This is a genomic window from Burkholderia sp. BCC0044 (assembly GCF_902832955.1).
Classification (GTDB): Bacteria; Pseudomonadota; Gammaproteobacteria; order Burkholderiales; family Burkholderiaceae; genus Burkholderia.
In genome coordinates, this window is the sequence record NZ_CADFDO010000004.1 from 1065442 (window position 1) to 1155499 (window position 90058).

72 protein-coding genes and 4 pseudogenes are annotated in these 90058 nt (G+C 62.3%); 25 read left to right on the forward strand and 51 right to left on the reverse strand.

Features of this window, described 5'->3' with window-relative positions:
- Positions 1 to 155 precede the first annotated feature (155 nt).
- Positions 156 to 797 (forward strand): response regulator transcription factor, encoded by a 642-nt coding sequence (locus tag HWX14_RS27580; protein WP_175885481.1) that lies wholly within the window; start codon positions 156 to 158, stop codon positions 795 to 797.
- A gap of 396 nt (positions 798 to 1193) precedes the next feature.
- On the forward strand, positions 1194 to 4568 hold the full coding sequence (locus HWX14_RS27585) for a transporter substrate-binding domain-containing protein (RefSeq protein ID WP_244130356.1): 3375 nt from the start codon (positions 1194 to 1196) through the stop codon (positions 4566 to 4568).
- Between the two features lie 66 nt (positions 4569 to 4634).
- On the opposite strand, the gene HWX14_RS27590 is transcribed toward HWX14_RS27585, so the two are convergent.
- The 18 genes from HWX14_RS27590 to gbpA all read right to left on the reverse strand — a co-directional run bounded on the left by HWX14_RS27590 (position 4635) and on the right by gbpA (position 25569).
- Positions 4635 to 6323 (reverse strand): S8 family peptidase, encoded by a 1689-nt coding sequence (locus tag HWX14_RS27590; protein ID WP_244130373.1) that lies wholly within the window; start codon positions 6321 to 6323, stop codon positions 4635 to 4637.
- Positions 6324 to 6377: 54 nt separating this feature from the next.
- Positions 6378 to 7103, reverse strand: a complete 726-nt coding sequence (locus HWX14_RS27595; RefSeq protein WP_244130357.1) for a response regulator transcription factor — start codon at positions 7101 to 7103, stop codon at positions 6378 to 6380.
- Positions 7104 to 7554: 451 nt separating this feature from the next.
- Positions 7555 to 8304: a hypothetical protein gene (locus HWX14_RS27600; RefSeq protein WP_175885484.1), complete on the reverse strand. Its 750-nt coding sequence runs from the start codon at positions 8302 to 8304 to the stop codon at positions 7555 to 7557.
- Positions 8305 to 8583: 279 nt separating this feature from the next.
- Positions 8584 to 13617 carry a YadA-like family protein gene (locus HWX14_RS27605; RefSeq protein WP_175885485.1) on the reverse strand — a complete coding sequence of 1678 codons (5034 nt, stop codon included), beginning with the start codon at positions 13615 to 13617 and terminating at the stop codon, positions 8584 to 8586.
- Between the two features lie 203 nt (positions 13618 to 13820).
- Complete coding sequence (locus HWX14_RS27610) at positions 13821 to 14054, reverse strand: hypothetical protein (protein WP_175885486.1); 234 nt, start codon at positions 14052 to 14054, stop codon at positions 13821 to 13823.
- Positions 14055 to 14313: 259 nt separating this feature from the next.
- Complete coding sequence (locus HWX14_RS27615; protein WP_175885487.1) at positions 14314 to 14850, reverse strand: type II secretion system protein; 537 nt, start codon at positions 14848 to 14850, stop codon at positions 14314 to 14316.
- Positions 14837 to 15235 (reverse strand): prepilin-type N-terminal cleavage/methylation domain-containing protein, encoded by a 399-nt coding sequence (locus HWX14_RS27620; protein WP_175885488.1) that lies wholly within the window; start codon positions 15233 to 15235, stop codon positions 14837 to 14839. Before HWX14_RS27620 ends, HWX14_RS27615 begins: the two co-directional genes overlap by 14 nt.
- The gene (locus HWX14_RS27625; protein WP_175885489.1) at positions 15210 to 15698 is read right to left on the reverse strand and encodes a prepilin-type N-terminal cleavage/methylation domain-containing protein; all 489 of its coding nucleotides are present in this window, start codon (positions 15696 to 15698) and stop codon (positions 15210 to 15212) included. The genes HWX14_RS27620 and HWX14_RS27625 overlap by 26 nt, the downstream gene beginning before the upstream one ends.
- A complete protein-coding gene (locus HWX14_RS27630) occupies positions 15695 to 17755 on the reverse strand; it encodes a secretin N-terminal domain-containing protein (protein ID WP_175885490.1) in 2061 nt (686 codons plus the stop codon). The genes HWX14_RS27625 and HWX14_RS27630 overlap by 4 nt, the downstream gene beginning before the upstream one ends.
- 30 nt (positions 17756 to 17785) lie before the next feature.
- Positions 17786 to 18271: a hypothetical protein gene (locus HWX14_RS27635; RefSeq protein ID WP_175885491.1), complete on the reverse strand. Its 486-nt coding sequence runs from the start codon at positions 18269 to 18271 to the stop codon at positions 17786 to 17788.
- Positions 18268 to 18822: a hypothetical protein gene (locus tag HWX14_RS27640; protein ID WP_244130358.1), complete on the reverse strand. Its 555-nt coding sequence runs from the start codon at positions 18820 to 18822 to the stop codon at positions 18268 to 18270. Before HWX14_RS27640 ends, HWX14_RS27635 begins: the two co-directional genes overlap by 4 nt.
- Positions 18819 to 19340: a hypothetical protein gene (locus HWX14_RS27645; RefSeq protein ID WP_175885492.1), complete on the reverse strand. Its 522-nt coding sequence runs from the start codon at positions 19338 to 19340 to the stop codon at positions 18819 to 18821. Before HWX14_RS27645 ends, HWX14_RS27640 begins: the two co-directional genes overlap by 4 nt.
- Positions 19337 to 20089 (reverse strand): hypothetical protein, encoded by a 753-nt coding sequence (locus HWX14_RS27650; protein ID WP_175885493.1) that lies wholly within the window; start codon positions 20087 to 20089, stop codon positions 19337 to 19339. Before HWX14_RS27650 ends, HWX14_RS27645 begins: the two co-directional genes overlap by 4 nt.
- Positions 20070 to 21710 (reverse strand): GspE/PulE family protein, encoded by a 1641-nt coding sequence (locus HWX14_RS27655; RefSeq protein ID WP_175885494.1) that lies wholly within the window; start codon positions 21708 to 21710, stop codon positions 20070 to 20072. The genes HWX14_RS27650 and HWX14_RS27655 overlap by 20 nt, the downstream gene beginning before the upstream one ends.
- A 51-nt stretch (positions 21711 to 21761) precedes the next feature.
- Positions 21762 to 22952: a type II secretion system F family protein gene (locus tag HWX14_RS27660; protein ID WP_175885495.1), complete on the reverse strand. Its 1191-nt coding sequence runs from the start codon at positions 22950 to 22952 to the stop codon at positions 21762 to 21764.
- On the reverse strand, positions 22949 to 23467 hold the full coding sequence (locus tag HWX14_RS27665; RefSeq protein ID WP_175885496.1) for a transglycosylase SLT domain-containing protein: 519 nt from the start codon (positions 23465 to 23467) through the stop codon (positions 22949 to 22951). Before HWX14_RS27665 ends, HWX14_RS27660 begins: the two co-directional genes overlap by 4 nt.
- Positions 23442 to 23888, reverse strand: a complete 447-nt coding sequence (gene gspG / locus HWX14_RS27670) for a type II secretion system major pseudopilin GspG (protein WP_244130359.1) — start codon at positions 23886 to 23888, stop codon at positions 23442 to 23444. The genes HWX14_RS27665 and gspG overlap by 26 nt, the downstream gene beginning before the upstream one ends.
- Positions 23889 to 24108: 220 nt before the next feature.
- Positions 24109 to 25569, reverse strand: coding sequence for an N-acetylglucosamine-binding protein GbpA (gene gbpA / locus HWX14_RS27675; RefSeq protein ID WP_175885497.1), 1461 nt, complete (start codon positions 25567 to 25569; stop codon positions 24109 to 24111).
- A gap of 272 nt (positions 25570 to 25841) precedes the next feature.
- Between gbpA and HWX14_RS27680 the strand changes: the two genes are divergently transcribed.
- Both HWX14_RS27680 and HWX14_RS27685 read left to right on the forward strand, forming a co-directional pair.
- Entirely contained in the window at positions 25842 to 28658 is a 2817-nt protein-coding gene (locus tag HWX14_RS27680) for a glycosyl hydrolase family 18 protein (RefSeq protein ID WP_175885498.1), read from the forward strand.
- 125 nt (positions 28659 to 28783) lie between these two features.
- Positions 28784 to 29416, forward strand: coding sequence for a thiol:disulfide interchange protein DsbA/DsbL (locus HWX14_RS27685; protein WP_175885499.1), 633 nt, complete (start codon positions 28784 to 28786; stop codon positions 29414 to 29416).
- Between the two features lie 82 nt (positions 29417 to 29498).
- On the opposite strand, the gene HWX14_RS27690 is transcribed toward HWX14_RS27685, so the two are convergent.
- Both HWX14_RS27690 and HWX14_RS27695 read right to left on the reverse strand, forming a co-directional pair.
- Positions 29499 to 31805: a CHASE2 and HATPase_c domain-containing protein gene (locus tag HWX14_RS27690; RefSeq protein WP_244130360.1), complete on the reverse strand. Its 2307-nt coding sequence runs from the start codon at positions 31803 to 31805 to the stop codon at positions 29499 to 29501.
- 11 nt (positions 31806 to 31816) lie between these two features.
- Positions 31817 to 32758, reverse strand: a complete 942-nt coding sequence (locus HWX14_RS27695) for a response regulator transcription factor (RefSeq protein ID WP_175885500.1) — start codon at positions 32756 to 32758, stop codon at positions 31817 to 31819.
- 603 nt (positions 32759 to 33361) lie between these two features.
- Here HWX14_RS27695 and HWX14_RS27700 point away from each other — a divergent pair.
- Positions 33362 to 34062: pseudogene (locus tag HWX14_RS27700) on the forward strand (IS3 family transposase); the annotation flags it as partial.
- Between the two features lie 140 nt (positions 34063 to 34202).
- Here the strand turns inward: HWX14_RS27700 and HWX14_RS27705 are convergent.
- Positions 34203 to 35174, reverse strand: coding sequence for a hypothetical protein (locus tag HWX14_RS27705; protein WP_175885501.1), 972 nt, complete (start codon positions 35172 to 35174; stop codon positions 34203 to 34205).
- Between the two features lie 1612 nt (positions 35175 to 36786).
- Between HWX14_RS27705 and HWX14_RS27710 the strand changes: the two genes are divergently transcribed.
- The 3 genes from HWX14_RS27710 (at position 36787) to HWX14_RS27720 (ending at position 41965) form a co-directional block, all read left to right on the forward strand.
- The gene (locus HWX14_RS27710) at positions 36787 to 39747 is read left to right on the forward strand and encodes a YadA-like family protein (RefSeq protein ID WP_244130374.1); all 2961 of its coding nucleotides are present in this window, start codon (positions 36787 to 36789) and stop codon (positions 39745 to 39747) included.
- A 564-nt stretch (positions 39748 to 40311) separates the two neighbouring features.
- Positions 40312 to 41322: an N-acyl homoserine lactonase gene (locus tag HWX14_RS27715; RefSeq protein ID WP_244130361.1), complete on the forward strand. Its 1011-nt coding sequence runs from the start codon at positions 40312 to 40314 to the stop codon at positions 41320 to 41322.
- A gap of 241 nt (positions 41323 to 41563) precedes the next feature.
- Positions 41564 to 41965: a hypothetical protein gene (locus tag HWX14_RS27720; RefSeq protein ID WP_175885503.1), complete on the forward strand. Its 402-nt coding sequence runs from the start codon at positions 41564 to 41566 to the stop codon at positions 41963 to 41965.
- A 558-nt stretch (positions 41966 to 42523) separates the two neighbouring features.
- Here HWX14_RS27720 and HWX14_RS27725 read toward each other — a convergent pair.
- The 14 genes from HWX14_RS27725 to HWX14_RS27790 all read right to left on the reverse strand — a co-directional run bounded on the left by HWX14_RS27725 (position 42524) and on the right by HWX14_RS27790 (position 55955).
- The gene (locus HWX14_RS27725; protein ID WP_175885593.1) at positions 42524 to 43060 is read right to left on the reverse strand and encodes a type 4 pilus major pilin; all 537 of its coding nucleotides are present in this window, start codon (positions 43058 to 43060) and stop codon (positions 42524 to 42526) included.
- 49 nt (positions 43061 to 43109) lie between these two features.
- Complete coding sequence (locus HWX14_RS27730) at positions 43110 to 43622, reverse strand: conjugal transfer protein TrbN (protein ID WP_208456190.1); 513 nt, start codon at positions 43620 to 43622, stop codon at positions 43110 to 43112.
- Between the two features lie 11 nt (positions 43623 to 43633).
- On the reverse strand, positions 43634 to 44785 hold the full coding sequence (trbB, locus tag HWX14_RS27735; RefSeq protein ID WP_175885504.1) for a P-type conjugative transfer ATPase TrbB: 1152 nt from the start codon (positions 44783 to 44785) through the stop codon (positions 43634 to 43636).
- Complete coding sequence (locus HWX14_RS27740) at positions 44754 to 45845, reverse strand: type II secretion system F family protein (RefSeq protein ID WP_175885505.1); 1092 nt, start codon at positions 45843 to 45845, stop codon at positions 44754 to 44756. Before HWX14_RS27740 ends, trbB begins: the two co-directional genes overlap by 32 nt.
- Positions 45842 to 47413: an ATPase, T2SS/T4P/T4SS family gene (locus HWX14_RS27745; protein WP_175885506.1), complete on the reverse strand. Its 1572-nt coding sequence runs from the start codon at positions 47411 to 47413 to the stop codon at positions 45842 to 45844. Before HWX14_RS27745 ends, HWX14_RS27740 begins: the two co-directional genes overlap by 4 nt.
- A 17-nt stretch (positions 47414 to 47430) precedes the next feature.
- Complete coding sequence (gene pilP, locus HWX14_RS27750; RefSeq protein ID WP_175885507.1) at positions 47431 to 48018, reverse strand: type IV pilus biogenesis protein PilP; 588 nt, start codon at positions 48016 to 48018, stop codon at positions 47431 to 47433.
- The gene (pilO2, locus tag HWX14_RS27755) at positions 48005 to 49291 is read right to left on the reverse strand and encodes a type 4b pilus protein PilO2 (protein WP_175885508.1); all 1287 of its coding nucleotides are present in this window, start codon (positions 49289 to 49291) and stop codon (positions 48005 to 48007) included. The genes pilP and pilO2 overlap by 14 nt, the downstream gene beginning before the upstream one ends.
- A 2-nt stretch (positions 49292 to 49293) precedes the next feature.
- On the reverse strand, positions 49294 to 50949 hold the full coding sequence (locus HWX14_RS27760; protein ID WP_175885509.1) for a PilN family type IVB pilus formation outer membrane protein: 1656 nt from the start codon (positions 50947 to 50949) through the stop codon (positions 49294 to 49296).
- A gap of 2 nt (positions 50950 to 50951) precedes the next feature.
- A complete protein-coding gene (locus HWX14_RS27765; RefSeq protein ID WP_208456191.1) occupies positions 50952 to 51419 on the reverse strand; it encodes a toxin co-regulated pilus biosynthesis Q family protein in 468 nt (155 codons plus the stop codon).
- Positions 51416 to 51874, reverse strand: a complete 459-nt coding sequence (locus tag HWX14_RS27770) for a toxin co-regulated pilus biosynthesis Q family protein (protein ID WP_175885510.1) — start codon at positions 51872 to 51874, stop codon at positions 51416 to 51418. The genes HWX14_RS27765 and HWX14_RS27770 overlap by 4 nt, the downstream gene beginning before the upstream one ends.
- Positions 51875 to 51951: 77 nt before the next feature.
- On the reverse strand, positions 51952 to 53547 hold the full coding sequence (gene pilV / locus HWX14_RS27775) for a shufflon system plasmid conjugative transfer pilus tip adhesin PilV (RefSeq protein WP_175885511.1): 1596 nt from the start codon (positions 53545 to 53547) through the stop codon (positions 51952 to 51954).
- Between the two features lie 9 nt (positions 53548 to 53556).
- A complete protein-coding gene (locus HWX14_RS27780) occupies positions 53557 to 54348 on the reverse strand; it encodes an A24 family peptidase (RefSeq protein ID WP_175885512.1) in 792 nt (263 codons plus the stop codon).
- 78 nt (positions 54349 to 54426) lie between these two features.
- On the reverse strand, positions 54427 to 54984 hold the full coding sequence (locus HWX14_RS27785; protein ID WP_175885513.1) for a type 4 pilus major pilin: 558 nt from the start codon (positions 54982 to 54984) through the stop codon (positions 54427 to 54429).
- Positions 54985 to 55409: 425 nt separating this feature from the next.
- Complete coding sequence (locus HWX14_RS27790; protein ID WP_208456192.1) at positions 55410 to 55955, reverse strand: type 4 pilus major pilin; 546 nt, start codon at positions 55953 to 55955, stop codon at positions 55410 to 55412.
- Between the two features lie 1022 nt (positions 55956 to 56977).
- Between HWX14_RS27790 and HWX14_RS27795 the strand changes: the two genes are divergently transcribed.
- The 3 genes and pseudogenes from HWX14_RS27795 to HWX14_RS36645 all read left to right on the forward strand — a co-directional run.
- The gene (locus HWX14_RS27795; RefSeq protein WP_175885514.1) at positions 56978 to 57202 is read left to right on the forward strand and encodes a hypothetical protein; all 225 of its coding nucleotides are present in this window, start codon (positions 56978 to 56980) and stop codon (positions 57200 to 57202) included.
- A 95-nt stretch (positions 57203 to 57297) separates the two neighbouring features.
- Positions 57298 to 57840, forward strand: coding sequence for a type 4 pilus major pilin (locus HWX14_RS27800; RefSeq protein ID WP_175885515.1), 543 nt, complete (start codon positions 57298 to 57300; stop codon positions 57838 to 57840).
- Positions 57841 to 58016: 176 nt separating this feature from the next.
- Positions 58017 to 58539, forward strand: a pseudogene (locus HWX14_RS36645) (IS21 family transposase); the annotation flags it as partial.
- A 54-nt stretch (positions 58540 to 58593) separates the two neighbouring features.
- On the opposite strand, the pseudogene HWX14_RS36650 reads toward HWX14_RS36645, so the two are convergent.
- A pseudogene (locus tag HWX14_RS36650) lies at positions 58594 to 58867 on the reverse strand (IS3 family transposase); the annotation flags it as partial.
- A 1310-nt stretch (positions 58868 to 60177) separates the two neighbouring features.
- Here HWX14_RS36650 and HWX14_RS27815 point away from each other — a divergent pair.
- The 12 genes from HWX14_RS27815 (at position 60178) to HWX14_RS27870 (ending at position 73448) form a co-directional block, all read left to right on the forward strand.
- Positions 60178 to 60705, forward strand: a complete 528-nt coding sequence (locus HWX14_RS27815; protein WP_175885516.1) for a type 4 pilus major pilin — start codon at positions 60178 to 60180, stop codon at positions 60703 to 60705.
- A gap of 1017 nt (positions 60706 to 61722) precedes the next feature.
- Positions 61723 to 62874, forward strand: a complete 1152-nt coding sequence (locus tag HWX14_RS27820) for an acyl-CoA dehydrogenase family protein (protein ID WP_175885517.1) — start codon at positions 61723 to 61725, stop codon at positions 62872 to 62874.
- Positions 62871 to 63317 carry a hotdog domain-containing protein gene (locus HWX14_RS27825; RefSeq protein ID WP_244130362.1) on the forward strand — a complete coding sequence of 149 codons (447 nt, stop codon included), beginning with the start codon at positions 62871 to 62873 and terminating at the stop codon, positions 63315 to 63317. Before HWX14_RS27820 ends, HWX14_RS27825 begins: the two co-directional genes overlap by 4 nt.
- Positions 63318 to 63340: 23 nt before the next feature.
- Positions 63341 to 64330, forward strand: coding sequence for a nitronate monooxygenase family protein (locus tag HWX14_RS27830; protein WP_175885518.1), 990 nt, complete (start codon positions 63341 to 63343; stop codon positions 64328 to 64330).
- A 40-nt stretch (positions 64331 to 64370) separates the two neighbouring features.
- Positions 64371 to 65507 (forward strand): prephenate dehydratase, encoded by a 1137-nt coding sequence (pheA, locus tag HWX14_RS27835; protein WP_175885519.1) that lies wholly within the window; start codon positions 64371 to 64373, stop codon positions 65505 to 65507.
- On the forward strand, positions 65504 to 66184 hold the full coding sequence (locus HWX14_RS27840; RefSeq protein WP_175885520.1) for a hypothetical protein: 681 nt from the start codon (positions 65504 to 65506) through the stop codon (positions 66182 to 66184). The genes pheA and HWX14_RS27840 overlap by 4 nt, the downstream gene beginning before the upstream one ends.
- The gene (locus HWX14_RS27845) at positions 66181 to 66702 is read left to right on the forward strand and encodes a shikimate kinase (RefSeq protein ID WP_244130363.1); all 522 of its coding nucleotides are present in this window, start codon (positions 66181 to 66183) and stop codon (positions 66700 to 66702) included. The genes HWX14_RS27840 and HWX14_RS27845 overlap by 4 nt, the downstream gene beginning before the upstream one ends.
- Positions 66703 to 66866: 164 nt before the next feature.
- Entirely contained in the window at positions 66867 to 68315 is a 1449-nt protein-coding gene (locus tag HWX14_RS27850; protein WP_175885521.1) for an efflux transporter outer membrane subunit, read from the forward strand.
- Positions 68312 to 69556, forward strand: a complete 1245-nt coding sequence (locus HWX14_RS27855) for an HlyD family efflux transporter periplasmic adaptor subunit (protein WP_175885522.1) — start codon at positions 68312 to 68314, stop codon at positions 69554 to 69556. Before HWX14_RS27850 ends, HWX14_RS27855 begins: the two co-directional genes overlap by 4 nt.
- A 2-nt stretch (positions 69557 to 69558) precedes the next feature.
- Positions 69559 to 71097 (forward strand): DHA2 family efflux MFS transporter permease subunit, encoded by a 1539-nt coding sequence (locus HWX14_RS27860; protein WP_175885523.1) that lies wholly within the window; start codon positions 69559 to 69561, stop codon positions 71095 to 71097.
- 23 nt (positions 71098 to 71120) lie between these two features.
- Positions 71121 to 72320, forward strand: coding sequence for an arabinose transporter (locus HWX14_RS27865; RefSeq protein WP_175885524.1), 1200 nt, complete (start codon positions 71121 to 71123; stop codon positions 72318 to 72320).
- A gap of 105 nt (positions 72321 to 72425) precedes the next feature.
- Entirely contained in the window at positions 72426 to 73448 is a 1023-nt protein-coding gene (locus HWX14_RS27870) for an aldo/keto reductase (RefSeq protein ID WP_175885525.1), read from the forward strand.
- On the opposite strand, the gene HWX14_RS27875 is transcribed toward HWX14_RS27870, so the two are convergent.
- The 7 genes from HWX14_RS27875 to HWX14_RS27905 are packed head-to-tail and all read right to left on the reverse strand — an operon-like array spanning position 73445 to position 78650.
- Entirely contained in the window at positions 73445 to 74719 is a 1275-nt protein-coding gene (locus tag HWX14_RS27875) for an FAD-dependent monooxygenase (protein WP_175885526.1), read from the reverse strand. The genes HWX14_RS27870 and HWX14_RS27875 overlap by 4 nt on opposite strands.
- Positions 74716 to 75039: a DUF1330 domain-containing protein gene (locus tag HWX14_RS27880; protein ID WP_175885527.1), complete on the reverse strand. Its 324-nt coding sequence runs from the start codon at positions 75037 to 75039 to the stop codon at positions 74716 to 74718. Before HWX14_RS27880 ends, HWX14_RS27875 begins: the two co-directional genes overlap by 4 nt.
- Positions 75040 to 75091: 52 nt before the next feature.
- Positions 75092 to 75379, reverse strand: coding sequence for a DUF1330 domain-containing protein (locus HWX14_RS27885; RefSeq protein WP_175885528.1), 288 nt, complete (start codon positions 75377 to 75379; stop codon positions 75092 to 75094).
- Positions 75376 to 75738 carry a non-heme iron oxygenase ferredoxin subunit gene (locus HWX14_RS27890; protein ID WP_175885529.1) on the reverse strand — a complete coding sequence of 121 codons (363 nt, stop codon included), beginning with the start codon at positions 75736 to 75738 and terminating at the stop codon, positions 75376 to 75378. The genes HWX14_RS27885 and HWX14_RS27890 overlap by 4 nt, the downstream gene beginning before the upstream one ends.
- A gap of 9 nt (positions 75739 to 75747) precedes the next feature.
- Positions 75748 to 76281: an aromatic-ring-hydroxylating dioxygenase subunit beta gene (locus tag HWX14_RS27895; protein WP_175885530.1), complete on the reverse strand. Its 534-nt coding sequence runs from the start codon at positions 76279 to 76281 to the stop codon at positions 75748 to 75750.
- Positions 76282 to 77541 (reverse strand): Rieske 2Fe-2S domain-containing protein, encoded by a 1260-nt coding sequence (locus HWX14_RS27900; protein WP_175885531.1) that lies wholly within the window; start codon positions 77539 to 77541, stop codon positions 76282 to 76284.
- Positions 77542 to 77552: 11 nt separating this feature from the next.
- Positions 77553 to 78650 carry a 3-deoxy-7-phosphoheptulonate synthase gene (locus tag HWX14_RS27905; protein ID WP_175885532.1) on the reverse strand — a complete coding sequence of 366 codons (1098 nt, stop codon included), beginning with the start codon at positions 78648 to 78650 and terminating at the stop codon, positions 77553 to 77555.
- A gap of 205 nt (positions 78651 to 78855) precedes the next feature.
- On the opposite strand from HWX14_RS27905, the gene HWX14_RS27910 reads away from it, so the two are divergent.
- On the forward strand, positions 78856 to 79281 hold the full coding sequence (locus HWX14_RS27910) for a thioesterase family protein (protein WP_244130364.1): 426 nt from the start codon (positions 78856 to 78858) through the stop codon (positions 79279 to 79281).
- A 37-nt stretch (positions 79282 to 79318) separates the two neighbouring features.
- Here HWX14_RS27910 and HWX14_RS27915 read toward each other — a convergent pair whose 3' ends face one another.
- The 6 genes from HWX14_RS27915 to HWX14_RS27940 all read right to left on the reverse strand — a co-directional run bounded on the left by HWX14_RS27915 (position 79319) and on the right by HWX14_RS27940 (position 87674).
- Positions 79319 to 79558 (reverse strand): LuxR C-terminal-related transcriptional regulator, encoded by a 240-nt coding sequence (locus tag HWX14_RS27915; protein ID WP_244130365.1) that lies wholly within the window; start codon positions 79556 to 79558, stop codon positions 79319 to 79321.
- Between the two features lie 382 nt (positions 79559 to 79940).
- Positions 79941 to 80867: a LysR family transcriptional regulator gene (locus HWX14_RS27920; protein WP_175885599.1), complete on the reverse strand. Its 927-nt coding sequence runs from the start codon at positions 80865 to 80867 to the stop codon at positions 79941 to 79943.
- A gap of 626 nt (positions 80868 to 81493) precedes the next feature.
- A complete protein-coding gene (locus HWX14_RS27925) occupies positions 81494 to 83575 on the reverse strand; it encodes a bifunctional diguanylate cyclase/phosphodiesterase (protein ID WP_175885533.1) in 2082 nt (693 codons plus the stop codon).
- A gap of 236 nt (positions 83576 to 83811) precedes the next feature.
- Positions 83812 to 84885, reverse strand: a complete 1074-nt coding sequence (locus tag HWX14_RS27930; RefSeq protein ID WP_175885534.1) for a porin — start codon at positions 84883 to 84885, stop codon at positions 83812 to 83814.
- Between the two features lie 188 nt (positions 84886 to 85073).
- Positions 85074 to 86516, reverse strand: a complete 1443-nt coding sequence (locus tag HWX14_RS27935; protein ID WP_175885535.1) for an MFS transporter — start codon at positions 86514 to 86516, stop codon at positions 85074 to 85076.
- Between the two features lie 204 nt (positions 86517 to 86720).
- Complete coding sequence (locus tag HWX14_RS27940) at positions 86721 to 87674, reverse strand: dihydrodipicolinate synthase family protein (RefSeq protein WP_175885536.1); 954 nt, start codon at positions 87672 to 87674, stop codon at positions 86721 to 86723.
- Positions 87675 to 87855: 181 nt separating this feature from the next.
- Between HWX14_RS27940 and HWX14_RS27945 the strand changes: the two genes are divergently transcribed.
- Positions 87856 to 88800: a LysR family transcriptional regulator gene (locus HWX14_RS27945; RefSeq protein WP_175885537.1), complete on the forward strand. Its 945-nt coding sequence runs from the start codon at positions 87856 to 87858 to the stop codon at positions 88798 to 88800.
- A 135-nt stretch (positions 88801 to 88935) separates the two neighbouring features.
- Here HWX14_RS27945 and HWX14_RS27950 read toward each other — a convergent pair whose 3' ends face one another.
- Both HWX14_RS27950 and HWX14_RS27955 read right to left on the reverse strand, forming a co-directional pair.
- Positions 88936 to 89739: a hypothetical protein gene (locus tag HWX14_RS27950; protein ID WP_175885538.1), complete on the reverse strand. Its 804-nt coding sequence runs from the start codon at positions 89737 to 89739 to the stop codon at positions 88936 to 88938.
- Between the two features lie 114 nt (positions 89740 to 89853).
- Positions 89854 to 90058: pseudogene (locus tag HWX14_RS27955) on the reverse strand (hypothetical protein); the annotation flags it as partial.

Below are 90058 nucleotides of genomic sequence, written 5' to 3' on the forward strand. Positions count from 1 at the left end.
TACTCGAAACTCTACACCGATCCGGCCATTGGAAAAATCAGCCAATTCTTATTTTTAAGTGTAAACCTTAGGCGCAATCTGGTTTTTTGCCTTGACCATCATAGTCATCCTGCCGCTTGATACACTCGCCGAAATAAATTTTGGGGATTCTGAAAATGGCTTGGCGCGTTGTGCTCGCAGACGACCATCCGATCATGTTGCTCGGCTGTCGCCTTTTGATCGAGCAGAATGGCATGGAGGTCGTGGGAGAGGCTCGTGACTCCAGTGAGTTGATGACGATCCTGGCACACGTCGCTTGCGACGTCGTGATTACGGATTTCTCGATGCCGAACACCGGACGTGCGGACGGATTGACAATGCTATCGGCCATTCGACGAGAACACGCAGCCTTACCCGTCATCGTGCTCACGAACATGGCGAATGCCGGTTTGTTGCGCGCGATGTTGAGCGAAGGCGTCCTGGGAATCGTGGAAAAAGGAGCGGAAAAAAATGAACTGTTCGCTGCCGTTCGCACCGCCCTGAGAGGCGCGATCTACATCAGCGCCAAGCTGCAGCGCGAATTGACGATGCTTGGACTGACCGAGACGGAAAGCCAACGGGCCGCGAATCTGACGCCCCGGGAGCTGGAAGTGCTGCGCCTCCTTGCCAGCGGTAAATCGCCGACGGAAGTCGGCGAGATGCTGCATCGGACCATCAAGACGGTCAGTTGGGCCAAGATATCGGCGAAGCGCAAGCTCGGGCTCAAAAGCGATGCCGAGCTCTATGAGTACGTCGTCAGTCTCGGACTCAATGGCTGACACGGCCTGCCTGGCCGCGGCCGCGGCCGGGCATCACGGATAGCCCCGACTCAAGCGCCGTGCCCGCCCAAACGACAGGGCTCACGGCGAAATCAGCTGAAATGTGCGCGCCGCATAGGCCGCAGCATCGCAACCCACCGCGCACGGTACGTCATTTTGAAAAACACCTTTTGGGTCAGCATCCGGTTGAGCTGCGTCATTGCCATAGCAGTCCTGACTACGTGCCCGATCGATTCCGTCACGGCTGAAAGCACGGACGCTTCGATGCCCCGGTTGACGCAACCCTGGCCGACGGAGCCGGCAGCACAGGCACGCGTTCGCGGCACGGCCGGTGGTTTAACGCTCACACCTGACGAGCGCAGTTGGCTCGCCTCGCTTCCCCCGATCAAACTAGGCATGGACCCGGAATGGGCGCCCATTGCCTATCTCGACGCCGACGATCGCCCGAGCGGCATCGTTGCGGACTATCTGGCCCATATTTCGGCATCGCTCGGCATTCGCTTTGCCCTCGTGAAAACGACGTCTTGGGCGGAAACCCTGTCGCTCGCGCAATCGGGCCAGCTGGATGCCGCCGCACCCGTCAATACGCCAGCCAACCGTGACGAGGTCCTGCTCTATAGCGCTCCGTTCATCACCCTCCCCGACGTCATCGTCACCCGCCCTCACGCGTCGCCGCAAGGCATCGTCGATCTTGCCGGCCGCCGGATCGTCATTTCAGATCCCAGCGAGCTTCCCGCGACGGTACGGCAACAGATGCCCGGTGCCGACATTACCGTGACCGCGAACGCCTATCAAGCGATGAAGGCCGTGGAGGAGGGGCGTGCCGACGCCTATGTCGGCAACGCCGCGATTGTCGATTTCAACATCCGCAACTACTTCCCCGGCGTTCTCAAAATCGTGTCTCCGGCCGATCTCGACAGCCGGCTGAGTATTGCAGTCAACCGCCGCTACGATCGATTGCTTCCGCTGATCAATCGCGCGATTGCCGCGATCCCGAAAAAGGAACGGCAACGCATTCGCAGCCGGTGGTTGTGGCCGCGCTATTCGGCCGGCCTGCCATGGAAAACGTTCGAGCTCGTGTTGCTTGGCGCCGCGCTCGTACTGGCGACTGTCATCACCGCCTACGTCCGGCTGCGCCACGAGGTTCGCCAGCGGCTGGCGATCGAGCATGAGCTGGCCGATCAGCTCAGCTTTCGCGAAGCGCTGATGGAGTCGCTTCCGTACCCGTTGGTCGCCAAAGACAGCGCGAACCGATATATCGCGCTCAACCGCGCTTATGAAACCGCATTCTCGGTGAAGCGTGAGGAGCTGATCGGCAAGACGATGCTCGAGGCTTCGCCGCTGGAACCCGCATGGAGTACCCATATCCACGCAATGAGCGAGCAGGTTCAGGATCAGCAGCACCCGCATCACGCCGAGGTCAACCTGATGGATCGCGACCAGAAGCAGCGCTCCTGGCTGTACTGGATGCATCCGTTCCAGTTGCCGAGCGGAAAACCGGGCGGCCTTCTGGTCACGCTGGTCGACGTCACGACCATTCGCGATGCGGAACAGCGCGCACGCGCACTGGACCAACGACTGAGGCGCGTGACCGCTCATCTTCCAGCGGTCGTCTTCGAACTGCGACGCACCCCCGACGGCGCGCTACGTTTTCCTTATGTGGGAGGCAATACGCACGCCATGTGGGATCTGGATGCGCAGACGATGGAAGCCGATGCGCTGAATGCGCTTTCGCGGGTTCACCCGGATGACCGCCCCCTCATCAGATCGGCAGTCAAGTATTCGGCGCTGACCATGAAACCGGTCTCCATCGACTTTCGCTGTCTTTCCCATGGCCGGGAGCGCTGGCTTCATACGGAAGCGACGCCGCAAACCGAGCACGACGGGACGATCTTCTGGAGCGGCGTGTGGTCGGATGTCACCCACGCCAAGGCGCAAGCCGGAGAACTGGCCCGCGCCAAAGAAGCCGCCGAAATAGCCGCGGCGTCAAAATCGAGATTCCTGGCCACCATGAGCCATGAGATACGCACGCCGATGAACGGGATCATCGGCATGCTCGAGCTGCTGCGCCACGAATCGTTGGGCACCAAGCAGCAGCGCATGCTTCACATGATCGGGGAATCCGCGTTGACCTTGATGCAGATTCTCGACGACGTACTCGATTTCTCGAAGATCGATGCCGGACAGCTGGAGATCGTGGCCGAGCCGACCGACCTGCGCGCGCTTCTGGACGGCGTCAGCTCCGTCGCCGCTACGCTGGCCCACGACAAGGGCCTCATCGTTCGCAATTTCGTCAGCCACCGGCTTGCTGCCGAGCTGGAGATCGACGGCCTGCGTCTTCGCCAGATTCTCTTCAACCTGGTGAGCAACGCCATCAAATTCACGGAAAACGGAGAGGTCGGCATCAGCATCGAGGTCATCGACCATCGCAATGCGTGCCAGCGCGTTCGCTTCACGGTCCACGATACCGGCATCGGCATCACGCCGGCGCAACTGCAATGCCTGTTCGCGCCGTTCGCTCAGGCCGACACGTCGATCGCACGCCGCTTCGGTGGCACGGGCCTCGGATTGGCCATCTGCAAACGCCTGGTCGAGCTGATGCAGGGTGTCATCCGCATTGAAAGCATTCCGTGCGTCGGTACGCGGGTCATCGTCGAATTCGACCTGAACGTCCACCTCCTTGCTCGCCCCACGCCACTGACCGGAAAGCGGGCCGGTATCGTTCTACCCGACATGGCGCTCGCCACCGCGCTACGCGAACTTCTGGTCCCGCTTGGCGTCGTCGTGACGGGGCCCGCCTCGCAGGCGGACATCCACTTCGTCGATGAAAGCCGGCTCGACGAGATCCGCGACAACCGGCCCGTGATCGGGCTCACGGACGAGCCCATCCCCACGGGCTACGAGGTCGGGCCTGACGGCATATGTCGACTCAGCCACAATCCGCTGACCTACGCCGCGGTCGAAGCACTATGCCTTCATGTCGCCGGCGCACCGCGATCCGCCCAGGCCGAGACCCGTCTGCCATCGATCGAACTTCCATCGTCCGGCATTCGAATTCTCGTCGTCGACGATCATCCGATCAACCGCGTCGTCATCGAGGCACAACTCGACCGGCTCGGCTATACCGCCATCGCGGTTTCCAACGGCATGGACGCACTGCGCGTACTGGACGATACCGATATCGCCCTGGTACTCAGCGATTGCGCGATGCCGGACATGGACGGTTACGAGTTGGCGAAACGCATCCGTTCCCGGGAAAACCCATCGCGGCATATTCCCATTCTTGCGTTGACGGCCAACGCATTGCCCGACGAAGCGACCCGATGCGCGGAAGCCGGCATGGACGGCCTGCTCGTCAAGCCGACGACGCTGGCCGTGCTGCGCGAGCAGCTTGCGCGCTGGACCGCGATGTCGCCCGGCCCGACACGGACGGACGTCACGGCCCGGCCCGGCCCGCCTTTCTCGCTCGAAGAAACAGCGCACTGGCCGACGTTGATCCGGGGCTTCCTGATCGAGACCACGAAGGATATTGCTTTCCTGCAGACCGCAGTACGAAGCGGCAACGCGATAGCAGCGGCCGAGCGTATTCATCGCATCGCCGGCGCCAGCAAATTGTTCGGCCCGGACGTTCTGGCCGACGACGGCGAGCGCCTGTCAGCACGACTTCGACTGAATGGCCTGCCGGGCCAGGAGGCGGCACTGGCAGCCTTTTGCGCACAAGTCGAGCAACTGGCCGCCCGACTCGACACGTTGCTGACAGGCACCGCGTGAATCCTGGCGTGTCGCCGAAAAATGGGACCCCTCAGCGCCGCTCGCTCAGATGTCAGCCCCGCTTGATCAATGGCCGCCGCTATTTCGCCCGGCTGCGGCAGCCGATACCGCGGCATGCGCATCGACTATCCCGTGCCCCGGCGCAATCACCCTGCACGACCGCGTCTTCGATAGGATCGATGTAAAGCGTGCGGTGCGCTTCAGGATGCTCGCGACCTCGGAAGGGGTCAACCAGGGATTGGTCGTCAGCATCAGCGACACCACGCCCGACACCTGCGGCGCGGCCAGGCTCGTGCCGTGCATATAGTCGTAGGACGCATCGGCCGGCGCCTGCTTCCCGGTATTCGAAAGCGTCCAGATGTTCGTTCCCGGCGCGCTCAGCGTCACGCGCGGATGCGTATTGCTGTCCGACACGCGACGACCGGTCCGGTCGCTTCCCGCCACGGAAATCACGCCCCGACAATTCGCCGGCGCGTCGATGTCGTTGACACCGTCATTACCCGCAGCAGCGACAACGGTCACACCGTGCCCGACGAGATCGTCGACTGCGTCCTGAAACGTTCGGCTGCAGGCACCGATCGAGCCGAGGCTCAGATTGACGACCTTGGCCGGATGCGGATTGTCCGGTGCGCCGACCACCGGCAGCCCCGCCGCCCATCGCATCCCGTCGACCACATCGCTGGTCTGCCCGCCGCCCTTGCCGAGCACGCGCACCGGCAGGATGCTCGCGCCATGGCGATCTTCCCAGCCATTCATGCTCGTCGTCGCCGCCACGACGCCGGCGATGCCCGTCCCGTGCCAACTGCTGTTCCGCACGGTTTGTCCAAATCCAGCAGCCTCGTCCTGACCCATCCAGTCGCCGGGGTCTCGAGCATCCGAACCCCGGCCGCTGCCATTCGCGGCAAACGTATCGGTGACGAAGTTGTACCCGGGAAGCAGATGCGGCACGAGGTTCGGGTGATGCGTCACACCGGTGTCGAGTACGGCCGTCACCGCGCGGGGCATGCCTTGCGTGACACGCCATGCGTCCTCGATCCGGATCCCGGCGTCGACATCGCGCAGATACCATGTGTCGCCATGTTGGCCATCGGGTTGCTCGAAGGCGAACGAATGGACCGGGTAATTGAACTCCGCGTATTCGATTTCGGGCTCGCTTGCGAGCGCGTCGACAATATCCGCCATCGAATCCGTTGCGGCCGACACCTCTACCACCGCGGCGCCACCTGACATCAAGCGTTTTACCGAAAGCAGATTGCCTGACGGGCGGCCATCGGTCGAACCGCTTCCGAGCGTGTGCAACGACACGGACGCATGGCGTTGATTGACGCGCTCGACCACGCGATCGAGCCGCTCCCGCTCGCGTATGTCGCCCGCCGTCGCGGCACTGTAGCGTTGCACCTCGCCGGATGACGGCCGCATCTTGACGATGACCTCGTTGCCATAAGACGCCGCGGCGCGAGTCGACGACGGCGTGACCGATGTGTCGTCGGCAAGGCACTGCCGATACCACGTGTCGTCATCCTCGTGCGTATTGGTTCTGGATTTTCCCGACTCCTCGCCACGGGTCGTTTCCGAAATCACGTTGCCGTGACTTTCCTCCTGCTTACCACCACTTTCTCCGGAATCGCCGCCGCATGACGAAAGCAATGCGGCAACCATCACAAAAGCGGGGCATAACGACGGAAGTCTATTGCGATTTTCAATCATGTCGAACTCGAAACCTTGATTTAACGATGACGTGGCCGGCCCTTTCATTTCCAATGAATCGCCGCCTGTAGAGGGACGAACCGCGAGCAAACCCAGGATGGTTCAATTCCTCCAAAGCATGTCTCGCACGGCGTCCACCAGATCGACGTCGGTCTTCACGCCGAACTTCCGCATTGCACTGGCTTTCTGGGTACTGATCGTCTTTCGACTTCGGCTGAGCTTTTCCGCGATTTCCCCCACCGCCATTCCGCGCTCGAAAAGCCGTACCACGTCCAGCTCGCGCGGCGACAATAAATTGGTTCGCGTTCGTCTCCCGCTACCTCTGCCGGAATCGCACAGCACCTCTCCCGCGATATCCGGATCGACATACTTTTTGCCGCGCATGACCTTCTCGACGATCTTCGGCAGGAAAAGCGAATCATCGCTGGACTTCACGACGAACGCCGAGACTCCTTTTTTCAGCACGCGCCGAACGGACAACCCGTCCCTCAGCTCGGCCAGCAGAATGATCTTCACCTCCGGATGATCTCTCCGAATGGTTTCAAGCATCCTCATCCCGTCCGGCTCCGGATCGTCGCCGAACGAATAGTCGCAGATCAACACATCGCACTGGCTGTTCGTCAACAGCGAAGCCATGCCGGACAACGTACTCGTTTCGGCGACGATTTGCATATTTTCCGCACTCGAGAATATGTACCGTAGCCCCTGGACAATCATCGGATAGGAATCCGCGACGACAATATTTATTTTCCTCTCCATAAATAAGCTATCCGGAACCGGCGCAGACGGAGGTGAACTCAAATAACTCTCGCGATCAATAAAACTCATTGAGGGAAATTCCAAACATGGCTATCAAAAAATTGCCTCGAGGACGCCTCCGAGACGACAGAAGGTATCAAGTCACTGCGACAGTGCGCCATCCCAAGCTGGAGATCCCGGCGCGAACGGCCGCGTGAAGTCCAATGCCCTGAACGATAGCGCTCGACATCACCTCAAGGGACTAGAAAATTCTCATCGTCAGCACAAAGAAACGCACATTCTTCGCGCATCATTGGATGGTCGAAGTTGACGGCGCTCGACCGGCGCTGAGATGCGTGGGTGATCCACATGCGTGACTGCCCGGCATGTTCGCGTGACTCATGCCTGTCGTTCCCGGTGCGGGTGGCATGTCACGCCCGACCGAATGGCATTGTCCGGTCATGCGGTCTGAGCCGCACGCATGTTGAATGGATTCTGGATCGCGTGGATTTCGATCGGACCGCGAACGCATTACATGCTGTCAGTCCCGGATCAGGCGCGGGTGCTCGACGGAGTTGAAGTACAACCCGCCCTCTGCGGGATCGGGATGGGAATGGGGCTCGCGCGGGAAAGCGCGATCCAGCGTTACTTCGCGCCAATACGCGAATTCTGCGTCGGTCATGCCGATTGCCTCGGCCACGCTCCCCGTCGGGACCGAATGCTCCGCGTTGGCTCGCCCATTCGCGCGCGCGCCTTGCACCTGGGCACGCCCGCGGGTTTTGCCAGACTTCATCACCGCTTTCGGCACCACCGTATCAAGCACCGGCTCGTGATGCGGTACCGCACGCTCCGGAAGCGCCGTCGCACCTGTCCCCACATCTGCAACACGCGAATCCGAATCGTCAACAGCGGCCACACGCGCCGGCACTGGTGCCGATGGGATCGAAATTGCACCCCGGTAAACGGTATCGGGAGATGGCGGCACGGGCCTGCTTTCCAGTAGATGCGTCGCAATACTGCACGACGCCGCGAAGGCGAGGCCGATGGCGAGCATCCGCCGCCACGAGCGGGGCGGCGGATGCTGATTCAGCCACGCACGGTTGCCGGACCCGAAATCTTCGGCACACGCTTTAGCCTGGTCACGCGCGATCCCGTGCGGACACAAGTCGAACACGCGGAGCGCCGGCCGCCGGCTTTTCACGTATGCGCTGCTGCGCCGACCGTATGGCGGCGGCACATCGGAAAAAGGGGTGACGAGCGGTAGTGCGAAACGACCGGTGATGTCCTGCATATCCGTATATAGGCGACGAATTTACCGACACGTGACGCGCCGCCTCGTCCCTCCTTCGGGTTTAATGGAACGTCGAGTATCGCTGCTGATGGCGATCACCGTATATCAGCCAAGGACGAATCGGCGTAGTGCGGCGTCGGCCGATTCCCATTCCCGCGCGAGGATCGATCGCGTGAACCGGGATTGTTTCGATACCTGGATTGGATGTGAATAAAAAGGACCCGCAAGTTGCGGGTCCGAAAATACCGGAGCGGATCTCGCGCTCCGTCAGTCAGTCAATTACCACTGATACGATGCCCCGATGCCAACGGTGTTGCCGCCGCTCGACAAGCCCACACCGGCCTTCATCTTCAGGTTCTTCGTAATGCGGGCCTCCCCGCCAAACGCGATCGCCTGATAGCCTTTGTAGCTCGCACTGCCGATACCGAACGACAGCATCTTGCCCGGGTCGACCCCCGGGATCATCGTCAATGCCGTGGCCGCCGCGATGCCCGAATAGGCATTGCGCGATATGCCGTTGATCTGGCCTTGCAGACCACCGACTGCCCGGTCGAGCTGCCCCTTGGTCGCCGCATCTGACGCATTAAAGCCATCCGCGATGTGGACGATCCGGCGATTGCCCTGGTCGGACCCATCACCGAACGAGACCGTGTTGTCGTCATTCGCGACGGAACCCGCACCGATCGCAACGCTGTTCTCGCCGCGAGCCGACGCGCCCTGCCCGATCGCGGTGCTGTTGGCCGCATGGGCATCGGCGCCGGCTCCCATCGCCGTGCCGCCCGCGGCGCCCACCGTCGAGTTCGCGCCGACGGCCGTGGCGTTACCGGCATCGCCATTGATCGTCGAAGCCGAGCCGATCGCAACGCTATTGCTGCCATTGCCCAGGTTCACCGGTGTGACCGCCCGGCCTGCGTCGCCCGAGCCGCTGATCAAGTCATTGCTGACCGTGCCGCCCGTTTCGCCGCCCGAACCGCCGCCCGTGGCTTCGATCCTGTCGATGCGATCGTCCATCGTGCCGAGGCGGCTTTCGAAGTCGCTTTGCAGCGAAGAGAGTTGGCCATAGTTGACTGCGTCGTACTGGTTCTTGCCGTCGGCAACATGGGCAAGTATCACGGGCTCTGCCGCCGGGCCGCCCAGCGTCACCGATCCGTAGTTCGGGTTGCCCTGTGCGTCGACGTCGTAGCGCACCGCCCGCGAATCCGTCGCGCCGCCGCTGGCCGCTGCGGCCTTAATTGCGTCCCCGACGTTATCGTAGTCCTCGCCGCCGACGTGATACTTGGGCGCCGTCACGTTACCGTTGGCGTCGATACGCGCGCCGCCGCCCAGCGCCGCAGCAACGCCGCTCAACTGCTTTACGTTCACGGCATCGGCATCTTGCACGCCCGCTGCAACATTGACGATCTGGCGCAAGCCAGCCGTGCCACCGCCTACCGATACGGTGTCGGCTCGATTCGCCTTGGAACCTGTACCCAGTGCCACGGCATTATTCGCCTCCACGCTGGTGCGTGCGCCCAGCGCCATCGCGCCGATCGCGCCCTGCGCCACGTCTGCCCCCGTGCCGAACGCAATGCCATCGATCGCATCGGTTCCCGATTGGGCGTTATTGCCGATCGCAATTGAATTCAGACCAATTGCCTGCGCCTCGTGATTACCCACCGCGATTGCGTTTTCCCCGTTTGCCTGCACATTCGAACCAATTGCAAGCGCGGCCGCTCCATTCGTATACACATGTGAACCGATGGCTACCGAGTCGGGTTGTCCGGCACCCGTTTGCGCCGTACTACCGATCGCCACCGAATTATCCGAGTTCGCGGTGGCACTCACGCCGGCAGCAAACGCATCCGCCCCCGCGGCCGCGGAACCCACACCGATTGCGATTGCGGTGTGGTCCACGTCACCGTCAGTGACAGTTGCAGTGCTGTTCGCGACCTTGCCTGCAACGCTAAAAAAATCCGATGGCGCATCCGGATTCTCCAGTGTAAACCGGGACAGAAGGCGCGACTGATCGGCTGCCACATGCGATTTCAACTCACCCAACGCAGTAAACAACTGTGCCCCGTTGATCGCATCCGTACTCCTGGGGGCAATCTCCCCCGCCTTCACGTGGACGATCTTGCGCTCGCTACCGGCAGCGCCGACGGATACTGTCATCGGATCAGCAGCAACGGAATTGAACCCAAGCGCGACCGCTCCGGACGCTACGGCACGTGCGCCAGCGCCAAATGCCAGTGTGTTAGGGCCACTCGCCGAAGCTTGCGATCCGATCGCGACCGCCTGATTACCACCGGCGATGGCGGGCGCGCCATTGGCTTTGACCTTGATGTACTTCAACTGGATGTTGCCCTCTTCCAGATCGCTCGTCACGGTCGACAGTCCCGTGTTCAGCTGCCGCCAGTTCACTGCGTCGGTATCGGCAACGCCGTCTGCCACGTTCTTCAGCGCGACCGTGCCGGACGCGTCCGCACCGCCCAGCGTCACCGAGCCTCGATCCGTCGTGCCGTCCGCCTTTCGGTCATACGTCACCGCCGCAACCGACTTGCCCGTGTCGTCCACCAGACCGGAATTGGCAAACTCGCTGCGCAGGTTCTCGACGTTCGTTGCGTTCGTCGTCACGCGGCCATCCAGATTCGACACCGCATCACCCACGCTTGCCACGGTTTTCGTGCCGTCTTCCAGCGCGTAACTCGGTGCCGTCAACTGGCCTGCCTCATTCACCGTCGCGCCACCGCCCAGCGCTTTCGCCACGATCTCCGACGCGCCGAACAGCTGCGAACCGTTTACCGCGTCCTTGCTCGTCGCGCTCACCACGCCCGGCGCCACGTTCTTCAGTGCCACCGCGCCCGGCGCATCCGCACCGCCCAGCGTCACCGAGCCTCGATCCGTCGCGCCGTCCGCCTTTCGGTCATATGTCACCGCCGCAACCGACTTGCCCGTGTCGTCCACCAGACCGGAATTGGCAAACTCGCTGCGCAGGTTCTCGACGTTCGTTGCGTTCGTCGTCACGCGGCCGTCCAGATTCGACACCGCATCACCCACGCTTGCCACGGTTTTCGTGCCGTCTTCCAGCACGTAACTCGGTGCCGTCAACTGGCCTGCCTCATTCACCGTCGCGCCACCGCCCAGCGCTTTCGCCACGATCTCCGATGCGCCGAACAGCTGCGAACCGTTTACCGCGTCCTTGCTCGTCGCGCTCACCACGCCCGGCGCCACGTTCTTCAGTGCCACCGCGCCCGGCGCGTCCGCACCACCCAGCGTCACCGAGCCTCGATCCGCCGTGCCGTCTTCCTTTCGGTCATACGTCACCGCAAGCACCTTGCCCGTGTCGTCCATCAGACCGGAATTGATAAACTCGTTGTGCAGATTCTCGACGTTCGTTGCGTTCGTCGTCACGCGGCCGTCCAGATTCGATACCGCATCACCCACGCTTGCCACGGTTTTCGTGCCGCCTTCCAGCGCGTACTTCGGTGCCGTCAACTGGCCTGCCTCATTCACCGTCGCGCCACCGCCCAGCGCTTTCGCCACGCTCTCCGATGCGCCGAACAGCTGCGAACCGTTCACCGCTTCCATGCTCGCCCCGTCCACCGTGCCGGCCGCAACGTTCTTCAGCGTCGTGCCGTGTTCGCCAGCCAGCTTGACCGTGTTCTTCGTTTCATCTTCATACTCAACCGCATTCGGATCCGTACCGGTACCAATCTCCGCTGCGGCCGCAATCGCCTCACCGACGTTATCGTAGTCCTCGCCGCCGATGTGATACTTGGGTGCCGTCACCTTGCCGTTGGCGTCGATACCCGCACCGCCGCCCAGCGCCGTAGCAACGCCGCTCAACTGCTTTACGTTCACGGCATCGGCATCTTGCGTACCCGCTGCAATGTTGACGATCTGGCGCAAGCCAGCCGTGCCGCCGCCCACCGACACGGTATTGGCTCGATTCGCCAGGGAACCCGTACCCAGCGCCACGGCGCTATTCGTGTCGCTTGCCACGCTGGCACGTGCACCCAGCGCCATCGCGCCAGTCACACCCGGCGCAACGTCTGCGCTCGTGCCGAACGCAATGCTGTCGACCGCCCCCGTCGCAGACTGCGCGCCATTGCCGATCGCAATTGAATTCTGACCGATTGCCGCCACCCCGTGATTACCCACCGCGATCGCGTTGTCGCCGTTTGCCTGCACGTTCGAGCCAATCGCAAGCGCGCCCGCTCCACTGGTAAACGCATGTGAGCCGATCGCTACCGAGTACGGTTGCCCAGCACCCGTTTGCGCCATGCTACCGATCCCCACCGAGTTGTCCGAGAGCGCGTTGCTGCTCAAACCGATCGCGATCGCGTCTGCCCCCGCCGCCTGAGAGCCCACGCCGACCGCGGCGGCGGTCGTGCTGTCCCGGTCGCCGGCTGCGATACTGGCGTTGTTTGGCAAGCTACCGTCCGCACCCATGCCGTCGATCGACACAAAATCGGAGACAGCCTGAGCCTTGGCAGCGAGCGGATTGGCCATCAGCAGGCTGGGGCGCGACTTCAAATTCGACGATAGCGTGTCGGCCCGGCCAGACATCTGCTCGATGGTTTTTGTCGATTGAGTCACGTTCACTGCGTCAATATCTGCCGTACCCGCGCGCATGTTCTCAATTTGACGCTGCTGCTTGTCGTTACCGACCAACACCGAGTAGTTTCGATTCGTATTGGCCCCAGCATCCGGCGCGACCACGTCGCCGACGCCGGCATATACGGTGGCGCCGCTCCCGGCGGCATCCGTCCCCGACCTTCTCGCAGTTGCGTCGCTTCCGAAGGCCGACGCCGCGTTGTCGGAGGCTCGCTCGCCGACGGCGATCGAATACGAACCCAAGGAGATGTCATAAAGCGGCATCGCATTCGCACTGACTGATAGTTCGTTCGCGGTTGCGGAGAGCATTCTCGACGATGCCGTATCGGTAGCCATCGCTGCAAGCGAAGTGAACGGACCGCATTGCCCCAATACCGCGCGCGCTCCGGAAACACAGTGAGCGCTTACGCCATCGACCGAGCCGCCATGCGTTTTAGCACCGGCGGACCCGACCATTCCGGCACCGATGGAAAGCGCCACCAAGACAGGCGCCTTACGCAATCCGGCGGCATTTTCCCGTGCCGTCACGCGCACACTTTCAGCCACATTCAAAATGGGACGATAGATCATTGCCTCGGCGGAAACCCCGTGACTCCGCTTGGTTTTTACGAGCGCCTTTTTCAACGATTTTCCGCCGGAGCCAGCTTTCGTAATTTCGGAAGCCGCTGCCCACGTGCCGCTGGATGCATTCCAAACTACCTTGTACGACTTATTCATAAAACACTCTCTATCTCATCACAACATAGCGTCATCCATCAGCATGGAGGACCACTGCCATCCAACGACCAAACCGTCGAACTCATCGACTTGTATCGTCTTGGCCCATAGCCACGAAATCCTCGGGATTCGCGCCCCCGGTCATCGCTGGTGCGCTTGAACGCGCCGGCCATCCGACACCAAAACCTCATGGATTATCGATGTCATCCGATGCCACGAAATACAGGAAATGGCGTAAAAAAAGGCTCTTTTCGACCTATTTTTTGCCGCATCAATAGGCCGATGCCGATGCCGATGCCGATGCCGATGCCGATGCCGATGCCGATGCCGATCAAAAAAATCATCGCCGCCATGCCAATGGCATGGCCATATACGCTCGAGCCGCATGGGCTTCGGCACAACGGAATGCAAGCGACCATCGATTCCGTGTCAAACACGAGCGCAAGCGATCAGCTTTTGTCTGGATGGCGCAATCTTTACGATCGGGAAATTTCGCTTGTCGGGAAATGCCGCTGGAATACCTGACCCGGTCGGATCCGGCGTTTTTCCGGTTACTGTCTCAGGGCCTGGCATCGGGGCCATTCCAGCGCATGACCCGTTCCACCGATGCGTCGGTTCGATCGACATGCACATTGAATCCAGTAGCTGCGTTGTCCGCACACGTCACCGCAACGGACATTGCCGCTCTCGCGCCATTCACCGCGAGCCGGGGCCATCGCCCGAAAGCACTGCGTCGGCACCGGACACACCGCTCTCCCGCACGACGGGCAAATAAACGAACACCCAATCCGAATAGGCATCCTTGTCATCGAACGCCGCATAGTCGTCCGCGAACCCTCGCCGTTTCAGCGGCTGACCTTTCGCGCGGCTATACACGCCCATCACGCCGCCACCGGGCGCCTCGACGATTCCCCAGTCGGCGGAACCGGTCAGCGGATCCGGATAAACGCGCCGCAGATGCCGCAACACGCGCGGCCCGCGCCGGTCGTCGACGAGCGCGTCGAGCGACGGCGGAAAGCGGCTGCCTTCCGCCGAGTTGTAGTAGCTCGCAATCGCGCGACACATCTGGTCGCCAACGAACATCAGCTCCGCCTCCCGCTCGCGCTGCTGGACGGTCTGCCAGGCCCGCGCGACCTGGGTCATCCCAAGCGCAATCGCGCCGACCAGCATCAGCACACCGAGATACGCGATGCCGCGCTCGCGCGGCCGCCCGTATCGCTCACCACGCGTCATAAGGACTCCCATCGACGGCTCGCCCCTTCGCGCCGCTGTGCACATCGCGTACACCGCCCGTATCGCCCTGCTGGATCACCCAGGTCGTACGCTTGCCCGTCAGCGGATCGAGCGGGACGTCATGCAGGTAGCGGCCATCGACAAGCGCCTGCAACGACTCCGGGTCCCGGCCGTGGTCGGCGCGATAGTCGTCGATCGACTCGCGAAGCGTCGTCAGGTTGTGACGCATCACGGTTTCCTTGGCGCGATCGCCTTGCTTCAGATAGCCGGGCGACACGAGTGCGGTCAATGTTGCAATGATCGCCATCACCACGAGCAATTCGATCAACGTGAATCCGCGCGCAGCGCGACGCCCCCGGCTACCACTGGTTGTACGGAACGCCATTGATTCCCTCCTCACGATTACTCGACCGGACGTCGAACACGTCCTTGCCGGACGAAAAGGATTCCGGATCGCTGTCATAGCCGCGCGTTTCCCACATGTCCTCGGGCGCCTTGCCGTCGCAGTCGCACATCGGATCGATCGGGATGCGCCTCAGAAAATAAAGGTGCGCACCGCCCGGATTCTTCTTGTCCTCGACGCCATCGACCAGCGTACGAAGATCCGGCGGATAGCCGCTGTCGTCGATGCTGCGCTCGATATGCCCGGCGTCGGACGCGCGCTTGTACGCGTCGAGCGCGGTTCGGATCGTGACGAGCGAGCGTCGTAATTCCGTTTCGTGTGCGCGACGCTTGGCGAGCTCGGCGAGCGGCAGCGCGACCGTCGCGAGGAGTGCGAGCAGCGTCAGCGACGCGAGCAGCTCAACCAGCGTGAAGCCGCGTGACGCGCGGGGGCGTCGACAGATCATGCGACGGCTCCCGGCCGCGCGACGCCTCGCCGCGATTTCGGCGAATCATCGCGCCATGCATAGGCATCGCCGTGCGTCGTATCCGGCGATGCTGCGGCTTGCTCGCGGTCACGCGCCCCCTGCGATCCTCGGGCATCCACATCACGCGTTCGCATCATGCCTGCCCCCGGCGGCCGCTCGGTGCCACCCGGCGACGTACCGGCGCGTCCCTCTGCCCGCCGTGCGTCTGCCGCGCCATCGGCGGACAGGATCGGATCATCGAGTTCCGGCGGCGCGGCATCGGCCGGTCGCGCCGACGAAGCGGCCGACTCGAGCGTCAGCGGCTCGGTCGTGACGCGTGTCTCCGTACCGGACAGGAACGTGGTCACCGCCGCCTCCGGCAGGTCGAGATTGCGCTCGATGTGCGGCGTGATCAGCAATACGATTTCGGATTTCTCGTCGACCGTCGCATTCGAACCGAACAGCCGGCCCAAGAGCGGCAATCGGGACAATCCCGGCAGCCCCGTGACGTCGGTGCTTTCGCTGCGCTTCACCAGACCGGCCAGAATTTGCGTCTCGCCGTTCTGCGCCGTCATCAGCGTCTCCGCATTGCGCGTGCCGAGCGAATAGGCGACGAGCCCCGTCTTCGTCGTCTCCTTCGACAGGATGCTGCTGACTTCGAGATTGACCTTCACGCTGACTTCATCGTTCAGGCTGATGCGCGGCTCGACCTTCAGACTCAAGCCGACGTCCTGGTAGTTGACCGATTCGCTGACCACGCCGTTCGCATTGGTGGTCGTCACGATCGGTACGCGCTCGCCGATCTTGATGTTCGCCTTCTCCATGTTGCGCACGCGGATCTTGGGGTTGGCCAGCGTCTTCGTCTTGCCCTGCTTCTGCAGCAAATTGATCGCCATCGACAACGCACCGGCCTCGCTCGACACGCCGACCCGGTCGCGATTGATTCGCAGCAGATCGCCGAGCGTCATCGGCGCGGACGCAACGCCGGCGAGCGCATCGAACTGGACCTTGCCGGGATACGCGACGCCTAGATCGAGCTGGTCGTTCATGTTGACCTCGAGCACCTGCACGTCGAGCGTGACTTCCGACTGCGGAATATCGAGGCCCATCACGATGCGCTCGGCAACGCGAATCGTCTCCGGCGTGTCGCGCATGACGACCGCATTGACCCGCTCGTCGACATAGATGTCCTTCGGCTTGATCATCTGGCGCAATGCGGTCATCACCGACTTCGCCTCCGCATGCGACAGGAAAAACGTGCGAATCGCGAACTCCGTGTAGTTGCGGGCCTTTTCAGGCTGCGACGGGTAGACGAGCAGCGTGTGCTTGTCGAGCACCTTCTTCTCGAGCTGGTTGGTGCGCAGCAGCAGGTTGATCGCATCCTCGGCCGTGGTGCGGCCGGCAAGCAACGTCGCCTGCTTGTCCATCTGCACGTCCTGGTCGAACACGAAATTCACACCGGACATCCGCGAAATCACATCGAAGATGCTGCCGATCGGCTGTTCCCGGAAATTGAGCGACACCGGCTTGCGCAACGTGTCGGCCAGCTGCGGCCGCGCCGTGCGACTCGGCTTCGACGCACGCAGCAATGCGCCGTGCAGACGTTTCGCCTCCGAATGATTCGGCTGCTCCGCGAGAATGCCGCGCACGATTTCAAGCGCCTCCATCGGATGGCTGTCGCGCAATCGCTCGGCCCGCAAGAAGTCGTCTCGCAACTGCTGGCCGCGTTCGACACGATGCAAGTCCTGCAGCGCCTTCAGGTTGCCCGGCTCCTCGCTCAACGCATTGCCGAGATGGCCGATCGCGGCCGCATAGTCGCCTTGCGCGGCCTGCGTTTCAGCCTGCGCAAGTTCGCCGCGGACGTAGTTCTGCTGCGCGACCGGCAACGCAATGGCCACGTCGAGATCGTTCGGGGCGGTGGCCTGCCGCGTCTTCAACGCAGCGAGCGCATCGTCGGAGCGTGGGGACGCCGGCGTTGCCGGTGTCGACGGGGTGCCCGCGCACCCCGTCAGCGCGAACGCCGCAAGCACCGCAAGCAAACTGATGGTGTATTTCATGATGAAGTCGGGAATCTCGTTTAATTCTGTTCAAGGCGTCGCTACCTGCAGCGGCAGCGTAAATTCAGTACCGGCCGCATCGGCGATCAACGCGCCGTGCTCGGTCACGCGCTTCAGCCGGTAGCCGTCTGAAATTTGTTCGCCCGGTGCGACCGCACCACGTACGTCGCAGCGGCGCTCGCACAGCAGCCGCAACACGAAACCATCGTCGAGGACAAGCACGCGTTGGGCACCGTCGTGCCATTCACCCGTCAGCGTGAACGGCGGGGCAACCGGCTCGGGATCCGTGGCGGGGCCGCTGTCGAACGACTCGTCATCCGGTCGACCGGACGGGCCGGGCGGCACGGCAGCCTCCGCCGGCTTCCCGAGCGATGCCCACTGTTGCGACGGGAATACGCCGACGACCGCTCGCGAGTCGGATTGCGAATCGACCGGCTCACTCGATGCAGCAACGGCGCCAACGGTCAGGGAAGCCGCCAACATCATGCGCGGCAGTAAACGAAATGCGGCGATCATGCGTCCGGCCCCAGAATGCTGACGCGTACATCGATCTCGAGCTGCACATCGTCGATATTGTCGCGGGCGAGCGTCATGCTCTCGACCCGTACCATCGGCTGATCCGAGATTGCACGCAGCGCGGCCCGCAAGTCCGCGTAGGTGCCGCTCGCCGCAATATCGATGGTCATCCGGCGCAGTTGGCCCTTCACCTCGACGTCGTGCCGGTACGTCGCGTGCTTGCGCTCGACGCCATTCCGTTCGAGCAGCTCGAACACGGCGTAGGCTTGTTCGGCAACGCGCAGCTTTTGCACATCCCGCAACGTCATGCCGCGCGTGTCACGCGGCGATCCCTGCTTCGCCAACGCGGAGAGTGCCCGGCTCGCGTCGGCGCGCGCTTCGACGAGCCTGTCCGCTTCCGGCTGAAAGTAGCGCACGTGTGCAATCGGAACCGCCGCGGCAACGATCGCCGCGGCGAAGCCGACGGCGCCGAGCCGGCGCCGGGTCACATACGCGGCCCAGCGCAGACGATCGCGGCACGTGTCGAAATCGAAACGAATATTCCAGTTCATGATGCCTCGACGCTCACACTGAAGAGGTAGACGTTGCGCCCCGCTATCGTCTGTATGCGATGCTGAAGCAGACCGACACGGCGTTTTTCATGCCGCTCATGCAAGCGTTCGACGAACTGGAACACCTGGGAGAGATCCGCTGCGCCACCTTCGATTCGTGCGCTACGCCCGGCCTTGTCGACCGTCAGCTGAGTCAACGCGATCTCAGGCACCCACGCGCGCTCGATCCAGTCGACGACCTCCAATCCGGATCCGTCCTGTTTCGCCCGCTGGTGGGCAAGCATGTGCTCGATGCGCTTCTGTTCCGGCGTCATGTTCTTCTGCCTGCGCCGTTCACGCTCTACCGCTCGCTGCCGCAGTTCGACATCGGCATCGATCTGCGCGACCTCCTCCTCGAGCTGCGCAATACGTGTCACGTTTTCCGCGACACTTCCCAGCGCGATGGCGGCGACGCCAAGCATCGCGACGGCCCATGGCCTGATTCGGCGTCGTGTGGACAGGAAATCCAGCGAATTCATTCCGGCTCCCCCTCCTGCGACAGCGGGTACAGCGTGGTACCGCTCGCGGAATCGGCAATGCCTGCCGTATCGGGCACACGCGTCGCATAGGTCTGCCCGATCAACGGCAGGCCGCTCATCAACGCCGCCGCACCGGCCAGATCGTCGACGCGCTGATCCGCGCGATACGGCAACGTGACGATGTCCGCCCATTCCCCATCACGACGGAACAGGCACGTCGCGACGTCGCGTTGGCGCAGCAGCACCTGGAGATCGCGCTCACGCATGAGCTTCCGATGCGTTTGCAGCGCGACCGACAGTACATCGCGGCACCCGGTCAATTTCCAGCCGGTCGCCCGGCTCGCCTCGATGCATCCGCGCAGCACGTCGTCGGACAACGCAACGGCAAGCCGCGCTCGGCCGAACCGCGCAGGCTCGATCCGGATCGCGAGCGGTATGCGCAACGCGCGGACGTCGAACAGCGCGCGTCCATAAGCACACCATGCGGCGTCCGACCACACGCCCGACTGCCAGGGCAACACGACCGCCTGCGCCCACGGATACGCGAACTGCAGGCGTACCCGGTTGAACAATGCGTTTCGCGCCTTCGGCAGGCCGCTGAGCGCCGCGGCGAACGCAAGCGCCGGCACGCCCTCGTGCGCGATGTCGATCAGCGGTCCGTCGGCGCGACGCGATGCACCGGCCCCGGTCCAGATACGCAGCCGGTGTGCGTCCACGTGCGCGAATGCGTCATTGAAGATCGATCGCACGCTGCACCTCCTGGAATGTCGTCAGCCGCTGCCGGACCGCTTCGAGACCTGCGTCGCGGATCGACTGGTAGTCTGCGTTGCTTGCGAGCGCCTGCATCCGCTTGTCCAGCGAGCGCTCGAGCAATGCGGACTTCATTGCCGCGTCCAGCGGCAGGACTTCCGCCAGACCGATCCGGCCGTGATACCCGGTACCACGACAGGTGTCGCACCCGGCGCCCGGCTTCACCACGTGACGCAAATCGTCAAGCGATGCGGCATCGAGGCAGTCGCTGCCGCCACCATGCGAGTCTCCGCACACGGTGCAGATGCGCCGCACGAGTCGCTGGGACACGACGCCGTTCAGCGCTTCGAGAAACGTAGACGGCTCGACGCCCATGTAGATGAAACGATCGATCACGCTGAAGCCGTCGTTCGCATGCACGGTCGACAGCACCCGGTGTCCCGTCAGCGCGGATTGCACCGCGATCGATGCAGTCTCTTCGTCGCGGATCTCGCCGACCATCACGGTATCCGGATCGTGCCGCAGAATCGCGCGCAAGCCGCGCGCAAACGTCAACCCCTTGCGGTCGTTCACCGGAATCTGAAGTACACCCGACAACTCGTATTCGACGGGATCCTCGATCGTGATGATCTTGTCGTCGCCATTGTTGATTTCGGACAGCACGGCGTAGAGCGTCGTCGATTTCCCGCTGCCGGTCGGGCCGGTCACGAGCATCAATCCGTATGGGCGATGGGCGAGATCGCGCACCCGCCGCGCGGTGCGTGCGTCGAAGCCGAGTACATCGAGGCTGACTTCCTGGCCGCGATCCGACTTGTCCAGCACGCGCAGGACGGCATTCTCGCCATACGTCCCCGGGATGATCGACACCCGGTAATCGATCTGGCGCCCTTGCAGCGCCACCTTGAACCGACCGTCCTGCGGCACGCGCTTTTCGGCGATGTCGAGCGAAGCGAGAACCTTCAGCCGTGACATCGTCTGGATCGCGATCTCGATCCCCGGGATACGCCTGATGGCCTGCAACACGCCGTCGATCCGGTAACGGACGGCGAGCCCGTCTGGCGCGGCCTCCAGGTGGATATCGCTCGCGCGAGCCTGAAGCGCATCGTACAGCGCCATATTGACCAGCCGGATGATCGGACTCTCGTCCTTCGCGATGCTCGACAACGTAATCGACTCGATCGCATGTTCGAGCGAATCGCCGCGCGCATCGAGTGTCACGTCGTCATCCATCAATCGCTCGTTCGCCTCGGCTTCTCCAAGCAGACGCTCGACTTCGCCCGGCACGCTCACCGCAAACGCGACCGGACGATGCGCAAAGCGTCCGAACAGCTCGTCCCGGGTCACACGTGCGAACGGATCGGCCAGTACGAAGCACAACGCATCGTCCAGCTCGACGGGCAGCACGCGCAGCGCCAGCGCATCAGCGAGCGGCAGCAGGTCGAACCGCGTGCGTGCCGCACGCAAGGCGTCAGGCCGGACCGCCCCGATGCCAAGCGACTCGGCCGCGTCGGCAAGCCGCGACGTTTCATTCGCCACGGCGTTCATCATGTAGCCCGCGACGCCCATGCCGGCCTCGTCGGCTTCGGCTTTCCAGCGTTCGGCAGCAGATTGCATTTGCATGTTCTCTTGTCCTTCTATTTGAATCGAACGGTCAACAGCGCCACGCCATGGTCAGCCGATGCTGTCCGCCAGTTCGAATACCGGCATGTAAAGCAGAACGACGACCGTGCCGACGATTGCGCCGACCGCGAGCATCAGAACCGGTTCGAATACCTTGCTGATCATTTCGATTGCCCGATCGATCTCGGCATCGTGGAACTGTGCGATGTGTTCGCACATGCCGGCTAGATCGCCACTCTGCTCGCCGACGCGCAGCAACCGTTCGGCGACCGGTGTGGTGAGCGCGTGTTGTGCGAGAACGGCAGACACCGTCCGGCCCGCACGCAACTCGACGAGCGCGGCGTCAAGCCGCAGGCAATATTGTTCGGGGAGCGCCCTGCCCGCCAGCTCGAGGGCCGTCAATGCCGGCGTTCCTCCGCCCGCGAGTAGGCCAACGGTTCGGTAAAAGCGTGTCAGCGCGAACAATGCAGCGACATCCCGCACCCTCGGCAGCCGCCACAACAGCATCCGGCCGAGCCGCTTCAATGCACCGCCGCGGATCGCAACGAAGCCGAACGTCACGGCGGCTGCTAGCGCGATGCAGATCGCGCCGCCGTGGTTCTTGAGCAGGTTCGACCAGGCGAGCATCGCTCGTGCGGTCGCCGGCAGCGTATTCATCGTTTCGAACACCGTGGCGAACCGCGGAATCACGAAAAACGCCATGAAAAGCAGAATCGCGCAACCGATCCCGATCACGAGCGCCGGATAGACGAGCGCACCCACCACACGCTTGCGGATATTCGCTATACGCGTCTCGTATTGCAGATAGCGCTTCAGCACGTGCGGCAGCTGGCCGCTGCCTTCCGCCGATTCGATCGTCGTGACGAGCAGGGCGGGAAACACGTCAGGCTGCCGCGCGAGCGCCACGGACAACGGCTGGCCCTCGACCATCACGGCGACGATGCGGTCCAGCACGGATTTCGATGCACGATCGTCGCCTGTCTTGTCGCGTAGCGCCTGCAGCGCTTCGAGCAGTACGAGCCCCGCATCGAGCAGCGTCGACAGCTCCTGCAAAAACAGTGCGAGGGCAAACGCAGGCCGTTTGGTCCGTTTTCCGAATCCCGCACGGCGATTGATCGTCACGACGATTCCGGCGGAAGGACCCAACTGCGCGCGGACATCGGCCTCGTCGATACCATGCGCGATCCGCTCCACGATACGGCCGTCGACCAGCAGTTGGACGTCGAACGCCTGCGTGCTCACCGTCGCCACCTCGCGAGCCTGATCATGTTCGCGGTGCGATCGCTCGTGAGCTTGCGATACACCTGCCAGACCTTCGTCGCATACGCCTTGCGCTCGGCCGTGCGGTTCGGTGCCGAACCGGCGTTGTACGCGCCGACCGCATTCCAGGTGTAACCGTGACGCTCGACGAAGCCGGCCAGGATGGATGCGCCGGTATCGATCGCCGTGCACGGCTCTTCGATCAACTGTCGTTTCGTGATACCGGCCTTGCTCAGTCGGGGCAGATGCGTGCTGTTGATCTGCATCAGCCCGAGGTCATAGGTACCGTTCCGGTTCCTGTTGAACGCGCGTGGATTCATCGACGACTCGATCTCCGCGATCGCCACGAGCAGCAGCGGATCGATGTCATGACGCTCGCCGGCCAGCGAGAAGCAGTCCTTCGCGACAGCGCTCGACGTACCCACTGCGAAGCCGACAGCCACGAGCAGTCGACGCACGAGCGCGCCGCGCTCAAATACCGTAGACAAGATCTGCATCGACGCCGCTCCCGCCTGGTCTTCCGTCACGCCCCAGCGACACGATTTCCGCCTCGCTGTCGCGGCCCGGCACGTTCCATTGATATGCCCGCCCCCACGCATCCTTCGGAACGGCTTTCGCAAGATAGGGGCCGTTCCAGCCGTCAGCGTCCTGAGGCATGACGACGAGCGCATCGAGCCCTTCGTCCGGCGTCGGGTAGCGCCCGGTATCGAGACGGAACTGGGTAAGCGCATCGCCCACCGTCTTCATCTGCGCCTCGGTCGATTTCACCTTCGCCTTGTCGACCTGCGAGAATAGCTTCGGGCCCACGTAGCCGGCCAGCAACGCAATGATGAGCAACACGACCAGCAGTTCGAGCAGCGTGAAGCCCTTTTGCGCGCGCGACAATCTGCCCGCGCGCAACGCACGATTTGATTCCAAGATTTTTTCCTCGGTGGAAGTAATGCGGATTCCGAATGAAATCCGGCTTGGCGCGAACGCCTGCTTCGAAGAAGGATGTGTCGTGGGCGTGGACGCACAGCGCCACGCAAGCGCCGGCCGGGCAGCAACCCGGCCGGCGAAGGGATCAACATCAACCCGCTATCGAAATGCGGCCGCGCATCCGGTGGGTGCCCTGGCCGTTGCTTTCATTGCATGGCACTCACTTGCCGCAAGTACCGAGATCCTTCCAGACCTTGCCCGTATGGTCGGCGCCCGTCGTCTCCGGATTGCCCGGAGCATCGCCCCGCGTCCACCAGCGTGCCTCGTAGATGCGCCCGTTGCGCACCACCTTCGCGCCGCCCGTGTACGCTTCGCCCTGTTGCCATTCGGCATGGCAACGTACGCTCTCGCCGTGACCGGATTCGTCGACGAACCTGAATGTGGTCGTTTCCTGCTTCAGCGTGCCGCCTTCGATTTGCGACGTCGCGACCGCCGTGTGGGTGCCCGGCTTCGCATTCGCGACGCCGACGTTCAGATCGCCGTGCAGTCGCATCGTGGCAGACTTCGAACCGACCAGCGCGTTCGCCGCGTCATAGACCTTGACCGTCACATGCGTGTTCTTCGAATGGTTGAATTTCAGGAAGAATTTCGCGAGCGCCTTGCCGTTCTGGATCCTGAACTCGGGGTTCGAGGTCATGCTGAACCCTTCGTCGAGGCCGACGTCCTGCTTCTTGTCGATCGTGGTTTCAGTGCGAATCACACCGCCGCCTTTCTTCGCAAACACGTCGTTCTTGCCGAGCGCGGGCGCGATGCGGCCGTCACGCGAAATGCCCGCGATCAGGTTCGCCGCCTGCGTGCGATTGATTTCCTTGGCCAGCAGCATCGGCCACATGTTGCGCTCACCCTGCTCCGCCGTCGCAATCGTCACCGTCGTCTTCATCGACGGCACCTCGCCGCTCGCCTTGAACACGCGGTTCGTCACCTTGTCGCCGGCCTTCAGGTCCATCGTCGGCGCGATGTTGCCGACCGCCGACCAGGACGGTTTGTCCGGATCGGTATGACTGCCGTCCGACTTGATGTTCAGGTCGGCCACGTTGTAGAACATGCCTGCCGTGTCGCCGACCTCCCAGGTCGTCAGCATCACGTGGTAGCCACTCCGATCCGACGGCAGCGTGCAGACGTGAGGCCCGATCTGATCGGCCTTCTTCATCCCGCCATCGATCGTGCAGAACGGCGTGAGGTCGAGTTGGTCTCGCGTGATCGGTCGATTCGGATTCCATCCCTGTTTCGTCAGATAGTATTTGAATCCCTTCGTCACGTGCGGTGCCGTGAAGACCCACTTGAACTTGTGCGTGCCCGGCTTGATGTCATTGATCTTCCAGCGATCGACGGCCTGTTCGTTCAGCTCGCTGAATTGCGGCACGCCGCCACTCGCGATCTGGCTATCGGGCGCGCCACCTTGCGGGAATCCCTGTTTGCCTTCGATGCTCTGAGGCTCCCAGGTGACCGAGCCGCAGTTGAAGTTCTGAGCCGGGCCACGCTTGGAACTGCAAAGCAGATTGCGAGACGGCGGATCGGCAAGATACCCGTGCGCGAACGCTTGCTGGGTAAAAAACATCGCCGCGCATACGGCGAGCGGCGACAACCTGGCAGCGGCGTAATACGTAGACTTCTTCGTCATGGTTCTTTTCAGTAGATTCGATGTGCCGATAGGGTCTTCGACAGGGATTGATCTGTACCGGCAATGAATCCGGCGGGATTGCGCCGTACCTGCACGCGCATCGCAGTTTCGTCGGCCATCGCTCCCGCGCCCACGTTCCTGAACTTTTTCTGAACCGGGGGCGGCCGCTCACGCGTTTTCGTCAAGCATTCGTCAAGATTGTTAGGCATGCGTCGGTCAAGAGAAAACACTGCGCACGTCTTCTCGGACACTCTCCTACTCTCATCAGGACGATGCTCAAATTGAATCAAAAAAATCCATATTCCTGTCAAACCGCGCGCGCAAGCCGGGTCAGGACGCTTCCTATCGCGGTGCTCGCGGCCGCGAGCACACTGTGTTTCGCGAGCCATGCGCTTGCCGCCCCCGGGAAGCCGTCGCTCAAATCCTATGAAATCACCTCGAAGCCGCACGGGTTCGTCGAGATCGACTTGCAAAAGGCCATGGGCGGCGGCCCGACCTACAAGGACGTCGTCAAGCTGAACAAGAAGGTCGGCGTGCCGTTGCCGTTCGATATCTGGAGCAACGGCACCGCCGTGAAGGCTGTCGCGGTGGTCAACGGCGTCGTCGATCCGGCGTCCGAGGTCAGGATGACGCCCGGCGGCACGCAAAGCGGCCAGGTGGTCGCGAACGTGAAGACGCCCGGCGTGAAGAAAATGCAGGTGCGCGTGACCGACGCAAATGGTGCATCGAGCGACAGCGCCCCCATCGACGTGACCGTGTTCGATACGCTTCCCGAACTGGCGGACGACCTGCCCGACAACGCGAGCAAGGCCAACAAGCCGTACAAGAACACCTCGGGCTCGGTGGTCGGCACCTACTTCGCATCGTGGTCGATCTACGATCGTCACTACAACGTCGACAACGTGCCGGTCGAAAACCTCACGCACATGCTGTACGGCTTCATCCCGATCTGCGGCGGGCAGAACGTGAACGGATCGCTCGCGCATGACATGCCGAGCTCGTTCAATACCCTGCAGCAGAGCTGTTCGGGCCTGCCCGACTTCAGCGTCACGATTCACGACATCTACGGCGAAATCGCGAAGGCGCTGCCGGGCCAGGGTGCGAACTCGAAGCTGAAGGGCGTGCTCGGCCAGATGATGGCCGCGAAGAAGCGCAACCCGCAGTTGAAGATCCTTCCGTCGATCGGCGGCTGGACGCTGTCCGATCCGTTTTTCCAGATGCATGATCCGGCCAAGCGGAAGGTGTTCGTCGATTCCGTCGAGCAACTGCTGCGCACGTGGAAGTTCTTCGACGGCGTCGATATCGACTGGGAATTCCCGGGCGGCAAAGGCGCCAATGCATCGATCGGCAATCCGCAGACGGATGGCGCGCTGTACGTGACGCTGATGAAAGAGTTGCGACAGATGCTCGACAAGATGTCGAAGGAGACCGGCAAGACGTATCAGCTGACGTCGGCGATCGGTTCGGGGCAGGACAAGATCGGCGTGGTGAACTACAAGGACGCCACGAAGTACATGGACTACCTGTTCGACATGACGTACGACTTCTACGGTGCGTTCAGTCTGACCGAGCTGGGTCATCAGACCGCGCTGTATGCACCGGCCTGGAAACCGGATACCCGCTACACCGTCGACAACTCGATCAAGGCGCTGATTGAGCAAGGTGTCGATCCGAAGAAACTGGTGGTCGGTACCGCCATGTACGGGCGTGGCTGGACCGGCGTGTCGGGCTACACGGACGACATTCCGTTCACCGGCACGGCGAAAGGCCCAGTCGCCGGCGGCTGGGAGCCGGGCGTGCTCGACTACAAGGCGATCGCGGCAAAGATGGTCGGCCCGAACAACACGGGTATCAACGGCTACGAGTACCGTTACGATCAGCAGGCCGAAGCGCCCTATGTCTTCAACAAGAGCACAGGCGATCTGGTTACCTTCGACGACGAGCGGTCCGTAGTCGCAAAGGGAGAATATGTACGCAAACAGCAGTTGGGCGGATTGTTCTCGTGGGAAATCGATGCGGACAACGGCGACATCCTGAACGCGATGCACAAGGGCCTGGGCCACGACGGCGGCCATACGGGCAACCGCGCGCCGATCGCCAATGCCGGCGCCAACCTGACGGTGACCGGAGCGAAAACGATCTCGCTCGACGCATCGCAGTCGCGCGATCCGGACGGCGACAAGCTGACGTTCAAGTGGGAGCAGATCGGCGGCGATTCACTGAAGATCGGCAATCCGACGAGTGCGAAAGCGACCGTGGACGTGCCCTCCGTCAAGCAGGACACGAAGTATACGTTCCGTGTCACGGTCACCGATCCGGCCGGTCTGCATGACAGCGCGCAGGTCGTCGTGACAGCCAGGGTCGATTCGTCAGAGGACCCGACACCGGTGAAGAACCATCCGCCCGTTGCACGCCTCGACGGTCCGGCAACGGTCGCGGCCGGCCAGAACGTGGTGCTCTCCGCGGAGAAATCGACCGATCCGGACGGCGACAAACTGACGTTCGAATGGTCGGTCCCGTCCGGGATCAACGCACAACCTGCCGGTGCAACGTTGCGTTTCAGCGCACCGTCGCTGCCGAAGAATCAGTCGTTCGCCTTCTCGGTCAAGGTGAGCGACGGCAAGCTGTCGTCCACCGCGACGCACACGGTGATCGTGAAAGCAAACGAGTCGGGCGGTGGAGAGAAAGGCAAGCACCCGGCGTACAAGCCAGGCGGTCCGTACAACGCCGGCGACATCGTATCGAACGCGGGCAAGCTCTACCAGTGCAAGCCGTTCCCGTACAGCGGCTGGTGCTCGGGCTCGCCTGCAGCCTATGAACCGGGCAAGGGCTTCGCATGGAACGATGCATGGAAGCTCTATGGCGACGATACAGGCGGTGGGGGTGGCGGTGGGGGTGGCGAGAGCGACGACCATCCGCAATACAAGGAAGGCACCCAATACAAAGCAGGCGACATCGTGTCGAATCAAGGCAAGCGGTATCGCTGCAAGCCTTTCCCGTACACCAACTGGTGCTCGATGTCCGCCTGGGCGTATGAGCCCGGCAAAGGCAGCGCGTGGGAACAGGCATGGGAGGAATACACGAAATAACGTGATCCGGCCGTAACCCCGGCTGCGGCGTGATGAGCGCGCCGCAGCCGGACTATCTCTGCCCGGCTCCGCTATCGCCGGAACATCCCACTGCTTCAATGCGATATTGAAACCAGGACATTCCCATGAAAAAAAAGTTTGGCGTGCTGCTTGTCAGCGCAATGTTCGGATCCGCATCAGCCTCGCCTTCCGCGCCCATTGCCGGGACGGACTATGAGGTAATGACCTCCCCCGTGCCCGTCTCGGCGCCCGCCGGCAAGATCGAGGTCATCGAATTCTTCTGGTATGGCTGCCGACACTGCCATGCCCTCGAATCGGCCATCAAGCCCTGGAAAGCAAAATACGCGGGCACGATCGAATTCAAGCGCATCCCGGTCGCGTTTCATCCGAGTTACGCCGCTCATTCGCAATTGTTTTATACGTTGTCCGCACTCGGCGTTTCCGACAAGATCGATTCAGCCGTCTTCGATGCGATTCTCACGCGCCGCAACTATCTGCTCTCACCTCAAGCGCAGGCCGACTTCGTCGCGACACAAGGCGTCGACAAGTCCAAATTCCTGAATGTGTACCATTCGTTCAGCGTGCAGGCTCAGGTTGGGCAATCCGCGGCGTTGCCGAAGCGATATGCGATCGACGGTGTACCTACCCTCGTGATACAAGGCAAGTACAAGACCGGGCCGGCCTATACGAAAAGCATTGAAGGCGCCATTTCGGTTGCGGACTATCTCGTGCGACAGGTCCGCGACAAAAAGCTGTGAGCTGCCACGCATGCGTCGAATCGACTGCGCAGCGGCCGATTTTCTTGCTTGCGGATTGAAGTAAATCGAGATCGCGAACCGACTACGCGTCACCCATGCCCGGCATCCGGATCATGAATTCGGTACCCTCGCCGATCCGGCTCGACACGTCTATTCGTCCGCCATGCCGGTCGATCACGGCTTTCACGAACGGCATCCCGAGCCCCACCCCGCCATCGACGTCACGCCGGCGCTCTGCCTGGAAGAACGGCTCGAACAGCCGACGCACGCTGTCCTGAGACATGCCGATACCCTGATCGCGAACATGAAGCGTGAAATGGTTCGCGTCGTCGGCAGTCACCCACACCTCGATCTGCGTACCCGTTGGCGAATACTTGACCGCGTTGTCGAGCACGTTGACGATCGCCCGCTCGAGCATGTCCGGATCGCCCATCACCAGCGCATCCTCGTCCCCGGCATTCGGACCAACCAGCATGATGGATTTTTGCTGCGCGCGCACGCTGATATGGTCGATCGCCTGCTCGGCAATGTCGTTCAGCAAGATGGGCACGAAGTGCTCCTGCACCAACTGCTCTGCACGCGATAGCTGCATGAACCCGTTTGCCACGCGTAGAGAGTAATCGGCCTGCTGACGCAGATCGCGCAGGAATGTCTCGTCGCTGCTGGTGCCTGACTCGAGCGTCTGCACCCCTCGGCGCTCGATCAGCGCGAGAATCGACGACAGCGGGCTGCGCATGTCGTGAGCGATATGGCGCAGCACCAGTTGGGCGTGTGACACGCCGCTCTTCAGGTCGGCAACGTCGATCAGGCAGACGAGGTGCGACGGCGCGGCTTCCGGGCCGGCGGAGGATTCGCTCGACGTCTCGGACAACAGCTCGCAAGTCAGCAGATGATCGCGGCCATTCCAGCTCATCTCTCGCTCGACATTGGAGCGGGAGCGAATACTTTCCGCGACGAGCATCTCGATCTTCGTCACCGGCGCTTCGACTGTTGCGTCGCCTTCCACGTGGGCGTTCATCACCTCGGCAGCCTTGGCGTTGCACACCGCCACTTTGCCCCCGATCGTCAAAAATACCGGGTACGGCAGCTGGTTGATCACGTCGACGTAAAGCTGCTGCCACGCGCGAACCTCTCGCATCGCCGCCTTGACGTCCCTCAACTCGCCAGCCCCCTTCCCGAACGCCTTTGCCGAATTCGTTCGCAGGGTGCCAATGGACGCCGCAATGGCGCCCAGCTCCGCGACCTCCCGACGAAGCAAGGCCACCATGCGCCCATGCCGCTCCCAGGCAAAGAAGCCGTAGAGTACCGGCCACACGAACGGCAACAGCCCGACCGGTAGCCATATATGGAATGCGAGCAACCCCAACGGGATGAGAAACAGCAACATGCCCCAGCCGAGCGCGGCGATGTGCATCGCCCGGCCGGGTACGAACATGCAGTTCAGCACGAGACCGAACGTCAGCAACAGGAAGAGCGGTATCGTGACCGAGCTGGGCAGCTTATGCACGAGATGGCCATTCTCGACGGCCTCCGTAATCAACGCATCGAGCTGCGCATGCGATACGTTGTCGGTATTGAGCGATGAAACTTCGTAACGCCCCTCGCCCAGCCACGCCGAATGGCCGATGAAGACGATCTTTCCCGCGAAATCCGAATCGGGTATACGTCCGTCCAGCACATCGAGATACGAGTACTGTGCAAGGTCCTCCGGGCCGTGCAGCATCGCCAGCACGGCGTCGGTACGCACCTGCCCGACCGCGACCGCGTGCGCCTTCATATAGCGCTTGGGATCGACCGGCGGCACAACGCCGGCAACGCGGAGCGCTTCAAGGGCCGCATGTGGATAGACGCGATCGCCAATGCGCGCATAGGGCACGAATCCCTCCACGACGCCGAAGTGCCCGATCGTGATGTCACGCTGGCCAATACCCGCCGCCACGTCACGAAGGGTCGGCCCGGGCAACAGCATGTCGACGTTTCGCGTTCTTTTCCTGCAATCCGGAAATGTCAGCACGACCTTGCCGTTTTCGCGCATGCCCTGGATAAGGTCGAGTTCGGTGGAACAGGGTACGAATGGAAGATCGAGCACGACGGCGCGTGCTTCTTTCAGATGAGCGAGCAGCTTCTGCGGGTGATCGAGCCGGTCGTGCAACCCGAGCGCCTCGAGCGTCGGCTCGTCGATGTTGATGACCGCGACGTTGCTCGAATGACCGCGCTCGTAAAACTCCTGCATCGCATCGAACAAGATCCGGTCAAAGGCGCCGGATACGACGCTGACGCCCGGATGCCCGCTCAATGCGGCAATCGCGAGCATTGCGACAACGGCTAACCCGCGCACCGGCCCCAGCCGAGCGAAATTTTTGAAGAAATACCGAATGAACGCGGACAAGCGGCGCACGGCTATTGCGAGTCGCCAGGGAGGTGCTCGCGCGCGAGCACGTCCGACTTCGCCGATATCGCTTCCTGTGCGCGTTCGAGCCGATAGCCGTAGCCGTAGACCGTCGTGATCACCATGCCGCTCTTCAATGCACGCAACTGCAGCTTGCTGCGCAAGCGACTGATGTAGGTTGCCAGCAACACGTCCTGCCTGCGATCACGCCCGCGCCGCCACTCGACGAGCTGCGCATCCAGTTCGTCGATGCGCGCTTTCAATTGCATGCGCCGCTGCGACAAAGCGTTGTCGATATCGTCCATCGCATCGAACTCGGCCTTCAATGCATTCAGCTCGCCAGTCAAGGCCACCGCCTCTTCATCCTGTTCGGCTTCGACGAACCTGCGCAATACGTCCTTGGTCACGATGCTTCCCGCGCTCTTGAACAGACAATGGGCCAGGTCGAATTCGCGCTGCTGCAACTTCGGCAGTTCCTCGCCTCGCCATACGACACGGAGGGATGCCGGATCCAGTTCGTAATCGCCGACCACAAGACGCTCGGCGACCTGCATATCCGGATAATATTTGCGCAATTGCGCTGCAATCCGCGCGAGCAGCACCCGCTCCGCCGGCGGCTTGACGATGTAGTCGTCCGCACCCTGCTCGAGGCCGTGCACGATATCGCGAGCATCGTCGTGCTGCGTGATCATCAAGATCGGCAAGGCATATTGCAAACGTGCCCGAACACGCTTCAACACGTCGATGCCCGACATGCCTGGCACGTCCCAGTCGAGCAACAGCATGTCGAACCCCTCATGCTCGGTAAGTTCGAGAAAGCGAACGCCGTCATCCCTGACCACGGCGTGGTAGCCCGCGTTTTCAAGCCATGTCACCAACGTTTTCGCCTGTGCAGCGTTATCTTCGAGTATGGCGATACGAGTTGCTGATGCGCGGCCCGGAAGTGTGCTCATAGGTTCTTCCCGTCCAGTGAGTTAGCGTACAGCCGTATCAGATATACGGATGCCACTATATTACCAATCCGTCGAGTTCGGAGGGCATGGCCCGATAACGCTGTCCGCGGGCCATCAACGATCCAAACCTTACTCGTCGCTCTCAGCCGAGCTCGTCTCTCCACTGAAGGAATCCGGAATCGGCGAACGATTGGAGCTTGCCACGAGGCGCTGCAGACGTTCCTGCCCGCCTCCATGTAGGAATCTTCGGTACGGCCGCAAGTTGTGCGTCGTGCCGCCCAGCACACGTTCAACGATCGCACGCCGCCGGTCGAGACGCAGGCACGGCTGATTTTCCTCGGCCCCTCTGATGCATGTGTCAAGCGCCGCCTCGGCACGGCGATAGGGCCCGAAATATTGGATCAACTCCCATGTCCGCTTAGGCCACCCGTGCGCTGCTGGTCTACAAAGTCGTCCGATCTGAGGTCAGTTGAGTCTCCTGTCCAGGTTCAACCACTGGGCGATTGCGCCCTAGGCGCTCGGGGCACCGGCAAATTCATCGGAAACTACTGCAGACAGCGTAGATAAGTCTAGCGCTAAACAATATGCAGCGATTATCGCCACAAAAAAGTGGCCGCGCCCGCGCTGAAGAGACAGGCAGTGAGCTACATCGTGGATCACTACGGTCTTCCGACGCAGCGGGCGTGCCGGCTGGTCAAGCAAGCTCGCAGTACCTACTACTATCGCAGCGTCAACTGCGTTCGAAGCGGCCCAAGCGCCGCAAGATGGTGGTGTCGCGCCGCGAGCGTTGCGTGTCGGTTCGTCCCAATGAAGTCTGGAGTCTGGACTTCGTAGCGGACCAGTTAGCCGACGGCAGCCGCTTGCGCGCCCTGACGGTCGTCGACCTCTTTAGTCGTGAAGCGCCGGCCATTGAAGTAGGCAAGCGCTTGCGTGCCGAGGACGTCGTGTCAGTGCTGAATCGTTTGGTGGCTCAGCGCCGCGCACCGAGGTTCCTGTTCGCCGATAACGGCGCCGAATTCTCGGGTCGCCTGCTGGACATGTGGACCTACCACTACAAGGTGCAGATCGACTTCAGCCGGCCAGGCAAGCCCACCGACAACAGCTTCATCGAGACATTCAACGGCTCGTTCAGGGACGAATGTCTGAACCTGCACTGGTTCGAATCGTCGGCGGAAGCCAAACGGGAGATCGAGGCTTGGCGCCGCGACTACAATGAGACTCGACCTCACATGGCGCTCAAAGAGCTAACACCGAGTGAATTCGCCCGGCAATACAGCCTTCGGCCTACGGCCGAAGGCTCATGAAAGACCGAACACTAACGCTCGGCACTGTCCAAGAAATCCGAGCGGTTCACCCCTAACGCTTGACGAAACACATAGCCCCCGATTATCGGGCGACGGACGTCATCGATAGATTTCCCATATTTTTGATTCTCATTGCATTGCTACAAAACTTCGGGAGATTGATCACTGCGTTTATAAGAAAAAGAGGCCTTCTTGTCTTTTGACGTTGGAAGGGTGATTGAAACAACAGGAACTACTATTCCATAGTCCCGGTAAAAATTTTTCTGATCGGTTTTGGCATTGATCAGGGCTTGACTATCTCCAGCTATGTAGAAAAATGAATGAATCGGAAGTTTTTCACCATTGTTTTGCTTCCATGTGGCCACGCGTAGCTCGTTTTGGGTTTCCCACCACGGCGAAAGCATTTTGTTCCTTGCTAGAATGCTTTGATAAAAATGATCTGCGATGCCGAAGTGCCCTTGGGTGACATCCCAGCCACATTGATCGCTGTATTTGATTTTTAACGAATTGAAATGCTCCATCCATTTTTGAGCATCTGTAATTCCCTGGTCGATGCAAGGTCGGCTTTCATTGGGGTAAGTGCTGGACGCCCCGCAGCCGTTTCCGGCGCGTCGGTCGGTACCGCCATCCATTGAATAGGCGCAAAGGACCATTACGCTGTCTTTACCTTGAAGTTTGCTGAACCCAGGATAGAGTATGAACCCATTTTTATAACCGAAAGCAAGATGTGAAAAATTATTATCGGCTCTGATCCAAGAGAAAGAAACTCCACCACCGGCTTGCGAGGCCGGGCTTGGATTCCACGGCCGGAAAGAGGGACTCTCTACGGTGGCGCGCAACATGACTCCGCTACACAGGAAAGCCGGCCGATACGGCCCGCCGCAGCTCCTCGGAGTTCTGTAATACCAATTATGTAGTTGGCTGATCGCAATAGGTCCGACGTAGTCGATGACTTTTTTGTCCGCCTGAGCGACGGCGTCTTTTGCGGCAGCGGTCTGGCCGAGAAAAAAGATTGCCACCAAAGATATAAATGATCTAATCAAGTAATTCATAGTGATTTTTTGAATATGAAAATTCGCCGATTTATTCTTATTGATACTTCCAATCTCCATCTTGCTGTTAGATTAATTCCTCCACATCGTTTGAAATGTTTTAGAGAACGTCGTGTTTTGACGTAAAGTTGTTCGCAGTAGAAAGGTTTGGAGATTTGCGGCGACGTGTCATCCGGCGCGATTGCACGTTACCTGCTGGTCGAAGCGCCATACCAAGTCCGGCCGCCAGATCGGATATGCTTGGTTTGCCCTCCGGGGCCAACAGCAAACCACGGGACTTGCGTTGCAAGCAGGCGTTGCGCAACGTTCGCAAAGAGAGATCCGCTTGCATGTCCGTGGGCATCGATCATCGACGATGCGTCGGCGTGTCAAGTTGTGGATCGATGCTCGAAACAGCCGGCCCTCGTTAGTGAGCACGAGCAACGTCGTCCACTTGCACCCGATTCGGTTGCCAGCCACCGAAACACCGAGATTCGGCGCCCGCGAATGCTATGCGTCGAGTCCGTCGTGATACGACGGAGCCGCATGTCGGTCGGCGTAACCGTTGGTGCACGGATGACACCCGAGCGGTCAGCCCTCACCGTTGTCGGAAAACGCGAAATTACCGCACGATGCGGGCAAGACTTTCGCTGTCGCAGCGGCCATATTGATGGCAGCCATTCCGCTTCCAGAACCTCGCCGGCCTACGCGTCAATGGCGAAATCGACTGCGTGAAATCGACAATGCCTGACATGGTCGTCTCATGCCGTACCGGCCATGGTGTGGCGGGCCCAGCTGCCTGTCGCCACACTCCCCATGCGCGAGGGCGCCATTTACCGCGCTAAGTCGACCTGCTATCGATGATTGACATTGAAATCGCCCCCCATTTATACAACCGCACGACCGGTACGATAGCGCGCCCATCCAAAAATGCCGCTGGATAATTCTGGAATTCAAAAAATTTTCAAAATTACAACAGTATTTCGACTATGTATTGAGGCCAGCCTCCCGGTGCCGGTATTCTGCTGCCGGCACGGACGTTGCTATTTTATGGAAATGATGATGTGCGTGTAGTTTTGGGGTGAACTGCGTCGCACAAATTAATCGGCGCCGTGCGTTGCGTTTTCCTCGCACTGCATATGCCTCGAATTCATGTGCTTCACTTCTATATGTACATTTCTGCAGAAGGAAAAATTAGAAAATCCAGACAGCGTTTTTTGTCACAAAAGATCTGATTGGCGAATTATGCCCGTTAATTCGCTGGATTTTTTTTGACCGGTGCAAAAAATTCACTGGATAGCCGAATTTTTTCTCGAATCAAGGCACTTAAATAAATTCGCAACGGCTTGGAATGGCATCGCCTTCCGGGTTTTCAATTTTGGCGAATTATTGCAATGGTTATTGGCCTGTATTTTAATTATTGGAATTGACTGGCATGCGATGTAAGTTTGTTTCGAGCGTGATGTTGCATGTGGGAGCACGCGAGCTGTATAAGGTCTCACTTGTCCTTGCAACGGCCGTTGGTGGTGGGTGTGGTGGCCTGTTTTCTCCCGCTGCGTATGCGCATGATCCGTATATTGGATACCAAACCCCGGTGGACAGTAATTGCCTGAATAGCGACGGGCAATTTAAAAACTGTGCCCGATGGGATAATCCAGATTATAGAGGCGTGCGCGGGGCTCATTTGTCCCAGATGGCGGGTCGGTATTTTTCTTATCTCACCTCCGGTAACGGGGCGGACACGTATTTGTGGTCAGGCGTATGGGCGGGAAGCAGGTCGGCTGGGCTGTTTTATGGTGACGATCCGTTCAGGGCAAATCGCGTAGTGGTCGATGCCGAAGGAGCGACCATCACTGGCAATCAGGTTGTCTTGTCGTCCAGGACGGGGATCAGCGTTTCGGGTTCCAGAGTCACCAATGTCAAGAACGGCGGGCATGCCGGTGATGCAGTCAACGTCAACCAGCTTTCGAGGGTGGCGAACGTGCTTGGTGTGAACATCGACGCCAACGGCTACGTAAAGGCGCCAACATATCGAGTTGGCGACAAAGCGTTCGACAACGTCGTTGATGCGATCGCGGCGGCCGCCGATAGCGGTACGGATCCGGATGCGGTCGTTTATGACGATTCCGCAAAGAGTTCGATCACGCTTGGCGTGAAGGGCACGACGTTGAAGAGCGTCGCGACCGGCACGGTGAGCGCGACGAGCATGGAAGCGATAAACGGTTCGCAATTGTACCGTGCGTCACGGAGCGTTGCGGCGGCGCTGGGTGGCGGTTCGACGGTGGACGCGGCAGGTAACGTGACGGCGCCCCAGTATCGCATTGGCGGCAAAGCATACGGTAACGTCGGCGACGCGATTGCGGCAGCCGCGGACAGTGGCGGCGGCATGGATCCGAATGCGGTGGCATACGACGATGCCGCCGGGAGCACGATAACGCTGCGTGGCAAGCGTGGCACGACGTTGAAGAACGTCGCGGGAGGCACTGCGGATACCGACGCGGCCAATGTGGGGCAATTGGCTGCCGCTACGCAGCCGATACGCGATGAGCTGGCTGACGTCAGCCTTGCCATGAAGTCCATCAACATCAAGCCGCAAGGTGTGTCCGCGGTTGCGACGGGAACCAATGCCGTTGCGATCGGCGGGGGTGCAAATGCGATAGCGGACGGCTCGATCGCCTTGGGTGCCGGCTCGCGCGTGACCGGGCCCAGTTCGGTCGCGATCGGTATCAATTCGGTCGCACAAGAGGCAAATCAAGTGTCGGTTGGCGACGTGGGGCGCGAGCGCCGCATTTCGAACATGGCGGCGGGTACGAGAGGTACCGACGCAGTCAACTTGAATCAGCTGACGGATGCGATTGGGAAGGTATCGAGCCGAGCAGACAAGCTCTCTGCCGATCTGGAGTCGCGACGCGGCTTGCTGGTTGCCAATCCCGTTGTCGTCGACGAGCAACGTTTGTCGAATTTCGTGCTGATCGACGGTCAGGGCGCTGATGGTAGCCTGCCGAACGCGGCGGATATCGCCGGCGGCGACCCGGAGAGTACGACTTCGGCTGCAATCGGTGTCGGCTCGGTTGCCGCGGGGGCAGACACGATTGCCATTGGCTTGCGTACCATGGCGATCTCGGACAACTCCGTGGCGATCGGCAACATGGCGCAAACGGGAGCCGAGCAGCCATACTCTGTGGCGATCGGATCACATGTGACGACGAATGGAGCCAGTGCGCTTGCAATTGGTTCGCAGGCGAAGGCGAACGGCGAGAACGCGATCGCAGTCGGCAATAACAATGTGCAGGCGATCGGGGAGAGTTCGATTGCGATCGGCAATGGCGCCGAGGTCGTCCTGGGCTCGACGAATGGCATTGCGCTGGGCACGGGGGCGAACGTTACCCGGACAGTGGCCGACGCGATGGCGCTGGGCGCGAAAGCCTTCGTGGAAAACGGGGCGAACGGCGCAGTGGCCCTGGGGGCGGGCTCCCGGGCGAGTCGAGCCAATACCGTTTCAGTGGGCAGTGCTGGAGGCGAGCGCCAGATCGTGAACGTTGCGGCGGGTACGCAAGGTACCGATGCAGTGAACGTGGCGCAGTTGCACGGCACGGCTGCGAGTCTTGCTAGCGTGATCTGGGGCGACACGACGGTCGATGAAAGCGGCCACGTCGCGATTCATTCGATTGAAGTGAGCGGTCACAAGTACGCGACGGTATCGGAGGCTGTGCAGGCGGCTGCCTCGTATGGCGCCACGGATTCGCTGGCGGTGCGCTACGATCTCGACTCGCACGGTAATCGGAACTATGGCTCGGTGACGCTGGGCGGCCCCTCGGCAGCGCCGGTGATGCTGACCAACGTGGCCGATGGCAAGAGCCGATACGACGCAGTGAACTATGGCCAGTTGTCGTCGCTGCAAAGCGACTTCGAAAACCGAATGGGCGCGATGGACGATCGCGTCGGCAAGATCGAAACCGGTATCGGCGAATCGCGCGGTGATAGCCGGATCATGACGATGACTAATCTGCGCAGTGACGATGACGGCATCGGCACCGGCTCGGGTTCCGTTATCAGGAGCGATGCCGCAGGCACCACGGCAATCGGTGCGGATTCGGCGGTGCAAGCGTCGGGCGGGACAGCAATCGGCGCCGGGGCGGATGCACGTGCAGTCAATAGCACTGTGATCGGGCAAGCTGCATCAGCTCACGGCGAGAACAGTACGGTGGTCGGCCAGGGCGCGACAGCTTGGGGTAATAACAGCATTGCAATTGGTGCAGGTTCCGTTGCAGACGCGGACAACGCCGTCTCGTTCGGCAACAGCGCCACGGGCATGACGCGCACGCTGACCAACGTGTCGGCCGGTGTCACACCGACGGATGCGGTCAACGTCCAACAACTCAACGAATCGGTGAGCGGCCTGCGGTCGCAGATCGAACATGATCGTGCAGATGCAAATGGAGGCACCGCGTCAGCCATAGCCATCGCGTCGCTGCCGCAAGCGCCGGCGCCCGGAAAGAGCATCGTCGCAGCGGGGGGCGGCACGTACGCTGGCCAATCTGCTCTTGCAGTAGGTCTGTCCACCTACGCTGGGCGCTGGATCATCAAGGCTTCTGGCTCGACGAACACACGAGGAACCGTGGCGGGCGGCGTCGGCGCTGGTTTCGTGTGGTGAACCGGCATGACGCTTTGAGTTGCGTTTCGGGCTGTGATTAGCATACCTCATCGTCGAGGCTGGTCCCGTTGGCAATACGCAATAGGACCAGCAGACATGGAGCGGCGAGACAGCGGATTCCGACGAGCAGCCGGCGTTGGGCAAAAGCGATGAGTGATGGCGACGCCGAATGAGCGTCATGGCTTCAACGATCGCCTGCACGTACGCACGATATCCGGCGCGACCACCCGAGAATTTTCCCGCCTTGGCGAGCGTGTGGGTAAAGACAAGCCGCGGGCGGTTACCGTGCGCCGAAGCCGTCGCAAGTGAATCGTGGCAACGCATCATTCCCCTCCGATAAGCAACGCCGCTATCGGTCTGCCCATCCTCGGTCCTGGTTGCTCCGATGCATGAGGTCAAACAGCTCGTCGGCAAGTAACAGCGCCATGGCGCTTATCCAAAACCGTTTCCAAGCCCTCGCCATTTCGGCATATCTATGCCGCGGCGTGGAGCGTCCATTCCATTAACGCCCGGACGAGATGACGGGCTCGCCTGTCCAGTCAAATAAAATCAAGAGTGCAGACAATGCAGAATTTCATCTATGTCAAGCAAAATTGGAGAATGAAATTAAAATCATTTATCACCCTGACGATAATGGTGGCTTTCCTGGCCAGGATCTCACTCGTCCATGCATACTCGGGTGAAAGTGACTCGGCCGCGCTTGTCGGAGTCGGTGGTAACAAGGTCGCACGACAGCTCACGGACAATTACAATAACTTGGCTCCAGATTGCGGTAGTGCGACAAACCCGGCGTTTCGCTGTTCCGGGGTATTGCTTCGCGGAACTGTGCATTCGTCTCAGTACCACTCATGGAACCCGAGCCCTGCTTCCGTCGCGAGTGGAGGCGTCTCATTCTCCTATCTTCGAAAAGATTCGAAATTCAGCAAACTGGCTTATGGATATAGCAATGGACTAATTTTCGTTCCGTATAAATATAATATAAAGCCGAATGTCATCGAGCCTGAAATTCTATGCTCTTTCCCAATCGATGCCAATACCGAGAATCGAGTGGACAAAGGATGCGGAGCAGATAATTCATTTCCTACTGACAGCGGCCCATGTCAGGCGCGAGGTATTTCAACTGCGGAGGAATGGCATTCACACTACAACAGCACAAGTGGCAATAGGCACGCACACCAATGTGGCTTCGACGTCCATCACGGCGCCTCGGCGACCTCCGCCATTTTCAAAACCAGTATTGACGCAATGACATTAATTGCCGAAGAATCCATTCATGAGCAAAATGAGCTGCGCTTAGCTACATGGGAGCAAGATATCCCTGAGAAGTTGCCGATCATGGCATTTTTCTATCTCGGAGGTCACGCAAATGGACTCAAGGGTGCCCAAGATGACCAAGTCGATTACCAGCAGGCCTCGAAGCGCATCGTGCCAATCATCCGGATAACGCTCCCGTCATCGCGGTCAGACGAGGCTACGTTCGTCTATGACAAAAATGACCAAATGGCCGTGCCTTCGCAATTTGCGAAACCGCCGGTTGAGCCGATTCCGCTGGTTCCACCGATCCCCCCTGCGTGATATTGAACCGCTCAGGTTTGCCAGAGGCTGCAGAGCCTGGCGTCTACGCCGTGCGAGCGCGACGCTCCGCCTTAGCAGGCTGTTGAAATTGGAAACGGTGTAAACCGGTTTGCGAGCGGCGGAGTTGTTGGGCAACGACGAGTCATTCGTCACTCACCAGAAAAGTCCAGAACAACGAGCGCAGGGCACGCATAAATTCAAAAGCCTCGTACAGTAGTACGATTTATTGGAGAGCGAGCACATGCAAGACAAACCGCCAAAATTACTATTGATCGAAGAAATCCGACAAGAACTTCTGCGCGTCAGAGCGGATGCAGCGGGACACTTTCCGCACGTCCGGAGCAGGAGTGAAATGCTCATGGTCGAGCACGTGCTGAACATGTGCTTCTACTTCGGGCAGCAACTGCAAAACGTCCGCCAACTCGAACGCGAATCGACGACTACCCGCCTTGCGAGTAAATACGATCACTTCGTCGAGGACCAACTGCCGCCTGGCTTGTACTTGATGTTCAATGCGCTGATTGCAGGATGGACGACTTTCGACCCGGCAGTGCAGCATTCCGTCGACTTCATATTCCCCTTCCCGACGGACGATATCCCTGACAACATATCCGGACGCACCAGCCAAGACTCGATCCACTAAACGCTCCCGCATAAGCGCTACATCGCCCGGTGCATGGGTCGAGAATGGCCATCCGTGCCCATCCGGGGGGCTGCGTAATCGGTGCCGGGGACGATTCGAATCATACCTCGCTACCTCGAAGCATCGAGCCATGGATGCTTCTAGGTCTGGAACGTTGTATGTGCGAGAGCATCGAAGTATCCGTTGCAGCGAGTTGGGATTGGTTTTTGCGGTGTTTCTGTACGAAAACGACCATCGATTACCTCGACGAAGCCAAGCGATGCCTTGGCGTCGAGTCCAACTATGCCCTTTCGAAACGGCTTGATATCCGCCAATCGACCAACGACGACCACCGCACAAATCGGAGTCGCTTCGATGAATGGACCGCACATTGCTGACGCGTGCGGTATTGATCCGATGGAAATAATCGCAGCCGCTGCCGTGTCCCCTCTGCGGCCCTCTGGTCACGCACGCACGATGCGGCGCGGCTGGATGGACCTGGGCGTCATCCGGTCGCGTAATCGAGCGTTTCAATCTCTACCGCGTCGCCGGGCACCATAGGTGCCCGTCGAGAAAACATCAGTCGCCTACGAACGCCATCTTGTTTCTATCGCCGCTGTCGTCCTTACAAAACTTACCGAGGTCCGCCAGGGTGAAATTCTCCTGAATTTTCGCGTCATTTATCTGAATTCGTTTCCAGCCCAGCGTCCCCAGCTTGAGGACCAGCATCTGACAAGCTTCAGTGGGCACGTTGTAGTAGTCGATAAAAAAAACCTTGCCGCCATCGGTCGATCCGATATTCACGTCGCCCCCCCAGGCATTGACGATCTTTTCACCGCTCCAGCTCATGTTGGCCGGGATGGCCTTGTACCGGATCGCGAGCGAATTTTTGATTCCGGTAAAGTAATCCTTGCCGTTTCTGAGATCCTTCAAGTTGTCCCGCATCAGCGTGATGTTTGACGCCTCGGTCGAGATCTCCGAGTTCCGAAGCAGCTTGCCGATACCCGCCGCGGACGCGGCCAGAATGACGATACCGACGATCATCACGACCAACGCCTCGATTAGCGTAAAACCCTGCTGCCGGCTGCAGCAGAGCACTGATTTGCGGAGATTCATTTGTCTTACATACTCGCTATGATTTGAAAAACCTTGCGTCGAAGAGGGATCAGTACGCGACATAGGTGGGATACCGGGCCTTGAGCCATGTAGCCCACCGGGTCGCTCGCTTGATGATTGCCGCCCGATATCGAGCGTTGTACACCGGTGTCCGCGAGTGGTAGTTGGCAATTCGCGTCCAGATGTCCCCCCGATCATCGAGCACGTGCCGGCGAAGCCGCCACGCCGCCAGGTGATAGGGATAGCATCCCGGCCCTGCGACGTCACGCTCCTCGATACCGAATCGCTTCAGCTCTTTCAGATAGGCCGTGTTCATCTGCATCGCGCCAACGTCGTAGGTGCCATTGGCATTGCGCATCCGCAATCCCGGCCGGCCACCCTCTTGTTCCGCCACGGCAAGCATCGCGTTTACGGGAATCTGGTATCTGACGGCCGCGGCGATCGAACAGGTAATCCGCTCTGTCGGCATGTCTGCTGCATGGGTGGTCCATACGGGAAACGTCAACGCGAATAGCAAGCCCCCTACGCTGGCGCCGCTACGGCGGCAAAAAGGAACGCTCATGAATCGCCATCCTAGACACGAAGCTTGAATTCGCTACGCCCGGTAGCGATCTGCAAACGAAGCGTATTCAGCGAATAGCGTTCATTCATGTAGCCGGTGACCTCGCAGATCTCCGTCACGATGCGGCCAGGCTCGCTCGCACACCGCTCGATCACCACGATGAGGTTGACTGCGCTTGCGATCATCCAGCCGATGGCCTCGGGCGTGAAACTTTGCGCTGCCGGATCCTCGTAAATATAGTGAGCCAGTTTCTGGAGCCCTTCCTCCGACGAGTTGGCGTGCATGGTGGCCAGGCCACCCGCATGGCCCGAGTTCCAGCTCTTCAACAATGTATAGGCTTCACCACCTCGAACCTCCCCGACCACGATGCGATCGGGGCGAAGGCGCATGGTGACGCGAAGCAAACGACGAAGATCCGCATCCTTGCTGGTACGCAGCAGCGCATGATTCCTGGCGCTGACCTGAAGCTCCACCGTGTCTTCCAGCGCGACGATGCGGTCACGCGGACATTGATCGGAAATCTCTCGGAGAATCGCATTGGTCAGCGTGGTCTTGCCGCTACCGGTGCCCCCGACGATGAGTACGTTCTTGCGCGCGCCGACCGCCTCGCGAATCGCGTCGATCGGATGTTCGAAGCTGCGCATGGCTTCCGGAGCGGATCGTTGAACGGGGCTGCCAACGCGCTTGAAGATGCCGCTCTTTTTGTACTGGTCGAGGGTGAACACCGACGGCGAGTGCTTGCGCAAAGCCAGCATCGGCGCTGTCGCGAGGGGAGGAAGTACACCGGCAAGTCGCGAACCATCGAGGGGAAACTCGCCTTCGACGATCGGTTCGCCAACCGGAATCGGCGACCGTTGAAGTTGGCCCGAAAGCGTCACGATCGCTTCCACCGCGTCCGTCGGGAAATTGGGCTCCACCATGCGCATACCCGCGCTATGGGATTCGATCCACAACGATCCGTCCGGGTTGATGATGATTTCAACCACGTCGCTGTCTTCGAGCGCCTCAAGAATGATCGGACCACAGGCGCGCCGAAGTTCGGCCAGTTTCCGGAAGCGATCGCTGTTCTCGACCGGATTTTCTTTCATTAACGATTTGGTGTGCAAAATATTTTTCCGGAATGAAACACGATTAAACAGAAGGCTGGGAAACGGACGTTTCAATCGCATTCTCGATGTCGGAAACCGCCGTCACCACTACCGTGAGCATCCCTCCCATCAGAAGAATCGATGCCATCAGGAATCCCCGCGAGGCCGCCTGCACCTTGACGATGGTCTCGTCCAGCCAATGTCGCGCAAATTTGGCCATCGACTGATCAAACCCTTGCAGGCGGGACAGGAGTCGCAAATAACCGATTGCCTCTCGGTCGGGAAACTCATAGCCGGTGTCATACAACGCATCGCCAAAGCCCGCGCCCACGGCAATGTTGTCCAGCGTGGCTTCGATACGGTCGCGCAGCCAGCGTGATCCCGCCCGTTCGTGCAGGAGTTCCAGTGCCGACTGCAACATCATTCCGGAGCGGACGAGCAGCGAAACGTTCAGCATGAAAATGGCCCCGTGGATCGTCCGGTAGATCGACCACGGCGGCAGGCGATCCAGGACCGTACGTACTCTTCCGCGGAGCAGCGGCAACGACAAACCGATAGCCAGCAGCAGCACAACCGTGCCGGCTGCCGCATAAAGGCCGTAGTCGTTGACAAAGGTGCCGATGAGATAAAGGAAATAGGCTGCACCGGACCAGTTCTCCGGATTGGAAACAGCAGACAGTTTCGGCACCAGATCGCTGGCGACAATGTGCAGGAGGACGCACAGCATCACCAGAAGCACGACCGGGTAGATCGACGCACCGACGACGGCGGTGCGTATCTTCGCGCCGGCTTCGATCATGGCAACTGCATCCTGGAACGCGCTCCGCATGTCGCCGGCTTGCTCCCCAGCCGCGATGACAGCAGCCTCGTTGGCGGAGATCCATGGGGCAAGACCTTCCGCGAGCGTGTTGCCCTGGGAAACCGCCGTCTGGCAACTGTCCAGAATGATGGCGTAACCCGCCCCCGGGTTTCTTCCTTCGTTGCTGGCGACATCGTACATTTCGCGCAGCGCATCGATCAGCATGATGCGATTCTCGAGCATCATCGAAAGATGGCCGTAGAAGTGGATGCGCTTCTTTGCGCCAAACTGGAGCTTTGCGACCTTGTCATTGAGGTTACTCAAAATACCGGTCATGAATGAAGACCTCCCGACTGAAAGGAAACGTTGCTGGGCCTGATAGGTCCGATGATGCGTTCGCCCGCACGAGGGTCCACCACCCCCTCGTTGATCTTGCGGATCAGTGCGTCGACCTTGCCTAACCCGTTCTCTTCCTCGATCCAGTAACGACTCGCCTCGAGATGATGCCCTCGCACATAGGCCTGCATCATCCCGGGCGATGTCCGCACGACCTCGGCGACGACGGTACGTCCGACGATGCCTCGCTGCTTGCAGACATCACACCCGGCACCCTGAAGACGCACGGCGTCCGGATCACAGTACTGCTTGACCCGATGCAACTGTCGCGCGCCAAGCAGGTGTTCATTCCCTGCAAGGGGGATCTTGCAGGCAGGACACAGACGCTGCACGAGCGACTGATTGACCAGTCCGGTCACCAGCGTTGAATCGGTCAACAGGGACGGCCTGACGCCTTCGTCCTCCAGACGTGGCAAGATCGCCAACGCGTCGTTCGCGTGAATCGTGGTCCAGATCAGGTGGCCCGTCATCGCCGCGCGGAACGCCATCTTGGCCGTTACGGCGTCGCGGACCTCGCCCACCATGATCACATCGGGATCCAGTCGCATCGCATCGGCAATGGCATTCGCCCATTCCTGCTCGACGTTCGCACCCTCTCCCCGATCACCGCTTACAGGCGACTGGTTGGCACCGGTAATTTCGTACTCCGGAGGGTCTTCCAGCGTCAGAAGATGGATGCCCGTATGCTGCTCCAGCATGTTCTTCATCACGACCTTCAACGTCGTGCTCTTGCCGCTGCCGGTCGGGCCGGACAGCAATACCACGCCGGTACGCTGCTCCATGAGCTCCTCGAGAACCTCGCACTGTTCCGGCAGGTAGCCAAGATCGGCAAGATTGGTGGGCGCCCCCGGGCTGTCGGTGTACAGCAGACGCATCACCATCATCATGCCCCGCTCCAGCGGACGCGTATTGATACGCGCGCCGGACAAGCCGCATTCGTTGAGAAACTCCTCCTTCATGCGCGCCCGTTGCGCCTGCATCGGCTTGAAAGTCGGTTCGGCGAGGCACATGCTCTGATAGACGGTCGCGCACAGTCGCATGCCTTCTTCCGGACGAAGCTGGCCGACCGGGTGCAGATAACCGTCGATACGGGTGCGGATCTCGCAATAACTATGTCGCGCAATGATGTGGACGTCCGAAGCGCGCGCGGCCGCGGCGTCGCGCATGAGTTCGATGATGTATCGCTGCGCTTCGGATTCGCTGCTCACGGACTTCCGGTCGCGGCCCGAGCCGAGCCGATACAGGTCCAGTACGGCGCGCATGCCGCACACGAGCACCTCGCAGGAGCGCCCGTGACGCCGCACGGTTTCCTGGTAGCTCAGCACGTGCGGATCGAGACGATGCGAGGACGAGATCGCCAGGATGCACCGTCCCTGTTCCTGCGGAATCTCGACCAGACACATCAGCCCGCGATTGTCCTCGGCGACTTCGAAATCGCCGGCCTCGGCGGAGAGAATGCGTGCGCCGTTCTGGATCAGCGTAATCAGATCCGAGAGTACATAACTCATCATCGAACTCCGCGCGGTCAATCGCGCGCAGGCAACGGCGGTGCGAGCATGAGCGCGCCGCCGCCTTGCACTGGCGGAGGCATGGCCGGACCGCCGCTCAGCCCCACTTTGAACTGGCGTCCGCCCTTGGCAAACGTAACGCTGCCGCCGTCAATCTGCGCAAGGCGATAGCCGCCCGGGATACTGTCGCCGACACGTGCATCGAGCACGCCTCCGGAGTTGAGTCGCAGCGTCGCGGTCAATGCGTCGTCGCGACCGTAAGTCGACAGCACGGCGGGTACGCCGTGACTGACACCGATGCTGTTGCCACCGCCATCGCCTGCACTCCCGGCCGACGCCTTCTGGAGTTCGGCCTGCGCCTGCGCCTTTGCAGTCTGCGCCTTAAGCAACATCACTTCCGTTTGAAGTTTCACGAGCTGCGCGGCGACGGTGTCGTCCGCCGTCGCCGCGATCGCGGCAGCAGGTACTGCAGGGATACGCTGGACGGCACCTGCCGTCGGCTGTTCCGCCGACGGATGCTTCGCGTCGGGGAGGGTCTGCGCGTGAAGCGCCGGGAGGACGAGCGCCAGGGAAGCGCCGAGAAACAGAACATTAGTCTTTGACATAAAGCACTCCTTTGAGCGCCCATTGAGGTGCGCCATCAGAGAAAGTAATTTTCGTGGTGGTGAGGCGAAGCCCGGGGATAGCGTTGCCGAGTAAATCAGGCCGCGGGACCGGGATCGAAGTCGCCCATTCATAGCTCTGCCAATCCGGCTGCGCGAAGATCTGTTTCCGTGCGCCCGCGACGGGCGCCGGCGCTTCAGGAGGCGTTTCCTTGCGCTTGCCGAGCTTGGGTACGGCCATGCCCAGCGACTGGAAATGCGACGTGAAAGCGACGAACGCGTCATCCTGCGAGTGCAGGACATCGTCCTGCCCACCCGTTGCCGACGCAAAACCGACCTTGACCTTCGCCTGTTCGCCCTGGTCCAACAGCTCCACGGCAGGACCGAAGATCCCCGTTGCCGCTGCCTGAAAAGCGGCCACCGGCATTCCGCCGCTCCGGCGGTACGTCACGGCGATCGTCCCCGCGTCGAGCGTCGCCTCTTGTGCTCGCCATCCTGCAATGAAGAGGGGAACGCGCTCGACGACGTGCCGCCACGTCGACAGTTGCACGGGCACGGTCGCCATGGCCTTCCACGGATGAGGCGGCGGCACCGTTATCGTTCCGCCTTCCAGCGCAGCTGCCTGCCGTGCCATCCGCGCGACATAGGCATGCCATGCCCAGCCGCCGGCCGCCACGGCCAGCAGGCCGGCGGCGACGCCGAGGAAAACCCGCTTCTGATGCTGCGACATCTCGCCGGTGAGCGACTCCAGCCGCCCCGAGGACCTCAGTGCGGATTTCGGCAGCAACCGGGCCAGCGACACTTCCTGCCACGGCGTGTCGAATTCCTTCGGTGCATAGATTGCGTCCCATCGCTCACCGGCGTCTTCGGCCAAGTGAACGGTGTCGCGCAGCAAGGCCTCGACGTCGCCCCGAGCGCCAACGACATCGCGCCCGGCCATGATGGCACCTTGTCTCACGCCAACGAGTACGTAGCGCGTGTCGGACAATCGGAATGCGCCGATCCAGTCCTGCTGCTCCACCACGGTGGCCAGCACGGCTGCAAGCGAATGAAAGCCTGGCTTGCCGATTTCCTTGACACCGTAGCCCACTTGCACGGTCTGCCCCACGGTATGACGCACGGCCAGCCCGAACCCCGCCGTGCGACCCTGGCGCTGCATGATGCCGCGCCCGAGCCGCGCAACGGGCGGCTGCCACACGAGGCCGGAGACCAGTCGCTTGCCATGCAACATGACGGTATGGGCGTCTTCCAGCGCCCTGCTCTCGTTCTTGCTCATGCTCAGCCTGCCACGACCGGAGTAATGAGAATGACGATGACGCTGTGATGCTTCTCCGCGTAGCGGTTGCCACCGAGGAGCTGGTTGTTCGGGCTACCTACACCCGAGCGCTTGCTGGTGTCGCTGTTCTGTTCGAAGCCCGACAGCGCCAGCGTTTCGCCCGAGCGCAGCCGGACCTTCTGAGCGAACGCGCGCAAGTCGACCGTCGGCAACTGCACCTGGCCGGTTTTCTTGTCGCCGAAGGTTTCCAGTTTGGCCAGATTGCTCAGGCTGATGTTGTACTGGAGCAGGACCTGACGATCCGCCATCGCATACGGGAGCAGCATCATGTTGAAACCCGTCGTGACCGTACCCGGCTGAATGCCCATGGACGTACCGGCCTGGGCCACCTGGTTGCTCGTGACGGAAGCCACGTAGCCCGTCTGGGTGGACACCTGCATGGGCACTGCCTGCAGATTCAGCGTCGTCACGGACGGCTGGGTGACGACCGATACCTTGCCCTGGGCGGACAGCGCCTTGATCAGCAACGATGAATCCTTGAACGGCCCCTTGAGGATCTTGACGTTCGCGCCTGCACCTTCGACGGCACCGGCATCGGCGCTCGTGATACCGGAACCGAAAAGTGCGCCGTTGTAGGCAAGATTCCAGTCCACGCCGTACTGGTCGGTACGATCGAACGTGACGCTCAGGATCTTGACGTTGAGCACCACCTGCTTGGTCAGCAGTTTGTTTTGCGTCTCGATAAAGGACGCGATTCGATCGAGCACATCCGGTGTGTCGGTGATCGTCATGGACCCCGTGCCCGGCGCGAGCGTGAACTTGCCTTGCCCCGGCGTGACCATGGCCTGCACGGTCTTGGCCACGTCGTTCATGACCGAGCTGGTCAGTGTCGTCGCAACCGATTGCGCGCTGCCGGCCTGACCGCTGACACCGCCATCTCCGCCACCGCCACCACCGCCCGTGCCGCCACCGCCGCTGATGCCCATCGACGACATATTGCTCGTCGTGACACTGCTCGACAGTGCATCGGTGCCCGGCAACGCGTAGATCTGGAACGTGCGCGTCTCCGTGCGGAAGATGTGCACCTCTCCGCCCTTGATCCGCCAGTGCACGCCAACTTGCGCCACCACCGAATCGAGCAGGCCCGGCAGGTCGCCTTGCCAGTTCGGCATCACCGTGGGTTCCTTCGGTTCGGGGGCTTTGTCGCCCGACGGACCATTCGGACCGATGACGATCGCACGGCTCCCGTTCTTGTCGCCTGCATCGCCCTTGGCAACGTCGGACGCCGAAACCGAAGCCGATGGCGGACGCAATGCATCGGCACTGACGCGCACCGGCACTCCGCAAATACGCTGCAGCTTGTCGGCGAACATGCTGAGCGTGAGCGGCACGGCCTCATGCATCGTGAGGTTGCAGGAAATCATCTCGGGCTTGATCGACAACGGCTGCGACTGATTCGCTACCCAGTAACCGCTCTCGTGGACACGCACGGCCGACGCCTCTGCGGCGTGCAGCGTGGCGATGCTCGCGTCCGCTTCCGCCATGTCGCGATCCGTGGTGCGTTCGGCATCGCGCAACGTCGACGTCGCGCAGCCGCTTAGTACTACGATAATTGATGCAGCCAAGCTGAGCCGGGTCAGCTTACATAGTGTGGACATAGTCATTCTCCCCGCGCGTACACTCGCACGAGTTTTTGTTCCTTGAAAATATCGACCGACAGCGGGCGGTCTGCCGCGGCATACGCATTGAACAGATTCGTCACGACCTGGATGAAGCCTCCAGCGAGGCGTATGCCGGCCCGTACGGGAAAGTCGTAGTCCGCGTCCCAGACCAGCTCATAGCCCGCCCGGGACGACCAGGCCGCGACGGTATCGCGAAGGCTTTGGCCGGAAAATGCTTGCCATGTCTCTTCCCCATACGACTCGGGCGCGGAGGCGTACGCGAGGAGCGAAGGCTCAGCCGCGGGTTCGGCCGGTGCGGTCGGCGTGCCGGCCCTCACGCCCATAACCCATCCCAGCACGGTGTGAGGTTCGGCCTCGCGCATGAGCGTAGTGCAACCGCTCAGTACAGCGATGATCGATGCGGCCAGACTGAGCCGAGCCAGCTTGCGTACCATGAACATCGTCATTCTCCCCGCGCCTGCACGCGCACGAGGTTCTGTTCCTTGAAGATGTCGACCGACAGTGGGCGGTCTGCCGCGGCATACGCGTTGAACAGGTTCGTCACGACGTCGATGAAGTCACCGGTCAGGTGGATGCCGGCCCGTACCGGGAAATCGTAGTCCGCGTCCCACACTAATTCATACCCTGCCCGGGATGACCAAGCGGCGATGGTGTCGCGAAGGCTTTGGCCGGAAAGGGCTTGCCATGTCTCCTGGTCTCGCGGTTCGCGTTCGAGGGCATGCACGGTGAGCACGGGATCCAGCGTATGGTTTGTCGATGCGACATGCACGCCAGCACTCACGCCCGTGCTCCCATCCACCACGGCGTGAGGGTCGGCATCACTCAAGGTCGAGGCGACGCAACCGTTTAGTACAGCGATAACCGACGTGGCCAGGCTAAACCTGGTCAGCTTACTTATCATTGACATAGTCCTTCTCCTCGCGCGTACGCGCGCACGAGTTTTTGTTCCTTGAAGTTATCAACCGGGAGGGCGGTGTATCAGTACACGTATGAGATGTGTGGATCAAGAGTGGTTACAAAATTGTAATGCTCCCCCGGCGCGGCAACAAACGTCGCAGAACAAGCATCAAAAGAAAGATGAACTATGTCGTACTCGTTTTTAGGATGCACCGGCCTAATATTAAGCGCTATCGGATACGTCCACATATGAGAGTTTCCATTTGAATCAGCCGGATATATAGCGACTAAACATCGGCGAACATTGACATCACCCACAACTGACGTCACCGTTACAAGTGCCGGCACATCATATTTATTAAAAAATCTACTAACGTAATGATCACCTTTTTCGGCCATACTGGTATATTCCGCATATCCCCTTAAATCGACGCCTCCTCCTTTCAAGAACTGCGTCCCGCCAACCACACTCCACCTCCTGCTCTTGCAGACCATGAGATCCCCCGCAGAATTTCGGTTGACTCGGCCATCTCCGCTACAGGCTGCGCCTTCTTTCATAGCGCCCCCCTGAAAGACTAAATCGCCTTTTTTTAGCGCGAGATCGTAACCTGCCACAACTGCGCCAGTGGTCTCGACACGCTGCGCTGATACGGTCCCGGTAACTGATTCATTCCCGCCGATCGATGAATTTCCTTTGATCGTCGAATTCCCCTCGACAGTCGAGTTCGCATGGACCTTCAAATTTCCGTCGGCCTCGATTTCACCCGCCCACAGAGCGGTCCGCTTTGACTTAGGGTCGCCAATAGTGAACCAACCGTATGATGAAATCGCGACCGAAACCGGATCAGCGTTACTCGTCTTACCGAACTGAATTCGGTTGACGCCGTTTATCTGACCACTCCTGGTCATATTCACGGAGCCGACGTTATTGACGCTGTTCGAATTCATATCGACATCGGTCTCCATCCGGTTCAACTCCGGATGATCCGCTACGACCTTTCGATGGAGGAGGCCATCCTGGTCGGGATTGTCGCTCGTCGACTCACCAAAATCCGGTACGTACATGATCTGGCTTATGTCGCTTGTAAGAAGCTTGCCGTTAAGCCAGAAGGTGTCCAGGCTGGACGGGTCATTCACCTGTCCGTTTGCGTCCCAGTAAGTGGGTTTGTTACCAACAACTCCCTTGACACGATTCCAATCGAAATAAAAGCCGCCAGCACCGATCAGCTTCGCCACTTTTCTCGAATGCGTGCCCACATCGGTGGCGCCATTCGTATAAATGATCGTGTCGACGCGCTTGCTGCCGTTGGGCAGCGTGACGACGCGAAGCCTTCCTCCATACGTCTGACCGAGCGGATTGACCGTATTCTCATCGAGGCCGGCCGGCAGATAGGGCTTCACCTTGTCCCATGGAACCTTCACCGCGCCGTCCTTTTCCTTGCTAAGCGTGGCTTGATTGGCATCCACGTATTGCTTGACGGCATCGCCAAGCCGTCGCATCTGGCCTGCTACCATCTTGTTGGCGACATAATCGTTATAGCGCCCCAGCCAGACCGCAGCCACGCCCAGCATCGACGTGATGACGATCAACGCGACGATCACTTCCAGTAACGTAAAGCCCGCACCGGATCGCCGCGCGGGAAACGCTCTTCCTGTATTCAGTCCTTTCCGCTGCATAACTCGATCTCACGAAACATGAAGCGCGACGCACAAGGCTCCGACCGCCAGCGACGGACCGAACGGAACCTGCACGCCACCGCGCGCTCCGGTGCGAATGCGCGCGAGCATCATCAACGCAGCGGCAACCGCCACCGCGATAACCACGATCGGTACGATCGCATTGAATCCAAGCCACGCGCCCAGCGCGGCCAACAGCTTTGCATCGCCCATGCCCAGCGCCTCGCGCCCGACGATACGTGCGGATACCTTCGCTACCAGCCATAGAAAGACGTAACCGGCGACAGCTCCCGCCAGCGACGCGGCGGGACTGACGAACCCCGGGCCGGCGTTGAACGCGATGCCAAGGCCCAGCAGGGGCAACGTCAGAACGTCGGGCAACACCAGATGATCGACATCGATCGCACTGAGCGCGATCAGGAAGGCCGACAACAGACATAGTCCAACCCACGCATAGCCCAGGCCCAGCTTCATCCCCGCGGCACCGAACAACACCGCCGCAAGCCCCTCGATGAGCGGGTAGCGTGCCGAAATTCGCAGCCTGCAATGTCGACACCGTCCGCGCAGCAGCAGGTAACTCAGAAGCGGGACGTTGTCCCTCGCCGCAATGGCCTTGCGGCAACGCGGGCAGCGCGATCGGGACAGACACACACTCTCGCTTGCTGCTGCACCGGGTTCCGCAAAGAGCTTGAGCGGCACCCGGTGAATCACGACATTGAGAAAGCTGCCGACGCAAAGCCCCGTAAACACGCCAACCGTGACCGCAAATGCCGGGCAGGAAAAAATTTGCGCAAAAGTCATGGACTCCTCACTGACTGGTACGCTTCCTGTCGAGGTAACCGTCAGGTGACGCGACCTGCGTCGCGTCACTCACGCGAGTCAACTCGTCGACACGAAGGTGAGAATATTCTTGTCAGCTTTGCAGGCATCGCCGATAGCACTGAGGCTGGTAGCCGACGTGATCTCGGCACTCCCTGCCGTCAGGCTCGACCAGCCCGCATTCCGCAGCTTGAGAACCAGCTGCTGACAAGCCTCGGGGGGGACATCGCCATACTTGATCGAGTAAGTCTGGTTGCTGTCACCGTGCGCTTTGATCTCTACTTCGCCGTTCCAGGTATTCTTGATGGTCGACGTCGTCTCGTCACCCTGGGTAGTCGTCGATACGGTCATCGTGGCCGGAACGGCCTTGTACTGCACCGCGATCGAATTCTTAAGGCCCGCATAGCCATTCGCGCCGTTCTTGAGGTTCCTCAGGTTGGCCGACATCTGCGTAATGTTCTCCGCTTCGGTCGCAATCTCCGAAGAACGGAACAGCTTGCCGATACCCGCGGCTGCCGCCGCCAGAATGACGATACCGACGATCATCACGACCAGGGCCTCGACCAAGGTAAAGCCCTGTTGCCCGCCATGACGGGGGACTGACTTGTTACTATGCATGCTGCAATTCCATAAAAAGATCGCGGATCAAGGGGCAACGACAAATTCGAGCGCATTGGCGTCGTCCTTGCTCGCATCCGAAATTAGCCGTTCGCGCCATTCTTGAAGTTGCCAGGATCGGCAGATATCTGCACATGCTCCGGCCTCGGTCGCAATCGCCGACGAGCGGAACAACCTGCCGATACCTGTCGCTACCGCGGTCAGAACATCGATACCAACTCGATACCGGCACTCGTCACGACCAACGCCTCGACTACGGCAGCGCCCGCTTTCCTCTCGATACCGCCCTTTGCGATTTGCCGTTAGCCACTCGACTCCAACTATCGGGTGGGGCAAGCGAGCGAAATCGTCGGATCGCGCGAAGCCCTCCCCACCCGAACCCGATCAACAGCAGTGCCAACCGGGCCGCTTACCCATCCGGGCGATCAGCTCGACGACACGAACGTAAGCGTGGTCGAATCGCCGGTACAAGCGGTGCCGATATCCGTAAGACTCGTCGTCGACGTGATGTCGGTTGTGCCCGCCTTCACGCTGGCCCAGCCCGCGTTGCGCAGCTTGAGCGCAAGCTGCTGACAGGCTTCGGCGGGCACCCCTTGGTACTCGATCTGGTATGCCTGATTGCTGTTTGCTGCCGTGATATTCACCGCGCCATTCCAGGTATTGAAGAGGTTCGTCGCTCCTTTATCGCCGGTGCTCGTAGTCATCGTTGCCGGAACAGCCTTGTACTGCACTGCCAGCGCATTGCTGAGGCCGGTGTAACCGTTCGCGCCGTTCTTGAGGTTCTTCAAGGTAGCCGACATCTGCGTGATGTTCTCTGCTTCGGTCGCAATCTCCGAAGAACGGAACAGCTTGCCGATACCCGCTGCAGCAGCGGCGAGAATGACAATGCCGACGATCATCACGACCAACGCTTCGATCAGGGTAAAACCTTTCTGCCCGTCGACTCGGGACACTGACTTGTTGATACTCACTTTTTCTTACTCCGTGTGAAACCCCAAAAAATAGAACAGCACCGGAAAATCGCCACGGCACCTGCTCCGCAAGAACTCGGCTGTAGAGCGGGAAGGCGGGGGTATCTACGAACGGATTGCGTTACGTCAACCGCCACCATGTTCGGATCAGATCTTTTGGACCCTCTCGTCGACATATGCCGCAAGGCATCTCCTCGATCATGCGCCGGCTCAATTAACCTCTCGCTACGCCGTTATCGCAGCATCGCAACTTCCCGGATATCCGGATGCGATATCAACGTATGAAAGCGTGCTAGATTGTGCGGCTAGCAGGGCGCGGGCAAAATCGACCATGGATTAAAAGAACGTCGACAAGCGCCCAATTTTTTTAAAAAAAATAGGCCTTGTCTTATTTCCATTCACCCAAAGATCCCGACACTCGGCACCCGACAAGAGGCAGCGGTCAACCGAAACCTTGATGCCGCGATCAACTCAACGAGACAGGGCCAACGACTCAGAATCACAACTCGATTGACACAGGTGCCAAACCATGTGCTTGATATTTTCGTCGAGCCGCAGCGAACATCGCACTTCGAAAACCGGCGAACAGTGTTCACCTCACAACGGATCGAGCAAGCGAGAATTCCAAGAAGCAGAGCATCACCTCCCGCGACGACGATGAAGTATTGCGCCCTGCCGAGTCGTATTGTCCAGACACGAAGCATGAGGCGCATGCATGTTCAACAATTTCTGGACAGTTCGGATTTCAACTCGCCCGACAACGTCTCGCGCATACTTGCTCCGAAGCCGTACGTGACAGCTCTACCACGTTCTTGGCGGCGTCAGCCCGGATGGGAGACCGGGGTGGTCAGTCGCTTTACACAACCTGTAGGTCGCGACCGCCCACACATCAACAGCACTTCCGTACGGTCCTGCGATCTACGGTGATCGTCGAGACACATCAACTCTCTGAAACTGGCCTGTGTCGTGCCAGCGGGGTCCTGCACCGAACCGCTCGGCACACGATCATCCCACCGTCTTTCATGCATGCAGCCGTCACGCGGCTCGGCACCTGCCCCCGCAAGCCCGGCCCGAATCGCATCGGCCATCATGGCCGACCGCTTATCGAAGATCAAACCGCGTTCCGGTCGTGCACCGACATGCCGCTCGAGCCCGATTTCATAGGCGACAGCTTATTTGCGTACAAAAAACAGGCGCAGGACGACATCGCTTTAGGAATCGGCCGATTTTCTGCGTGCCGGGTGTAGTGCGAAAATAGCGCACTCGCGTATGTGGAATCGGTGCGAATCGATGCAATTCATCCGCACGCTCCTTTCCAATCTTCCAATTATAGTAATAGTCCGTGACTACAAAAGAATCAGATTCCCTATTTGAGGGGCAGAAAGGTTTTACCCTGGTTGAAGCGCTGGTCGTCATGATTGTCGGCATCATCATTCTAGGCGCGGCTGCCGCTGGCATCGGTAAACTCTTCCGCAACTCGGAAGTTTCGACGGAAACGTCGAACATCTTGCAGATGCGCGCCGTACTGAGGGATCTCGTCGGCGACGGCAATCACGGCTTCAAGGATATGACAAATGCGCTCGCGATTCAGTACAAGGCCATCCCGACCAACATGATGATTCAGGGTGACGAAAAGATCTACAACAGCTGGGGTGGGTTGGTGAATATCGGACCAACTGACAACGGGGAGAGCCTCTTTATCGACTACTACAATGTTCCCCCAGACGCTTGTCAAAGGCTGGTCCTCGCATTGGGAAGCAGCTTGAAACGAATTCAAATAAACGATCAGCCGATTCCGGAAAACGTGACCCTTAAAGATCTCGGAACCCGTTGCGATGCCGGCGGCAAGGATGGCAACAAGATCGCGTTCGTGAGCGACCGCTAGCCTCTGTCTCCTCGCTTATCCGCGGCGCTCGCAGTACCAGCAATACTTCCATTCTGCATCTGTGATGCGCTGCGACCATCAAGGAAGTGACAGCAACCAACTGAAGCCGTTTCGTGTCGCAGTCCTGCATCAGCCCACCCAGGAGAATCATTTAGCCGTCTTTCGTGCCGACGGTGGTTTGCAGGCACTTGGGTATTTCTCACAACACGATGGCGCGATACCTGCCAGCCGAGGAAGTGCCGCGTTACAAGCCGCGTGAACAGTGGCCAACCAGGTTTGGATCGTTCGAGGCGTACATCCTCAAGCACATGAGCGCCGCGCTGCTGCGCGTTTCAGGAACGGACACGAGTCCGCGCTCAAGGCAGAAGACCCGGTCGTGAGATTCGAGACCGAGCCTGGTCGACAGATGCAGCGTGATATCGCAGTCTTTCGCCGAGGCGCCGGTCGTCTTGTCATCATGCGCTGCATGGCATTCCTTGCGAAACCCGCTACGACAACGCCCGGACCATCGTCGGCTACCACGATGCATATGGTGACGGTCAACATCGCTGGCACGCCAGGCTCCTCGATCTGGCCACGCGGTACGGCTTCCAGCCCAGACGGTGCCAACCGTACCGCGCTCGGACCGAGGGCAAGATCGAACGATGCCACCGCTATCCGTGCAGCAATTTCCATGCGCCAGCCAGCTCATTGCCTCGCGGTCGCAGCGAAATCCCAAGCCATCCGAACATCAACGGCGGTCGCGGCCACTTAGCCATCGAGCCGACGTTGCGGCCGGGATGAGCGTGCATGATGCGATAGATGTACTTCGCAGTGACGGGCGCCTGTCCGACGGCAATGCGTTCATTGCGCAGCGAGCCCCGCACCCGGCGATAGCTATTGGCGGGCAAATCGCGACGACTCGGCGAATTTATTCGACCACGCTCACATCGTCGGTCTGTGGTGATTGACGGCCATCGCGCCACGTCATCGGACACGACAGTCGTACCGATACGTCCGGGCGCGACACGCCGAAGACTTCACAAAGCGGGGCACTGGCCGTCTATATGAACGCTTCCCGTCCGGGAAGGCCCTCTCGTGCGTTGATTGGCAGTCGCGATCAGCCACAAGCTCCGGCAACGAACGTTAGAAACGAGCACCAGCGAAAAAATCACCATTGACGCGCGCCTCAGCACTTCAACCGAGTCGTTGGATGCGAAATGATCAATTTCACCTCGTCACGAAACCGACAGGAACTCAAGTCTGTTGGCGGGTGCTTTACAAGCCTCACCGATTGCATTGAGGTCGGTAGTTGAATAAATCCTGGTCCCTCCAACCTTTAAGGTTTCCCAAAAGGCCCTGTGCAACAGGTTTCCCGTCCTCAACTTGAGCACAAGCTGCTGACACGCCTCCGGGGGAACTCCATCGTATGTAATGTAGAAAGAATTACCATCGCTCGCAGCCTTGATCGTCACGGCGCCATTCCAACTATTAAAAATGCCGGCCCCATCGGCGCTCGTCGACATATCCGCCGGGATGGCTCCATATTGCACCGCGAGCGCATTATTTAAATCCTTATATCCACCCGAACTTTTTAAATTCTTCAAATTTGTCGTTATTTTAATAGATGATCGGCCTCCGTCGAAATTTCCGAAGTACGAAATACTTTACCAATGCCCACCGCTGCCGCCGCCAGCATTACGATGCCAACAATCGTTACGACCAGCGCCTCAATCAGGGTAAATTCTTTCTAATGGGCAACCTGGGGCGACAATTCATCCGCATTCATTTACTTCACACTCCACACAAAAATCACATTTGACCGCCATTAGCGGAATTCCAAATGATTAGCCGCACAAAAATAAAATCCAATCATCAATTAAAGCATTTACACCAAAAAATCGGCAAAGAATTTTAAAATACAATAAAAGTCTGGCATATCAGCCGATTCCCATTTATATGCCAGCCAAATCCCATTTTTCTGTTTTCGTGATGGAGTTTCCCGCCGGATGACCAGAAGACGTCGAGCTCTTGCCGACGCCACAGCCGGCCACTACCACTTTCCGGTCAGGCAGCGCTGTCGCACCAGTTGCTTGGGTCGCTTTGCCGCATCCCTAACGCGCGCCTGCCCCGCAAAAATCAAATCCGTGCTCTTGCATTGCCCGACGTACTGCTCGAATTCAGATTTATAGGAAACGGCCTATTTTCGAGACACAAAAATCGGCGTTGAACGATACTGCTTTAGGCATCGGCCAATATTCCTTTCCGTTAACAAACAGTATCCTTCTTCGACGAACCGGCATCACACATTCGCCCGTACGTCATCGAGGCGAGCAAAACTCTATGGAGCAATAGCATATGATTCGCAACAAATCAGTTCCTCGACTCGACAATCAGCGAGGCTTTACCTTAATTGAGACTCTGGTTGTAATGATCGTCGGCATCGTCATGCTAGCCGCGGCAGCAGCCGGCATCGGCAAACTGTTCCGTGCGTCGGAGATCACGGAGGAAGCATCGAACATTATGCATATGCGGGCGCAACTAGACGAACTTAACAAACAGAATCACTTCAAAGGCATAACCAATGATTTGGCGATTAAATTCAATATCGTCCCGGCCAACATGGCGGTACAAGGTAGCAATATAAGTAACGTATGGGGTGGCATGGTGAGATTTGGGGCGCCGACAAACGGAAAACGTGTCTCCATTGATTATTTTGGCGTGCCTGCCGACGCTTGTCAGCAGCTTGTCCTTAAAATTGGAAATGCAGGCTGGGATCATGTCAACATTAACGACAACTTGCTTTCGTGGCCTCTTACGCTGATGAATGTCGGTGCAGAGTGTAAGGACGGAAACGGTAACAAGTTAACGTTCGTACCTCGGTAATCTTGCGCTCTCAAAGGCGTACTTTACGCTTGAGCTGAACGTCGGGACGCCAATGGGAGCACATCTGTACCAAGTAATACCGAAAGGCGGTCGCCCCACCTCTGCCACGCGTCTCGCATTTGGGCGTCGTAATCCAATCTCGGATAGATGCGATCAAGCGGATTTTTGCGAACATGGTTGAGGCGTCTATGCTCGACGCTTTCAGGGACGCCTATGGACTGCATCATCGTTCCGCATATCCGACGCAAGTCATGGCATTTCCATTGACCGCCTGAGACAGTTAGACCGTCCTTTACCATCGTGCCGCCTTCGGTCGACGCGTCCTTGGGGCGTTGGCGGTCATGTATCACCATGCAAACTCTATTGATGCCGAGGTGTGGATTCTTACCCTGTCGAGACGGAAATCCCTATTGTCGGCGTGCGTCACCCTCGGGCAGTCCGGCGCGCACGGTTTGCTGGGCAACGAATCGCGCAAGCGCGAAGTCTGACAGATGAATCGAGAATCGCCGCTTTCGATTTCGTTTACGCCTTTGGGATCGTCCGCGTCCGCGCCTTGAAATCAAGGTCAGTCCATCGCGTCATGGCCGTCTCACCGAGACGCGTACCCCATGCGAGCATCATCCAAACCACTGACTCTATGGAACGTGACGGGCGTGCGGCCGGCATGAGTTGCCCCAAGCACGCGAATTTCATCCTCCGTAAGCGGGCGGCGCGTTCCTCGTCGCTTCGTTGATGGTGTCGATTGGCGCCCCTGTTTTTGACCTCGTCTCAAAACGAAACGACTTCAAGCGGCTTCGGGCTGCGTCTGCCAATTCCCTCCGCCGACAAGCAATCCTGCTCGGCCACCCCCCCCAATCCCCCCTTGGTGATGCGATTTCGTCGGCTTCGTGCCGTCATGCCGCCACGAACGCGGTCCCCTCCCGAGTCGATACGGCCGATTGCGAAAACTGACAGTTTCTCGCGCTCGGGGTTTTGGATAGATTGGCCGTACCGTATCCGCATCGCCTCAGGGACACCATGAACTTCGAAGCCACCCCGGATCAACGCGCCGCTGCCGCCACCTATCGCGCCATTGCACTGCGTCACTTCGCGCCGTCGCCGCGCCGCGGCTTCGACTGGGCAACCTGGCGCGCGCTGTCCGAAGCAGGGTTGTGGCGCTTGCTCGCCGCCGATCGCGACGCAGGCGCGGACTCGTCGTCGAACGGGTTCATCGCCGCATTCGAGGCGATCGTGACCGCGACGCGATCCGTCGGCTTCGCGATGGCGCTGGCGAATCAGGCAACCGTGATACGCGCACTGCAACGCCACGGCACGCCAGCACAGCGCGACCGGTTCCTGCCGGCCCTGATGTCCGGCGCGGTGGCCGCCACCGCGATTTCCGAAAAAGGCACCGGCACCGAGATCCGTGCACTGCAGACCCGCGTCGCGCCGGACGGCCAGGCATTCCGCCTCGACGGTCACAAGTACAACATCAGCCACGCACCCGACGCGGCACTCATCCTCGTCGCCGCGAGCGTCACGCACGAAAGCCGATCCGGCACGGCGCTGGTGCTTCTCGATCCGCAACGCGCCGGCGTGACGCGCAGCGCGCCTCAGGAAACCCTGGGCGTCGCCGATCTGCCGATCGGAGACATGACGTTCGACGGTGTGTCTGTCGGCACGGACGATTTGCTTTGCAGTCCAAAGGATGGATTGCGCATTCTGATGGACATCGCGTCGATGAACCGGGCGTTGTTCGGGCTGCTGTGCGCGGACGTGGTCGGGCCGTTCCTCGACGACGCACTCGCCTACGTCCGCGAACGCGGTGCGCTCGGTGTCACGCTCGACCATCATCAGCACGTGCAGCGGCGGCTCGTCGACATTCACGTCGGTTCGGAACGCTCGCGCTGGATGGCACTCGCCGCACTCGACCAGTTGCGCGCGGGCGACCCGTCCGCGCTCGCCAGTTGCTCGATCGCGAAACTGGGCGGCGCCCGCGATCTGACCCAGGCCGCGCTGCACCTGCTCGCGATCTACGGCAGCGACGGCTATCGCCGCGGCCCGATCGCGGCCTTCGTCGCCGACGCACTCGCGATGGGGACGGCGGGCGGCACCGAAGAGATGCACGCCCGCAACATCTTCAACCAGATGCAGCGCCGCGCGACCGCGTCGCACATGCACGCGGCGTGATCGCCCGTTTTTCCTTTACCGTCCTGAATGAGTCTGCCTTGACCATCCAGCCCGGCCTCCGTGCCCGCGCCACGCACCGCGTCGATACGATTTCGCTTGCAGATCAATGGGGCGGCGAAGCGCACGCGCTGGCCAGTCCGATCATGATCATCTTCATCGAGCAGACCTGCATGCAGGCCACCGATCACCTGCTCGGCGCCGACCTGATGACGGTCGGCTACAACTTCGAGATCAAGCATCTGGCTCCGACGCCTCCCGACTGGGAAGTCACGGTCGACGCCGAGCTGGTCGCCGTGGAAGGCCGCATGATGACCTACAAGGTATCGGTTCGCGATGCGGCCGGCGTCGTCGGCGAAGGCATCCATACACGCTGCGCGGTCGGTCGCGACGGTTTTCACGAGCGGCTTGCCGAACGCCGCGACCGCGCACCGGTCGCGCAATGAGCACCGACGGAGGAGACACCCCGATGCGCCCGCCGCTGCTGCCTGACCTGCGCCTGCCGCTGATCGCGGCGCCGATGCTGATCGCCAGTTACCCCGAGATGGTGCTGGCCCAGTGCAAGAGCGGGATCGTCGGCACCTTTCCCGCGCTCAACGCCCGGCCGAGCGCGCAGCTCGGCGACTGGATCGATCGAATCGACGCGGAACTGGCCGCGCATCGCGCCGCCCATCCGGACGCGTGCGTGGGGCCGTACGCGGTCAATCACATCTGCCATCAGAGCAACACGCGGCTCGACGCCGACCTGCGGATCTGCATCGACCGGCGCACGCCGATCCTGATCACGAGCCTGCGTGCACCGTCGCGCGAGATCGTCGACGCCGTGCACGCGTACGGCGGTGTCGTGCTGCACGACGTCACGACCGTACGACACGCGGAGAAAGCGCTCGCAGCCGGCGTCGACGGCCTGATCCTGGTCGCGGCGGGAGCGGGCGGGCATGCCGGCACGCTGTCCCCGTTCGCGCTGGTATCGGAGGTTCGACGCTTTCATGACGGCTTCGTCGCGCTGTCCGGCGCGATCGCCACGGGCGCGGCCATCGCGGCGGCACGGGCATTGGGGGCCGACTGCGCGTACATGGGCACCCGCTTCCTGGCGTCCCGCGAAGCCAACGTGGCGCAGCGCTACAAGGACACGATCGTCGAGGCCACCGCCGCCGACATCGTCTACACCGATGCGTTCAGCGGCGTGTACGGCAACTATCTGCGCCAGAGCATCGAGGCCGCGGGCATGGACGTGCGCAACCTGCCTCGCGCCGAGCACGCAAGTCTCGATTTCTCGCCCGAGTCCGGTGCCAGGCAGTGGCGCGACATCTGGGGCGCCGGGCAGGGCGTCGGCTCGATGGACACGGTGCCGGGCGTCGGGCAGATCGTCGCCCGCCTCGAGCTCGAGTACGGCATCGCGCTCGAGCGCATGCGTCACGAGTCCGCCCGCATCGGCCGGCCCGCGCTCGCGCAGTGACCGGACACCCGCCTTCCTTCGCTGCCTCCACGGTACCGCCATGACCCTCACCGCCACCGCCCTGCCCGCTCACGACCCGGTCGCGCCGCAGCGCGCGCAGATCGATGCCATCGACCGGAAACTGCTCGCGCTGATCGCGCGACGGATGCAGTACGCCGCGGAGATCGGCCGGGTCAAGGCGCTCGCCGGCCAGACGGTCCGCCAGCCGGCACGGGAAACGGAAATCGTCGCGCAGCTGTGCACCCGGCCGCACGGGCTGCTGCAGGAGCGCCACGTCGCGGCGATCTGGCAGGCGCTGTTCCGCGTCAGCCGCGAGTTGCAGCAGGTGCCGTCGATTGCGTTCCTCGGCCCGTCCGGCACCTTCACCGAGACCGCCATGCAGCGCTACTTCGGCACGCCGATCCGTCCGCATGCGTGCGACACGCTCGACGCCACCTTCGCCGCACTGGCCGCGGCGGACGTCGAATACGCGGTGGTGCCGATCGAGAATTCGACCGAAGGCGCCGTCACGCGCGCGATCGACCTGCTGGCCGACACAACCGCTCCGGTCGTCGGCGAGATCGTGCTGCCGGTCGCGCACTGCCTGCTGAGTGCATCCGGCACGCTCGACGGCGTCGATTGCGTGCTCGGCCATCAGCAGGCGCTGGCACAGTGTCGTGCGTGGCTCGACGCGCATGCACCGCGGTTGCGGCGCGTCCCTGTCGCGAGCAACGCCGCGGCCGCGTGCGAGGCAGCGAGCATGACGGATTGCGCGGCGATCGCCGGCGAGCGGGCGGCCGATCGATACGGATTGCGCATCGTGGCGCACGCGATCCAGGACGAACCCGGCAATCGCACGCGCTTCCTCGTCCTCGGCGGGCCGCCTGCCGAGCCGACAGGCTACGACCGCACCAGCCTTCTGCTGCAGCTCAACGATACGATCGGCGCGCTTGCCGGTGTGTTCGATGCGTTGGCGCGGCACCGGATCTCGGTGCTGTGGCTCGACGCGCGCCCCGGCCGCACCACCGGGTGGGCGTACCGTTTCTTCATCGACATCGACGGGCACCGGCACGACGCGCATGTCCTCGCCGCCCTGGACGACATCAGGACGATCGCCACCGACCTGCGCATCCTCGGTTCCTATCCGCGCGCGCTGATCGCCGATTCCGACGCCATTGCCGAGCCGAGCGCGACATGAGCGCCGCGTCCGCCAATGCCGCCGTCGCGCGCCGGGTACGGGCCATCTGCAACGGCCACGACGATCGCCTGCTGGTCCTGCTCGGCGTCGTGCCGCCGGCGCTGCGTCGGGATACCGGCGCATGGTTGCGTGCATTGCGTGCCGACTACGAGGACGAGCTCGAATTGCTGACGCACGTGCAGCGCGTTGCGGCACCGGAAGTCGACGACGCTGCGCGCGCCGCACTGCTTCGCCGGCTCGGCAGACTGCGGCTGCCGACGGCGCTGGTCGTCGACACGTCGGCGACGGCCTATGGTCGCTGGTGCACGCAGCACGGCGCCACCGCACACGGCTGGCGGCTGCTCGAGACCGCCCGCGGCGCGCCGCCCGTCGGCGGCGTACTGGTGCCCTGGCGCGACTGCCTCGCGGCGCCCGCGGCCTCGCGCCGCGTGCTCGCCGATTTCGGCAATGCGTGGGCCGGCATCGATGCGCGCGTCGCGGCGCTGACCGACGCGCTGCTTGCGAACGACGTGCAGCTCGGTGGCATCGCGCTGGGTGACCTGTCCGCGCAACCCGGGGCCATGCCCGTCTCGCCCGCCAGAATGACCGACGTCCTGGACCGCCTCGCCAATACGGTGCGCCAGCGCCGGATCACGGCGGCGACGCGCCGAACGCATTCGCTGTGGAACCGGCTGTGACGGCGGCCCCCCATCCGCGCATCGCGTTGATCGGCATGCCCGGCGCGGGCAAGACGACCGTCGGTGCGGCGCTCGCGGCGGCGCTCGGCCGCCCGTTCGCGGATTCCGACCGGGAGCTCGAGGCGCGCTTCGGTGCGCCGCTTTCCACGCTGTTTTCGATGCCGACGTTCCGCGCCCGCGAAGCCGACGTCATCGATGCGCTGTCGCGCCGCAACCCGCTGATCCTCGCCACCGGCGGCGGTGCGGTGCTGCGCGACGATACCCGCGCGCGCCTCAACGCGCGCTGCCACGTGATCTACCTGCTCAGCGACATCGACACGCTGTACCAGCGCACCCGGCATCATCCGGCGCGCCCACTCCTGAATGTGCGCGATCCGCGCACCGTGCTGACCGAGTTGCAGCAGGCGCGCGATCCGCTGTATCGGGCCTGCGCGCATCGCCTGCTCGACACGCGCGGCGCGTCGATCGACGAAATCGTCGCGGCTGCCCTTGCCGTCTCCGCTTCCGCCTCCGCCTGACGGCCGCGCCCCCGCGCGCGGCTCGCTCGCCTCCGCTTCCCGCACCCCGTCCCGCCGCCGGCGGTCCGCACTGCCATTTCTGTCAGTTGCTCCATGCTCGATATTATCTAAAGATATATTTTTAGATAGGTTGAATTCGTCAACCGGACTCGTGGAAACCGATCATGTCCAAGTTCCTTGCTTCGACCCGAAGATGGGGCCCGATCGCCTCTGCAGCCGTCACGGCGGCCGTGATGGCCGGCTGCGCCCCGTTCGGCCAGCAGCCGGACCCGCAGAAGATCACCGCGGTGACGCAGCTCGATCCGGGGATCGCGCTTCGGTCGGCCAGCGGCCGGGCCGACGTGGACGCGCATTGGTGGCGCGCATTCGGCGATCCGCAGCTCGACCGCGTGCTGGCCGACGCGCTCGCGGGCGCGCCGTCGTTGAAGGCGCAGCGCGCCCGGGTCGACGAGGCCCTCGCGCAAGCCGACGTCAGCGCGGCGGATTCGCTGCCGCTGCTCGGTGCATCGGCCAGCGCGATACCGACCCGGCTGCCGCGCAGCTACAACGTCCCGCCGCCCGCCGCGGGCCACTGGCAAGTCAACGCGCAAGCGCTGCTGAATGCGTCGTTCGATCTCGACATCGCCGGACGCCTGCGCGCACTGACCCGCGCCGCGACGCTGCGCGCGGGCGAACAGCAGGCGCTCGAACGCGCGGCCACCGTGTCGTTGCAGGCCGCGCTCGTCGAAACGTATCTGCAACTCGCGCTCGAGCTGCAATTGCTCGACATCGCGAACGATACGTTGCGTCAACACGAATATCTGCTGCGCCTCACCCGTCAGCGCGAAGCGGCGGGGCTCGACATGCCGGTCGCGGTCGCGCGTGCCGGCGAGCCGCTGCCGCTCGCCCAGGCCGACGTGGAGCGGCAGCACGCGGCCGTTGCGCTGCTGCGCCACCGGCTCGCGGCGCTGGTCGGGCGCGGGCCCGGCTACGCGGACACGCTCACGCCGTCACCCCGCGTGCTGCAGGCCGTCGCGCCGCTGCCCGCGACGCTGCCGGCCGCGCTCGTCGGACGCCGCCCCGACATCCTGGCGGCCCGCTATCGCGTCGAGGCCGCATCGGCCGACATCGATGCCGCGCGCGCGGCGTTCTATCCGGACATCAACCTGCTGGCATTCGCCGGCGTGCAGAGCTTCGGCTTTCGCGCGCTGTTTCACGGCAGCAGCGGCACATTCGGCGCGGGCCCCGCGATCACGCTGCCGATCTTCGAAGGCGGCAGGCTGCGCGCCGGCCTGCGCGCACAGACCGACGCCTACAACGCCGCCGTCGCCGACTACGACGACACCGTCGTCAATGCCCTCGCCCAGGTCAGCGACTCGCTCGTGCAGCTCGACGCGCTGGCGAGGCAGCGCGACCTGAATCGCGATGCGCTCGCGCAAGCCCGGCAGACCTACGACATCGAAACGCGGCGATACCAGAAAGGCATTTCCGGTTACCTCGACGTGCTGCTCGCCGAAACCCGGCTGCTTGAAGACCGTCGCTCGGTCGCTCGCGCCGACACCTCGCTTGCCGTCGAGCACGTCCGGCTGATCGCCGCACTCGGCGGCGCAACGAACCCTGGAGCCTCGCAATGAATCGCACCGACACCCCGCCGGCCGCGCCGGCAGCCGCGGGCGCGGCGTTGCCGCCGCCCGCCGAACACGCGCTGCGCACCACGCGGCGGCGCTACTTCCGCTGGTTCTTCATCGTGCTCGCATTGGCCGCGCTGGCCGGCGGCTACTGGTGGCTCGCGTCGCGCGGCACCGAGACGACCGACGACGCCTACGTGACCGGCGACGTCGTGCAGGTATCGCCGCAGGTCGCAGGCACGGTCGACACGATCATGGTGCAGAACGCGGAATGGGTGCGTGCCGGCGATCCGCTGTTCCGCATCGACCCGACCGATGCCCGGCTCGCGCTCGACGACGCCGTGGCCCAGCTCGCCCACGCGGTGCGCGAGTACCGCACCGCGCATGCCGACACCGCACGCGAGGCCGCACAGATCCTCCAGCGCAAGGCCGAGCTGTCGAAGGCATCCGACGATCTGCAGCGACGGCTGGGGCTCGCGCAGGACGGCGGCGTATCGCGCGAGGACATTCGCCATGCGCGCGACGCGATGACCAGTGCGTCCGCCGCGCTCGACGCGCAACAGGCCGCGTACGACGCATCGCGGGCCCGCGTGGACGGCACGTCGATCGACTCGAATCCGCTGGTGCGCGCCGCCGCCGCTCGCGTGCGCAGTGCGGCGCTCGCGCTGCGCCGCACCGAGATTCGCGCGCCGCTGGCGGGCCTCGTGACGCGTCGTGTCGTGCAGGTCGGCCAACACGTCGCGCCCGGCGCGCCGGCCATGGCGCTCGTGCCGCTCGACCACGTGTGGGTCGAGGCCAATTTCAAGGAATCGCAGTTGCGCGGGATGCACGCCGGGCAGGCCGTCGAGCTTCGCTCGGACCTGTATGGCGCGAACGTGGTATTCCACGGCCGCATCGAGGGCGTCGAGGCGGGCACGGGTTCGGCGTTCGCGTCGGTGCCCGCGCAAAACGCGACCGGCAACTGGATCAAGGTCGTGCAACGCGTACCCGTGCGGGTCGCGCTCGATCCCGGCGAACTGCGCGCGCATCCGCTGCGCATCGGCCTGTCGATGAACGCGTCGGTCGCGCTCGGCGACGGCGCGCCCGGCACCGCGTCGGCGTCCGTGCGCCCCGCGCCGGCCGCCCCGCCGCGCCCGATCGACGCGACGTCGATCTTCGACGGCGATGCGTCGGCCGGCGACGCGCTCGTCAACGACACGATCCGCGCGAACGACGGCGCGGCCGCACGCCGCGCGCCGGGAGCCTGAGCATGGCGCTCTTCACGCGGGCTGCGGCGCCGAAACTGCCGCTGGAGCCGATGCAGGGCCCGGCTCTCGTTCTGGTCGCGATCGCGATCAGTGTCGCCAACTTCATGCAGACGCTCGATTTGACGATCGCCAACGTCGCGGTGCCGACCATCGCCGGCGATCTCGGCGTCGCGCCCGACATGGGCACCTGGATGCTGACGTCGTTCGCGACGCCGCTCGCGATCACGCTGCCGCTGACCGGCTGGCTCGCGCAGCGCTTCGGCCAGGTGCGGCTGTTCCGGGTATCGGTCGTGCTGTTCGTCCTGACGTCGATCCTGTGCGGCCTCGCGCCGAATTTCGAATCGCTGCTGCTGTTCCGCGCGCTGCAAGGCGCGGCTTCCGGGCCGATCACCGCGCTCTCGCAGGCGCTGCTGGTGGCCGTCTTTCCGGCCGCGCGCCGCAACGTCGCCCTGTCGGTCTGGCAGACCACCACCTTCGTTGCGCCCGTGCTCGGCCCCATTGCCGGCGGCTGGATCACCGACAATCTCGCGTGGCCCTACATCTTCTACGTCAACGTGCCGACCGGGGCGCTGGTCCTGCTCGTGCTGACGCGCTTTCTCGGCCGGCGCGACAACCCGACCCGCCACCTTCCCGTCGATTTCGTCGGCCTGCTGCTGCTCGCCGCCGCATTCGGCTCGCTGCAACTGATGCTCGACCGCGGCCAGAACCTCGACTGGTTCGCGGCGATCGAGATCCGCGCGCTCGCCGTGCTCTGCGTCGTATCGTTCGTCGCGCTGGTCCTCTGGGAGCTGACCGATGCGCATCCGATCGTCGACCTGCGGCTGTTCGCGGATCGCGGTTTCACCGCGGGAACGATCGCCGTGACGGTCGGCTTCGGCGTCTACTACGGCGCGCTCGTGCTCGTGCCGCTCTGGCTGCAGACCGAGCAGGGCTACACGGCGACCTGGGCCGGCATCGCGACCGCGCCGCTCGGCATCGCGGGTATCGTGATCGCGCCGCTGATCGGGCGCATCCAGGGGCGCAGCGACCCGCGCCACCTCGCAACCGTGGCGCTGCTCGGCTGGGGCGCGGCGTCGTTCTGGCGCATGGGCTTCAATACCGACGTGACGCTCGGCGACATCGCGGCCAACTCGCTGCTGATGGGCGCGGCAACCGCGTTCTTCATCACGCCGCTCGTGTCGCTGTCGATCGCCGGGTTGCCGCGCGACAGGCTGCCGGCGGCATCCGGCGTGCAGAACGCGCTGCGCCGGATCGGCACGAGCGTCGCCACCTCCGTCGCGCCGACCTATTTCGAACGGCGCTCGCGCATTCACAACACTTACCTCGTCGATCGCATCACGCCGTTCGATCCGGCTGCCGGCGACTGGCTCGCGCGGCTCGAACATGCCGGCATGTCGCCGGCCGGCGCGCTCGCGTCGGTCAGCCGCTCGATCGACGTGCAAGCCCACATGCTCGCGCTCAACGATTTCTCGTTCGGTTGCCTGCTGCTGTTCGGCGCGACCCTGCTGACCGTCTGGTCCATCCGCTTCCGGCGCCCGTGACGCCGATCAACCGGTTCCTTCCGATGAACGCTCCCGACCTGCAGAACGTCGCCGCGCCCCACGTCGACCCGGCACGCACCGCCCGGTTCATCTGTTTCGGCGTCTTTCTCGGTGCGCTGACCTTCGGCTTCCTGCTGCCCGTCGTGCCGCTGTTCGTGCACGACACGCTCGGCTTCGGCACGCTCGTCGTCGGCACGGCGGTCGGCGCGCAGTTCCTCGCCACGGTGCTCACGCGGAGCCTCGCGGGGCGCCGCGCCGATCATCGCGGCGCGAAGCGCACGACGTGCGCGGGACTCGTATCGTGCGCCGTCGCGGGCGGCGTCTACGTCGCGAGTGCCGCGGCGCCGGCCGGCCCGGACGCCCGTCTCGCGCTGCTGATCGCCGCGCGGCTCCTGTCCGGACTCGGAGAAAGCCAGCTCGTCACCGGGGCGCTCGCGTGGGGCATCGGCACGCTCGGTGCGAGCCGCTCGGGCCGCGTGCTGTCGTGGACCGGCATGGCGCTCTACGGCGCGATCGCGCTCGGCGCGCCCTGCGGCATGGCGCTCGCGCGCGCCGGCGGGCTGGCAGCCGTGGCGGTCGCCACGATCGTACTGCCCTGCGCGGCACTCGCGGTCGTCGCCCCGCTGCCCGCCGTCGCCCCCCAGCCGGGCCTGCGGGTGCCGCTGTCCCGCGTGCTGCGCATCATCGCGCGGCCCGGATGCAGCCTCGCACTGCAGGGCGTCGGCTTCGCGGCGATCGGCGCGTTCGTGACGCTGCTGTTCCATGCGCGTCGATGGGACGGCGCGGCCCTCGCACTCAGTTGCTTCGGCGGCGCCTTCGTCCTGGTCCGTGTCCTGTTCGGCCATTTGCCCGACCGGTTCGGCGGCTATCCGGTCGCGCTCGCCGCGCTCGCGGTCGAGACGATCGGCCAGGGGCTGTTGTGGGCGGCCCCGACCTCCGGGGTCGCGCTCGTCGGCGCGACCGTGTCCGGCCTCGGCTGTTCGCTGGTCTTTCCCGCGCTGGGCGTCGCCACCCTCCGGCACGTGCCGGCGCAGGCGCGCGGCACCGCGCTCGGCGGCTTCACGGCGTTCCAGGACGTCGCCTATGCGTGCACCGGTCCGCTCGCGGGCTGGATCGTCGCGCGTACCGACTATCCGTCCGCCTTCGCCGTCGGCGCCTGCGCCGCATTCGCCGGCGCGCTGCTGACCGGGTGGCTGATGCACACCGATCGGTCGCCGCCGTGAGCCCCGTCGGACGGCCGGCGCATGGTCGGCCGTCCGCGCACCTGTATCCGCCGCCGTCGCGGCGCAATCGCGCAGTCCTTCACACCTCGACAAGGAGTACAGATCATGGAATACCGAACCCTCGGCGGAACCGGCTTCAAGGTCCCCGTTCTGAGCCTCGGCACCGCGACGTTCGGCGGCGGGAACGCATTCTTCCGGGAATGGGGCAACACGGACGCGAGCGGCGCGCGCGAGCTCGTCGACATTGCGCTCGACGCGGGCATCTCGATGTTCGACAGCGCGGACGTCTATTCGGACGGGCTCGCCGAAGAGCTGCTCGGCCAGGCGATCGCCGGCCGACGCGATCGCGTGATCGTCTCGACGAAGGGCACCTTTCGGCTCGGCGAGGGCCCGAACGACGTCGGCTCGTCGCGCCACCATCTCGCCAATGCCATTCACGGCAGCCTCAGGCGGCTCGGCACCGATTACATCGACGTGTACCAGCTGCATGGCTTCGATGCCCAGACGCGCGTCGAGGAAACCCTGCGCACGCTCGACGATTTCGTGCGCGCCGGCAAGATTCGCGTGATCGGCTGCTCGAACTTCTCCGGCTGGCATCTGATGAAGTCGCTCGCGGCCGCCGATCGCGACGGGCTCGCGAGGCATGCCGTGCACCAGGTCTACTATTCGCTGATCGGCCGCGACTACGAAACGGAACTGATGCCGCTCGCGCTCGACCAGCAGGTGTCCGCCATGGTCTGGAGCCCGCTCGGATGGGGGCGCCTGACCGGGCTGATCGGCCGCGGACGGCCGTTGCCGGAGACGAGCCGGCTGCACAAGACCGCCGGCGAAGGGCCGCCCGTCGCGGATGCGCTGCTGCACCGCGTCGTCGATGCGCTCGACGAGATCGCCGCCGAAACCCGCAAGACGGTCGCCCAGGTCGCACTCAACTGGCTGCTGCAGCGGCCGTCCGTCGCGAACGTGATCATCGGTGCCCGCAACGCCACGCAACTGCGCGAAAACGCGCAGGCCGCCGGTTGGGCATTGACGCCCGACCAGGTGAAGCGGCTCGATGCCGCCAGTACGACGCCACTCCCCTATCCGTACTGGCACCAACGCGGCTTCGAGCGCAACCCGGCACCCGTCTAATACGATGCGGGCGCGCGCCCCATCAGCGGCGACGGATACGGCGGTGCCGCACGCGTCGCCGCCGCCTGCATGCGCGCGGCGAGCGGCGACGCGCCGACCAGCCAGTCGAGCTCGACAGGCAACGGGGGCAGCGCGGGCGACGCGTGCGCGGTCAGCGCATCGTAGCCGAACACCCAGTCCGGCTCGGTCGGGCCGTGCATGAAGGTATTCGCGGCGGAAACGCGATGCACTTCGCCCAGTCGCGCGACACGGCACTGCGCATACGTCGAGAACGCACTCGCCGCGCTCGACGCGCCGATGAGCGCACGCAGCAGGACCGTCGCGTCCTCGAGCGCCATCGCCGCGCCCTGCGACATGAACGGCCGCATCGGATGACAGGCGTCGCCGATCAGCACGACGCGCTCGTTGCCGAACTCGAACTGCGGCGAACGTTCGAACAACGCCCACTTCATCACCGACTCGCGGGGTGCGCATGCGAGCATATGGCGTACGGCCGGATGGAAATCCGCGAAGATCGCCTGCATCTCGTCGACGTCGCCCGGCATCGACGAGGCCTGCGTGGGCCACTCGTCCTGCGGTGTCATCGCCGCGAAATAGAATTCGCGGCGCGCCCGATCGAGCCAGTACGACAGCACGAATTTCCGGTCGCCCCACCACTTGGTCAGATCCTCGACCGCCCGTTCGCCGAGCAGCGCACGCGGATAGGCGCCGCGAAACGCGACCTGCCCGGAGAATTCCGGCGCCTCGAAACCGCGCAGCGCCTCGCGCACGCGCGAGCGCAAACCGTCCGCGCCGATCACCAGATCGGCGGTTTCGCTCGAACCGTCCTCGAACGTCAGCCGGATCGCGTCGCCCGCCGTGTCCAGACCGGCGAGACGCTTTCCCCACGCGATCGTCGCGGGCGCCACCGCCGACAACAGCGCGGCATGCAGGTCGGCGCGCTTGAGCGTCACGAACGTCGCGCCGAAGCGTTGAATCGCGCCTTCGCCGAGCGGCAGCCGATACAGCAACTCGCCGTCGGCCGCCTGCCGGTTGGCGAACGCGTCCGGTTCCTGGCCGGCCCATAGCGCCTGGCGATGCACGCCGAGCAGCCGCATCACCCGCATCAGGTTCGGGCTCAGATGAATGCCGGCCCCCACTCGCGCGAAGGCCGGCGCCTGCTCGAACAGCCGCACGGCATGGCCGGTCCGTTGCAGCATCGCGCCGAGCGCGCATCCGCCGATGCCCGCGCCTACGATCGCGATGCGTGTCGCCGAAGTCGTCCGGGTCATCCGCGCTCTCCCGCGGCCGGCGCCGACGCCGACGCCGCGCCCTGCACGATGATGCCGATCGTGCGCGCGGTGCGTTCGCGAATTTCCCGTGCGCGGCGATAGCCGTCGGACTCGTACCACGCGTGGGCCCGCTCGATCGAATCGAATTCGAGCACCACGACGCGCCGAGGCGACCACGCGCCTTCGAGCGTGGCCGCGTCGCCGCCGCGCACCAGGAAACGCCCGCCGAATTCCGCGACGGTCGGCGCGCCGATCTTCCGGTAATCCTCGTAGCCGCGTGCGTCGTGAACGTCGATGTCAAACACGATATATGCCGTCATGTCTTCTCCCCACTGGGTCTGGCGAGGCCGCGGCCCAGCCGCGGCCCCTGCGTCACAGGCTCGCGAGCGCGACGCTGTGCGTGTCGGCCGCGTCGAGCCGCAACTGCCTCGCACGCTGATATTCGTCGGAGCCGTGCCAGCGGCGCGCCGCATCGAGATCGTCGAACTCCAGCACGACCACACGCCGCGGCGTCCATTCGCCTTCGAGCACGACCACGTCGTCGCTGCGCGCGAGCACGCGGCCGCCATGCGCGGCGATCGTCGGCACACCGAGCTTGCGGTACTCCGCGAAACGCACGTCGTCGTACACGTCGACGTCCACCACCACGTAGGCACTCATGTCCGCTCTCCCGTCGACGCATCCGCCCCGTCATGCGCGACTTCGGCATCGAATCGCACGAACACGCGGCCCGCCTCGATCTTCACCGGGAACGTCTTCACGCAGGCCGTGACCGGCGCGCACAGCGCGGCGCCGGTACGCACGCTGAAGCGCCCCTGATGCAGCGGACATTCGATTTCATCGTCGAGCAGAAAACCGTCGCTCAGACGCGCCTCCCCGTGCGTGCAGCGGTTGTCGGCCGCGAAGATCTCGTCGTCGACCGCGAACAACGCAACGTCGCGCCCGCCGACCACCACGCCCGTCAAACCCTGCTCGCGCACCGCGGCCGTATCGACCGTATAGATCCATTCCGTCGTCACGCTGCCTCCTCAGATCGGGTAGATGATCGAATTGGGAACCATCTCGCTGTCGTACACGCAGATGCGCGACTCAAACCGCAGCCCGTGCGGCGTCCGGCGTATCCGGTCGAGATAGCGGCCGGTGTTGTACACGTCGCTCATCTGCTCGCTCTTGGTGCGCAGCACCGCGTAGTTCGTCTCGGCCTCGATCACCGATTCGTCGAGATACGTGATGAGCGGCGTGCCGATCAGGTGGCGCTGGTAGTACGGGTCATAGAACAGCGTCTCCTTGATGCCGTACACGCGATCTTTCAGCATCCCCTTGCTCTCGAACGCGAGCAGCGCCAGCGGAAAATCGCGTTCGTGATTCTCGCGCGGCAGCAACTGGTACGTGCAGTCCTCTTCGAAGAATTCCGGCCACGCGTCCCAGTCGCCGCGATCCAGCGCGGACGCATAGCGGGCATTCAGATCCACGAGCCCGTAGAAATCGGCGAAGGTCGCAGCAACCGTTCCGGTGTCGCGCGGCGCGAGCCGTGCGCCGGCCCATGCGGATGAAATCGTCATTCATGCCTCCATCACGTGGCGCCAATACTGGTACATGCCGCGCACGAGCGTTTCGCTGACCATATGGTCGGTGCGCTCGTCGACCTCGCGGCCGCCGAGCTCGTTGTACACGTTGCCGTGCTGGATCTGCTCGAAGCTCTGTTGCACGCATTCGATCACTTCGCCGTCGTCCGCCGAAACGAAGCCGGCCGGCCCGAACAGGTTGGCCTGGCGCAGCCGGCGGCGCGTCATGTCCTCGTCGTCCGTTTCGAATCCGAAGTGCGTCCACACGTAATCGAACACGCCGGGGCTGACCGGGCGGATGCGCCGGGTCGACAGCGCATTCACCTGCTGCTGGATGATCACGCTCGGCATCAGCGTCAGCATCACGACCGTCGGCTCGCCCCACCACGGCTCGTGCACGACGTCGAGGAAACGGTCGTCGTTCAGCGTCATGCGCTCCTTGAAGCTCGTCACGTTGTGCGTGACCTCCCCGCCGCCCCCGCCGCTGCGGATCGAGATCATCGCGCCGTGACGGCGATGCGCGTCGGTGACGAGCTGCGCCGGATTGTCCGCGCGCCACAGCCCGAAGTTGACGAACCAGGTATGCAGGAGGCCCGCGTGATACGGGTCCTTGATGTTCTCCACCATCAGCTTCCAGTTGCTCGGCACCCGCTGGCGCGTATAACCGAGCACGGTCAGCTTCGGCCCGTGGAACAGGCGGTCGTAATAGCGCAGGATGTCGGGACCGAGGAAGTCCTCGAACGACTCGACGTCCTGGTCGAACGACGCGAACACCGCGCCGCCGCGCGTCGACACGCGCAGCCGCCGCAACCCGTGATTCTTCGGATCGAAATCCGGCGGCATGCCGCCGTTGATCTTGCCGCTCTGCCGTACGCCGCGACGGAACGGCACACCGACGAGGTTGCCCTTCAGATCGTAGTTCCACTGGTGATACGGGCAGTGGAAATCCTTCGCGTTCCCCGCGCGCTCGCGACAGAACTGCATGCCGCGATGCGCGCACGCGTTCTCGAACACGACCACCTCGCCGTCCTCGGTGCGTGTCATCACGACCGAACGCTCGCCGACTTCGGTGCGCTGAAAATCGCCGGGGGACGGCACTTCCGCGTCGAGGCCGATGTAACACCAGTGTTTCGAATAGAACAACCGCTCCAGTTCGCGCTGGTACAGCGCATCGCTCGTGTAGGCCTCGAACGGTGTCCGGCTCGCGCCGTCCCCCTTCCAGTCGAGCGCGCGTGCGATATCGATGGGTGAGTTCAAGAAAGCTCCTTTCAGTAAGAAACGGCTTGGACGGCGCCGGCCGCCACACCCGGCACCAGAAAGCCGACTCGGGACCGCCGTCGCGACACGATCGCGGCGGCAAACAGCTCGATCAGTGCGACCGTGTCCTCCCAACCGAGGCACGCGTCCGTCACGCTCTGCCCGAAGGTCAGCGCCCGGCCGGGCACGATGTCCTGCCGCCCCTCGACGAGGAACGACTCGATCATCACGCCGGCAATCGCGCGCTGCCCGTCGCGCAATTGCCCTGCCACGTTCTCGCACACGGCGATTTGCGCGCGCGTCTGCTTTCCGCTGTTGCCGTGACTCGCATCGATCACGACGTGCGGCGGCAATCGCGCGTCGCGCAACGCCGCGCAGGCGGCGCTCACGCTGACGTCGTCATAGTTCGGCACGCTCCCGCCACGCAGCACGATGTGCGTATTCGGATTGCCCTGGGTGGACGCGACCTCGAGGCCGCCTGCGTCGTGCGGGCGGAGATAGTGATGCGCCGCCCGCGACGTGTGAATCGCGTCGATCGCGATCTTCACGTTGCCGTCCGTACCGTTCTTGAAGCCGATCGGCGCATCGAGGCCCGATGCGAGCTGCCGGTGAATCTGCGATTCAGTCGTGCGCGCGCCGATCGCGCCCCAGGCCACCAGATCGTCGAGATAAGGCGCCGTGAGCGGGTCGAGAAACTCGGTGGCGACGGGCATGCCGAACGCGTTGACGTCGAGCAGCAGGCGGCGCGCAAGACGCAATCCGTCGTCGACGCGATAGCTTCCGTCGAGTAGCGGATCGTTGATCAACCCCTTCCAGCCGACCGTGGTACGCGGTTTTTCGAAGTACGCGCGCATCACGATCTCGAGCGTATCGGCGTAGCACGCGCGCAGCGGCGCAAGCCGGTGCGCGAATTCCAGCGCGGCAGCCGTGTCATGAATCGAGCACGGCCCGACGATCAGCGCGAGGCGATCGTCCTCACCCGCCAGGATGCGGGCGAGTGCGCGGCGGGCGCCACTCACTACGCGGGCGGTCGCGTCGTCGACGCGCAGTTCGCCACGCAGTTGCGTCGCCCCGGTGACCGTCGTCGCTTTCAGATGAGGCTGTTCCACTTGACTCTCCGCTTTCGACAATACGAAACTCACGGGGTCAATTAAAGCTTTATAGAATTCGATTCGATACTGTCATTTATCTCAGTCGCCTATCGAATTCCCGTAATCTGCTATTTTTTACAGTATCTGAAATAGACGGATTCAATCTATTTTCATCGTGAGGACAAAGCACCATTGCACCTCGCACCCTCACATGGAGATACACATGACGAAAAATTTCTATGAAACGGAAATCACGGTTAAATACCGGGAAACCGATGGCCTCGGACATGTCAGCAGCCCGGTTTATTACGATTACCTTCAGCATGCCTATCTGACGTTCATGCACGACCTGCTGGAGTTGCCGTATTCGGAGAAGTTGCCGCACATCATGGTCAAGACGTCGTGCGAGTATCTGAAGCCGGCCCAGTACGGGGATACGATCACGGTGCGCAGCAGCATCACCCGTTTCGGATCGAAGAGCTTCGAGCTCGAGCACCTGATGATGCGGGACAACGGCACGGCGGGCGACGACGCGATCGTCGCCCGCGCGCAGTCGACGCATGTGATGTTCGACTATGCGAGCAATGCGACGATGCAGGTTCCCGAGGAGTTCAAGGCGCGCGTGCTGGCGTTCCAGGGCGCAATTTGACAGGCGGCTTCCCGGGGCAGGCACCCCGGGGTCCGTCCTATATGAATACGATCAAGCCCATCAACACGGCTTTCACCACCGCATTCGTCTTGTTCGAGGCATCCAGCTTGGCAATGGATCGCGAAATGTGAAAATTGATCGTTCTTTCGGTCAATCCGAGAATCATGCCGATCTCATAGGCAGTCTTCCCTTCGGCTGCCCATTTCAATACTTCACACTCTCTCGCACTCAACGCAACCGCAGTGGGGGGAGTAATGTTCAACGTCAACCGAGTCATTCTAACCTCCAGAGCAATTAACCCAAGCCGGCCGACCCGGTGCGCGCCCTTCCTGCGAAACACGCATCACCCTATTCAGCCCTCGAACGTGCAAACGACAGTACTCGGCGCGAAAGCGCCGGCCTGTTCCTTTATTTATTAACGACGATGATGCGTGCGATTCGGCCATGCGCCGCTCGCGCACCTCGAAATCATTATCGGCAATGGTCGGTCAACAATCGCTGTTTAAAGTGCATTGAACGAAACGATGCAATGCGGATTGATTACACCGGACGCAGCAATCGGACAATGTCGAGCATACCGAGATGCAATCCCATGCGGAAGATGCGTCACGCTCAATGTATTCGTGCAGTTGACGCGTGCGACCGGGACGTTTGCACCGTTATGGTTCCGGTGCGCCGACATCGTACAACGACGACTCCGGAGTCGCGCAGACGCGCCGCAGGCAGCTGCGCAGCCAGCGATGCGCGGGATCGTTGTCGAAGCGCGGGTGCCATATCTGCGAAACCGTCAACGTCTCCGTCAGCACCGGCAGCGGGAAGCTGAACATCCCCCCGCGCGATTTTCCGGTCTGCCGCTCCGGCACATTGGCGATCAGGTCCGAGTCGCGCGCCAGGGACAACGCGGCCGGAAAACTGGACACGATCGCCGCGACGCTTCGCTGCAGCCCCAGCGTCTCGAGCAGGTTGTCGATGGGACCGCTGAGCTGCCCGCGTCGCGACACGCTGATATGGCCGAATGACGCATATCGTTGCGGCGTGACCTCTTCCCGGGCAAGCGGGTGACCTGCGCGAACGACGCCGATGAAGCGATCGCGGAACAGCGCCTGCACACGCAACTCGGGGCCCGTATGGCCCACTACGCCGATTTCCAGATCGACGGCCCCCATGCGCAACGCCTCGACGCTCTTGTCCGGCTTCGGCGCGAAGCGCAGCCGCACGTTCGGCGCGGTTTCCATGATCAGCGCGAGCAGTTCGGCCGCGAACGTATCGACGAAGCCTTCGTTTGCGCGAATGGCGAAGGTGCGCTCAAGGCCGCCGAGATCGGCGTTCTTGCACGGGCACAGGACGGCCTGCGCCCCTTCCACGAGCGCGCGAACCTTGACCCGCAGTTCGAGCGCATGGGGCGTCGGCACCAGATCGCGCCCGGCCCGGACCAGCAGCGGATCGCCCGTCGTGGCCCGCAGGCGGGCCAGGGACCGGCTCAACGCCGACGGGCTGAGACCGAGCGTCTCGGCGGCCCGCGCGACGCTGTTCTCGGATAACAACGCATCTAGAACAATCAGCAGATTGAGGTCAGGAGCATCCATCTTGTTCAGTTCGTGCCGATCGGGAATCCGACCCGGATTGACGATGAACGGGACCCGCGAATTCGACGTGATATCCCGCTCGTGCACGACGACGGACAACTGCGCCGGTCGAACGCCGGCGCGTCGTTCCATCCATCGTTGGAAAACGTAGAGTGAGGCGGCCCGTTTGCGCTATCTATTTCTGTTTCCGGATTGTGCACCGCACGCGGTTCGATCTCAACCGCCTTTCGACGCCGCTCCCTGTCCAGATCGGCCGCGGCACGTCGGTGAAGGCGGGCAGGAACGTGCGCGGATCGCCGCAGGTCGATGCGGGACGCCGCCTTCGGTTGCCGGCTGCGTGCCCGGTGCTTGCGGATCGCGGCTCCCACGGCACAAACAAGGGCGACGACACCTTCGCCCGCATTCGGTACCGTACCGAAATCCGGAACGAGTCGAATTCAACAAGGATTCCGAATGATTTGATCCCGATGAAGTTGCGCAGCCGTAGGCCACGACGACTTCACGTTCCATGAAGGAATGCTTCGTCTGCGACGGCTGGACGGCGAAGCCGTGCGGGCCGGGGGCGCTCAATGGCGCTCGAGCAGTGAGCCTGCGTGCACCGCCGCCACGCCGGATACGGAAAACACTCAGACGGTGTTGATCCCGTTGCCGTGCGCGGCCATTCCAACGAAGTGATCCGCCGGCATCGGCCGCCCAAGCAGAAAACCCTGCAGCGAATTGCAGCCGAGTTTGGTCAGGAACTGCTGCTGCGCGGTCGTTTCCACGCCCTCCGCGACGATCTTCAGGTCCAGTGCCCGGCCGAGCGCGACGATCGCGGAAATGATCGCGGCATCTTCGGTATCGTGTTCGAGATCGCGGATGAACCCCCGGTCGATCTTCAGCTCGCTGGCCGGCAAGCGCTTGAGATACAGCAGGCTCGAATAACCCGTTCCAAAATCGTCGATCGAAATGCGCACGCCCATGTCGTGAAGCTGCTGCAGGATTCTCAAGCTGGCGTCGGCATCGCGCATCGCGGTCGATTCGGTGATCTCCAGCGTCAGGCAGTGCGGCTCCAGCGCGTGCCGCTGCAACGTGGCCTCCACGACCCGGATCAGGCTCGCGTGGCCGAATTGCAGCGGCGACAGGTTGACGGCCATCGTCCAGTCGGTTCGGCCTGCATCGCACCACACGCGCATCTGCCGGCACGCCTCGTCCAGGACCCACTCGCCGATCGGCACGATCAATCCGGTCTTTTCCGCAATCGAGATGAACTGATCCGGCGAAATGAGGCCGCGCGTCGGGTGCATCCACCGCAAGAGCGCCTCGACGCCGATGATCGGTCCATGGGGGACGTCGAACTTCGGCTGATAATGCAGGACCAGCTCACGCCGCTCCAGCGCGAGACGCAGTTCCTGCACGATTTTCAGGTGCTCGCGGACATTCGCGTTCATCGATACCTCGAAGAAGCAGTACGCGTTCCGGCCGAGTGCCTTCGCGTGATACATCGCTGCATCGGCGTTGGTCATCAGGTCCCGGAAATCGCTGCCGTTGCCGGGATAGAGCGCGATACCGATACTGGCCGACACGCGCAATTCGTGCTCGGCCACGCGAAACGGTTTCCGGATCACCTCCAATACCTTGTCCGCCACGTCGGCCGCGTCCGCGGGCTCGTCCACCGCCACGACCAGCACGAACTCGTCGCCACCCAGCCGCGCCATCGTGTCCTGCGCACGCAGGTTCGCGCCGATGCGTCGCGCGACGTCGACCAGCAACAGATCGCCGACATGATGACCATAGGCGTCGTTGACCGCCTTGAATCCATCGAGATCCATGAACATCAGCGCGAAACTCCCGTGCTCGCGGTCGGTGCTCTGGATCGCCTGGTCGATCCGGTCTTCGAGCAGCACGCGATTGGGCAGCTTGGTGAGGTTGTCGTGCAGCGCCAGATACGTCAATTCCTGATTGGCTTCGGCCAGCGACGTGGCCAGTACCGCCGTACGGGCCTCCAGACGCAGATCGAGGATCGAGACGATCAACGCGATCGCAAGGATGGCCAACGTGGCCACGATGATGACGAGTGCCAGCCAGCCGGCGTCCATGCGCGAGCCGGCCGCACCGCAGATGCTGCCCAGCGTGAAGCGGGCGGCGGCCATCCCGGTATAGTGCATGCCGGCGATGGCGGCGCCCATCAGGGCGGCCGATCCCAGATTGAGCAGGCGCACGCGAGACGAGTTGGCGCGCCGGATGAATACGATCCACAGCACGGCGCCCGATGCGACCACGGCAATCGCGACCGACAGGCAAACGAGCAACGGGTCGTACTGGATGCCGGGCGACATGCGCATCGAGGCCATGCCCGTGTAATGCATTCCCGCCACGCCGGCCCCCATCAACATCGCCCCGCCGCATAGCCGGCGCCACTTCAGCGTGTCGCGACAGACGAGCCACAGTGCGCCCGTGGAGCAGACGATCGCGATCAGCAACGACAGCAAGGTAATGGCCGGATCGTATCCCAGTGGAATCGGCAACGCGAAGGCGAGCATGCCGACGAAATGCATCGACCAGATGCCCGTGCCCATCACGCAAGCCCCGCCGACCAGCCACCAATGTGCGGCGCGCCCCTGAGCGCTCTTGATGCGCCCGGCCATGTCCAGCACGGTGTAGGACGCCAAGATGGCAATCAGCAGCGAAAGAAGAACGAGCAACGCGTTATAACTGGTCGGCAGCATTGTGGTTTACAGATCGCTTTCGATTCGGCGACGACGAGACCACGCGTTGCATGGGGTCTTCGTGAATTCGTGTGAAGGTTGGGCACAAAAGGAAAGCGGTGCCGAAGGAACGGAATGGTTGTGCGACCAACCAGACGATTCCAGCGACCACCGCTTGCATGGCGGATCATAAACGCGACCTTCCGTTCAGGGAAGGATTTAGCGCTGCGCGGCGTGGGAGCGGACGCGGGCGGGAATCAGAACGTGTGGCGAAGGCCCACCGCAAATGTGTTGCCGGTGGGGTGAGCGCTCAGCTTGTCGTAAGCGTAAATCGCGTAGATGTCCGTCCGTTTCGACAGAAGGTGGTTGTAGCCGATGGACGCGGTGTTCCGCAGGCTGCCGGCCGCCGGGGTAGCGCCGGACCGCTTCGTGCGCGCCCACTCCGCCAACAGGAAGTCGGCCGGTGACAACGGGATCGACAAACCGGCTTCGTAGGTGTGGCTGCCGGTCGGCGTACGCGCGTCGCTCGTCATCGCCCACGCGCCGTAGAGCGTGACGAACTTGAAGTCGTATGCCGCGCCGGCCAGATAGGCGTACTGCGCGCCGACCGGCCCTGCCGCGGTATACCGCACGCGCTGGCCGGACAACACGGCCGTGAGGCCATGCCCTTGATAGTTCAAGTGAACGCCGAGATTACCGACGCCCGGCGAACCCGCCACGCCGCCAAGACCATAGATGACGGTGGCGCCGAACCCGTTGAAGTCCGGCGTCGTGTACTTGACGGTGTTGTTCCACACCGTGTCGCCGATGATCGTCCCGCCATAGTTGGTCACGAACGTCTGCAGGACGAGCGGAGAGAAGACGGTCGAGGATCCGAACGGATTGACGAGGGATTCGGCCGTATAGGCCGGGTTTCTTTGTCGCCCGAAGGTCAACTGGCCGAAGTCGCCCTGAAAGCCCACGTACGCATTGCGCGACCAGAACGGGTCCGCCGTACTGCGCCCCAGCGCGCCGTTCGCGGGTTGAAAGAAGCTTTCGAGAACGAAAATGGCGCCGACGCCGCCGCCGAGGTCTTCCTTGCCGCGGATTCCCCAGAACGATGTGGTCAGCCCGCCGCTCCCCATCTGCACCGCGGCCTGCGGCGTGTCGCTGCGTTTGATGCTGCCGACGTAGGTGCCGATGAGGCCATAAAGCTGGACCTGGGAGCCGCTATCCGCGCGCGCTCCGACGGAAGTCGATGCCAGACCGGCGCCGAATATCGCCGTCATGCCGAGCGTACCGACGACGCGCCGGGCGGCAACGCGCAGCACGACCTGTCGTGTCTTTTTCATTTCGGTTGTCTCCATTCATATTGTTGTGAGCGTCTTTTTCCGTGGCGATCCACTCAGCAGTACTGATGGATTACGCTGTAACGGCGGCGCTTGTTGCAAGCATGTCGCTGAAGCCACTGGCGTGACCAGCGAGGAAACGCCTTCCCTCGAGGCTTCTCAGGGGAAGGCGCCGTCAGGCATGCGAGTGACTACGGGGAAATCTCTTCGAGCGAACGATTGGTCGTCTCCACCATTCGCGCGGCGACGAAGAAGCCCACCGCACTGACCACCGCGAACATGACGAATACCGCGGCGATGCCTTTCCCGGTCAATACGACGCCGACGATCGCCGGCGCGGCAGCAGACGCCGCGCGCAGCCACGAAGTCGCGAGACCGGTGCCGATGGCGCGCATCCGGGTGGGGTAGATCTCAGGGGTGTACAGGTACAGAAGGACGGTGGTCGTTGCCATCACCGCGTACGCCGACGATCCGAGCAACATCACGGACCAGGCGCTGCCTGCGCCATGAATGCCGAGTACGGCGAGCAGGGCCGCGCTGACGATGAAGCAGGCCATTGCCCACCGGCGGCGCCCGACCCGATCGATCAGCAGCGCACAGGCAAGCACCCCGCACGTACTCAGGACGTTCGAAATGGACGCCATCTGAAGCGACGTCTGCAGCGGCAGATGGTAGACCGTCTTGTAGAGGCTCGGCAGCCAGTTGTTGATGCCATTGGCCACGAAATAAGCGCTCGCCCAAAGCAGCCACACGACGACGGTGCGGCCTCGATAGAACGGCGAGAAGAGTTCCTTCCACGTTCCCTTCCGCTTCGACTGTCGTCCGACCAGAAGGCCCGCCACGCGCGCGTCCACCTCGGCCCTTTGGGTCTGCGTATCGAGGTTGCGTTTCGTCGTGCTGGCTTCCAGCCGCTCGATGATGCGTTCGGCCTTGTCGAAACGCCCGCGTGAAACGAGCCAGCGCGGCGATTCCGGAAGACGTGCGATCAGGATCGCGACGACCATGCCGGGAATCCCGCCGATCAGGAACATATATTCCCAGCCGAAGCGCGGGACGACGAACGCTCCGAGTTGCGCGGCCGCGAGCAGGCCCAACGGGAAAATGAGTTCGTACAGGATGAAGAAACGTCCGCGGCCGTGCGCCTGAGACAGCTCGTTGATGTACGTGGCGGCCACGGGCACTTCTCCGCCCACGCCGATGCCTTGCAGGAAACGCATCAGAAACAGCATGTGAAAGCTGCCGGTGAACGCGCATACGATGCTCATCGCCGACATGACACCCACCGCGACGGTCGCGCTCGGCACCCGCCCCACACGCTCGGCCAGCCAGCCGAAGACCAATGCGCCGACGACCTGGCCCAGATAGCCGGCAGCGATCAGCACGCCGATCTGACCGGGAGAAAGATGCCACAGCCCCACCAGGACGGGCAGCACGAAAGCCAGCGAAAGTGCGTCGAATGCATCGAAGAGGGTCGCGCTGCCCATGACGATCCGTGCCCGGGTGTGCCACTTGCAGAACGGCACGTTCTCGATGCGGAACAGCAGGTTCGCCGCCCGCAGTTGCTCGCTCATGGGACGCGTTTCGCTCGCGGATCGACCAAGGTCGACGCCGCAGGCGGTCGAAGGGGTGTTCATGCTGTCTCCTGAAAAGCTGCATTTTATGGACCTTCGGCTTGCTTCTTGTTTTGTAGCACCGGTCGCGTTTTTTTATGGTTTGCCGCGACATCGGCGCGTTTTTTATCGTTTGCCGAGCCTGTCGGCGGCGGCGCGCCCAACGAGGTTCCGCGCGCCGCCCCGACTGCTCGATGCCGACGGCAAGCGGGCGGCGCTGCGCCGTCGTCATCCGGCTATGGACGTACCGCGCCGGAGTCGGTCGACGAGGCCGGCCGAACGAAGCGCGTTCGCGATTTCAACGTCCGCGCCCTCGGCGAGCGGCAGCAATGGCGAGCGCACCGTGGCGTGCTCGAGGATGCCGCGCGCCACCAGACCGTGCTTGAGCGCGACGGTGCCTTCCATGTGCGACCCGCGGTGATACACGTTGCGCGTCACCGGCAGCAGGCGATCGTGAATCGCGCGGGCGGCCGGGTAGTCTTTCGCCTTGCCTGCCTTGATCAGTTCGATGAGCGGCTCGGGAGCCAGGCCGCCGTAGCCGACGAGCGCGCCGTCGACGTCGAACATCGTATGGAGCAGATACTCGTCGTGGCAGGTCAGGATTTGCAGTTCCGGACGCTCGCGTCGGATGATCGGAATCTCGACGTCCCAGCGACGCATGTTGCGCACGCCGTTTTTCATCGCGAAGACGCCCGGTTGCGCCGCGATTTCCAGCTGTGTTTCGAGGTTGTAGGTCGCCTTGGTGGCGTCCGGGTACTGGAACAGGATGAGCGGCAGGCCGCTGCCCTCGTGGATCGCGCGGTAGCGATCCTGCGGCGCGCCTTTCTGATAGCCGAAGCGCAGCCAGCCGTGCGACGGATACACCAGACCGGCCGACGCGCCGGCCTCGACTGCGCGCTTCGCCTCTTCCACCGCCACTTCCGTGCCTTCGAGCGTGATGCCGGCGATGACCGGAAGCTTGCCGTCGACGGACTTCACGAAGCTTTCGATGACTCGAGCCTGTTCTTTCTGCGAGAGGAACGTGCCTTCGCCTGCGTGCCCGAGAACCGTCAGACCTTTGACGCCTTCGATGCCGCCCAGCCACGCGCCCAGCCGTTGAATTGCCGCATGGTCGACCGCGCCGTCGCGGGTGAAAGGGGTAACGGGTGCCGGGACCAGACCGCGCAGATCGATTGCCTTCATGACGTCTCCAAATGTGAGCTTTTCCGCTCCTCTTTGCCGGAGGAGAGCCCGCTGCCCGCTTCGCATCGAGCCGGAACAACGGTGCATGCGTTGCAGTGTAGGGACGCCCGACCCATGCGAGAACGGCCAAATTGCACATTTCAGCTATACTGATTCGACATATCTACGGGGAGGCTTCGCGGTGGACTATGCGGCCTGGAAGCTATTCATCGACGCGGCGGAACTCGGGAGCCTGAGCAAGACGGCCGTTGCTTACGGGACCAGCCAGCCTCACATCAGCCGGCAGATCGTCGAGCTCGAGCAGTATTGCGGCGGCCGTCTGTTTCAACGGACAGGGCGCGGCGTGGTATTGACCGAGCTGGGCGCGCGTATCGCGCCGCGCGTGAGGACGTGGCTGGCCAGCACGGAGCAGTTGTCCAACGACATCCGCAGCACGGCGGGCGAGCCGATCGGCGTGGTCAGGCTCGGAATCCTGCCCTCCACCGCTCATCCCCTCGTCAGCACCCTTTACCACCAGCTTCGCGAGCGTTACCCGCTGGTGCAGTTACAGGTGCGCGAGGGTCAAGGGGCGTTGCTGGAAACCTGGCTGGAGAACGGCAGCGTCGATCTCGCGATCCTGTTTCGAAATAGTCCGACGCCGAGAAACGGCGACGAATATCTGGTCGAGGCCGCGACTTACCTGGTGGGGGCGGAAGGCGATCCTCTGACCAGTCAGCCGACGATCGCGTTTTCCAGGCTCGATGGGATTCCGCTGGTCTCTTTCTGCCGCCCCAATAGCTGGCGCGAGCGGCTCGAACAAATCGCGGGCGAACATCAGGTGTCGCTGAATTTCGCGGCGGAAGCCGATTCCCTGAGCCTGCAGGGGCACATCGTCGCCGACGGCGGCATCCATGCGTTGCTGGGCCCTTACGCGATCGCCAATCTGGAACGGGAATGCCGGTTGCAGGCGGCGATGGTGGTCGATCCGTCCGTGCCGCGCTTCATTGCGCTCGCCATGTCGCCTCACGGCGAACTGACGCTGGCATGCCGCACGGTCATGCAACTCACGAAGGAAATCGCACGGTCGCGCAATCTCTCGTCGGATCTTCGGTTGGGCGTGTCCGCCGCGTTCCTGCGTTCCATCTGAAGGGCTGGGGTACGATGTGTTCGCAGTCCTGATCGAGCGGGATGTCGATGTCCGCCACCGCGTCGTGTTGTCGGGCGAACGGCGCGGCGGGATGGCGCAACTGCTCCGTCCGCCGCGCGCATCTCGCGTCGATCCCTAGTACGACTTGCCGCCTACCGTCGCTGCTTCCAGTTCGCGCGTGATGATCTGCGTGCCGCCGACGTTGGCGACCGACTTGACCAGGCCGACGCCCGGCGCGAGCCAGTCGTCCGCGCTCGTCTTGGTCGTCACCGCCTGGTTGGCGGCGGTCTCCGTGGTCTGATAGTGGCAGGCGTTCGCAAAGACCTTGCCGTTCCTGAGGCTGACCGTTTCGCGCGCGACGTAGGTCCGCTGGATCGACACGGACGTTTGCGCGCCGCCTGACGGAACGACGGGCGTATCCACGTAGTTCACCGTCTCGCTTCCCGCGAGTCCGATCGTCTCGACATAGGGCGGCGAGTTCACGTCGCGCAACACGAGCGTGCCGCCGCTGTAAACCTCGCTGCCGTAGTTCGTGCGCACGCCGTTGCCGACGAGGTAGTAGTCATTGGTCTGGATCGGCGAACCGGACGTGGTTTCGGCCTGCTGCGTGAGCGCCACGCCGTTGAACGTCGCCGGCGCGTAAGTCCGCGTGTACACGCCGTTGTCGACCGACGGGCTCTGCGACGTCGCTTGCGTATACGTGTGCAACTGCACGGTATCGCCCTGCTGGTAAACCGGATCGCACTCGACGTTCGACGCGGTCGGCGAGCCCGGATTGCCGCCGGATGTGCCGGTGGTCGGCGTTCCACCGCTGCCGCCGCTGCCGCCGTTGTTGCTCGTGCCCGATCCGCCGGACGCCGCGGGCGAGGAATTGTCGTCGCCGCCGCCGCAGGCGGTCAGCGCGAGGCAGGTCAATGCGATCAGTGCAACGGCTTTCATCGGGATCACCTTCTGAATGATGAACAGGACGAACGCAGCCAGTACGCGCGAATCACGCCGCACGCACCGACCATCACGAATCGGGAATCAGGAATCCGCACTCGGCCGGCGACGTCAGTTCACCTGCAGTTGGCCACCGCGGCCCAGCCCGCCCTTCACGTCCTGCGCCTTGTAGCTGCGCAGCGCGACGACCATCTTGTTGTACGCATCGATGAACGCGACGACCGTCGCCTTGCCTTCCGGCGTCGACGAGAAGCCGGCCAGCGCGCCGCCCACGCCGCCGCCGAAGCCGCCCAGCGCCGCGCCGTAGTTGGTCGCC

Bases quoted from the DNA above. Each gene is read 5' to 3' on its own strand.
- HWX14_RS27870 (WP_175885525.1), top strand. From the start codon at position 72,426: ATGGAATACCGAACCCTCGGCGGAACCGGCTTCAAGGTCCCCGTTCTG.
- HWX14_RS27695 (WP_175885500.1), bottom strand. From the start codon at position 32,758: ATGAGCACACTTCCGGGCCGCGCATCAGCAACTCGTATCGCCATACTC.
- HWX14_RS27590 (WP_244130373.1), bottom strand. From the start codon at position 6,323: ATGAAAGGGCCGGCCACGTCATCGTTAAATCAAGGTTTCGAGTTCGAC.
- HWX14_RS27815 (WP_175885516.1), top strand. From the start codon at position 60,178: ATGATTCGCAACAAATCAGTTCCTCGACTCGACAATCAGCGAGGCTTT.
- HWX14_RS27715 (WP_244130361.1), top strand. From the start codon at position 40,312: ATGCAGAATTTCATCTATGTCAAGCAAAATTGGAGAATGAAATTAAAA.
- HWX14_RS27640 (WP_244130358.1), bottom strand. From the start codon at position 18,822: ATGAACTGGAATATTCGTTTCGATTTCGACACGTGCCGCGATCGTCTG.
- gbpA (WP_175885497.1), bottom strand. From the start codon at position 25,569: ATGACGAAGAAGTCTACGTATTACGCCGCTGCCAGGTTGTCGCCGCTC.
- HWX14_RS27710 (WP_244130374.1), top strand. From the start codon at position 36,787: ATGGCGGGTCGGTATTTTTCTTATCTCACCTCCGGTAACGGGGCGGAC.
- HWX14_RS27770 (WP_175885510.1), bottom strand. From the start codon at position 51,874: ATGATAAGTAAGCTGACCAGGTTTAGCCTGGCCACGTCGGTTATCGCT.
- HWX14_RS27740 (WP_175885505.1), bottom strand. From the start codon at position 45,845: ATGACCGGTATTTTGAGTAACCTCAATGACAAGGTCGCAAAGCTCCAG.
- HWX14_RS27885 (WP_175885528.1), bottom strand. From the start codon at position 75,379: ATGAGTGCCTACGTGGTGGTGGACGTCGACGTGTACGACGACGTGCGT.
- HWX14_RS27820 (WP_175885517.1), top strand. From the start codon at position 61,723: ATGAACTTCGAAGCCACCCCGGATCAACGCGCCGCTGCCGCCACCTAT.
- HWX14_RS27760 (WP_175885509.1), bottom strand. From the start codon at position 50,949: ATGTCCACACTATGTAAGCTGACCCGGCTCAGCTTGGCTGCATCAATT.
- HWX14_RS27850 (WP_175885521.1), top strand. From the start codon at position 66,867: ATGTCCAAGTTCCTTGCTTCGACCCGAAGATGGGGCCCGATCGCCTCT.
- HWX14_RS27895 (WP_175885530.1), bottom strand. From the start codon at position 76,281: ATGACGATTTCATCCGCATGGGCCGGCGCACGGCTCGCGCCGCGCGAC.
- HWX14_RS27875 (WP_175885526.1), bottom strand. From the start codon at position 74,719: ATGACCCGGACGACTTCGGCGACACGCATCGCGATCGTAGGCGCGGGC.
- HWX14_RS27920 (WP_175885599.1), bottom strand. From the start codon at position 80,867: ATGGATGCTCCTGACCTCAATCTGCTGATTGTTCTAGATGCGTTGTTA.
- HWX14_RS27625 (WP_175885489.1), bottom strand. From the start codon at position 15,698: ATGATCTGTCGACGCCCCCGCGCGTCACGCGGCTTCACGCTGGTTGAG.
- HWX14_RS27600 (WP_175885484.1), bottom strand. From the start codon at position 8,304: ATGCAGGACATCACCGGTCGTTTCGCACTACCGCTCGTCACCCCTTTT.
- HWX14_RS27880 (WP_175885527.1), bottom strand. From the start codon at position 75,039: ATGACGGCATATATCGTGTTTGACATCGACGTTCACGACGCACGCGGC.
- HWX14_RS27730 (WP_208456190.1), bottom strand. From the start codon at position 43,622: ATGAGCGTTCCTTTTTGCCGCCGTAGCGGCGCCAGCGTAGGGGGCTTG.
- HWX14_RS27615 (WP_175885487.1), bottom strand. From the start codon at position 14,850: ATGACGCGTGGTGAGCGATACGGGCGGCCGCGCGAGCGCGGCATCGCG.
- pilO2 (WP_175885508.1), bottom strand. From the start codon at position 49,291: ATGAGCAAGAACGAGAGCAGGGCGCTGGAAGACGCCCATACCGTCATG.
- HWX14_RS27580 (WP_175885481.1), top strand. From the start codon at position 156: ATGGCTTGGCGCGTTGTGCTCGCAGACGACCATCCGATCATGTTGCTC.
- HWX14_RS27645 (WP_175885492.1), bottom strand. From the start codon at position 19,340: ATGAATTCGCTGGATTTCCTGTCCACACGACGCCGAATCAGGCCATGG.
- HWX14_RS27705 (WP_175885501.1), bottom strand. From the start codon at position 35,174: ATGGAGATTGGAAGTATCAATAAGAATAAATCGGCGAATTTTCATATT.
- HWX14_RS27680 (WP_175885498.1), top strand. From the start codon at position 25,842: ATGCTCAAATTGAATCAAAAAAATCCATATTCCTGTCAAACCGCGCGC.
- HWX14_RS27830 (WP_175885518.1), top strand. From the start codon at position 63,341: ATGCGCCCGCCGCTGCTGCCTGACCTGCGCCTGCCGCTGATCGCGGCG.
- HWX14_RS27620 (WP_175885488.1), bottom strand. From the start codon at position 15,235: ATGGCGTTCCGTACAACCAGTGGTAGCCGGGGGCGTCGCGCTGCGCGC.
- HWX14_RS27665 (WP_175885496.1), bottom strand. From the start codon at position 23,467: ATGCAGATCTTGTCTACGGTATTTGAGCGCGGCGCGCTCGTGCGTCGA.
- HWX14_RS27685 (WP_175885499.1), top strand. From the start codon at position 28,784: ATGAAAAAAAAGTTTGGCGTGCTGCTTGTCAGCGCAATGTTCGGATCC.
- HWX14_RS27925 (WP_175885533.1), bottom strand. From the start codon at position 83,575: ATGCTGCCGACCAGTTATAACGCGTTGCTCGTTCTTCTTTCGCTGCTG.
- HWX14_RS27930 (WP_175885534.1), bottom strand. From the start codon at position 84,885: ATGAAAAAGACACGACAGGTCGTGCTGCGCGTTGCCGCCCGGCGCGTC.
- HWX14_RS27950 (WP_175885538.1), bottom strand. From the start codon at position 89,739: ATGAAAGCCGTTGCACTGATCGCATTGACCTGCCTCGCGCTGACCGCC.
- HWX14_RS27595 (WP_244130357.1), bottom strand. From the start codon at position 7,103: ATGAGTTTTATTGATCGCGAGAGTTATTTGAGTTCACCTCCGTCTGCG.
- HWX14_RS27780 (WP_175885512.1), bottom strand. From the start codon at position 54,348: ATGACTTTTGCGCAAATTTTTTCCTGCCCGGCATTTGCGGTCACGGTT.
- pilP (WP_175885507.1), bottom strand. From the start codon at position 48,018: ATGTCAAAGACTAATGTTCTGTTTCTCGGCGCTTCCCTGGCGCTCGTC.
- HWX14_RS27725 (WP_175885593.1), bottom strand. From the start codon at position 43,060: ATGAATCTCCGCAAATCAGTGCTCTGCTGCAGCCGGCAGCAGGGTTTT.
- HWX14_RS27745 (WP_175885506.1), bottom strand. From the start codon at position 47,413: ATGAGTTATGTACTCTCGGATCTGATTACGCTGATCCAGAACGGCGCA.
- HWX14_RS27940 (WP_175885536.1), bottom strand. From the start codon at position 87,674: ATGAAGGCAATCGATCTGCGCGGTCTGGTCCCGGCACCCGTTACCCCT.
- HWX14_RS27785 (WP_175885513.1), bottom strand. From the start codon at position 54,984: ATGCATAGTAACAAGTCAGTCCCCCGTCATGGCGGGCAACAGGGCTTT.
- HWX14_RS27635 (WP_175885491.1), bottom strand. From the start codon at position 18,271: ATGATCGCCGCATTTCGTTTACTGCCGCGCATGATGTTGGCGGCTTCC.
- HWX14_RS27935 (WP_175885535.1), bottom strand. From the start codon at position 86,516: ATGAACACCCCTTCGACCGCCTGCGGCGTCGACCTTGGTCGATCCGCG.
- HWX14_RS27795 (WP_175885514.1), top strand. From the start codon at position 56,978: ATGCATGCAGCCGTCACGCGGCTCGGCACCTGCCCCCGCAAGCCCGGC.
- HWX14_RS27915 (WP_244130365.1), bottom strand. From the start codon at position 79,558: ATGACTCGGTTGACGTTGAACATTACTCCCCCCACTGCGGTTGCGTTG.
- HWX14_RS27585 (WP_244130356.1), top strand. From the start codon at position 1,194: ATGGACCCGGAATGGGCGCCCATTGCCTATCTCGACGCCGACGATCGC.
- pilV (WP_175885511.1), bottom strand. From the start codon at position 53,547: ATGCAGCGGAAAGGACTGAATACAGGAAGAGCGTTTCCCGCGCGGCGA.
- HWX14_RS27865 (WP_175885524.1), top strand. From the start codon at position 71,121: ATGAACGCTCCCGACCTGCAGAACGTCGCCGCGCCCCACGTCGACCCG.
- HWX14_RS27655 (WP_175885494.1), bottom strand. From the start codon at position 21,710: ATGCAAATGCAATCTGCTGCCGAACGCTGGAAAGCCGAAGCCGACGAG.
- HWX14_RS27605 (WP_175885485.1), bottom strand. From the start codon at position 13,617: ATGAATAAGTCGTACAAGGTAGTTTGGAATGCATCCAGCGGCACGTGG.
- HWX14_RS27765 (WP_208456191.1), bottom strand. From the start codon at position 51,419: ATGACGATGTTCATGGTACGCAAGCTGGCTCGGCTCAGTCTGGCCGCA.
- HWX14_RS27720 (WP_175885503.1), top strand. From the start codon at position 41,564: ATGCAAGACAAACCGCCAAAATTACTATTGATCGAAGAAATCCGACAA.
- HWX14_RS27860 (WP_175885523.1), top strand. From the start codon at position 69,559: ATGGCGCTCTTCACGCGGGCTGCGGCGCCGAAACTGCCGCTGGAGCCG.
- HWX14_RS27910 (WP_244130364.1), top strand. From the start codon at position 78,856: ATGACGAAAAATTTCTATGAAACGGAAATCACGGTTAAATACCGGGAA.
- HWX14_RS27840 (WP_175885520.1), top strand. From the start codon at position 65,504: ATGAGCGCCGCGTCCGCCAATGCCGCCGTCGCGCGCCGGGTACGGGCC.
- pheA (WP_175885519.1), top strand. From the start codon at position 64,371: ATGACCCTCACCGCCACCGCCCTGCCCGCTCACGACCCGGTCGCGCCG.
- HWX14_RS27855 (WP_175885522.1), top strand. From the start codon at position 68,312: ATGAATCGCACCGACACCCCGCCGGCCGCGCCGGCAGCCGCGGGCGCG.
- HWX14_RS27630 (WP_175885490.1), bottom strand. From the start codon at position 17,755: ATGAAATACACCATCAGTTTGCTTGCGGTGCTTGCGGCGTTCGCGCTG.